This is a genomic window from Lysinibacillus cavernae, from assembly GCF_009724685.1.
Lineage (GTDB): Bacteria > Bacillota > Bacilli > Bacillales_A > Planococcaceae > Lysinibacillus > Lysinibacillus cavernae.
The window spans coordinates 57,672-173,014 of sequence record NZ_WMEF01000005.1 but is presented as its reverse complement, the minus strand read 5'-3'; the positions used below and the strand labels follow the sequence as shown (position 1 = coordinate 173,014).

121 protein-coding genes, 2 pseudogenes and 2 riboswitches (1 of these 125 only partly in view) are annotated in these 115,343 nt (G+C 35.9%); of the genes and pseudogenes, 82 read left to right on the top strand and 41 right to left on the bottom strand.

Going from position 1 to position 115,343, the window contains the following annotated elements:
• The 8 genes from GJU32_RS12835 to GJU32_RS12800 all read left to right on the top strand — a co-directional run.
• Nucleotides 1-382, top strand: the final stretch of a protein-coding gene (locus GJU32_RS12835) for an ABC transporter ATP-binding protein (protein WP_155592349.1). 632 nt of this gene lie to the left of the window's left edge; 382 of the gene's 1,014 nt are visible here — the last part of the coding sequence; its start codon lies off the left edge, out of view; it ends in the stop codon at nucleotides 380-382.
• Nucleotides 383-400: 18 nt separating this feature from the next.
• Nucleotides 401-1,528 carry an o-succinylbenzoate synthase gene (menC, locus tag GJU32_RS12830; RefSeq protein ID WP_155592348.1) on the top strand — a complete coding sequence of 376 codons (1,128 nt, stop codon included), beginning with the start codon at nucleotides 401-403 and terminating at the stop codon, nucleotides 1,526-1,528.
• Between the two features lie 50 nt (nucleotides 1,529-1,578).
• Nucleotides 1,579-2,418 (top strand): GNAT family N-acetyltransferase, encoded by an 840-nt coding sequence (locus GJU32_RS12825; RefSeq protein ID WP_155592347.1) that lies wholly within the window; start codon nucleotides 1,579-1,581, stop codon nucleotides 2,416-2,418.
• Nucleotides 2,411-3,550: a M20 peptidase aminoacylase family protein gene (locus GJU32_RS12820; protein ID WP_155592346.1), complete on the top strand. Its 1,140-nt coding sequence runs from the start codon at nucleotides 2,411-2,413 to the stop codon at nucleotides 3,548-3,550. The genes GJU32_RS12825 and GJU32_RS12820 overlap by 8 nt, the downstream gene beginning before the upstream one ends.
• A gap of 108 nt (nucleotides 3,551-3,658) precedes the next feature.
• Nucleotides 3,659-5,764: a S9 family peptidase gene (locus GJU32_RS12815; RefSeq protein ID WP_155592345.1), complete on the top strand. Its 2,106-nt coding sequence runs from the start codon at nucleotides 3,659-3,661 to the stop codon at nucleotides 5,762-5,764.
• Between the two features lie 74 nt (nucleotides 5,765-5,838).
• Nucleotides 5,839-7,275, top strand: coding sequence for a serine hydrolase domain-containing protein (locus GJU32_RS12810; RefSeq protein WP_155592344.1), 1,437 nt, complete (start codon nucleotides 5,839-5,841; stop codon nucleotides 7,273-7,275).
• A 58-nt stretch (nucleotides 7,276-7,333) separates the two neighbouring features.
• Nucleotides 7,334-8,230, top strand: coding sequence for a serine hydrolase (locus GJU32_RS12805; protein WP_230875039.1), 897 nt, complete (start codon nucleotides 7,334-7,336; stop codon nucleotides 8,228-8,230).
• Nucleotides 8,231-8,863: 633 nt separating this feature from the next.
• Nucleotides 8,864-9,724: a MurR/RpiR family transcriptional regulator gene (locus GJU32_RS12800; protein WP_155592342.1), complete on the top strand. Its 861-nt coding sequence runs from the start codon at nucleotides 8,864-8,866 to the stop codon at nucleotides 9,722-9,724.
• A 267-nt stretch (nucleotides 9,725-9,991) separates the two neighbouring features.
• Here the strand turns inward: GJU32_RS12800 and GJU32_RS12795 are convergent, their stop codons facing one another.
• The 4 genes from GJU32_RS12795 to GJU32_RS23400 form a co-directional block, all read right to left on the bottom strand.
• Nucleotides 9,992-10,339: a hypothetical protein gene (locus tag GJU32_RS12795; RefSeq protein WP_155592341.1), complete on the bottom strand. Its 348-nt coding sequence runs from the start codon at nucleotides 10,337-10,339 to the stop codon at nucleotides 9,992-9,994.
• A gap of 15 nt (nucleotides 10,340-10,354) precedes the next feature.
• Nucleotides 10,355-10,684 carry a fluoride efflux transporter FluC gene (locus GJU32_RS12790; protein ID WP_155592340.1) on the bottom strand — a complete coding sequence of 110 codons (330 nt, stop codon included), beginning with the start codon at nucleotides 10,682-10,684 and terminating at the stop codon, nucleotides 10,355-10,357.
• Nucleotides 10,672-11,043 (bottom strand): fluoride efflux transporter CrcB, encoded by a 372-nt coding sequence (crcB, locus tag GJU32_RS12785; protein ID WP_155592339.1) that lies wholly within the window; start codon nucleotides 11,041-11,043, stop codon nucleotides 10,672-10,674. The genes GJU32_RS12790 and crcB overlap by 13 nt, the downstream gene beginning before the upstream one ends.
• Nucleotides 11,044-11,297: 254 nt before the next feature.
• A complete protein-coding gene (locus GJU32_RS23400) occupies nucleotides 11,298-11,501 on the bottom strand; it encodes a hypothetical protein (protein ID WP_230875038.1) in 204 nt (67 codons plus the stop codon).
• A 606-nt stretch (nucleotides 11,502-12,107) separates the two neighbouring features.
• Here GJU32_RS23400 and GJU32_RS12780 point away from each other — a divergent pair.
• On the top strand, nucleotides 12,108-13,850 hold the full coding sequence (locus GJU32_RS12780) for an ABC transporter ATP-binding protein (protein ID WP_155592338.1): 1,743 nt from the start codon (nucleotides 12,108-12,110) through the stop codon (nucleotides 13,848-13,850).
• Complete coding sequence (locus GJU32_RS12775; protein ID WP_155592337.1) at nucleotides 13,847-15,580, top strand: ABC transporter ATP-binding protein; 1,734 nt, start codon at nucleotides 13,847-13,849, stop codon at nucleotides 15,578-15,580. Before GJU32_RS12780 ends, GJU32_RS12775 begins: the two co-directional genes overlap by 4 nt.
• A gap of 158 nt (nucleotides 15,581-15,738) precedes the next feature.
• On the opposite strand, the gene GJU32_RS12770 is transcribed toward GJU32_RS12775, so the two are convergent.
• Nucleotides 15,739-16,650, bottom strand: a complete 912-nt coding sequence (locus GJU32_RS12770; protein WP_155592336.1) for a DNA-3-methyladenine glycosylase family protein — start codon at nucleotides 16,648-16,650, stop codon at nucleotides 15,739-15,741.
• Nucleotides 16,651-16,825: 175 nt separating this feature from the next.
• On the opposite strand from GJU32_RS12770, the gene GJU32_RS12765 reads away from it, so the two are divergent.
• The 6 genes from GJU32_RS12765 (at nucleotide 16,826) to GJU32_RS12740 (ending at nucleotide 20,347) form a co-directional block, all read left to right on the top strand.
• A complete protein-coding gene (locus tag GJU32_RS12765; protein ID WP_155592335.1) occupies nucleotides 16,826-17,533 on the top strand; it encodes a 2OG-Fe(II) oxygenase in 708 nt (235 codons plus the stop codon).
• Between the two features lie 48 nt (nucleotides 17,534-17,581).
• Nucleotides 17,582-18,208: a bifunctional transcriptional activator/DNA repair enzyme AdaA gene (locus GJU32_RS12760; protein ID WP_155592334.1), complete on the top strand. Its 627-nt coding sequence runs from the start codon at nucleotides 17,582-17,584 to the stop codon at nucleotides 18,206-18,208.
• Nucleotides 18,209-18,211: 3 nt separating this feature from the next.
• The gene (locus GJU32_RS12755) at nucleotides 18,212-18,739 is read left to right on the top strand and encodes a methylated-DNA--[protein]-cysteine S-methyltransferase (protein WP_155592333.1); all 528 of its coding nucleotides are present in this window, start codon (nucleotides 18,212-18,214) and stop codon (nucleotides 18,737-18,739) included.
• A 38-nt stretch (nucleotides 18,740-18,777) separates the two neighbouring features.
• Nucleotides 18,778-19,596 (top strand): SPL family radical SAM protein, encoded by an 819-nt coding sequence (locus tag GJU32_RS12750; protein ID WP_155592332.1) that lies wholly within the window; start codon nucleotides 18,778-18,780, stop codon nucleotides 19,594-19,596.
• A gap of 14 nt (nucleotides 19,597-19,610) precedes the next feature.
• Nucleotides 19,611-19,898 (top strand): Ada metal-binding domain-containing protein, encoded by a 288-nt coding sequence (locus GJU32_RS12745; RefSeq protein WP_155592331.1) that lies wholly within the window; start codon nucleotides 19,611-19,613, stop codon nucleotides 19,896-19,898.
• 281 nt (nucleotides 19,899-20,179) lie between these two features.
• Nucleotides 20,180-20,347, top strand: coding sequence for a hypothetical protein (locus GJU32_RS12740; protein WP_196426696.1), 168 nt, complete (start codon nucleotides 20,180-20,182; stop codon nucleotides 20,345-20,347).
• Between the two features lie 160 nt (nucleotides 20,348-20,507).
• Here GJU32_RS12740 and GJU32_RS12735 read toward each other — a convergent pair whose 3' ends face one another.
• A complete protein-coding gene (locus GJU32_RS12735) occupies nucleotides 20,508-20,876 on the bottom strand; it encodes a hypothetical protein (protein WP_155592329.1) in 369 nt (122 codons plus the stop codon).
• 219 nt (nucleotides 20,877-21,095) lie between these two features.
• On the opposite strand from GJU32_RS12735, the gene GJU32_RS12730 reads away from it, so the two are divergent.
• From GJU32_RS12730 to GJU32_RS12720, 3 genes are all read left to right on the top strand, one after another.
• Nucleotides 21,096-21,851, top strand: a complete 756-nt coding sequence (locus GJU32_RS12730) for an SDR family NAD(P)-dependent oxidoreductase (protein WP_155592328.1) — start codon at nucleotides 21,096-21,098, stop codon at nucleotides 21,849-21,851.
• A 25-nt stretch (nucleotides 21,852-21,876) separates the two neighbouring features.
• Nucleotides 21,877-22,311, top strand: a complete 435-nt coding sequence (locus GJU32_RS12725; RefSeq protein WP_155592327.1) for a MarR family winged helix-turn-helix transcriptional regulator — start codon at nucleotides 21,877-21,879, stop codon at nucleotides 22,309-22,311.
• A 1,069-nt stretch (nucleotides 22,312-23,380) separates the two neighbouring features.
• Complete coding sequence (locus GJU32_RS12720; protein WP_155592326.1) at nucleotides 23,381-24,154, top strand: IclR family transcriptional regulator; 774 nt, start codon at nucleotides 23,381-23,383, stop codon at nucleotides 24,152-24,154.
• Between the two features lie 48 nt (nucleotides 24,155-24,202).
• Here GJU32_RS12720 and GJU32_RS12715 read toward each other — a convergent pair whose 3' ends face one another.
• The gene (locus GJU32_RS12715) at nucleotides 24,203-25,387 is read right to left on the bottom strand and encodes an aminotransferase class V-fold PLP-dependent enzyme (protein ID WP_155592325.1); all 1,185 of its coding nucleotides are present in this window, start codon (nucleotides 25,385-25,387) and stop codon (nucleotides 24,203-24,205) included.
• A gap of 14 nt (nucleotides 25,388-25,401) precedes the next feature.
• On the bottom strand, nucleotides 25,402-26,490 hold the full coding sequence (locus tag GJU32_RS12710; protein ID WP_155592324.1) for a M24 family metallopeptidase: 1,089 nt from the start codon (nucleotides 26,488-26,490) through the stop codon (nucleotides 25,402-25,404).
• Nucleotides 26,491-26,784: 294 nt separating this feature from the next.
• Between GJU32_RS12710 and GJU32_RS12705 the strand changes: the two genes are divergently transcribed.
• From GJU32_RS12705 to lepB, 3 genes are all read left to right on the top strand, one after another.
• Nucleotides 26,785-27,723, top strand: a complete 939-nt coding sequence (locus tag GJU32_RS12705; RefSeq protein ID WP_155592323.1) for an LCP family glycopolymer transferase — start codon at nucleotides 26,785-26,787, stop codon at nucleotides 27,721-27,723.
• Between the two features lie 352 nt (nucleotides 27,724-28,075).
• Nucleotides 28,076-28,192 (top strand): transcriptional regulator, encoded by a 117-nt coding sequence (locus GJU32_RS12700; protein WP_155592322.1) that lies wholly within the window; start codon nucleotides 28,076-28,078, stop codon nucleotides 28,190-28,192.
• Nucleotides 28,193-28,336: 144 nt separating this feature from the next.
• Nucleotides 28,337-28,897 (top strand): signal peptidase I, encoded by a 561-nt coding sequence (gene lepB, locus GJU32_RS12695; RefSeq protein WP_155592321.1) that lies wholly within the window; start codon nucleotides 28,337-28,339, stop codon nucleotides 28,895-28,897.
• A 34-nt stretch (nucleotides 28,898-28,931) separates the two neighbouring features.
• Here lepB and GJU32_RS12690 read toward each other — a convergent pair whose 3' ends face one another.
• Nucleotides 28,932-29,135, bottom strand: a complete 204-nt coding sequence (locus GJU32_RS12690; protein WP_155592320.1) for a hypothetical protein — start codon at nucleotides 29,133-29,135, stop codon at nucleotides 28,932-28,934.
• A gap of 158 nt (nucleotides 29,136-29,293) precedes the next feature.
• Nucleotides 29,294-29,393, top strand: a riboswitch (purine riboswitch).
• A gap of 73 nt (nucleotides 29,394-29,466) precedes the next feature.
• Between GJU32_RS12690 and GJU32_RS12685 the strand changes: the two genes are divergently transcribed.
• Entirely contained in the window at nucleotides 29,467-30,657 is a 1,191-nt protein-coding gene (locus tag GJU32_RS12685; RefSeq protein ID WP_155592319.1) for an MFS transporter, read from the top strand.
• Nucleotides 30,658-30,957: 300 nt separating this feature from the next.
• The gene (locus GJU32_RS12680) at nucleotides 30,958-33,564 is read left to right on the top strand and encodes a cation-translocating P-type ATPase (protein WP_155592318.1); all 2,607 of its coding nucleotides are present in this window, start codon (nucleotides 30,958-30,960) and stop codon (nucleotides 33,562-33,564) included.
• 50 nt (nucleotides 33,565-33,614) lie between these two features.
• On the opposite strand, the gene GJU32_RS12675 is transcribed toward GJU32_RS12680, so the two are convergent.
• The gene (locus tag GJU32_RS12675; RefSeq protein WP_155592317.1) at nucleotides 33,615-34,097 is read right to left on the bottom strand and encodes a DUF3231 family protein; all 483 of its coding nucleotides are present in this window, start codon (nucleotides 34,095-34,097) and stop codon (nucleotides 33,615-33,617) included.
• A gap of 96 nt (nucleotides 34,098-34,193) precedes the next feature.
• On the bottom strand, nucleotides 34,194-34,856 hold the full coding sequence (locus tag GJU32_RS12670; RefSeq protein WP_420798383.1) for a cupin domain-containing protein: 663 nt from the start codon (nucleotides 34,854-34,856) through the stop codon (nucleotides 34,194-34,196).
• Nucleotides 34,857-35,649: 793 nt separating this feature from the next.
• Here GJU32_RS12670 and GJU32_RS12665 point away from each other — a divergent pair.
• The 7 genes from GJU32_RS12665 to GJU32_RS12635 all read left to right on the top strand — a co-directional run bounded on the left by GJU32_RS12665 (nucleotide 35,650) and on the right by GJU32_RS12635 (nucleotide 43,135).
• Nucleotides 35,650-39,795, top strand: coding sequence for a S8 family serine peptidase (locus tag GJU32_RS12665; protein WP_230875037.1), 4,146 nt, complete (start codon nucleotides 35,650-35,652; stop codon nucleotides 39,793-39,795).
• Between the two features lie 523 nt (nucleotides 39,796-40,318).
• Nucleotides 40,319-40,540: a transcriptional regulator gene (locus GJU32_RS12660; protein WP_155592315.1), complete on the top strand. Its 222-nt coding sequence runs from the start codon at nucleotides 40,319-40,321 to the stop codon at nucleotides 40,538-40,540.
• A complete protein-coding gene (locus GJU32_RS12655; protein WP_155592314.1) occupies nucleotides 40,537-41,796 on the top strand; it encodes a Y-family DNA polymerase in 1,260 nt (419 codons plus the stop codon). The genes GJU32_RS12660 and GJU32_RS12655 overlap by 4 nt, the downstream gene beginning before the upstream one ends.
• 13 nt (nucleotides 41,797-41,809) lie before the next feature.
• Nucleotides 41,810-42,142: a YolD-like family protein gene (locus tag GJU32_RS12650; protein WP_155592313.1), complete on the top strand. Its 333-nt coding sequence runs from the start codon at nucleotides 41,810-41,812 to the stop codon at nucleotides 42,140-42,142.
• Nucleotides 42,135-42,485, top strand: coding sequence for a YhjD family protein (locus GJU32_RS12645; RefSeq protein ID WP_155592312.1), 351 nt, complete (start codon nucleotides 42,135-42,137; stop codon nucleotides 42,483-42,485). The genes GJU32_RS12650 and GJU32_RS12645 overlap by 8 nt, the downstream gene beginning before the upstream one ends.
• A 136-nt stretch (nucleotides 42,486-42,621) precedes the next feature.
• Entirely contained in the window at nucleotides 42,622-42,780 is a 159-nt protein-coding gene (locus GJU32_RS23395; protein WP_230875036.1) for a hypothetical protein, read from the top strand.
• Nucleotides 42,773-43,135, top strand: a complete 363-nt coding sequence (locus GJU32_RS12635; protein WP_155592310.1) for a YhjD family protein — start codon at nucleotides 42,773-42,775, stop codon at nucleotides 43,133-43,135. Before GJU32_RS23395 ends, GJU32_RS12635 begins: the two co-directional genes overlap by 8 nt.
• A 13-nt stretch (nucleotides 43,136-43,148) precedes the next feature.
• Here the strand turns inward: GJU32_RS12635 and GJU32_RS12630 are convergent, their stop codons facing one another.
• The 4 genes from GJU32_RS12630 to GJU32_RS12615 form a co-directional block, all read right to left on the bottom strand.
• Nucleotides 43,149-43,625, bottom strand: coding sequence for a GNAT family N-acetyltransferase (locus GJU32_RS12630; protein ID WP_155592309.1), 477 nt, complete (start codon nucleotides 43,623-43,625; stop codon nucleotides 43,149-43,151).
• Nucleotides 43,626-43,712: 87 nt separating this feature from the next.
• Nucleotides 43,713-43,997 (bottom strand): hypothetical protein, encoded by a 285-nt coding sequence (locus GJU32_RS12625; RefSeq protein ID WP_155592308.1) that lies wholly within the window; start codon nucleotides 43,995-43,997, stop codon nucleotides 43,713-43,715.
• Nucleotides 43,998-44,400: 403 nt separating this feature from the next.
• Nucleotides 44,401-44,508: a YjcZ family sporulation protein gene (locus GJU32_RS12620; RefSeq protein ID WP_155592307.1), complete on the bottom strand. Its 108-nt coding sequence runs from the start codon at nucleotides 44,506-44,508 to the stop codon at nucleotides 44,401-44,403.
• 377 nt (nucleotides 44,509-44,885) lie between these two features.
• Complete coding sequence (locus GJU32_RS12615) at nucleotides 44,886-45,110, bottom strand: hypothetical protein (protein WP_155592306.1); 225 nt, start codon at nucleotides 45,108-45,110, stop codon at nucleotides 44,886-44,888.
• A gap of 430 nt (nucleotides 45,111-45,540) precedes the next feature.
• Between GJU32_RS12615 and GJU32_RS12610 the strand changes: the two genes are divergently transcribed.
• Nucleotides 45,541-45,840 carry a CD3324 family protein gene (locus tag GJU32_RS12610; RefSeq protein ID WP_155592305.1) on the top strand — a complete coding sequence of 100 codons (300 nt, stop codon included), beginning with the start codon at nucleotides 45,541-45,543 and terminating at the stop codon, nucleotides 45,838-45,840.
• A gap of 111 nt (nucleotides 45,841-45,951) precedes the next feature.
• Complete coding sequence (locus GJU32_RS12605) at nucleotides 45,952-46,521, top strand: GNAT family N-acetyltransferase (protein WP_196426685.1); 570 nt, start codon at nucleotides 45,952-45,954, stop codon at nucleotides 46,519-46,521.
• 261 nt (nucleotides 46,522-46,782) lie between these two features.
• On the opposite strand, the gene GJU32_RS12600 is transcribed toward GJU32_RS12605, so the two are convergent.
• Both GJU32_RS12600 and GJU32_RS12595 read right to left on the bottom strand, forming a co-directional pair.
• Nucleotides 46,783-47,508, bottom strand: coding sequence for an alpha/beta fold hydrolase (locus GJU32_RS12600; RefSeq protein ID WP_338016792.1), 726 nt, complete (start codon nucleotides 47,506-47,508; stop codon nucleotides 46,783-46,785).
• Between the two features lie 227 nt (nucleotides 47,509-47,735).
• Nucleotides 47,736-48,005, bottom strand: coding sequence for a hypothetical protein (locus GJU32_RS12595; protein ID WP_155592302.1), 270 nt, complete (start codon nucleotides 48,003-48,005; stop codon nucleotides 47,736-47,738).
• 248 nt (nucleotides 48,006-48,253) lie between these two features.
• Here GJU32_RS12595 and GJU32_RS12590 point away from each other — a divergent pair, with 248 nt between their 5' ends.
• A complete protein-coding gene (locus GJU32_RS12590) occupies nucleotides 48,254-48,505 on the top strand; it encodes a hypothetical protein (RefSeq protein WP_155592301.1) in 252 nt (83 codons plus the stop codon).
• A 249-nt stretch (nucleotides 48,506-48,754) separates the two neighbouring features.
• On the top strand, nucleotides 48,755-49,666 hold the full coding sequence (locus tag GJU32_RS12585) for a 1,4-dihydroxy-2-naphthoate polyprenyltransferase (RefSeq protein WP_155592300.1): 912 nt from the start codon (nucleotides 48,755-48,757) through the stop codon (nucleotides 49,664-49,666).
• Nucleotides 49,667-49,782: 116 nt separating this feature from the next.
• Here GJU32_RS12585 and GJU32_RS12580 read toward each other — a convergent pair whose 3' ends face one another.
• Complete coding sequence (locus GJU32_RS12580) at nucleotides 49,783-50,664, bottom strand: LysR family transcriptional regulator (RefSeq protein ID WP_155592299.1); 882 nt, start codon at nucleotides 50,662-50,664, stop codon at nucleotides 49,783-49,785.
• A gap of 132 nt (nucleotides 50,665-50,796) precedes the next feature.
• Between GJU32_RS12580 and GJU32_RS12575 the strand changes: the two genes are divergently transcribed.
• From GJU32_RS12575 to GJU32_RS12545, 7 genes are all read left to right on the top strand, one after another.
• Nucleotides 50,797-51,810 (top strand): alpha/beta fold hydrolase, encoded by a 1,014-nt coding sequence (locus GJU32_RS12575; RefSeq protein WP_155592298.1) that lies wholly within the window; start codon nucleotides 50,797-50,799, stop codon nucleotides 51,808-51,810.
• Nucleotides 51,811-52,603: 793 nt separating this feature from the next.
• Nucleotides 52,604-53,152: a hypothetical protein gene (locus tag GJU32_RS12570; RefSeq protein WP_155592297.1), complete on the top strand. Its 549-nt coding sequence runs from the start codon at nucleotides 52,604-52,606 to the stop codon at nucleotides 53,150-53,152.
• A 279-nt stretch (nucleotides 53,153-53,431) separates the two neighbouring features.
• On the top strand, nucleotides 53,432-54,493 hold the full coding sequence (locus tag GJU32_RS12565; protein WP_155592296.1) for a suppressor of fused domain protein: 1,062 nt from the start codon (nucleotides 53,432-53,434) through the stop codon (nucleotides 54,491-54,493).
• A gap of 67 nt (nucleotides 54,494-54,560) precedes the next feature.
• Nucleotides 54,561-56,219: a DUF6138 family protein gene (locus tag GJU32_RS12560; RefSeq protein ID WP_155592295.1), complete on the top strand. Its 1,659-nt coding sequence runs from the start codon at nucleotides 54,561-54,563 to the stop codon at nucleotides 56,217-56,219.
• Nucleotides 56,220-56,237: 18 nt separating this feature from the next.
• Nucleotides 56,238-56,948: a DUF4274 domain-containing protein gene (locus GJU32_RS12555; RefSeq protein ID WP_155592294.1), complete on the top strand. Its 711-nt coding sequence runs from the start codon at nucleotides 56,238-56,240 to the stop codon at nucleotides 56,946-56,948.
• Nucleotides 56,949-56,958: 10 nt separating this feature from the next.
• Nucleotides 56,959-57,759 carry a hypothetical protein gene (locus tag GJU32_RS12550; protein ID WP_155592293.1) on the top strand — a complete coding sequence of 267 codons (801 nt, stop codon included), beginning with the start codon at nucleotides 56,959-56,961 and terminating at the stop codon, nucleotides 57,757-57,759.
• 186 nt (nucleotides 57,760-57,945) lie between these two features.
• Nucleotides 57,946-58,398: a DUF4259 domain-containing protein gene (locus tag GJU32_RS12545; protein ID WP_155592292.1), complete on the top strand. Its 453-nt coding sequence runs from the start codon at nucleotides 57,946-57,948 to the stop codon at nucleotides 58,396-58,398.
• A 245-nt stretch (nucleotides 58,399-58,643) separates the two neighbouring features.
• On the opposite strand, the gene GJU32_RS12540 is transcribed toward GJU32_RS12545, so the two are convergent.
• Nucleotides 58,644-59,678, bottom strand: coding sequence for a YdcF family protein (locus GJU32_RS12540; RefSeq protein ID WP_155592291.1), 1,035 nt, complete (start codon nucleotides 59,676-59,678; stop codon nucleotides 58,644-58,646).
• Between the two features lie 118 nt (nucleotides 59,679-59,796).
• Nucleotides 59,797-60,963, bottom strand: a complete 1,167-nt coding sequence (locus GJU32_RS12535; RefSeq protein ID WP_155592290.1) for an immunity 26/phosphotriesterase HocA family protein — start codon at nucleotides 60,961-60,963, stop codon at nucleotides 59,797-59,799.
• A 196-nt stretch (nucleotides 60,964-61,159) separates the two neighbouring features.
• Here GJU32_RS12535 and GJU32_RS23390 point away from each other — a divergent pair, with 196 nt between their 5' ends.
• From GJU32_RS23390 to GJU32_RS12520, 4 genes are all read left to right on the top strand, one after another.
• The gene (locus GJU32_RS23390) at nucleotides 61,160-61,594 is read left to right on the top strand and encodes a GNAT family N-acetyltransferase (protein ID WP_230875035.1); all 435 of its coding nucleotides are present in this window, start codon (nucleotides 61,160-61,162) and stop codon (nucleotides 61,592-61,594) included.
• 12 nt (nucleotides 61,595-61,606) lie between these two features.
• Nucleotides 61,607-62,095 (top strand): nucleoside 2-deoxyribosyltransferase, encoded by a 489-nt coding sequence (locus GJU32_RS23385; RefSeq protein ID WP_230875034.1) that lies wholly within the window; start codon nucleotides 61,607-61,609, stop codon nucleotides 62,093-62,095.
• Nucleotides 62,096-62,097: 2 nt separating this feature from the next.
• Complete coding sequence (locus tag GJU32_RS12525) at nucleotides 62,098-62,412, top strand: YbjQ family protein (protein WP_155592289.1); 315 nt, start codon at nucleotides 62,098-62,100, stop codon at nucleotides 62,410-62,412.
• 264 nt (nucleotides 62,413-62,676) lie between these two features.
• Nucleotides 62,677-63,633 carry a helix-turn-helix transcriptional regulator gene (locus GJU32_RS12520; RefSeq protein ID WP_155592288.1) on the top strand — a complete coding sequence of 319 codons (957 nt, stop codon included), beginning with the start codon at nucleotides 62,677-62,679 and terminating at the stop codon, nucleotides 63,631-63,633.
• 30 nt (nucleotides 63,634-63,663) lie between these two features.
• On the opposite strand, the gene GJU32_RS12515 is transcribed toward GJU32_RS12520, so the two are convergent.
• Nucleotides 63,664-64,095, bottom strand: coding sequence for a hypothetical protein (locus tag GJU32_RS12515; protein ID WP_155592287.1), 432 nt, complete (start codon nucleotides 64,093-64,095; stop codon nucleotides 63,664-63,666).
• A gap of 93 nt (nucleotides 64,096-64,188) precedes the next feature.
• Between GJU32_RS12515 and GJU32_RS12510 the strand changes: the two genes are divergently transcribed.
• The 6 genes from GJU32_RS12510 (at nucleotide 64,189) to GJU32_RS12485 (ending at nucleotide 70,469) form a co-directional block, all read left to right on the top strand.
• Nucleotides 64,189-65,877 carry an AAA family ATPase gene (locus GJU32_RS12510; protein ID WP_155592286.1) on the top strand — a complete coding sequence of 563 codons (1,689 nt, stop codon included), beginning with the start codon at nucleotides 64,189-64,191 and terminating at the stop codon, nucleotides 65,875-65,877.
• Between the two features lie 196 nt (nucleotides 65,878-66,073).
• Nucleotides 66,074-66,580, top strand: coding sequence for a TetR/AcrR family transcriptional regulator (locus tag GJU32_RS12505; RefSeq protein ID WP_155592285.1), 507 nt, complete (start codon nucleotides 66,074-66,076; stop codon nucleotides 66,578-66,580).
• Between the two features lie 104 nt (nucleotides 66,581-66,684).
• On the top strand, nucleotides 66,685-67,104 hold the full coding sequence (locus tag GJU32_RS12500; RefSeq protein WP_155592284.1) for a DUF3995 domain-containing protein: 420 nt from the start codon (nucleotides 66,685-66,687) through the stop codon (nucleotides 67,102-67,104).
• A gap of 52 nt (nucleotides 67,105-67,156) precedes the next feature.
• The gene (locus GJU32_RS12495) at nucleotides 67,157-67,765 is read left to right on the top strand and encodes a histidine phosphatase family protein (RefSeq protein WP_155592283.1); all 609 of its coding nucleotides are present in this window, start codon (nucleotides 67,157-67,159) and stop codon (nucleotides 67,763-67,765) included.
• 106 nt (nucleotides 67,766-67,871) lie between these two features.
• Complete coding sequence (locus GJU32_RS12490; RefSeq protein ID WP_155592282.1) at nucleotides 67,872-68,708, top strand: D-alanyl-D-alanine carboxypeptidase family protein; 837 nt, start codon at nucleotides 67,872-67,874, stop codon at nucleotides 68,706-68,708.
• Nucleotides 68,709-69,206: 498 nt separating this feature from the next.
• Entirely contained in the window at nucleotides 69,207-70,469 is a 1,263-nt protein-coding gene (locus tag GJU32_RS12485) for a polysaccharide deacetylase family protein (RefSeq protein WP_155592281.1), read from the top strand.
• A 49-nt stretch (nucleotides 70,470-70,518) separates the two neighbouring features.
• Here GJU32_RS12485 and gltS read toward each other — a convergent pair whose 3' ends face one another.
• Together gltS and hutG are read right to left on the bottom strand one after the other, a co-directional pair.
• The gene (gene gltS, locus GJU32_RS12480) at nucleotides 70,519-71,703 is read right to left on the bottom strand and encodes a sodium/glutamate symporter (protein ID WP_155592280.1); all 1,185 of its coding nucleotides are present in this window, start codon (nucleotides 71,701-71,703) and stop codon (nucleotides 70,519-70,521) included.
• On the bottom strand, nucleotides 71,700-72,665 hold the full coding sequence (hutG, locus tag GJU32_RS12475; RefSeq protein ID WP_155592279.1) for a formimidoylglutamase: 966 nt from the start codon (nucleotides 72,663-72,665) through the stop codon (nucleotides 71,700-71,702). The genes gltS and hutG overlap by 4 nt, the downstream gene beginning before the upstream one ends.
• Before the next feature lie 140 nt (nucleotides 72,666-72,805).
• On the opposite strand from hutG, the gene GJU32_RS12470 reads away from it, so the two are divergent.
• The 5 genes from GJU32_RS12470 to GJU32_RS12450 all read left to right on the top strand — a co-directional run bounded on the left by GJU32_RS12470 (nucleotide 72,806) and on the right by GJU32_RS12450 (nucleotide 77,485).
• Nucleotides 72,806-73,699, top strand: coding sequence for a LysR family transcriptional regulator (locus GJU32_RS12470; RefSeq protein ID WP_155592278.1), 894 nt, complete (start codon nucleotides 72,806-72,808; stop codon nucleotides 73,697-73,699).
• Nucleotides 73,700-73,856: 157 nt separating this feature from the next.
• Nucleotides 73,857-75,092, top strand: coding sequence for an acyl-CoA dehydrogenase family protein (locus tag GJU32_RS12465; protein WP_155592277.1), 1,236 nt, complete (start codon nucleotides 73,857-73,859; stop codon nucleotides 75,090-75,092).
• A complete protein-coding gene (locus GJU32_RS12460; protein WP_155592276.1) occupies nucleotides 75,089-75,865 on the top strand; it encodes an SDR family oxidoreductase in 777 nt (258 codons plus the stop codon). Before GJU32_RS12465 ends, GJU32_RS12460 begins: the two co-directional genes overlap by 4 nt.
• 12 nt (nucleotides 75,866-75,877) lie before the next feature.
• Nucleotides 75,878-76,921 carry a phosphotransferase family protein gene (locus GJU32_RS12455; protein ID WP_155592275.1) on the top strand — a complete coding sequence of 348 codons (1,044 nt, stop codon included), beginning with the start codon at nucleotides 75,878-75,880 and terminating at the stop codon, nucleotides 76,919-76,921.
• Between the two features lie 342 nt (nucleotides 76,922-77,263).
• Complete coding sequence (locus tag GJU32_RS12450) at nucleotides 77,264-77,485, top strand: DUF3955 domain-containing protein (protein ID WP_420798382.1); 222 nt, start codon at nucleotides 77,264-77,266, stop codon at nucleotides 77,483-77,485.
• 159 nt (nucleotides 77,486-77,644) lie between these two features.
• On the opposite strand, the gene GJU32_RS12445 is transcribed toward GJU32_RS12450, so the two are convergent.
• Together GJU32_RS12445 and GJU32_RS12440 are read right to left on the bottom strand one after the other, a co-directional pair.
• Nucleotides 77,645-78,130 carry a tetratricopeptide repeat protein gene (locus tag GJU32_RS12445; protein WP_155592274.1) on the bottom strand — a complete coding sequence of 162 codons (486 nt, stop codon included), beginning with the start codon at nucleotides 78,128-78,130 and terminating at the stop codon, nucleotides 77,645-77,647.
• Nucleotides 78,131-78,163: 33 nt separating this feature from the next.
• Nucleotides 78,164-78,592 (bottom strand): SMI1/KNR4 family protein, encoded by a 429-nt coding sequence (locus GJU32_RS12440; RefSeq protein WP_155592273.1) that lies wholly within the window; start codon nucleotides 78,590-78,592, stop codon nucleotides 78,164-78,166.
• Nucleotides 78,593-78,787: 195 nt separating this feature from the next.
• On the opposite strand from GJU32_RS12440, the gene GJU32_RS12435 reads away from it, so the two are divergent.
• A complete protein-coding gene (locus GJU32_RS12435; protein ID WP_155592272.1) occupies nucleotides 78,788-79,633 on the top strand; it encodes an alpha/beta fold hydrolase in 846 nt (281 codons plus the stop codon).
• A gap of 100 nt (nucleotides 79,634-79,733) precedes the next feature.
• On the opposite strand, the gene GJU32_RS12430 is transcribed toward GJU32_RS12435, so the two are convergent.
• The 3 genes from GJU32_RS12430 to GJU32_RS12420 form a co-directional block, all read right to left on the bottom strand.
• Entirely contained in the window at nucleotides 79,734-80,165 is a 432-nt protein-coding gene (locus GJU32_RS12430) for a hypothetical protein (protein WP_155592271.1), read from the bottom strand.
• A 141-nt stretch (nucleotides 80,166-80,306) separates the two neighbouring features.
• Nucleotides 80,307-80,888, bottom strand: coding sequence for a GNAT family N-acetyltransferase (locus tag GJU32_RS12425; protein ID WP_155592270.1), 582 nt, complete (start codon nucleotides 80,886-80,888; stop codon nucleotides 80,307-80,309).
• A gap of 16 nt (nucleotides 80,889-80,904) precedes the next feature.
• Nucleotides 80,905-81,771 (bottom strand): AraC family transcriptional regulator, encoded by an 867-nt coding sequence (locus GJU32_RS12420; protein ID WP_196426684.1) that lies wholly within the window; start codon nucleotides 81,769-81,771, stop codon nucleotides 80,905-80,907.
• 267 nt (nucleotides 81,772-82,038) lie between these two features.
• On the opposite strand from GJU32_RS12420, the gene GJU32_RS12415 reads away from it, so the two are divergent.
• A complete protein-coding gene (locus GJU32_RS12415) occupies nucleotides 82,039-82,794 on the top strand; it encodes a class I SAM-dependent methyltransferase (RefSeq protein WP_155592268.1) in 756 nt (251 codons plus the stop codon).
• A gap of 45 nt (nucleotides 82,795-82,839) precedes the next feature.
• Here the strand turns inward: GJU32_RS12415 and GJU32_RS12410 are convergent, their stop codons facing one another.
• Nucleotides 82,840-84,033: a Ger(x)C family spore germination protein gene (locus tag GJU32_RS12410; RefSeq protein WP_476638810.1), complete on the bottom strand. Its 1,194-nt coding sequence runs from the start codon at nucleotides 84,031-84,033 to the stop codon at nucleotides 82,840-82,842.
• 151 nt (nucleotides 84,034-84,184) lie between these two features.
• On the opposite strand from GJU32_RS12410, the gene GJU32_RS12405 reads away from it, so the two are divergent.
• The gene (locus GJU32_RS12405) at nucleotides 84,185-84,565 is read left to right on the top strand and encodes a VOC family protein (RefSeq protein ID WP_155592266.1); all 381 of its coding nucleotides are present in this window, start codon (nucleotides 84,185-84,187) and stop codon (nucleotides 84,563-84,565) included.
• Between the two features lie 163 nt (nucleotides 84,566-84,728).
• Here GJU32_RS12405 and GJU32_RS12400 read toward each other — a convergent pair.
• Nucleotides 84,729-85,641 (bottom strand): annotated as a pseudogene (locus GJU32_RS12400) (class I SAM-dependent methyltransferase).
• Nucleotides 85,642-85,805: 164 nt separating this feature from the next.
• Here GJU32_RS12400 and GJU32_RS12395 point away from each other — a divergent pair.
• Nucleotides 85,806-86,300: a hypothetical protein gene (locus GJU32_RS12395; RefSeq protein WP_196426683.1), complete on the top strand. Its 495-nt coding sequence runs from the start codon at nucleotides 85,806-85,808 to the stop codon at nucleotides 86,298-86,300.
• A gap of 507 nt (nucleotides 86,301-86,807) precedes the next feature.
• On the opposite strand, the gene GJU32_RS12390 is transcribed toward GJU32_RS12395, so the two are convergent.
• Nucleotides 86,808-87,638 (bottom strand): GNAT family N-acetyltransferase, encoded by an 831-nt coding sequence (locus GJU32_RS12390; protein ID WP_155592265.1) that lies wholly within the window; start codon nucleotides 87,636-87,638, stop codon nucleotides 86,808-86,810.
• A 489-nt stretch (nucleotides 87,639-88,127) separates the two neighbouring features.
• Nucleotides 88,128-89,297 (bottom strand): Ger(x)C family spore germination protein, encoded by a 1,170-nt coding sequence (locus GJU32_RS12385; protein WP_420798381.1) that lies wholly within the window; start codon nucleotides 89,295-89,297, stop codon nucleotides 88,128-88,130.
• Between the two features lie 412 nt (nucleotides 89,298-89,709).
• Nucleotides 89,710-89,817: riboswitch (SAM riboswitch) on the top strand.
• 65 nt (nucleotides 89,818-89,882) lie between these two features.
• On the opposite strand from GJU32_RS12385, the gene GJU32_RS12380 reads away from it, so the two are divergent.
• Nucleotides 89,883-91,211, top strand: coding sequence for a Na+/H+ antiporter NhaC family protein (locus GJU32_RS12380; protein ID WP_155592263.1), 1,329 nt, complete (start codon nucleotides 89,883-89,885; stop codon nucleotides 91,209-91,211).
• Nucleotides 91,212-91,378: 167 nt separating this feature from the next.
• On the opposite strand, the gene GJU32_RS12375 is transcribed toward GJU32_RS12380, so the two are convergent.
• Entirely contained in the window at nucleotides 91,379-92,803 is a 1,425-nt protein-coding gene (locus GJU32_RS12375; protein ID WP_155592262.1) for a VanZ family protein, read from the bottom strand.
• 247 nt (nucleotides 92,804-93,050) lie between these two features.
• Here GJU32_RS12375 and GJU32_RS12370 point away from each other — a divergent pair, with 247 nt between their 5' ends.
• Entirely contained in the window at nucleotides 93,051-93,533 is a 483-nt protein-coding gene (locus GJU32_RS12370; protein WP_155592261.1) for a GNAT family N-acetyltransferase, read from the top strand.
• Between the two features lie 406 nt (nucleotides 93,534-93,939).
• Here the strand turns inward: GJU32_RS12370 and GJU32_RS12365 are convergent, their stop codons facing one another.
• Entirely contained in the window at nucleotides 93,940-94,167 is a 228-nt protein-coding gene (locus GJU32_RS12365; RefSeq protein ID WP_155592260.1) for a hypothetical protein, read from the bottom strand.
• A 552-nt stretch (nucleotides 94,168-94,719) separates the two neighbouring features.
• Here GJU32_RS12365 and GJU32_RS12360 point away from each other — a divergent pair.
• Nucleotides 94,720-95,442: an SDR family NAD(P)-dependent oxidoreductase gene (locus GJU32_RS12360; RefSeq protein WP_155592259.1), complete on the top strand. Its 723-nt coding sequence runs from the start codon at nucleotides 94,720-94,722 to the stop codon at nucleotides 95,440-95,442.
• Nucleotides 95,443-95,677: 235 nt separating this feature from the next.
• Here the strand turns inward: GJU32_RS12360 and GJU32_RS12355 are convergent, their stop codons facing one another.
• Complete coding sequence (locus GJU32_RS12355; protein ID WP_155592258.1) at nucleotides 95,678-96,094, bottom strand: MarR family winged helix-turn-helix transcriptional regulator; 417 nt, start codon at nucleotides 96,092-96,094, stop codon at nucleotides 95,678-95,680.
• Nucleotides 96,095-96,248: 154 nt separating this feature from the next.
• Here GJU32_RS12355 and GJU32_RS12350 point away from each other — a divergent pair, with 154 nt between their 5' ends.
• Both GJU32_RS12350 and GJU32_RS12345 read left to right on the top strand, forming a co-directional pair.
• Nucleotides 96,249-96,653: an Ohr family peroxiredoxin gene (locus GJU32_RS12350; RefSeq protein WP_155592257.1), complete on the top strand. Its 405-nt coding sequence runs from the start codon at nucleotides 96,249-96,251 to the stop codon at nucleotides 96,651-96,653.
• Between the two features lie 32 nt (nucleotides 96,654-96,685).
• Entirely contained in the window at nucleotides 96,686-97,312 is a 627-nt protein-coding gene (locus GJU32_RS12345; protein WP_155592256.1) for a nitroreductase family protein, read from the top strand.
• A gap of 626 nt (nucleotides 97,313-97,938) precedes the next feature.
• Here the strand turns inward: GJU32_RS12345 and GJU32_RS12340 are convergent.
• Both GJU32_RS12340 and GJU32_RS12335 read right to left on the bottom strand, forming a co-directional pair.
• The gene (locus tag GJU32_RS12340; RefSeq protein WP_155592255.1) at nucleotides 97,939-99,120 is read right to left on the bottom strand and encodes an MFS transporter; all 1,182 of its coding nucleotides are present in this window, start codon (nucleotides 99,118-99,120) and stop codon (nucleotides 97,939-97,941) included.
• 21 nt (nucleotides 99,121-99,141) lie between these two features.
• Entirely contained in the window at nucleotides 99,142-99,612 is a 471-nt protein-coding gene (locus GJU32_RS12335; protein WP_155592254.1) for a MarR family transcriptional regulator, read from the bottom strand.
• A 456-nt stretch (nucleotides 99,613-100,068) separates the two neighbouring features.
• Here GJU32_RS12335 and GJU32_RS12330 point away from each other — a divergent pair, with 456 nt between their 5' ends.
• From GJU32_RS12330 to GJU32_RS12320, 3 genes are all read left to right on the top strand, one after another.
• Complete coding sequence (locus tag GJU32_RS12330; protein ID WP_155592253.1) at nucleotides 100,069-100,581, top strand: DinB family protein; 513 nt, start codon at nucleotides 100,069-100,071, stop codon at nucleotides 100,579-100,581.
• 393 nt (nucleotides 100,582-100,974) lie between these two features.
• Nucleotides 100,975-101,448: a DUF2243 domain-containing protein gene (locus GJU32_RS12325; protein ID WP_196426689.1), complete on the top strand. Its 474-nt coding sequence runs from the start codon at nucleotides 100,975-100,977 to the stop codon at nucleotides 101,446-101,448.
• Nucleotides 101,449-101,460: 12 nt separating this feature from the next.
• The gene (locus tag GJU32_RS12320; RefSeq protein ID WP_155592251.1) at nucleotides 101,461-102,258 is read left to right on the top strand and encodes a cytochrome c oxidase assembly protein; all 798 of its coding nucleotides are present in this window, start codon (nucleotides 101,461-101,463) and stop codon (nucleotides 102,256-102,258) included.
• Between the two features lie 64 nt (nucleotides 102,259-102,322).
• On the opposite strand, the gene GJU32_RS12315 is transcribed toward GJU32_RS12320, so the two are convergent.
• Nucleotides 102,323-103,180 (bottom strand): manganese catalase family protein, encoded by an 858-nt coding sequence (locus GJU32_RS12315; RefSeq protein WP_155592250.1) that lies wholly within the window; start codon nucleotides 103,178-103,180, stop codon nucleotides 102,323-102,325.
• A 29-nt stretch (nucleotides 103,181-103,209) separates the two neighbouring features.
• The gene (locus GJU32_RS12310; RefSeq protein WP_155592249.1) at nucleotides 103,210-103,719 is read right to left on the bottom strand and encodes a DUF3231 family protein; all 510 of its coding nucleotides are present in this window, start codon (nucleotides 103,717-103,719) and stop codon (nucleotides 103,210-103,212) included.
• A gap of 412 nt (nucleotides 103,720-104,131) precedes the next feature.
• Between GJU32_RS12310 and GJU32_RS23605 the strand changes: the two genes are divergently transcribed.
• The 5 genes and pseudogenes from GJU32_RS23605 to GJU32_RS23380 all read left to right on the top strand — a co-directional run.
• Nucleotides 104,132-104,260, top strand: a complete 129-nt coding sequence (locus GJU32_RS23605; protein ID WP_274381818.1) for a hypothetical protein — start codon at nucleotides 104,132-104,134, stop codon at nucleotides 104,258-104,260.
• 100 nt (nucleotides 104,261-104,360) lie between these two features.
• On the top strand, nucleotides 104,361-105,206 hold the full coding sequence (locus GJU32_RS12305; RefSeq protein WP_155592248.1) for an MBL fold metallo-hydrolase: 846 nt from the start codon (nucleotides 104,361-104,363) through the stop codon (nucleotides 105,204-105,206).
• Between the two features lie 438 nt (nucleotides 105,207-105,644).
• Nucleotides 105,645-105,848, top strand: a complete 204-nt coding sequence (locus tag GJU32_RS12300) for a hypothetical protein (RefSeq protein WP_155592247.1) — start codon at nucleotides 105,645-105,647, stop codon at nucleotides 105,846-105,848.
• A gap of 2 nt (nucleotides 105,849-105,850) precedes the next feature.
• Nucleotides 105,851-106,483 carry a hypothetical protein gene (locus GJU32_RS12295; RefSeq protein ID WP_155592246.1) on the top strand — a complete coding sequence of 211 codons (633 nt, stop codon included), beginning with the start codon at nucleotides 105,851-105,853 and terminating at the stop codon, nucleotides 106,481-106,483.
• Between the two features lie 76 nt (nucleotides 106,484-106,559).
• Nucleotides 106,560-106,793: pseudogene (locus GJU32_RS23380) on the top strand (GNAT family N-acetyltransferase); the annotation flags it as partial.
• 232 nt (nucleotides 106,794-107,025) lie between these two features.
• On the opposite strand, the gene GJU32_RS23185 reads toward GJU32_RS23380, so the two are convergent.
• Entirely contained in the window at nucleotides 107,026-107,181 is a 156-nt protein-coding gene (locus GJU32_RS23185; protein ID WP_196426681.1) for a hypothetical protein, read from the bottom strand.
• Nucleotides 107,182-107,745: 564 nt separating this feature from the next.
• Nucleotides 107,746-107,988 carry a hypothetical protein gene (locus GJU32_RS23180; RefSeq protein ID WP_196426680.1) on the bottom strand — a complete coding sequence of 81 codons (243 nt, stop codon included), beginning with the start codon at nucleotides 107,986-107,988 and terminating at the stop codon, nucleotides 107,746-107,748.
• 99 nt (nucleotides 107,989-108,087) lie between these two features.
• On the opposite strand from GJU32_RS23180, the gene GJU32_RS12285 reads away from it, so the two are divergent.
• From GJU32_RS12285 to GJU32_RS12250, 8 genes are all read left to right on the top strand, one after another.
• Nucleotides 108,088-108,591, top strand: a complete 504-nt coding sequence (locus GJU32_RS12285; RefSeq protein WP_155592245.1) for a hypothetical protein — start codon at nucleotides 108,088-108,090, stop codon at nucleotides 108,589-108,591.
• A 109-nt stretch (nucleotides 108,592-108,700) separates the two neighbouring features.
• Nucleotides 108,701-109,315 (top strand): cysteine peptidase family C39 domain-containing protein, encoded by a 615-nt coding sequence (locus tag GJU32_RS12280; RefSeq protein ID WP_155592244.1) that lies wholly within the window; start codon nucleotides 108,701-108,703, stop codon nucleotides 109,313-109,315.
• A 573-nt stretch (nucleotides 109,316-109,888) separates the two neighbouring features.
• Entirely contained in the window at nucleotides 109,889-110,287 is a 399-nt protein-coding gene (locus GJU32_RS12275; protein ID WP_155592243.1) for a hypothetical protein, read from the top strand.
• A 69-nt stretch (nucleotides 110,288-110,356) separates the two neighbouring features.
• Nucleotides 110,357-110,923 (top strand): hypothetical protein, encoded by a 567-nt coding sequence (locus tag GJU32_RS12270; protein WP_155592242.1) that lies wholly within the window; start codon nucleotides 110,357-110,359, stop codon nucleotides 110,921-110,923.
• Nucleotides 110,924-111,016: 93 nt separating this feature from the next.
• Nucleotides 111,017-111,271 (top strand): DnaD domain protein, encoded by a 255-nt coding sequence (locus tag GJU32_RS12265; protein WP_155592241.1) that lies wholly within the window; start codon nucleotides 111,017-111,019, stop codon nucleotides 111,269-111,271.
• Nucleotides 111,272-111,583: 312 nt separating this feature from the next.
• Entirely contained in the window at nucleotides 111,584-111,910 is a 327-nt protein-coding gene (locus GJU32_RS12260) for a metalloregulator ArsR/SmtB family transcription factor (protein WP_196426679.1), read from the top strand.
• The gene (locus tag GJU32_RS12255; protein WP_155592239.1) at nucleotides 111,897-112,595 is read left to right on the top strand and encodes an SRPBCC domain-containing protein; all 699 of its coding nucleotides are present in this window, start codon (nucleotides 111,897-111,899) and stop codon (nucleotides 112,593-112,595) included. Before GJU32_RS12260 ends, GJU32_RS12255 begins: the two co-directional genes overlap by 14 nt.
• Nucleotides 112,596-113,051: 456 nt before the next feature.
• On the top strand, nucleotides 113,052-114,209 hold the full coding sequence (locus GJU32_RS12250; RefSeq protein WP_230875033.1) for a Ger(x)C family spore germination protein: 1,158 nt from the start codon (nucleotides 113,052-113,054) through the stop codon (nucleotides 114,207-114,209).
• The last annotated feature ends 1,134 nt before the right edge of the window (nucleotides 114,210-115,343 follow it).

The following is a 115,343-nucleotide window of genomic DNA, read 5'->3' as shown; positions in this document are numbered from 1 at the left end:
TTTTATTGCTCATGATTTAAGTGTGGTAAAACACATTAGTGACAGAATTGGCGTAATGTATCTAGGAAGAATGGTAGAGTTTGCTGATAAAAACCAATTGTTTTCAGAACCGCTTCATCCTTATACAAAATCCCTTATGTCTTCTGTTCCAGTCCCTAATCCTGAAAGTGAAAAAAAAGACCGGATAATTTTAACTGGTGATGTTCCAAATCCAGTAAATCCTCCTCTTGGTTGTACTTTCCATCCTCGATGTTTTGCATGTATGGAAGTATGTAAGACAAAAAATCCTAGAAATATAGAGGTTAAACCAGGACATTTTGTAGCTTGTCACTTGTTTGAACCTGAAATAATGGATCAAGAGACTACAAGTAATTTTATATAAAAAGGAAGGTATTACTCTATGGATATAAATAAAATTTCATTACAACGAATTAAATTACCCTTAAAATCTTCATTTGAAACTAGCTTCGGTAAAGTGATTGAAAAGGATATTATCATCGTTAAGGTACATGGCGGAGATAAAGTTGGCTTTGCTGAAAGTGTCGCGATGCCTTTTCCTATCTACAACGAAGAGACTACAGGTACAGTATGGCACATGCTCGAAACTTATTTGATTCCAAAGCTATTAGAAAACGAAATTCAAGAGCCAAAAGATGTCTCGGAATTGTTTTCATATATACGTAGAAATAACATGGCAAAAGCAGTACTTGAAATGGCAATTTGGGATTTATATAGCAAGCAAAAAGGACAAACGCTTTCTACTACACTAGGAGGAACACGGTCAGAGATTGAAGTGGGTGTAAGCATCGGCATTGAAAATAACATAGAAACTTTATTAAACAAGGTGGCAGGTTTTATAGAGGATGGATATAAAAAGATAAAGGTCAAAATTAAACCGGGCTGGGACATTGCCCCTTTAGAGGCTATTCGGAAAAATTTCGGAGAACAAATTCCGCTAATGGCTGATGCTAATTCTTGTTATAGCCTGAATGATTTACAACTATTAAAAGAATTAGATCAGTTTAATTTAATGATGATTGAACAGCCGTTAGCTCATGACGACATTTTAGATCACGCAAAATTACAAGAAGCAATAACTACACCTATCTGTTTAGATGAAAGTATTCATTCTGTAGAAGACGCAAGAAAGGCAATCGAAATTAGTGCTTGCAAAATTATTAATATTAAAGTTGGTCGTGTTGGAGGACTTTTCGAAGCAATTAAAATGCACAATCTATGTGAGGAAAAAAACATCCCCGTTTGGTGTGGTGGAATGCTTGAAGCTGGCATAGGTAGGGCTCATAACATTGCTATGGCTTCATTAAGTAACTTTAGTATTCCAGGTGATACATCTGCTTCCAACCGTTATTTTGATGAAGATATCATTTTACCAGAAGTGACTCTTTCAAAACCTGGCACTATTATTGTTCCAGAACAACCCGGCATTGGTTTTGAGGTTAACCAGGAATTCATTAATCAATTCACAGTTAAACAAAAGGATTTTCTAAGAGATAAAATAAAGTACTAATAAATGATTTCAAGTTGATTTTATTTAATGATGGGTGGAGGGATATACAAATGGTTTTAACAGAACCAATTGTCTATAAAAATGTCATTGGTTTAAAGGAAATTCAAGATGTAGTTTGTTTTCAAGAAGAAATCTGGGACAAAGATGTTGTAACGCCTCTACCACAGCTTATTGCTGCTACCCACAATGGAGGAAACATAGTTGGAGCGTTTAATGATGGTGAATTAATTGGGTTTTCATACGGTTTTTCGGGTTTTAAGAATGGGAAGAAGTATTTAATTTCTCATATGACTGGCGTCCATAACAAGTATCATAATTGCGGAATAGGCTTACAGCTAAAACTTAAGCAAAGGGAGTGGGCAGTTGATTATGGCTATCAAAAAATTGTGTGGACTTTTGATCCTTTAGAAGCTAAAAATGCATATTTTAATCTTACTAAGTTAGGGGCATATTCCAAAACGTACTTTCCTTCTTATTATGGTGAAATGAGCGATAAACTTAATAAAGGTCTACCATCTGATCGTTTATTAGTAGAATGGGATATTTGTTCAAACCGAGTAACAAGAGCACTTACAGGTGTACTCAAAAAGGATACTTTAGTTAATCACTATAAGCCTCTTTTGTCTTATAGTGATAGAAATATTCCATATCCCCATGAGGTGGAATCAATTAAGAATGAAGAAGGATATTTACTACCTGTCCCAGCAAACTTTCAAATTTTGAAACAAGAGGATTTTGAGGCAGCGAAGGCATGGAGGTATAAGTTGAGAGATGCAGTAAATGATGCATTCTCAAAAGGCTTTGTAGTAACTGGAATGTTAAAAAAAAATTTAGCCAACATCCATTTTTATGTTATTGAAAATAAAACGATGGAGTCTTTATATGATTGAAAAAATCAAAAATTGGGTTGATGAGAATAAAGAGTTAATAAAATCAACATACCGTCATTTTCATTCCCATCCCGAAATTAGTTGGAAAGAAAAAGAGACAACCGAGTACTTATGTAAGCAATTAGAAAATTTAGAAATTCCTTTTGAGAGGTTTGAAGATCATACTGGTGTTGTTGGATATTGGGGAAATAAAGAACTTGGTCCAACCATTGGGATTAGAGCAGACATTGATGCGTTATGGCAGCTAGTCGACGGAGAATGGAAAGCTAATCATTCCTGTGGTCATGATGCTCATATGACTATAGTTCTCCATACTATTACTTGTCTAAAAGAATTAGATTTTCAACCGCGGGGTCTTATTAAAATTATTTTTCAACCAGCCGAGGAATCCGGTTTAGGTGCTAAAGCTCTAATAGATAAAGGTATAATCGATGATGTTGACTATATGCTAGGGATACATGTACGCCCGATTCAGGAATTAAAATTTGGCCAGGCATCTCCTGCAATCTATCATGGTGCGACAACTCTGCTTAAAGGAAAGATTCAAGGAATTCAAGCCCATGGTTCACGACCAAATCTAGGGATAAATGTTGTTGATTCACTTGGAGCCATCATTCATGCTGTTAACTCAGTTAAAACGGATCCGACATTATCCTCATCTGCTAAAATAACCATGGTTCAGGCAGGTGGAAACAATATTAATATCATTCCTGATTATGCTGAATTTGGCATTGATGTCCGTGCACAACAGAACTACGTGATGGACGATTTACTTAAGAAGGTAGAAAATGCGGTTCTTTCTTCGGGCTCAGCAAATGGGGCAATAGTTGAAATGGTGACGCTAGCATCAATGATTGCTGCGGAACCTAGTCCACAAATTGAGAAACTCGTGGGAGAAGCCATTATTGAAGCTCTAGGGAATGACGCAAACACGGCTCCAGTCATTACTCCTGGAGGGGAGGATTTCCACTATTATAAAAAGTATTTTCCTCATATTAAAGCTACAATGATTGGACTAGGAACAGATTTACAACCAGGACTGCACCATCCTAATATGAATTTTAACTTAGATGCATTACAAAATGGTGTGAAAATACTTGCCATGACTACCATTAAGTTATTAAAACCATAGGTGAAAGTTAATAGAAGAGACTAGGTTAGAATATTGCGAAAATATTTTTCTGAAGAATCACAATAGTTAATTATCTGCTTTGGATAAATTAATAAGGAGTGATAAAAAATGTTAAGAACTACAGTGCCAGAAGATATTTATAAATTTGAATGGCCAAGCAACCCTGTCATTTCCCCTGATGGACAACAGGTAGTTTATGAAAGAACCATAGCTGTGAAAGAAAATAATTACGAAACACATTTATATGTAAGCGATGTAGAAGGAAAAACGCGAAGAGTTTTGACAACCTCAGGCACCAGGAACGTCAATCCTATCTTTTCACCCGATGGAAAAACCATAGCATTTATCTCGAACCGTGCTTACGGAATGCAGGTATGGCTGTTATCTCTCGATGGTGGAGAGGCCCTGTGTCTGACAAAGTTTCGTCAAGGAATTAGCTCAATAGTATGGGCTCCTAACGGTAAAACGATATATGGATTGGTACCTGTAGTTGAACATTCGGAACTAGAAACCTTTCATGAAAATGCAACAATTAATGAAGCAAAGAGTGAGCAGGAACAAGAGGATAAGTTATGGAGAGATGGGGCTAAACGCTATCATCATCTATATTATAAAAATGATGGAACTGGGTTTCATAAACCGTGCAAACGTCAAATTGTTGCTATTAATATAGATACTGGAACATCCGCTTTGATAACAAAAGGACCCTATGAAGTCAATCAGCCTGACGTTTCTCCAGATGGTCAATATATCGTGTTCAGTTCAAGTACAGAAGATCAAAATTCTCTTTTTGGAGGACAGATTTATCGTGTACTGGCTTCCGGAGGAGAAACGGAGTTGCTGTACAGTGATACAGAAGCAAGTTCACCTTCTTACTCACCTGATGGAAAGTGGATAGCGTTTTTTGGAAACCATGCGGACCAGAGGGAATTGTTAGTTATACCTTCAGAGGGAGGAGATGTAAGGTGTTTAAGTAAAAAATATCAAGACACACTTCTTGATATGACTTTTACAGATATGCGTAACCTCAGATATGCACTTCGCCCTCAATGGTCTAATAATAATAAATATATTTATGCGCTTAGTACCCGTGAAGGACGAAATGAAATTGTTAGATTTTCGAATAATAAAAATGATGATCATCCAGTAATTATTGCGGGTGGAGACCGAGCTATTTTTCATTTTTCATTTGATAGAAAAGAGACGATTAGTATGGCCTATTCGACAGTTAATCACCCTGGGAAGATATCAGTCATTAGAATTGATGAAGCTAATACGGTTGATTGTAAGTATCGGCATCCAACTGAAGCTTTTCCTCAATTACATGTCCCCATTTTCCCTGAAACCGAAGTTCGTCTGGATGACTGCAACGACAAGTTATTATCCGAACTTATCGTAGTTGAACCTGAGGTTTTTTCGTATAGATCTGTTGATAACTGGTATATGCAGGGTTTTATGTTAAAACCAGCTAACTTTGATCCTGAGAAAAAATATCCTGTTCTATTAGATATTCATGGAGGACCACATTCTGCTTATGGTTTCACATATTTTCATCAATTGCAATTATTTGCTGCGCGAGGTTATGCAGTTATCTATACGAACCCACGAGGCAGCTCAGGATTCGGTGTAGAGTTTACCAATGCAGTACATGGTGATTATGGTGGAAAGGATATGACTGATATTTTGAACGGGCTGGAATTTGCCTTACAAAAAAATCATTATCTTGATAAAAATAGGGTAGCTGTTAATGGAATTAGCTATGGTGGATTTATGGTAAATTGGCTCATCTCTCACACCGATAGATTTTTTGCAGCAGTTTCTGAAGGCTGTATTTCGAATTGGATTTCCATGTATGGCACAAGCGATATAGCACCATATTTTATTGATCAGGAATTTCTTGGAAAAACAGATGTGGAGAATCTTTGGAAATTTTCTCCTCTTGCCTATGTAGATAATGTAAAAACACCACTTCTACTTCTACACAATGAAGATGATTTACGATGTCCAATGGAGCAGGCTGAACAGTTTTATTCCCATATTAAGCGTCGAGGAGGGGAAGTAGAACTAGTTCGTATCCCACAATCAAGTCATGGGCTCCTCCAATATGGCAAACCCGGACTAAGAATAGCTAGATTGAATTCGATGCTCGATTTTATAAACAGACATTTGCCTGTAGATAATTTTTCAAACCTGATAATGACTGAGAAACAATAATGTGAGGATAATAGTTAGATCTGATCTATTCGATCTACATTATTATATACAACTACTCTAAAGGAGGAAAAGATATGAAAGTAGATGTAAATTTAAAAGCATTTGAAGAGGCTGGTCAAAAGATAACGGAAAAACATAAGATTCCTGGTACTTCTGTTGCAATTGCAGAAGAAGGGGAGATTCTTTACCATAAAGGATTTGGCTTCCGTAATGTAGAAGATGGACTACCTGTAACTGAAAATACAGTTTTTGGTATTGGGTCGATTACAAAATCATTTTCTTGTGTGGCTATTATGCAACTGCAGGAAGTCGGTAAATTGAATGTGCATGATCCTGTTATTAAGTACCTGCCTGAATTCAACGTTAAAAATAAAGAGGCTATCAAAGATATCACTATTCATCACTTTATGACTCACACGGCAGGATTGCCTCCAATGTCTTCTTTATTTTACGCAATGAAAAGGTCACTGGATCTTGACCCAACTGTAAAAAATTATCCAGGTTTAAATATTAATGTTGAAGATCACGAACCAATCGACACTTATGAGCAACTTATGCAGTTTATTGATGAACAAAATATTGAATTATTGGGGACACCTGGTACACATTTTAGTTATTCCAATGAATCGTATGCCTTATTAGGAACAATCATCGAACGAATCAGTGGAAAAAGTTATGAACAATATATATATGATCATATCCTCACTCCTTGTGGTATGGAAAACAGCTATTTCACAATTGAGGAGTACGGTGATTATGAAAATATCACCACTTGCTATACAGAGGATAAAAGCGATGGAACAAAACGCGTTTTTGCTGCACCAATTTGGTGGGATTCTACTTCAATGCGAGCAGCAGGCTTTTTGAAATCTACAGCTAGAGACATGTTGTTGTATGCAGAAATTTTCCGTAATGCTGGTGTAGTCAATGGTAAGCGAATATTATCTGAAGAAAGTGTAAAAGAAATGACTAAACCCCATATTCAATTACAACCTGGAAGATTCTATGGATACGGTTTTATGATTACTCCCGATTATTTTGGCACTACTCTTATTGAACATGGTGGAGGGCTAAAGGGAATTTCAGCTCAATTAAGTATTTTACCAGAGAAAAGGTTTACAGGTGTTGTATTAACTAACTTGGCAGGTGTACCTGCTGCCCGAATTATGCAACTTGCATTGAATGTTTTAAGTGAAAGAGAGGTAGACGCCAATCATCTTACCTTTGAAGAATATGATATTTCAGAAGAACGACTTCAACAGTATCAAGGAGAATATCAATCGAATGAAGGGACGAAAGTGTCCATTAAAATCAAAGAAGGAAACCCAATTCTACTCTCACAAAATGTTGAGATACCAATAACTTTTGTGAGCGATACCATGTTTATAGCATATTTTAACGACTTTACAGAAATAGCTGAGATACTAGTAGATGATAATAGTGAACCATATGGAATATCATATCACTTTAGACAATTCCCTAAAGTTTCCGTAAATATACCACTTAACTAGTGAGTTACAAGGTTTTCATATTGAACTCCTTATGTAGAAATTTGAGAGGATGTTGATGATGGGATTACAGGAGAGTTTGGAGAAAATTATACAAGAAGCTACTGGGACATTCGGGGTTTATGTGAAACATCTGGAATCTGGAGAGACTGCTGCAATAAATGAGAATCGTTTATTTCAAGCTGCAAGTGTTTTTAAGATTCCTATTTTGGCAACTCTATACCGTGATGTTCAAATAGGGAAGGTTGAACTAAAAGAACGTATTCGGTTGGAAGAAGAGGACTTAGTAAATGGATCAGGTATATTTAAGGAGTTAATTCCTGGAATAGACGTTACGATAAAAAATTTAGCAACAATGATGATAATTGTTAGTGATAATGTCGGAACAGATAAATTATTAAGTATTTTAGGGAAAGAAAATGTAAATCAATATATGAAAGAAATTGGACTAAGCAATACTTACATTCGTCTCAGTTGCTGGGAGCTCCTTTGCTCATGTGTAGGACTACCGCCACAAAATTTCTCAATGGACACTTATAATGACATTAACCGCCGATTTAAAAATGGTGACGTTGATTATAATTCAATTGTGTTTCAAGAAAGTCATGCAAACAATGTAACAACCGCAGCTGATATGGCATTATTGTTAGAACAAATTGCAAATAAGCAATTAATCTCTGAAAAAGCTTGTGATGATATGTTTGAAATCCTTGCAAAGCAGCAGTTTCGAAATAGAATACCTTATTTATTGCCTCAAAATACAGTTGTTGCCCATAAAACTGGCACACTCGCAAGTGTTGTAAATGACGCAGGGATAGTACAGCTACCTGATAACAAAGGTAATTTCATCATTACAGTATTTTCTATAGGGAACAAAACGGAAGCTGAGGGTGCTAGTATCATAACTAAATTATCCAGAGTTACTTACAATCATTTTCTTAATAAAGTAACTGTTTAGTTATACATGATAGTTTCCAAATTGATAAAAGATTCGGTATGTATGTGTTAAATTGTCCTTTTATATCAATCAATTAGGTTATTTATTTATATATAATGTCGGGGTATTCACAAAAATTCATGCATAAAAAGCACTCGAAGTCCCTTTAAACTGGAATTGTTAATAAGTAAGTAGCATAAAGGTATCGACTGTGCACATTAGGTGAATACCCCAGGATTAAAGATACATATTTTATGTAGGTATAAATATACGAATAATATAGATAATATGCAAAGTGATAGATAGAAGTGATGGATATAAATGTAAAAGTAGCGGATAGGATGCAAAGTGGTGGATAGAAATACAAAAGAGCAGCACTACATTAATTGTCAGTTGGATAAATCAAACCCACCAGTTTATAATTGAACAAAGTTGGAAGTATCTTAAACATAGAAAGTGATGCAAAGTGAAAAAATGAATGATTTTGCAAAGTAATGACATGTTACTTTTTGGTATAATAAGGGAATTTGTGGTGGGATATAAAAAATGGTACTTAGTTGTTTAAAGTGCTGATTTTTCAATATTTAATCATTTGGGTGATCCCATATTTTATCATTAACATACCAAGATTAACTCGTTGGAAGGGCTGGCTGTATGGATAATTATAATCAAAGAATTAGGAAACAATTTAATGAACTAACAAAAAGGCAGAAATTAGTTGCAAAATATATTGTAGACTTCCCAAAAGAGGTTGCGTTTCAAACATCAAAGCAGCTAGGTATAGCAAGTAAAACAAGTGATACAACTGTGATTAGATTGTCGTATGCACTTGGTTATTCGGGTTTTAGCGAACTGCAAAAAGAAATTCAATCTGCCTTATTAGAAGATTCTTCATCAACTACAGATCCTATTGAAGGCCTTCGATCTACTTCCAAATCTTTAAAAGATACAAACTTAATTCAACATGTAATCGAGAAAGATAGCTCCTATATTCGTGCAACTTTAGAACAATTAGATTACAACCAGTATAAAAAAGCTGTAGATCTTTTAATTAGTTCAGAAAAGAGGATAGTCATCGGCTTCCGGTCATCCTATGGTCCTGCTAACTGGCTATCATTCAGCCTCAATATTGTCGTTGGAAATACATTTTTATATCGGGGAGAAATAGAGGATTCTAATTATTTATTATCACTAGTCGATGAGAGAACTTTAGTTGTTGCCATTTCTTTTCCTCGATATACAAAAGAAACTAATTCTTTTGTAAAAGCAACAAAGAAAAAAGGAGCTAAGGTGATAGCCATAACCGATGATGAATTGTCTCCCTTGGGACTTCTTTCAGATATTTTATTTAAGGTTGTTGCCCCTCCTCCGATTTCTCTAAAAGGGATTACACCAACTTTTGCTTTACTTAATTTACTGATTACAGGTATAGCGGCTTCAGAAGAATTAAAGGTTCAAAAGCGGATGGAAGAATATGATCAGACAAGTGATGAATTTTCTCCTTTTACAAATTAGTAATTAGAGAGGGAAATTATGAATTTGAGGTAGTCATTAATCTTCAAAAACTCAAAGATGTCGTCAGTAAATTACTCTATATTACTGGCCTTATTAGTAATACGTGGCCCTGTAAACAAAGTGCCTTGACCACTAAAATAATATGGGTATCAATAAAGCCGCGGCAACCATCTAACCCCATTCGATCTGAAAGTTGAGGGGAAAATAAAAGAAGTGTTGCAGCAAATACAAATTTAATAAAGGCGCCCTTGTGAAACCAAGTGGCGCCTAAAACATTTGAGGTAAAAATTCTCGCATGAAGCGTTGATTTTTACGTAACCATATTTTTAATATCATGCGATGTGTTAGCAATCTATGCCTTTTATTTGGCCTTGCCTTTGCTTCTATTAAGCTTTCTAGCAAAATACAAGTTTCAGTTGCAAAAGCTTGAGGTTCTACGAGAACATCGAGCTTATAATCAATTAACTGTGCTCCCTGGACCTTTGCAAGTAGTTGCGCAAAATGTGTATTCATTGTTGCATAATTTTCTTCTAATTCTAGGTCAATGAGCGTGTAGAGTGTTTGTTCTATTTCAACTTCTAATTCTTGTAGTTGTTCGTTTGAATGCTTTGTCAATAAATATCACCTCTTTTACACTACTATATAACCAATAGCAGCAAACAGTATGCCAGTTAGCAGGGTACTAGTGATATAGCTAATGGCTTGTCCCCACTTTTGTTGTTCAATGAGCTGTAATGATTCAAATCCAAAGGTAGAGAATGTTGTATAGGCTCCTAAAAAGCCGATACCAATCAACTGCCATAACCAATCACTAAGATGTAGGGCAAATAATAGACCAAGTGCAAAGGAACCTGAACTATTGATGATAAAAGTCGCCCATGGATAAGGATGTGCGAATAATTTACCTAAATAAAATCTTGAAATGGCGCCAAAAATTCCGCCAAGCCCTACAAGAAGCATGTCTTACGCCCCCTTGCTAGTCGCATCCCCAGCCATGCGCAAGCTAGTCCTCCTAAAACACTTACGCTAACATAGAGTACAGCTTGTAGCCACTCGCTATTTTCTAGGAGTAATAGTGTCTCTAAGGAAAATGTCGAATAGGTGGTAAAAGCACCAAAGAAGCCAGTACCAATTCCCAGTATAATAGGTGTACGCTTTGTAAAAGTAGTGAAAAGCCATGCAAGGCAAAAGCAGCCAACTAAATTAATGCAAAGTGTTGTATACGGGAAGCCACCGGAGCTTGCCCATATAAGACTAAGACTGTACCGACTGATAGCACCAAAAAATCCACCGATTCCAACAGCTAAAAATGACTTCAAAGTAAAGACCCCTTACGAAAAATGACTATACTGAAAAGTGTATCACGAGATGAAAATTTTAGAAATGTTTCTATAGTAGACTGATGAACTTTTAACTCAATGGACGATACTTGTCCCTAAATCATCTTTACATATGTATATAACTTATAGATAGTATGAAGAAAGGAAGAAGTAGGATGTTCTTTAGGTATAGTATATCTATATATTATATGGAAATATTATATAACTTTTGGGTTTTGTAAGAGAAAGAATTTTTAGCTATTTACAGAAATGCTTGAAATACCTGAGATAGCACCGTCTACTGAAAAGCCGTTAGCGGTAAAACCTATTGCGATAAAACCGGAAACGGAAAACCCACCACTACTAATTAATAAATAACTAAATAATAAATAACTAAATAATAAATTACTAAGTGAATGATGATATAGATAAGCTATTACAAGACAACGGTCATGCATATACATCATTTTTCAGGCGTTATTTAAAATTGAAACACTATGACGAAACTTAATCTTAATATGATCTGTCACTGGCTTGTAAATTGGATGAAATAATCCTGTCATTTCATCCTTTTGGTCAATGTAAGACACCATCAATTGCTGTAATGTTAAAGTCAAAGATGTTTTCCTGGTGGTTCTTTATAGCAATTTAATGCTTTAAAGCGCTAACTATTTCCTTGAAATGATAAAAAATAACAGGGGGATAGTTGACAAATATTTCTATAGTGTGATAATCTTCAAGAACACTATAACAAATAAACCAAAGGAGGGCATGACAATGTTAATTTTACCAGTATCATATTCAATTACAGTTACATACATTGTCCATGCCTAACGCTTATTTAAGATTGCACAAAAAGGTATGGTCCATCCTGCCTTTTATAAGAGACACATACTCTTTGTAGGGTACGTGTCTTTTTTTGGTGCCAAAAATGCTTATAGTGAAAACCCAAAAAGGAGTGTATGTTTATGCGAAACACAGTACGACGAATGATTTTCAAAAAGGAATTTCTTGAAAGTGGGTAGTAATGCCACAACAGCACGGAAGAAAGAAGGTTATGATTTATGTTTGATGTTTTAAGTAAATTAGGCTGGTTCTTTAAACAATACTGGAAGCAATATACAGTTGCCATTGTAGTACTTATGATTGCCAGTGGATTAGAGGTCGTTCCTCCATATTTACTCGGTTCTATTATTGACTTATTGACTGCAGGAGAAATGACACCAGCTATTTTAACAAAGTATGTGTTGATTTTCGTTGGAATTATTATTGGGGGCTATCTATTAAATTTTGTGTGGCAATTCCGACTATTTGAAGGGGCTATTAACCTTGAGAAAATATTACGTCGAAATTTAATGCAGCATTTTTTACGCATGACTCCAACGTTTTATGAGAAAAACCGTACAGGGGATTTAATGGCACGAGCAACAAATGACTTAAATGCCGTATCCATGACAGCCGGTTTTGGTATTATGACGTTGATTGATTCAACGATTTATATGGGCTTTATCATTTTTGCGATGGGCTATATGATTTCTTGGAAGCTCACATTTTTTGCGATGTTACCGGTTCCTATTATGGCCATTCTGATTCAATATTTAGGGAAAATTGTTCATGAACGTTATATGAAGGCCCAAGATGCTTTTGGTGAATTGAACGATAGCGTACTTGAATCTGTGGCAGGCGTGCGAGTAGTGCGTGCCTATGTTCAGGAAAAAAAGGATGAGGCCAATTTTGCGAATATGAGTGAAACCGTCTATGCGAAAAATATTCATACTGCCAAAATTAATGCTTTATTTGGCCCGATTACGAAAGTCGGAACAGGTATTAGCTATGTTGTAGCACTTGGTTACGGGGCTCATTTAGTAGCAACGGAGGCCATGACTGTTGGGCAGCTGGTCACATTTAATGTTTATTTAGGTTTAGCTGTTTGGCCAATATTTGCGATTGGAGAGCTAATCAATGTTATGCAACAAGGTAATGCCTCACTGGACCGTGTGCAGGAAACATTGAACTACGAGGCTGATGTTCGGAATATTCCGAATCCGCAAATGATTGCGACACCTAGTGCGATAGGTTTTGATGATTTAACATTCCAATATCCAATGAGCCAGGTGAAAAACCTACAACAGATTTCACTTTCATTGAAAAAAGGTCAAACACTAGGAATTGTTGGTAAGACAGGGGCAGGAAAAACAACCTTCCTACGCCAATTATTACGTGAATATCCAATCGGACAGGGACAGCTTTCAATTGATGGTACCGATATTACTGCTCAAACGAAGGAGCAGGTTCTCGATTGGATTGGGTATGTACCACAAGATCATGTGCTATTCTCACGTACCATCCGAGAAAATATATTATTTGGGAAAGAAGATGCGACACAAGCTGAATTACAGCAGGCGATTCGTGCAGCATATTTTGAAAAAGATTTAGAAAATTTACCAATGGGTCTTGAAACACTTGTTGGTGAAAAAGGTGTATCTCTTTCAGGCGGTCAAAAACAACGTGTGTCCATTGCTCGTGCGCTTATTAAGGATCCTGAAATTTTAATGCTTGATGATTCCCTTTCCGCTGTCGATGCCAAGACAGAGGCAAGAATAATTGAAAACATTCAGCGTGAACGTCACGGTAAAACGACAATTATCACTACGCACCGTCTATCGGGCATTCAGCATGCTAATGTCATCATCGTGTTGGATGATGGGCAAATCGTAGAGCAGGGAACACATGAGGAACTTCTTTCTCAACAAGGATGGTATAAAGAACAATTTGACCGTCAACAGCTAGAAGGAGGTGCCTCATGAGTACGAGTCAACGTTTAACACGCTATGCGATGTATTTTAAAAAGCCGATACTACTAGGCTTGTTCTTCCTAACAATCGCCGTTTTTACGGAGCTTGTAGGTCCATTTATTGCTAAACATATTATTGATAATTACATGACGATTGGTCATATAGAAATTAAACCAATTACATGGTTATTACTCGTTTATTTACTGTTAGCTATTGCTACAGCCATATTGCGCTATTTTATGTATATTTATTTGCAAATTGGTGCGAACCGCGTTATCCAAAAATTACGTATGGATGTTTTTGAGCATATCCAAACTTTACCGATTCAATACTTCGATAATTTACCTGCGGGTAAAATTGTTGCGCGAGTAACGAATGATACAGAAGCGGTTCGTAATTTATATGTACAGGTGCTTTCCAATTTTGTAACGAGCTTTATTTCCATCATTGGTGTTTATGTAGCACTTTTGATTTTAAACTGGAAAATGGCCATGCTTGCTTTAACGATGATACCAATTATTTACTTATGGATGATTTTATATAGAAAATTCGCCTCAAAATACAATGATGTCATTCGTACAAAAATCGCCGATATTAATGCTATGATCAATGAATCTATTCAAGGCATGACAATTATTCAGGCGTTCCGTCGTGAACAGCAAATGACGAAGGAATTTGATGACATGAATAATGAGCATTATGCTTATGAACGTAAGCTATTAGTGCTTGATTCAGCCACTTCCTTTAACCTTGTTAATACGTTAAGACTAATTATGTTTACGGTCTTTATTTTCTATTTTGGTACGCAGTCATTTACGGCAACTGAAATGATTTCAGCGGGGACATTATATGCATTTGTTGATTATTTAACAAAATTATTTAATCCTATCACAAATATCGTGAACCAATTTTCTCAACTTGAACGTTCATTAATTGCAGGTAAGCGTGTTTTTGAGGTGTTAGATACGGATGGTGAGCCTGTCTCTGAAAAAAGCCTACCAAGATATAAAGGCAATGTCGTTTTCGAAGATGTTTCCTTTGCCTATAAAGACAATGAATATGTGCTGAAAAACCTTTCGTTTGAAGCACATCAAGGCGAAACGATTGCCTTAGTTGGTCATACTGGCTCTGGGAAAAGTTCCATTATGAACTTATTATTCCGCTTCTATGATCCATCGAAAGGCAAAATTACCATTGATGGCATTGATATTACATCAGTTCCTCGTCAAACGATGCGTGAGCATATGGGAATTGTGCTTCAGGACCCTTATTTATTTACTGGGACTATCGCTTCCAATGTCGGCTTAAACAATCCTAAGATCTCACGAGAAACAATACATGCTTCTTTAAATGCAGTAGGTGGAGAACGTGTTTTAGCGAATTTACCAAATGGCTACGATGAACCTGTAATTGAGAAGGGCAGTACTTTATCATCAGGGCAACGTCAGCTGATTTCTTTTGCACGAGCACTTGCGTTCGATCCAGCGATTTTAATACTAGATGAAGCGACTTCGAATATTGATACGGAAACAGAAGAAATTATTCAGCATGCGATGGATGTACTGAAAAAAGGACGCACAACGTTTATTATTGCCCATCGACTGTCTACGATTAAAAATGCAGATCGAATTCTTGTGCTTGATCGAGGAAAGATTGTAGAGAATGGTACACACGACGAGCTGCTAGCACTTGGTGGCATTTATGACAAGATGTATCAAATGCAAGCCAACTCTTTACAGTAATGTCTATGAGAAGGTCTCATTTCACAAATTGTATTAAAAGTCATTAAATAGCTTATTTAGTGTAAGGTAGCCCCTAATTTATAATGTGCACATTATAGATTAGGGGCTAAATGTTTAATGACAATAAGGTTGAGTAAATTCACTTTATCTTAAGAATTTTAATAGAGTAAACGCCATAAATAAAAAGTAGCGTATGCCTGCCAATTTTCCCATGGAGTAGATAAAGTTAAGATTTCATTTTTTGTAGGTTTGCTTTCCATATGCCTTACCAATTTTATCGAATTAATAAGCCCTACATCATCCACTGGAAAGGCGGATGAGAATCTAAGACAGCGCATTAAGACATAATTTGCAGTCCATGGACCAATTCCTTTAATTTGCGTTAATCTTTTTTCTGCGTCTTTTAAGCTCATGGGTAATAATTGGTTTTTAGATAATTCATGATTATCCATTAACTTTGCTATGCCAATAATATATTCACTTTTTTTTATGGTCATCTTAATATCGGAAAAATCATCCGGAGTTAGCTGTGCAATTAGTTTATAAGATGGAAAACGCCAATATATTTTGCCTTCGTATTCTATATGATCCCCAAATTTTTCTACAAACTGTCTTTTCAATGCATAGGCAAATCGTAAATTAATTTGTTGACCTAACACACCCCAACATAAAGCCTCAAATAAATCTGGGATCCCAATAACCCGTAATCCTTTAAATTTTTCTACTGGCATATTGAGAATGAAGTCCTTTTTTGCCATTTCATAAAATGGCGTTAAATCATTATCTAGGTCAAACCAATCTCGAATATACTGGACAATCTTATTTATTTGTCTGTCCTCAACAGTTTTGGTTGTATTTAGAAAATGAATAATCAACTTTTTATCTTCAGTAAAACTTAATTGTGTCAAAAATGAAATATCCTCAATCGTTATTATTCTTGTGATGGTATGATTGTCAACCTCATACAGACATTCATTTCTCTCTCTAGTTAAGTATCCAAGATTTGATTCTAAATTAAAATCACTTGGCAACGTTAGAATTATGTCGTTTTCTACTTTATCCCATGTCATTTACGAATTCTCCTTCTTTAGTCTGCGTTTATTAGAATTATTGTATAGATTGGTATATTACCATATAGTGACACACAAAAACTTCAATATCTTGCTATTACGTTGGAAAGGGCTTATTTTTTCGTACGCATGCAGTTATACTTTGTTGTACAAAAAATAACAGGGAGGAAAGTAAATGACTATACAAACACGTATTAATAATTTAGATTGGCCATTTATTCATAAAGAGTTAGATGAGCATGGATTTGCGAAACTTCCAGTTATGTTAACGAAAGATGAATGTGAATCTTTCATAGAACTTTATAACGAAAAGGAGCCATATAGAACAACAATAAATATGTCTAGGTATCGTTTTGGAAAGGGTGAGTATAAATACTTTGCATATCCATTACCTAATATAATCCAGGTCTTGAGAGAAGGTTTTTATCCAGAGTTAGCAAAAGCAGCAAACAGATGGCTAGAATACTTAAAGAAACCAGTCGAATTTCCGCTTAGCCATAAAGAGTTTTTACAAAAATGTGAAACACATGAGCAACTTAGACCGACTCCTTTAATTTTAAAGTACGAAGAAGGCGGCTTTAATTGTTTGCATCAAGATTTATATGGGGATGTATTTTTTCCGTTCCAAGTAGTATTTGTCTTGAGTCAAAGAGGTAAGGATTATACAGGTGGTGAATCCTTATTAGTAGAGCAAATTCCTCGAGCTCAAAGTCGAGGTCATGTTATTACTTTGGAACAAGGCTGTGCGTTGATTTTTCCTACTAACAATAGACCTTTTTTGGGGAAAAATGGATATTACAAAACAACAGTTCGCCACGGGGTAAGTACTATCACTTCAGGCGAACGATATGGTCTTGGAATTATTTTTCATGATTCCAAATAATAGTGCAGGTATAGAAGGGCGTTAGTTTTAGAAAAGGATGAGAAAGTAATGAAAGATAAAAAAAATAACGAAATTCAAAAGAATAGTTATGGCATGACAAGTAATGTAGAAGGAATGACAGATGATAGATGGCAAGCAATCATTAACAATGATGCAACCTACAATAATAAGTTTTTCTATGCTGTTGAAACTACAGGGATTTTTTGTAAACCCTCATGTAAATCACGTGCACCAAAAAAAGAAAATGTTCGTGTTTTTCTAACAGCACAGCAAGCTCTCAATGAAAATTTTCGCCCTTGTAAACGTTGCAAGCCTACTAATGAAAACTTACCTGATAACGAATGGATAAACCTTGTTACGGAATACATCGATAAAAACTTCACAGAAAAGTTAAATCTTGTATCATTGGGGGCTATAACACATGGGAGTCCATTTCATTTACATCGAACATTTAAGAAAATTAAGGGGATTACGCCTGTTGAATATATACAACATATTAGATTAAATGCTGCTAGAAATTATTTGATTGAAACAGACAAATCCATTACTGATATATCGATATGTGTAGGTATACCTAACTCAACTTATTTCATCACCCTATTTAAAAATAAATTTGGTCAGACACCTGTACAATATCGTAAATTCCATCGATTAATGAAAAATAAGGAGGAATGACAAATGAATACAAACAAAGAACAAATCATTTATTGGTCTTTACTTGTACACAAGGAATGGCATATCTACGTTGCATCAACATCTAATAATCTTCTATTCGTTGGGTCACAAAACCAATCCTTCGAAGAATTAAGCAATTGGGTTAAGAAAAAATATCCTAAAAATACGCTTGTTGAAAATAAAGAAGTCCTAGCCCCTTATTTAGATGAGATCGTCGAATATCTTGATGGGGACCGGATACAATTTTCATTTTCAATCGATTACAAGGGAACACCGTTCCAACTTTCAGTTTGGAATGCACTTAGTGAAATTCCATATGGACAAACAAAGACATATTCGGATATAGCGAATTATATTAATAAACCATCCGCTGTTCGTGCTGTCGGCACAGCAATTGGGGCAAATCCAGTTTTACTAGCTGTTCCTTGTCATCGTATAGTGGGTAAAAATGGAACTTTAACAGGTTATCGTGGTGGACTTGAAATGAAGAAAAGTCTTTTAGAGCTAGAGAATTCGAGAAACCAAAAGTAAGTTACTTAGGGGAAATCGGAAAGAGAAGGTGTTTTTAATTGAATCATAAATTACTATATAAAAATCCAAAGACAATTCTCAATAAAGGAACAGGTTTTCTTTCAGGATACACTCATTCATTAAACCCTTATACAGGCTGTTCGTTTGGTTGTTCCTATTGTTATGTACGTCAAATGCCTGTATCTCTTTTTAGAGAAGGTGAATGGGGTGCTTGGGTAGATGTGAAGAGTAATGCTGCTACATTACTCGCTAAAGAACTTCGAAAAGCAAAAACAAAAGGAAATGTAACCATTTTTATGTCATCTAGCACGGATCCATATCAGCCTATCGAATATAAAGAAAAGATAACAAGGTCGTTATTAGAGGTTATGGTTGAAGACCCTCCCGACTTTTTACTAATACAGACAAGGAGCCCACTTGTTAGTAGAGATATTGATTTATTGCAACAATTAAAAAATAAGGTGAGAGTTAGTATGACCATTGAGACTGATTCAGAAGTTATTCGTAAACACTTTACGCCTGAAGCACCATCTATCCAAGCGCGGTTCAAAACATTAGAAAAATTAGTAACTGCTGGAATACCATCTCAAGTGGCGATTGCGCCAGTATTACCGAGTGGAGAATTTTTTCCGCATAAATTAAAGCAATTCGTAAATAGGATATGTATAGACGATTATTTTATGGGTGATGGTAGTGAGGGAAAACGAACTAAAAAAATAGGAATTGAAAAGAAATACATCGAAATGGGGTTAGAGGAATGGTACAATCCCCAAGCCTATCAACAAGTATATAGAAGGTTCTTAGATGTATTTTCAAAAGATCAAATTTATGTTAGTCAAGCTGGCTTTGAACCATAAGGTGGATACAGTTAATGAATGGAATAGATAAAAAGACCTATAAGCTGTTAAACGCTGATTTGAAGATATATCAAAGTGATAAACCAGGCTCTCTAGGTGGACATAGAAGAGGAAAAATATATGGTAAATTAGATTGCCCCTCGGCACTAAGAGCTATAGCTAAAGGTGGCTATATTCAACATCGAGTGTTTTTTAGAGATGAAAAAACTGCAATTGCAGCAGGCTTTAGACCATGCGCTGTATGTATGCAAAAAGAATATGCGAAGTGGAAAAAAGGTAAGATGGGAAAAGAAAATGTATAAACTATATGATCATTCAATCACGCCATTATTAAGAGATTCAGATGCTACAATTGAACATAACGTTTTATCTAGACTAAAAGCCCCGCTTCATAAAAAGTGGGGCTCAGACTGTAGACAAACTCAAAAAATTTGAGCGTTTGCCTTAGTCTTTTTACTTTTACAATAAAATAGAGTAAAGCCGTTGATTTCCACTACGGGCGGACGCTTTCCGCGGGCGGGGTCGAGCTACTTCCCTCGCTCTGTTACTGATAAAAAGTAACCTTTCGAGGTGATAAATCATGATGACGAAGAATCAATTCAATGAACGTGAACAATTAGAAATGTTAACGATTGATCAATTGATATCTGAAGATCATTTAGTACGAAAACTAGAGTCCATGCAGGCGATGCTTACTTTTGCTGCCATGAATTTAAAGAAACTGGCTACTTGGAGGTGGCAGGCAGCTTAAAAGAGTTCTTATGCTTGAAGAGTATGTTTAAACGGGTAGAAAATCATCATCTTTAAACATATTCATAGAAGAAAAAAGAAAAAAGGAATCGAGTGTGAACTTCTCGATTCCTTTTGTCGACAGTCTGAGCCCCGCTTCATAAAAAGCGGGGCTTTTATGTTTATCTCACATATTTAAAGACATTTACAAAGAATAAGAGTACGGACAGAGCTACAGCAATGCCACCACCTGATACGAAGAGCTCAAATAACCAACGTGGTACATCGAGATAGACCATCATCATTCCGACAAAAAGGAAGGGTAAACCAAGATTGTAAAGCCAGAATTGTGCTTTAGCCAGACCTGTCTCCGCAGCATCTTTATAAGTCGAATAAATTAAACCAATGAATCCAGTAGTCAGCCAACCTACCACACCAATATGAGCATGTGTCGCTTTCCATTGAAGTTGAACAGTATAATGCATAAACAGTCCAAACGCAAAAACAATCAATAAATACATGACTGAGATCTTTATCCATTTAGCACCCATCATCAACAACTCCTTTCCTGAAAGTGATTTTAGCTAGCTGCTACAGTATATTCTTGTCAAATAAAAAAGATGCTTGTATATATTTGAAAAAAAATGTAGTTTGCTGATTTTTTTATAACAGAATGACGGATAAGAAAATGAGAAGCAATTTAGTTTAAAATCAAATAGTTTAATGTTAAACTAAATGCGCATGAATAATAATAAGGAGATGTTTTAGCAATGGGTAAACTACAAAACAAAGTGGTTATCATTACTGGCGGTGCAGGTGGTATTGGTAGTGGAATGGCAAAAGCAATGGCAAAGGAAGGGGCTATTGTCACAATTGTTGACTTAAAAGCAGAAGCGGGCGAAGCAATGGAAAAAGAATTACAAGAAATCTCTCCAAAATCTATGTTTTTGCAGGCAAATTTGATGGAACGTGAACAATTACCAAAAATTATCGATACAGTCGTAGAAAAATACGGTAAACTAGATGTGCTAGTTAATAACGCTCATGCTGCCAAACAAGTTACAATAGAAGAAACAACACAAGCAGATCTAGACTTATCATTTGGGACAGGTTTTTATCCAACATTCTATTTAATGCAGGCAGCACTCCCACATTTGAAAGAAACAAAAGGCAATATTATTAACTTTGCATCTGGTGCAGGCATTCAAGGGCATGAGACACAGGCAGCGTATGCCGCAGCTAAGGAAGCAATCCGAGGTATTTCTCGTGTAGCCGCAAATGAATGGGGACGTTTCGGTATTAATGTGAATATCATTAGTCCACTTGCTGATTCACCAGGTGTACAGGCATGGGCAAAAGCACAGCCAGAATATTATGAAGCTGTTAGAAATAAAATTCCACTTGGTCGTTTTGGTGATATTGAGCAAGATATTGGACGAGTAGCTGTTTTCTTAGCTTCCGACGATTCACAATACATTACGGGTCAAACGATAATGGTGGATGGAGGTTCATTAATGCTTCATTAATTCTCGGCGTTTGAGGAGGATTTTTTTGAAACAAACAAATATTTTTAAACTAATTCATATGATTGAACAAGTAAATAATGCCAATATTATACGTTTTACAAAAGCGTTTCCTTATCCATTAGGGATTTCACCAATTTTAGTTTTAAATGAGCTACACGTCAAAGGCCCTCAAAAGCAAGCAGAATTAGCTGAAACTATTGGCTATACGAAAGGTGCTATGACAAGTATTGCCGAAAAACTGGTAAAGCTAGAGTTAGCAGAAAGACTTTACGATCCATCTGACCGTCGCACAATTCGCCTACAAATTACAGATGAGGGTCAAGCGGCCTTGGTGAAGGCGCAATCCATAGGGAAAGAGGTCTTTGTACAGCTTTTTGAAGTATTAGATGAAGAAGAAATTGCACAATATTTAAGGATTCAAGAAAAGTTAGTACAGGGAATTCAACATAAAAATGCGTAGCTAAAAGTTTATTACATCATAACTTCTTATAAAAATGTACATTACTAAATTCAATTTTAGTGGTGTACGTTTTTTATTTTACTTTCATTTCTATTGATTTAATAAAGGGTTAAATAATTTACAATAAACTGGGGAAAAGATAAAATTGAACAAACGTTCTATCCTGTGAGGTGCTAATAAATGTATTGGTATGAATATTGCAGAAACATATCGAAAGTAAATATCAGTTACTTGTATTCAAAGGAAATCAGCCATTTCTACCATTAACGGATTATTATGATACGGTTCTCAGCAATTTGACAAAATGAAATTTTTACTTAATTAAACCAACTAATACCATACATATTAAAGACGAAATCATTCCTAAAAGTACAAAAAAGAACATAATAAAATTCTCTCTTTTATTTACTTTATAAAATTCCTTACTACTATCCAAAAAAAAGTATGAATATACTGGAAATGAAAATGACAGTGCTATCCAATATTTCAATTCCCTGGTATTTCCGATTTCATCCATTAATCCAGTCATAATCGGAAACAATATCATAAATAAAAAACCTTGTGTATATTTTTTAATATATCGCTTCATTTTTATACTTCCTAAAAATAAATATTTATTCCTTCGTTCAGGAAATTTTCCCATAGAATATTTAACGTATTAAATCTTAACAATATATTGTCTTAATTCATATTTGTAATTTTTTCCTCATTCAACTAAACTGCCCGGTCAGTTGAATAACGGATAAAAAAATTTACATATACTATACTTTTATTTTATAAGCATTCCAAATTATATCTTTAATCATATATAAAAGCTGAACTAATACAAAAATTAGTTCAGCTTAAAAATAACTTTTTATAATGTTGCACATTGTATGAAGGATACTGATGTATTAACTGAATTACTATGACTATTGACTTTTAATAAAACGTAATGAAACGGCTTTTTTATTGCGTCTCTAGTAAAGTTAAACTTAGTATTTGTAAAATAGTTGAATTTATTGAAAAATGTCGAGCTTCATTTTATAATCAAATTACGGTTCTATTATAGAGACATATGAGGTGTAAGATGACATTAAAAACATTAGATAACTCATTAGAGGTTCTAAAATATTTTAATAAAGAAAATCCTACATGGGGTGTGCGTGAATTAGCAAAAGAGATGAATATTAGCCATTCTATTATTTATAGGATTTTGGCAACATTCGAAAATCAAGGCTTTCTTATTCAAAATCCCGAGACGAAAAAATATGAGTTAGGGCTTCGCTTTCTGGAATACGGTCAGATGGTCAAAGATAAATTGAATCTTTCAGATTTTGTCTTACCCATTATGAAAAATCTTGCAGAAGCAATCAAAGAATCGGTCTTTCTGACATGGTTAGATGGAACAGATGGCGTCACAGTCGAAATAGCTGAGAGCTCTCAAACGATTAAGTTTTCAGTGTCGATTGGTACACGAACACCGCTACATATAGGGGCATCTTGTAAAACCATTATGGCCTTTCTTCCTGAAGAGAGGAAGAAAGAGATTGTGGATCATGGGATGAAAAGATTAACCCCTGAAACAATTACAGACCCTGATGAAATGTTAGCTGATTTAGAGAAAATTCAACAACAAGGCTGGTGTTTTACGACGGGCGAATATTCCCATTCTGTATTTGGGCTTGGAGTACCTCTTTTTAATAGCAAAAGAGAAGTGATTGCTTCTTTAACAATCGCAGGTCCTATTTATCGTAAACCAACAGAAGAGAAGCTTCCTGAGATGGTGAATGTTCTTCAGTATGGAGCGATGAATATTCAACGATATTTCGATCAATATAGCTTTAAGCTATACCATGATTAAGTAGTATAAAAGGCTCGAGATAGTTACTATCTCGAGCCTTTGCTTTGATCATTCAATGAATTCCTTTATGATGGATACGGCCATATCGATTTCATCGAAAGTATTAAAATAATGAGGAGAAAAGCGAGCCATTTTAAGAATATGATTGCGTTCCATAATGGTATTGGCCATAAATGTACCGGCTTCAATGATGACACCACGGTCTGCTAAATAATTCGTTACATCGTCTGGAGAAAGCCCTTCGATAGTAAACGGTGTAATCGATAATCGGTGTGCACTATTTTGAGGACCATATAGGACTAAACCTGGAATCGTATTAAGTTGGTCGATTAAATACTTTGTTAACTGTTGTACACGTTTATATATATGATGGATACCGATATCATTTGCATAATCAATCGCTGCACCCAAGCCAAAAATACTCGGAATGACCGGACAGCCTGGCTCAAAACGTCTAGCTGTTTGTAAGAAGGAATATTCATTGCGTTGATAGTCCCAATTGGTGCTGCCCCAACCAATCATAATCGGAGTAATGGAAGAGATGAGCGCTTGGCGTACATATAAAATACCTGACCCTTCAGGACCGCGTAGCCATTTTCGCCCACAAGCAACTAAAAAGTCACAACCAAGCTCTGCAACATTAATCGGCGTTAAACCAACTGTTTGATTGGCATTGATCAATGTGAGTACATTGTGTTGCTGTGCAAGCTGACATATTTCTTTTGCAGGCTGGAGTGCACCAGCAGCGTTTGACATATGGGCAAAGGCAATCAATTTAGTTTGAGGCGTGATAAGTTGCGCAAGCGCTTGTAAATCCACCATATATTCTGCATTTGTTTTCAAAACTTTTAATTCAACCCCTTGTTGCTGAAGGGCAAGCCAAGGTACATAGTTACTTAACATTTCTGTATCTAGTACAATGACCTCATCACCGTGTTTCCATTGCAAGCCGCCCGCTACATAATTAATAGCCATTGAACCATTAGGCACAAAGGCAAGTTCCTCTTTCGTTGCGCCGATAAACAACGCCGTTTTCTCTCGAATACGCTCCACTTGTTCATATGTTTCTTGACGAAAAGATGGTAAATAGGGACCAATACTCGCCTGTTTTTGAAGGTAGCTGGTCATAACATCAACTACTGGCTGAGGCATGGCAGAAGCGGCAGCTGTGTTTAGATAAATATATTGCTCAAGTAGTGGCATATCTTTTTGTATTTTCATCATATCTATCATGGCACTCACCAGCCTTATAACATGATTAATTCTTTCGAATAGGTCATTAAATTTTCGTAACCATTTTCTGTGACAATCAGATTATCCTCGATACGAACACCGCCAACATCCTGAACATAGATACCTGGCTCCACTGTAAATGCCATACCTGGTTTTAACACCAGCTGATTACGCTGCATTAAATAAGGTTCTTCGTGCGCACTTAAACCAATGCCATGTCCAAGGCGATGTGTGAAATACTCGCCATAGCCAGCATCACGAATAATGCCTCTTGCGATGTTGTCGATGTCATGAGCCGTCATGCCTGGCTTTATAGCTGCTATAGCCGCTTCATTGGCTTGTTTCACAATGCTATACATATTTTTTAATGTCGGTGAAACATCCCCTAAAGCTACTGTTCTAGTCATATCAGCCACATATCCCTTATAAATAGCGCCAAAATCGATAACGATTAATTCGCCTGCCTCTATTTTTTTAGTGCTCGCTCTACCGTGTGGGAGTGCACCACGATAACCAGATGCAACAATGGTGCCAAAAGGGGTCCCTTCGGATCCTCGTCGTCTCATTTCATATTCTAAACGTGCTGCAACCTCCATTTCTGAAACACCAACTCGAATAGTTGGTAATGTTGCTTCAAGACTTTCTTCCACAATCTGTACAGCCTGTCGCATGAAATCCATTTCAAGGTGATCTTTTTCCATGCGTAATTCATGAATGGATTCTCCAATATCACATAAATTGTCATATGTAAGTTTTTCGATGGTTTTCTGTTCCTTTACATGCATGGTGTCAAACTCGACACCCATTGTCTGTAACGTGCCTAGTTCTTTTTTCAGTTGCTGGATGGCCTGTGCCGGTCCCTCTTCATCTGAATAGGATAGGATTGTGCCAGCATTACTCGCATCTACTTTATTTAATTCTACTTGTGGTAATAGAAAATACAACTGATTGTTAGCCGTGATAGCAGTTAATGTTAAACGTTCACTTTGCTTTAAATGAAGACCTGTAAAATAATACATATTTGATCCAGGCACTAGTACTGCTACATCAATGTGCTGTTGCTGCATACGGGAAATTAGTTTCTCTCTTCTATTGTGAAACATCAGGTGGTTCCTCCTAAAAATAAATTTGTTTCTATTATAGAGACATTGTATCTGAAAAATAGTATATATCAACAATAATGAATTTTCAATAAATTAAGATGATGTCATGCTGATAGGAGGATATAAAAAAGGAAGGTAATTTACAAATAAGGGAATAGTATGGTGTAAATTTAGTAAATACTAGTGTACGTCTTTTTTTCGTCCATTATGCATATAAGTAGACTAGATAAACTTTTTTCCAACTTAATACGTCATAAAGAGGGGCAAAATTGTTAAGCAAGAAAGGACTTATGTATGGAAAAAAACATGAAACGCTCAAAAGAGAAAAAGAGCAAGAAAAAATTATGGCTGTGGATTGTTGGTAGCCTATTAGCTATTTTTTTAATTTTCATAGGTACTGCCTACTTTACCATCCAAAAAACCATGAATAAAATAAATACACCACTTATTCAAACAACAGATGCTGCACAACCCGAAGACAAAACGGTGATCAAAAAAGAACCATTCTCGGTACTTATGCTTGGGGTCGATGAACGAAAAGATGATAGTGGTCGTTCAGATACCATGATTGTGATCACTGTGAATCCTGAAAAACAAACGATGAAAATGCTTAGTATTCCCCGTGATACACGTACGGAAATTGTTGGTCATGATACCGTAGATAAAATTAATCATGCCTATGCCTTTGGGGGCGTACCTATGGCGGTAGATACGGTAGAAAATTTTCTAAATATACCGATTGATTATTATGTGTTTATTAATATGGAGGGCTTTTTACAAATTATTGACACGCTTGGTGGCGTCACAATCAATAATGATATGGATTTAACTTATGACGAATACCATTATCCAAAGGGAGAAATAACGTTAAACGGTAATGAGGCACTTATTTTTTCTCGTATTCGTTATGAAGATCCGCGTGGTGATTTTGGTCGCCAAATTCGTCAACGTCAAATCATTGAAGCCGTTATGAAGAAAGCCTCCACGCCGTCTACGTTATTAAAGGCAACAGATATGCTGGATGTACTAGGCGATAATGTTCGCATGAACTTCTCGATGAAGGATCTTATTCAGCTACAAGGCATTTATAAGAAGATGAATGCAAATATTGAACAGTTGTCATTTGAAGCGGGAGATGGTCAAAGGATTGACCATATTTGGTACTACATTCCGAATGAGGCAGAGCTTCAAGAAATACAAACGGATTTAAATAATCATTTACAAAGCAAGTAAGCTAGTTGCTTACTCTAACTATAGTGAAATAGCTGCGAATTTTGAGGCCATGAAGGGAGGGAGATGAATGAATGGGAGGACCCAGGTGCTTAGGTATACAGCGCTTAATCATTGCATGCAAAGCTATGTACCTAAACGCAAAGTACGAAGAAATCCAGTCCAATCAGCTATAAGAGGCCTACAAGTATTGTGTTTAAAATTGTTTATGTAAAGGATAAAAAATCATTCAGGTAGGGTGCATGCCTAGTTGAATGATTTTTTTGTTGTTGGAACATAGCATTTTTCAATATTGCTTGAAATATCAGAAAATTAAGTGTATACTGACATTAGAAATGGTTAAGGAGTGATCGTGATGATTATAGGCACAATTTTGTTAGCATTTGCATTACCAGTTGGTATCGTATTAGTAGCAGATTTATTAAACGAACAGCATCACTCTGCTATGCAAACTAACCATTCATCACTGTGAAAAAAACAGAATCGTATATTTCTAGACAATGTTACCTCGTAGCATTGTCTATTTTTGATGAATAGGAAACAATTTGTGTGATTCGTTCGTCAATAGTGTATAGAAAATGTTATACTATTAAAAAAACAGTATCGGGGAATGAACATGCAAGAGGAAAAAACATCAAGTTTTAAAAAAGAAATACTATCCTACATCAAAATTATTGTTATTACAGCGGTTATTGTTTTTGGCTGTAAGCAATTTTTATTTGCGCCTATTAAGGTACAGGGAGCTTCGATGTACCCGACTTATCATGATAAGGATATTATTATTGTAAGTAAAACAAGTAAAATTGAACGTTTCGATCAAATTGTTTTCCAATCTCCTACAGAAGATGAGCTTTATATTAAAAGAGTAATAGGTCTTCCAGGCGATAAAGTGGAAATGAAAGATGATGTATTGTATGTCAATGGTAAAGCATACAAAGAAGATTATGTGAATCGTCAAACAGATGATCCTAATCAATTACGCATTACGGAAAACTTTACGTTGGAACAATTAGTGAATGAACAAGAAGTGCCAAAAGGAATGTATTTTGTCCTTGGTGACAATCGCCTAAAAAGCTATGATAGTCGCCACTATGGATTAATTTCAGAGGATGCTGTTTACGGCGAATCAAAATTAATCGTTTATCCCTTTAAACATTTTCATATTGGCTCAAAATGATAGTAAAGAGGTCGCTCCTTGGAGTGACCTCTTTTTAGTTTGTGGGTAAGTCCGTACAGCTTTTATAAGTGGGATAATAGACACAAATCTTTGAATTTTCAACGGTTTCTTTGATGGGCGATGGACTACTTTTTGTTGGAGAACTGATTGCTGGTTCTTCGATTGTGAGCTCTTCTACTACTAATTCTACGCCATAAAATAGCATTAAAAAATAGCATACTAATCCTACTATTCGCAAACAATCACCTCGTAAAATAGTTATTGTATGTTATTATGTATGGTCAAATTCGTGGAAATATAAGCAGAAAATCAAAATTTCCTCTCTATTAAACAGTTTTTTATGTAGTCGATTCTATGAAAAAAGCTATTGTCAATGAAATTTTGATGTGCTACTATAGCTAAAGTAAATATTTGATCTGTATAACCTCAATAATATGGATTGAGGGTCTCTACCAGGAACCATAAAATCCTGACTACAAAACTTTGTTTCATTTTTGTAGTCAGGATTTTTTTATCTTTATTTAAAAAATCTCCTACAAAAATGAACGTGTAACGAAAGGGAGATTACAATGAATTGGAGAGTTTATATTCTTGCGGTGACTACCTTTGCAGTCGGATTAGTTGAATTAATCGTAGGTGGGATACTGCCAAATATTGCAGAGGATTTACATGTTTCTTTAGCAACAGCGGGACAATTAATTACTATTTTCGCACTCGTTTATGCTATTTCTGCGCCTGTCCTACTATCCTTGACAGCCAAGGTGGAAAGGAAGCGCCTATTCCTTATTTCTTTATTTATTTTCACATTAGGTAATTTAATGACCTTCTTTAGTACAACGTTCATCATTGTGCTGATCGCTCGTATTTTCACAGCAATGAGTACAGCGTTAGTCATCGTTTTATCATTAACCATTACAACTAAAATTGTAGAACCTCGCCATCGTGCAAAAGCGCTAGGACTTGTTTTTATGGGCGTAAGCTCTGCGCTTGTTATCGGTGTGCCAATGGGTATTTTTATTACGGAAGCTTTTGGTTGGCGAGCAGTATTTTTAGGCATTAGCATGCTGTCAACGATTTCGATGATTTTAATTGCGTTATGTCTTGAAAAAATGCCAATTGGAGAAGTGGTGCCACTGAAGACGCAAATCAAATCATTGGCTAATTTAAAAATCCTTACAGCTCAATTAACAACATTGTTTATGTTAGCTGGTCATTATATGCTCTATGCCTATTTAACACCATTTTTAGTAGAAGCATTTGATTTGAGTGCCTCATGGATTAGTATTTGTTACTTGATTTTTGGTATTGCCTCTGTCAGTGGGAATGCTGTAGGTGGCTGGGTGAGTGATAAAATAGGAACGAGTAAAGCCATCATTTTAATCGTCTCTTCATTTGCCATCGTCTTATTCAGTATTCCATATACAATTATCGCGCTACCATTGTTTTTAGTGTTTACGGTTTTATGGGGTGCGCTGAGCTGGGCATTAACACCGCCATTACAAAATTATTTAATTCAAGCGGACCCTAAATCATCCGATATTCAACAAAGCTTAAATACAGCTGCTCTCCAACTTGGGATTTCTATCGGATCAGCTGTTGGGGGCGCAATGTTTGCCTTAACAGGGTCTGTTATGCACTTAGCAAGCTTTGGGGCTATTCTAGTTCTCTGTGCATTAGGGTGTGCCATCTTCTCTATTAAAAGAGCACCCACTGCACAAGAGCAGCACGTAGATTATCAATCAGCACAACACAACTCATAATATAACAACAGCCTTGAAAGGTATTGGGGAAGCGATCCCTGATACCTTTTTATCTTGTTTCAGCAGATTTTTTTGTACCGAAAGCGAAGCGTAATTGATTTTGGTTTATTGAATCTATTTCCGTATCCCTTCAAAATTCAATTCTCTATGATTTTCTTAGCATACTCTAATTACCTATGGAATAGATTGTTGTAGTTAATGAATTTCACAGACTTAAAGAGTTTGAGATTTTAAGAGCGAATATTATTTTTTAAAAAATAGTAGGAGTCCTTCAAATCTTGTAAATGGAAGGAGAACCCAATGACTGAATATCATCAACAATCATCTGCTGAAGTCATGAAGATATTGAACGTCACCACACAGGGCTTGACTGATGATGACGTCCAAAAAAGGCAACAGGTCTATGGCTTTAATGTATTAGAGGAAGGGAAAAAAACAAGTACGTGGGCTGTTTTCATGGGTCAATTTAAAGATTTATTGGTGATTATTTTACTCGTTGCTGCCTTCGTTTCCTTTCTATTAGGAGAAGTAGAAAGTACCATTGTCATCATGATTGTTGTTATTTTAAATGCTATTTTAGGCACGGTACAGCATGTCAAGGCAGAGCAGTCACTAGACAATCTGAAAGCGTTGACCTCCCCAATTGCCAAAGTAATGCGTAATAATCAGCTAATGGAGATTCCTTCAGAAGAAATCGTGGTGGGCGATCTTCTATTGCTGGATGCTGGCGATTACATCAATGCAGATGGTAGGCTACTGGAAAGTCATAATTTGCACATCAATGAAAGCTCTCTGACAGGTGAATCCATTGCTGTGGCAAAAAGCACAGATCCTATTCGAAAAAACAATGTCACGATTGCAGATAAGAAAAATATGGTGTATTCGGGAAGCTTTGTAACCAATGGACGTGGCATTGTTATGGTTACTGCGATCGGGATGCAGACGGAAATCGGAAAAATTGCTAATTTACTAGATACGGCGAAGGAGAAGAAAACGCCCTTACAAATTAGTCTTGATCAATTTGGTGAAAAATTAGCATTAGGTATTACATTAATTTGCTTAGCGATTTTTACGATTGACCTTATTCGAGGACGTGCCTTAGTTGAATCCTTTATGTTTGCGGTATCGCTTGCTGTTGCGGCTATCCCTGAGGCATTGAGTTCCATTGTTACGATCGTATTAGCGTTTGGCACCCAGAAGATGGCGAAGGAAAATGCGATTATTCGCAAGCTTTATGCCGTTGAAAGCTTAGGAAGTATATCGGTCATTTGTTCCGATAAAACAGGTACCTTAACAGAAAATAAAATGATGGTTCAGGAAGTCTTTGTAGATCAGAAAAAGATTCCACATGATTGGCTCAATCCAACGAATTCTGTGGAAAAAGAGCTGATGGTGAAGGCACTTTTATGTAGTGACGCTGTAGAGCGTGATCATAAAGAAATCGGTGACCCTACAGAAATTGCCCTCGTGAAATTAGGAAAACAGTACGGTTTAGATGAATTAAAAATGCGCGAGCAATACCCAAGAATAGCTGAAATTCCATTTGATTCGGCGAGAAAGCTTATGAGTACAGTCAATCAGATAGACAAGCAATCAGTCATGATTACCAAAGGAGCTTTAGATGTGCTCTTGCCAAAAGTGACACGCATAAAAACATCAACAGGCATTTTTGAGATGACCGCACAGCATCGTCAAAAAATAGAAGCCGTTAATCGTGATTTTTCTATAAACGGTTTAAGGGTGCTAGCGATTGCTTACAAGGAGGTATTACCTCAACAAGCAGTTGATACAAGAGCTGAACGAGATTTAATCTTTGTCGGTTTAGTCGCAATGATGGATCCTCCTAGAAAAGAATCAAAAGAGGCAGTGGAAAGCTGTATTAAGGCAGGCATTAAGCCCGTCATGATTACAGGTGACCATAAAATTACAGCAACGGCTATCGCGCAACAAATTGGTATTTTACAAGATCCAGCAGAAGCCATTGAAGGACATGCTCTTGAAGGATTAACAGATCAAGAACTACAAGAAAAAGTACATGATTATTCTGTGTATGCTCGTGTTACACCAGCACAAAAAATTCGTATCGTCAAAGCATGGCAGGATAAAGGGCATGTTGTTGCAATGACAGGGGATGGTGTCAATGATGGTCCTGCTTTGAAGCAAGCAGATATTGGTGTGGCGATGGGGGTGACGGGCACAGAGGTCGCAAAAGATGCCTCGTCTATGATTTTAACGGACGATAATTTTTCGACCATTGTGAAGGCGATTGCCAATGGTCGTAGCATTTATACGAATATTAAAAATGCCATTTTGTTCTTATTATCAGGGAATGCGGGAGCTATTTTTGTTGTGTTATATGCAACAGTTTTAGGCTTACCTGTTCCTTTTGCACCAGTACATCTATTATTCATCAACTTGTTAACAGATAGTCTTCCAGCTATCGCTATCGGTTTAGAGCCAAATAATAAGAAAACAATGAAGGACAAGCCTAGAAATATCCATACACCTTTATTAAATAAAGCATTTACTACACAAGTAGTGCTTGAAGGGATATTAATTGCAATCTCCACCATTATTGCGTTTCAAATCGGTTTATCGACAGGTGATACGTTAACCGCAAGCACAATGGCCTTTACAACACTATGTTTATCGCGATTAGTGCATGGCTTTAACTCTAGATCCAAAGAATCGATTTTTACTATTGGGGTATTTTCAAATAAATATACTTGGCTTGCCTTTTTAATCGGCGTGCTAAGCTTACACGCTGTCTTGTTTATGCCAATGCTCACAACGGTCTTTGAGGTTGCGCCGTTAACGACAGCACAACTAGGGCTTATTTATAGCTTATCGGTGTTACCGTTCTTAGTAAATCAATGGTATAAGCTATTGTTCGTGAGAAGTCGATAGTAGATCAAAAAAAAGAAGCTTCCGTTATTTGGTAAAACGGATGCTTCTTTTTAGCGTGCAGGCGCGAGTAGCCAGCCTTTATTTTGACTAAGGTCAATCAACTTGGCACCTAGTATGGCATAACGCATATGAAGTTCACCATATTTTGTTAGATGTGTCTTCTTCACTGCCATTTCCAACGCTTGGCTTATGGCAATCAAAGAGGAGGCAATATTCATAGATAAAATAGCACTAATTTCACTATCATTAATGGACGATTTTCCACGAATATCCGTTATTTTTATTTTACTGTACTCGATCGATGTGGTTGGTGCGAGCACGCCATTTTCCTGTAATAACAATGTCAGCTGTCTATTTTCCTCTTTTAAACATTGAATAAATTCCAAAATCATAATCTTTAATTTTTTATCGCGTGTATGCTTGAAAAATGCATGGCTTGAAGCAATATAGCCTTGATTGACACCAAGCTGTGACCAAAGCTTAAAAACCTCCTTAAATCGTAATGATGATAGATTATCATTTAACATTGTCATCGAGACACTTCCTAACTCTTAGTTTATCTAAGATTAGGATGGACAGGAAATAACATTCTATTCATCTTTTACAATAAAAGTTTAATAAAAGAGCCTTTAATAATATGTGCCATAAGGATACATGTGAGAATTAGGATAGCGATATGGATAAGGGTATGGACATGGCTTCATGTAGTGCGGTGGCATTGTTTGTTTTGACGGAGCTTGATCGGTTGATGACTGGACACGACGACAGCCCTTTGGTGGTCCGATATAAGTGGATGGAACAATCGGTGCAATCGTTTTCTTCCATTGTTCTTCATCTAAACAATACGTATGCGCCATAATATTAGCTGGTGTAAATTTCAATATATCGGAACCCAAAATGACCTCTGGCGTTGGTGCATCAAAAATCGCAAGTAAATGCGTATTATCTTCTGTTGCTATTTCATAATGCCACCAGCCCTGCGGTACATTGGCAACCTGCCCAGGCTTAATGGGATAGTTTTGTATTTTCTTTGTAAAGGGATTCAAGATAGAAACTGTTACTGCCCCGGCAATACAATAGACAAGCTCAGCGGCATTTTGATGGTAGTGTGGCTCGACGACATTTTCTTTGCTCAGAAAAATATCGAGTAAAGATACATTTTCTAATGTATTTAATTGTTCCACACCGAGAATGTTAATGTAATTTCGTGAATCTTTTTTAAAAAGCGTACTTTTATTGACATCAAAAGTGAATTCTGCAGATGGGGAGGTATAGTCGATATTTGAGCTAATACTTACATCCTTTCTCATATAAAGTGAGATATTCATCATCATAGATTATGTTTCAACGGTTTATAGGCTTACGCATATGCCTAGAAATCACTATGGAACGCATCTTTCTAAAAGCTAAAGTTACCACCGCTGATTTAGAACGTACGTGCGTATAAAAACAAACATTCTTTCTCGATTGTGAAAAACCCTGTCACCATGTAACGGACATGAGTAGAGTTAGTAAAGGGGTATTCACCATGAAGAACGGTGAATAAAAGCCATGCAGTGTCACCAAATCGGATGTAGGTAGCGAAATCAGGTGCCATACGAAAAGGCGTGTGAAAATCATCAACATAAGGTGATTTTCACATGCCTTTTGCTTTACGAGACAAGAGAAGTGTACGTTTCTTATTAACAATGTTCTAGCCATTCCATTCTGCCCGTTTTACAGCGAGAGTCTGTGGTCATATGACAGATTACATACTAAACCGATTCCCCTCCTATCAAATCTCTTACTGCCCCCTAATTTTCTATAAGCAACTACACCACCGACTGTACCTACAACTGCTGCCTCGATAGGATTAATTGAAAAAAGTAATGTATTATTGCCAGTCACTTCTCATTTGAAAGTTCTATTTTTTTATTAAATTACTAGGAAGATAGATTTAATCTATATTTCATAAATTGATACTAATTATCAATATTTCAGAATATTTAAATATTACGATACTCGAATTAGTTTTATTGTGATAAATTGGAAACATCGCACTAAACTGAAAAGTGCGACAATTAAAGGCAGAGGAGGAAATGAGATTTGAAAAATTTTAAGTTTATGAAGTTTTTAAGTAGTATTCTAGTTTTCGTTATGGTGCTTTCTCTATTGGTTCCATTGTCGAGTGCTAGTGCTGAAGAATCGAAACCATTCAAGCAGGATAGTCAAAGTGAAAGTATTATCCAACTAAAGGCGGCTATCGCTGAGCAGCTAAGCTTGTCTAAAGATGGTCCAACTCTCCATGAAAGCTTACAAAATATATCAGGCAATCAAGAGGTTGCAGTCATTGTTCATTTATCTGAAAAGCCTGTTGTACTAGAGCAAGGAATAAGCCAAATCAAAGGCCAAAAATTCTCTAATGCAAGAGCAAATGAAGTTCGCTCAAATGTAAAAGTACAACAAGCGCAAGTTAAAAAAGAGTTAGCTACTAAAGAAGTTGAGATGACTCAAGGATACACATTTGATACTGTTTTAAACGGTTTTGCGGCAACTGTGAAAGCAAATGATCTCCCGAAACTACTTACAGTAGAAGGAATTACATTAATCGAACCTGATACAATTGTTTACGCATCGGAAGATAATCCGATGAAATCATCGGAACTTATTAAGGACGATCAATTAGAAGCTCAAATGAATACAAGTAATTCTTTCCTTGGCATCGAACAGCTTTGGAAAGAAGGACTTGAAGGACAAGGAATTAAAGTAGCAGTATTAGATACTGGTATTGATGCAGATCACCCTGAGTTTGCTGGAATTTATAAAGGTGGAAAAAACTTCATTCCAAATTCAGCGACTTATACAAAACCTCGGGCAGATGATGATGCATCGGAAACATTGCCTTCGGAGCGTCCAGTCGGGACACCTGAATTTAATGAAAAAGGAAGCTCATTCTATACCTCGCACGGTACACATGTTGCTGGAACAATTGCAGCAATCGGAGCTAACGAATTTGGTATTAAAGGAATTGCTCCAAAAGTAGACCTTTATGCTTACCGTGTTCTTGGGGCATACGGAAGTGGCGCTACATCTGGTATTGTGAAAGCAATTGAAACTGCTGTAATTGAAAAAATGGACATTATCAACCTTTCACTTGGCGGGGGAGCTAACACTGAAACGGATGCGGGTTCATTTGCTATAAATAATGCAATGATAGCTGGAACAATCGGAGTACTTGCAACAGGGAACGATGGTCCAGATCGGGGAACAATGGGCACGCCTGCAACCGCTCGTTTAGGAATTGCTGTTGGTAACACAACAAATCCTGAAACAATGTATAACGGGGAAGTAAATATTACAGTTGGCGACTACAACTTAACAAAACAGCTTCCATTAATGGGAACGACTTTTGGGAAAAATGTAGCAACACAGCTTCAAGGAGAATTTGACCTAGTTGCTGTTCCTGGAAATGGAGAAGTAAAAGACTTTGAAGGAATTGATGTAGATGGTAAAGTGGCATTGATTTCTCGTGGCAGTATCGCATTCGTTGATAAAATTGCGAATGCAAAGGCAAACGGAGCTGTCGCAACAATTATTCATAACTTTGCTGGCGGAACGAATGCACCAGACATTTCAGGCACATTCCTAGGCGATTCGTTTGATTATCTGCCAACATTTGATATGTCCCAAACGGATGGCAGTGCAATTCGCGCTGCATTAGCAGGCGGAACCGGAAAAGTAAGCTTTAGTAAATTCGCTTCCACAAAGACACTGGGGGATGATGTAAACTCTTCCAGTTCACGCGGACCATCTACACCAAACTTTGATATTAAACCAGATGTAAGTGCACCTGGTACAAACATTATGTCAACGATTCCGATGTATAAAAAAGATTTTCCTGATGCAGATTATGGGGAAGCTTATGGTCGTAAAACAGGAACTTCTATGGCAACACCGCATATTGCAGGTATTGTTGCATTAATTAAGCAAGCAAATCCTAGTTGGAACGCGTTCGATGTAAAAGTGGCGCTTTCTAATACAGCACAGGTTTTAGATAAAACAAAATACGATGTGTTTTCTCAGGGAGCAGGGCGCGTAAATGCTTATGCAGCAGCTCATCCAGAAATTCTTGCCTATGCACTTGATAGCGCAATTTTAGATGGAACTGGTGCAGTTACAGAAAACTTGAAAGGTACAGTCACTTTCGGTCCACAATCACTGAAAGACCAGGGTATTTCTGTAACGAAACAAGTTTTAGTAAAAGATATTAAAGGGAACGGCGGCAATTATAACGTATCAATTGATGTGACAAAAACATTTGGTGATGCAACTGTTACAGTAGATCAGCCGACATTTAATCTAGTTGGTGAGCAAGTTTTAAATATTACATTAACGGCTTCACAAGCTACGGCACCAAACGGCTCTGAAATACTAGGGTATATTTACATCAATGGAGGAGCTACAGAAATTTCATTACCATTTGCAGCTGACCTTGGCGGCGAGGCAGTAACCGAAATTAAAGATTATAAGATTACAGAAACAGACCTATCCTTTAACGGAGATGGCGTGAAAGACTCAGCTGTACTTTCGTTCACCTTAACTGGAGATGTAACAACTAACTATATCGAGCTTTGGGATATTATGAATCCTGAAGGTGGAGAATACGGAGACGGCTACATTGGTTATCTACATGCAGGTACTGCGCTAGGAAAAGGCTCTTATACGCTGAATGTTGGTGGGCAGTACAAACCATGGGGAACAGAACCTGCCACAAAGATTCCAGATGGTCTGTATACAATTGACTTCACAGGTCTTGCAGCATCAGGAGCAGTTTCCGATTATGTTGGACCAATTGTCGTGAAAACAACTAAACCAGAAATTACTGGTTCAGTAGCTGAAGGTGTCGCTACAGGACAGGTAACAGATAAGTATATCGACTACAATGAAGAGTTAGATTTATACGGTTTAAATTACAATTTAAATGATAAATTAAAAGCTTCCTATATTTCGATGGTAAATGGCGAAGTACAAGCACCAGTTGCGTTTGAATTAAATCAAGACGGTAGCTTCACATTCCCAGTAACAGCGGAAACTAATGCTGTATCAGTAGTAGTTACAGACGCTGCCGGGAATGTTGGTGAAGCAAAGATATATGAAAAAGAAGTAGTAGCAGCACTTTCTGTAAATCCAACTGAGCTAGACTTAACAGCTGGAGAAACTGCACAACTGACGGTAACAAAAACGTCAACGCCTGCACAAGGTAATGCAACAGAGCAAGACGTAACTGCAAAAGCTACTTATGTTGTTGGAGACGAAAACATTGTAACGGTAGTGAATGGATTAGTAACGGCGGTAGGTGAGGGCACGACGACCATTACTATTTCATATGGTGATAATAAAGTTACTGTAAATGTTACAGTGAAAGCACCTGTTGTAGAAGTACCAATAGTAACACTAGAAATTGACCAAGCTCAGGTTGAAACTAGTATAGGTAAGGAAGTTGCAGTTAAGATTACTGAAGTAACTACTTTTGATGGGAAAACAACAGAAAAAGATGTTACAAACCTTGCAACCTATGAAGTAGCGAATGATGAAATAGCTACTGTAAAAGCAGGGGTGGTAAAAGGAAAAGGTCAAGGTAATACAACGATTACGGTAACATATGGTGAGCACACACTAACATTTGATGTGTTTGTAAAGCAAGGTGATGGCAACGGAAATGGCAACGGAAACGGAAATGGCAACGGGAACGGAAACGGAAACGGCAACGGAAACGGAAACGGAAACGGAAATGGCAACGGAAATGGCAACGGAAATGGCAACGGAAATGGCAACGGAAACGGAAATGGAAACGGAAATGGCAACGGCAACGGAAATGGAAACGGCAACGGAAACGGAAATGGCAATAGCAATGGAAACGGAAACGGCAATGGCAATGGAAATGGAAATGGCAACGGAAATGGAAACGGAAATGGCAATGGAAATGGAAATGGAAACGGAAATGGCAACGGAAACGGAAACGGAAATGGCAATGGAAATGGAAACGGCAACGGAAACGGCAACGGCAACGGAAATGGAAACGGAAATGGCAATGGCAATGGAAATGGCAACGGAAATGGCAACGGAAATGGCAACGGCAACGGCAACGGCAACGGCAACGGCAATGGCAACGGCAATGGCAACGGCAATGGCAACAGAAATGGCAATGGTAATGAAGTAATAATGAAGTCACCGAGGATGATTTATAATTAATTTCAGTTCAAGTAAAAAGAGAAATTGCACAGTGCAATTTCTCTTTTTGGTATTTATTATAAAGCAATCCCTTTAAAAAGATTATCTCCTACTAAGCTAACTGTACATATTCTTTCTGATTTTCTTGCCATATTTGATACAAATTAGCTGCTCTTTATTAGTTGTAAAGTAGTATTTTTTACCTTTATTTATTTGGGTACCGTTTGCTGCTGCATTAAATGTATGTCGTGAAAAAATCGTATGTTTACAAAGCTTCTAAAAATGACTCATTGGCACCGATAGAATATCAATACTGGATGGCTGCGTAGTCTTTTTTACAACAGTCTACTTGACAGGAATAAGTCTACAATTTGAGTACTTGGTCTTTTTCCAAAAATTGAACATTGCCAAATAAAGAACATTTGTTCTAATATGTATACAAACAAACGTTCTTACATAGGATAGGTAAAAGGGAAAATTATTGTGTCTATAATAAATAATAGTTATTTCAAAAAATTACGAGAGGTAATGGGAGGAAGCTACGATGAGAGAACAACTGATTAAAGCTATGCAGCGTAAACAATTAATGAGCATGATGTATATAGCAAAGGATGGCTCCATAACAAAAAGGCGTGTAAAAATCATTAAAATTGTTGGTGATTCATTTCAAGCATTTTGTTTTACAAGACATGCAAAACGTACTTTTTTGATCAGGAATGTTCTAGCTGTTATTCCTTTTGTTAGTAAGGGGCGTGAAGTTGTATGAATTATGAGAGTATGCCCAATAGACCTATTATGTGTATCGATATGAAATGCTTTTATGCCAGTATTGTCGCGATGTTACATGGGCTAGATGTTTTAAAAACGCCAGTTGCAGTAGTAGCGAATTTTGACCAACCAGGTAGCGTAGTACTTGCAGCATCCCCATTGATGAAAGAGAAATTTAAAATCAAAACTGGAAGTAGGCGCTATGAGATACCAAAGCATCCAGACATTAAATTGTTTGAGCCTAAAATGAGTTTCTTTATTCAAATGTCGATGACGATTACAAAATTGATCTCTAATTACGTTCCGGTTGATGCGATACATGTATATAGTGTAGACGAAAGTTTTGTTGATTTAACTGGTACTGAAAAGCTTTGGGGTTCACCTGAAGAAACGGCTAAGGAAATACAAAAGGCTATTTTTGACCAATTTACTATACCTAGTGCGGTAGGTATGGGGCCAAATATGCTAATAGCCAAATTAGCTTTAGACCTTGATGCAAAGAAAACTGGTTTTGCTAAGTGGACTTATGAGGATATTCCAGAGAAATTATGGCCTGTACGCCCCCTATCCGAAATGTGGGGCATAGGAAAACGAATGGAAGCAAATCTAAATGCTATGGGAATACAAACAGTTGGTGGTTTGGCTAATGCAGATTTAGCAGAATTAGAAAAGCGCTTTGGCATAATCGGCAATCAACTCTATTACCATGCATGGGGAATAGATTTATCCAAATTAGGGGAGCCGTTAATAACAAACGGAGCTTTAAGTTTTGGTAAGGGTCAAATGCTGATGAGGGATTATCACACACGAAAAGAGATCTCTGTAGTGCTTCTAGAAATGTGTGAAGACGTAATGAAACGCGCACGTGATGCAGGGTTTGTTGGCCGTACAATCAGCCTAGGTCTTTCATACAGTCATAATGCTATGACTAAAGGGTTTCATCGGTCTAAAACAATTGCAGTGCCAACAAGTGAAACGCTTGTGATGTATAAAACTTGTATTGAATTACTGGATGAACACTTTGCAGGAGAGCCTGCACGTCAGTTATCAGTTAGAATAGCCAACCTGGAAAGAGAGCATAGTATCCAATTAGATTTATTTGATGACCGCAAGCCACAGCGTCAAATAATCGGCCCTACAATGGATGCAATACGCAACAGGTTTGGAGCGACCTCAATATTAAGAGCAGTTTCTTTCACAAAAGCTGGTACAGCTATTAATCGAGATCGCTTAGTTGGTGGTCATTTGGCATAGGAGTGATTTATTAATGATACAAGACAGAGGTACTATTAAATGGGCGTCGATGATGCTGCCGGAGCATTTAGAGCTTCTTAGAGAGTATAAACAAGAGCGTACAGAACAGCCAAAAGAATTGACTGAATGGGAACTGGAAGAACTACAAAAAACAATTAATCAAGCTTTTAATCAGCAATTGGACATAAAATTAGAAGTGTGGAAGAACTACAAAATCACACAATGGACTGGAATAATTAAATCAATTAATACTAATGACCTCATACTTGAAACACTACTTAAAACGAAAAGTATTCCAATCCAAAGTATTCAATCAGCCCAACTGGATGCTGATTATTATGATTAAAGCCGACGAAAGACAGTTACTTCATAAGTATCTTTTGCTAGAACTAGCAGTTAAATCATTGCAGGTTGACTATCGTAAATTAGAGCAGTTTAAAATGAAAATGGTATTTCTTCCAATGATGGATTCATTGCTAAAGGATCTAAGACAAGAATATTTTAACCTCAAACGAGAACTTGCACAAAAACGTATACGAGTAGTAGGTTGGCAATCAGTAGATGAATACTTTAGTGACGTGCAAGTTGCCACTGCAGGTAATGATGTAGTACTCCGTTATGCAAATCAAGCTCTTAAATCACAGGTGGAAAAGTTGTTGATTAATCATATAAGTGTAGCTTTAAAATAAAGATTGATTAAAAAATTTTCTTCAACCTTTATTTATCAGCAAAACACAAACACTCCATTTTGAGATTAATGCTGAAAGGGAGCTTGAAGAATTACAGCAAACGATCAGATGTGCATTTTTACAGCATAACTATGTTATGTTAACTGTATGGGAACATGCGCACTATGTGCAATGGGGTGGTGTCATTCAAACCATCAATGAGGGGGAGCTATTATTAGAAACCATCACCACAACGAAGCATATCCCCTTAAAATATATTTATGCTGCTCGCATAGAAGTTGTTGGACATGATTAATGGGGGGCAACGACGTTTATTGTCTCAATATTTACTACTCGATTTAGCAGTAAAATCATTACAGCACGATATGACAGTGGCAGAGCGGTTTAAAATGAAGCGTGTTTTTTTATCCTCCATGGATGCATTGCTAAAGCAATTACACAAAGATTATTTTCAACTTAAACGTCAGCTCGCCCAACAAAAGATACGTTTAGTCAGCTGGCATCGGATAGATGACTATTTTAGCGATGTGCAGGTTGCTACAGTCGGTAATGATGAGGAGCTGCGTTATGCCAATCAAGCATTGAAAACCCAGGTGGAAGAGCTTTTGCTAAAACAATTACAAAGTCACTCATTTGAACAAAGCAAATGAGTGACCTTTTTCTTTAAAGTGATAAATGCATCAAAATCTGCTCACCAATTGGCCCCATTCTTCTTTCGCCGTTATCCACAAAGCCTACTTTAAAGTACAAATTCTGCGCAGCCATGTTTTTATGATTGACTACTAACACCACTTCATTACAATCTTTAAATTCTTGTTTCACAAAGTCAGCAAGGACAAGCATTCCTTTTTTTGCATAACCCTTACCCTGCTGTTTATGATCGATGGATAGAGCAGTTAGTAACATAGCGTTAGGATTGCTAGAATACTCTTTGACTCGTTCTGTTGCATGAAGAACAAAAAAACCAACAGGCACGTCGTCACTTAAAATAACAATTGGATACTGTCCGACTTTTTCTAACGCAATATCTTTTGGAAGGGCTGTAAATTGATGTTGCTCTGCAGGTAATTCAAAGCCATGTAACTGCTCCACAAAATCTTCAGAGAAGTGTACTAGTTCAATGTTTGGTGTTTTTTGCATAAAAAGCCTCCTTTTTTCTATTATTCTAACTATAGAACAAACGTTCGTCAAGGAGGCTTGTATAAAAATAATGAAAGTTGAGACTTTTTAATTTAATAAGTTACCGAAAAATAAAATGAAAGAAATACTGACAATTAAAATAAGCGTTACCACCATTGTCAATATACCTCGAAGCAAGGTCGTTAAATTTTTTACATCTTTCATTTCTACAAGACTTAGGTAGAAACAGACAATTGACAAGAGTAATGTCAATATCAATGGATGAAAATGAAGGTGAGTAACAAAAAAATCTTTTAATGAGCCTGACAGAAAAAATAATAGGGTACAGCCTACTGACAAAATAAAAGACCAGAAATTCAAATTAATTCCCATTGTTTTCCTCCCTCCTACTAAAACGAATTCATAGTATCTATGTTCCAATAAATTCACTTGATAGGGTAAAAAAATAATAGTGATAGCAACAAAAAGAGGCCACTTGGACGAAAGTGACCCCTATACCAATAAAGGAGTGTAACGTAAAGTTGAAAGAACTTTACATTACTATTATTATGTTGAGCTAGCTAATTAAGATAGTTATCTATCTCAAACGATAGCTATTAATTGCGTAAATTGTTAAGATAAACGACTTTGAACAAGCTTGAGCTGAGAAAATTTAATAGGTGGAATAGAGTCAGAGGAATTGATTTGAATAGCTGTTCCACTTAGAGGAGACAAAGAAGGCTTTAGCCCCTTTATTCACAAGAAAATGAACAGAGCTAAAGCCTAAGGCTAAAAATTAGTAAATGAAGCTAGCGCCAACAATGATAAGAAGAATGAATAGTACAACAATAAGCACGAAAGTTGAGCTGTTGTTACTACCATAGTCTCCGCCATAGTAACTCATTAAACACACCTCCCTTCTTCCATATAGCATATGTAAAGCGCTAAAAAAGAGGGGCGTTATTTATCCAAGCAACAAGTAGAGAAATTTGAACAAAACAATACAAAAGAAACCATTGACTGCGTTTAACCTTTCAATATGGAATAAAGTGGTGCTTTACTCTATTCTTATGAAGATATGACAGCTCGATCTAGTTGATAGCCTGTGCAGTACTAAAAAATGCCAATCAATTACGTCTTGACGCAACGCTTTCACGCAGATAAACAATTATTTCGAGCGGACGAGTAGAAGTTAACCTAAAACCATTCTGTACCTGACATTTCACTTTCGGTACAAAAATCATTTGTTGACTCAAGAAAAAAACATCCTGGACGGATGTTTTAGTATAAGCGCTGCTGCGTATGACAAGGTGGGAAGCCGTTCACATCTTGAATCATATGAAAATCGTATTGCTTTAAGGCAAATTGACTTTGATACAAATATTCAAGAACAAGAAGCTTTCCACCTGAAACGCCACAGAGAACACCAGAAGTTCCTTGACCATTTGTAAAAGAAACACCGACGGGTTGCCCGATTAAGTAGGGGATTTTATGTTGCCAAGGCACAATAGTCACTCCTTTCCCTATAATATATGAATTTGTGAGCTAGAGGTTCTTGCCTACAGAGGGCTACAACTAAAAAAAGAACCTATTAGGTCGCTTTCTTAGCAACAACGTAAATAGTTCCTTTTTTAACCGAACTAATTTAAAGCGTATCTTCTTTAATACTTACTTCTCCATTAGGATATCTGTGTTTTCCGTATTTAAGCCCAATCTCATCCATTAGTTGCTTTTTTAGTAGTTCTATTTCTTAATCAAAACGATTTTAAAAAGTTTGGGTATTGGTGCATATGGTATAATATGGATTAGTTTGTGAGGGGGGATTGTCGAATGAGAAGATATAGTATGTTTGCATAGCAAAGGCTATTGCAATATAAGAGAAACGAAAATAGTCTTTGCTCTTCCTAAAATCATTCTAAACATTTAGGAGTGCAAAATGAGCTATAAAAAAGCAAAGCATATTTTACCTGCAGCGTTGCTAGTGTTAATTCAAGAATATGTTGATGGTGAATATATTTATATCCCACGGAAAGAAGAACATAAAAAGAGTTGGGGATCTAATACGAGTACGAAAACGGAATTAGATTTGAGAAATGCTAGTATTTATACCGATTTTTTATCGGGAATAGATAGTGTGACGTTAAGTGAAAAATATTATTTATCACTAAAGAGTATTCAAAGAATCATTTTGAAAGAAAAAAGAAAAGCAATAAGCATGAAGTCATTGCGGTTTTAAATCGTAGTGGCTTATTTTCTTTTATGAAGTAACGATGAGGTTTTATCAATCATGACAGTCAGCTATTGTTTTAAGTAAGGATCACAACTATTCATGAAAAAGGAGAGAAATATGAATTTTACTAAATTATTGGGAGCCACTTTTCCGACAATACAAACGGAGCAAATTCAATTAAGAAAGTTAAAACAAGAGGATGCTCCAGCCTTATACAATTATTATACCAATGAAAACGTCTATCGTTATCTGGATTGGAATGGACCAGGGTCCATAGAAAAAAGTTATGAAGTTATAAATATTTGGAACGGAGGCTATGAAAAGGGGTGGATTATCCGTTTTGCCATTGCTGACAAAATGACAGATGAAGTAATTGGAACCATTTTTTTAAGTGAATTTGTAGGCAAACGAGCTGAAATAGGCTACGAGTTATCAGAAACCTATTGGCATAGGGGCATTATGTCGGAGGCCGTGAATGAAGTATTGTCAATTGGCTTTAATCAATTAGGTTTAGTAAGGATACAGGCAACTGTTGCAGAAGAAAATATCGCATCAAGGAGGTTACTAACAAAAATCAATTTTAACGAAGAGGGCAAGTTAAAACAATATGAATGTCATAGTGTAACAGGAGAATGTAGAGATATGCTGATCTATTCTTTATTGCATACAGAGTTTTCGAAGAAATGATGGGTGCCAAATAACAAGCCTCATTGAGGATGCTGTAAAGCAAACAGTTGGAGCGGTGTGTGTTTATTACTATATAAAGAAGGGATAGCATTGTACAAAAACATCTTGGGGGCGATGTTAAAGGTGCTATCCCGCAATTAATGTATGTTTAAATCCTTGCGAGCATTACCACTATGTGTAAATTAGAAAATAATGATTTTCTACATAGTTACGATGTCATCATCAGACGACGTTCTTTCCTACTCCAGTCAGTAAAAATGATTAATCTCGGCTCGCCTCATAAAACTTTTGTGCTACCATAGCGGGTCTAGTACGTGTGTCTGTAAAATGATCACCATCACCAACAATCAGACGAAACTGGCCGAGACGACTGGACATATGTGGATGCCAGCCGAAGCCCTCTCCTTGCGGTAAAGTGTTGTCTTGGTAGAAATAGACGTAGCTTTTGGGCATAGGTAACGAGTAAAACACTTTCAAATCTAGCTTTTCGAAAAGCGGCTTAGCGGGTTCTGGCGTGACAACTGCATACATTTGTTTGGCCTCCTCCAAAGACGCTGTATTGACGAACATATCTCGAAATAGCGGAAACGGAAGCATAATAGTATCATCCTTTGACATGGCTCTAAGCTGCTCAAAACCTTGTCTCATTTGCAATGGGAACTCATCAGCAACAGATTCCCCGTCTTTCAAAACGAATGCGTCAAAGAAAACTAGACGTTTGATCCGATTAGGTACCTGTTCTGCAACCTTTTGGATCACAGTTCCACCAAAGCTATGTCCAACGAGAACAAAGTTGTGCAGGTTGAGCTTCGTTATAAAATCAACGACGGACTTTGTAATCATTGCATGTGTGACATTTTTATTCGGATCGTTGCCGTGACCAGCATATTCAGGTGTATAAACAGTATGCCCTTGACTACGTAACACCGCTGCTACGCTGTCCCAGAAGTGAGAATCAGCCCATGAGCCGTGAATAAGTACGAAGATGAGTCGTTGTTGTGCGGATAAATAATGGCTTTCATTTGATTCGGGGGTACAGTTATTCCAGTGCCAAGTTCCTACAGAAAAAGGAGAGTAATAATATCCATGGGGTGTAAATTTATGGTCGGGATAAGGAATCATGATCAAGACATCCTTTCAAATACACATATAGTATCAGCTTATGACTACTGTATGGAAGAAGTTCCCTTCACTCGAACAATTTACGGATGTAGTTAAAAAAGGCTTACAAAAAGGAAATAGACATATTCGTCTATTTCCTGCTCCATGGCCTTTAATTTTGCTTGAAACTTTGCTTTAGGAATTTTGTGATATTGCTCGTATCGACACATTCTACATGAGCAATGAATTTTTCCTTTGCTTAATGTACCACGTACAGGCATGTACTGACTTTCCAGTAGCATAACATCTTTTAAAATAGCCCATTTCTTTCGAATGATTCGCTCTCTATGGTGGCGAATTAAGGTTTTTGACCGATTTTTCATCAACTATCAGCTCCCTTGAGAAACCCAAGCTTGTAGGGAGGTCAAGGGATGTGGTAGCACTCCCTACAAGCTTGGCATGTAGCTGATAAATAGGATTATTTGTTCCATACTATCATTCCTTCTAGGTTTTTTGTTGAACACCTGTATTCAGTACCGCCTTTTTTCCAATTTATTTTATCATAAGTTAATGGTAATGATAAAAAGGATTTTGTAATTGAGATAATTATAATAAATAGGGAGGTCGTGTTGTGAGCGAAATAGATAAACGAAACAGGTTAAACGAAGAACCATTTACTTATCAAATAACGAAGAAAGAAACGGTCGTTATATATTACGAAGGTAAACAAATTAAAATTGTTAAGAATAGAGAGGCTGAGCGCCTTATAGCTAGAATCAAAGAAGTAGGAGATAAGGTAACAGAAGTACAGTTATTGTTAGCTAAAATTACAGGTAATTTTAAACGAGGGAATGAGAAATTAGGGAAAAATAAAAAATATTAATGATTTTAAGGCGAAGTAGAATTTCACTATAATAATTAGATAGCTAGAGGTTGCAACCTTTTCCCATTAAAGGCAACATAATGGTTCGTAGTAAAGTAAGAATTGTTTTTTTCTAAAGAAGCCTTACAGTGCAACAAAAAACACAATATCGTTCAATTTCTGATCTATGTGATATAATTTATCACGGAAAAAGGAAGTAAATAAAAATAATACTTCTAGTATTGAAAATCTAGGGAGATAGAACACGTTATGGGAAGTAAAAAAGAAATTAGTTCAGCTAAGTTAATGTGGACAATGACGCGACCTCATACATTAACAGCGACGTTTGCACCTGTCATCTTAGGGACTGTTGTAGCACTTTTTGAAACTAAGATTGATTGGTTTCTATTTATTGGGATGATCATTGCGTGTTTAGCATTGCAGATTGCAACAAATTTATTCAATGAGTATTATGATTTTAAACGTGGATTAGATACTGCTGATTCTGTAGGAATTGGTGGTGGCATTGTCCGCCATGGATTGAAGCCAAAAAACGTGATAACAATTGCTATTTTATTGTATATCGTTGCAGCCTTTATCGGTATATATATTTGTATGAATAGTACTTGGTGGTTAGCAGTGATCGGTTTATGTGGTATGGCGATTGGCTATTTATACACAGGGGGTCCATTACCAATTGCGTATACGCCATTTGGAGAGTTATTTTCCGGATTGTCAATGGGAACGGGTTTTGTATTAATTGCTTTCTTTATTCAAACCAGTTCTTTAACGGTTGAAAGTATATTGATATCCATCCCGATTGGCATTTTAGTAGGGGCAATCAACATGTCGAATAATATTCGAGATATTGACGAAGATATTAAAGGTGGAAGAAAAACTTTAGCTATCCTTCTTGGTAGAGAGAAAGCAGTTAAGTATCTGGCAATCGCATTTTTATTTTCCTATTTGTGGATTTTAGTGATTGTTTTGATGGGCTTTATAAGCCCCTGGTCTTTAGTTTTATTCTTGGGTTTGAAAAAACCAATCACTGCGATACAAGGTTTTCGAAAAGGAACAAAAGAACCTCAATTTATGCGTATAGCAATGAAATCAACAGCAATGACAAATACAATTTTTTGTTTTTTGTTATCCATTGGTTTATTAATCAGTTATCTATTTTAAATAGATTATAAGAATTAAGTTAAATATTCGATTTCCAACATATCCAAATGAAAACTAGAGTTAATCCTATAAAGACGAACCAAAACACCCTGAAAGTAAAAGGTGTTTTGGTATTCCTATAATAAATTTCGTGCCAAATCTATAAAGACTTTTATCGATGGAGAAATCCATTTATCTTGATGCCACAACATTTGAGTTGTAAATCGTATTTCAGATAAATCCCAAGGTAAAGGGATTAGTTCACCTCGCTCAATTTCTCCTTTTAGAGCCATTTCGGGTAATAATGCAATACCGAGTCCCACCATTGCACATTGTTTAATGGCTTCTACACTATTAAACTCTAGTTCGGTCAAGCTATCAGCCCCATTTCTCAATAAAGTACGATAGAAGAAAGTCCGATAAGAGCAACCCTTTTCACTTAATAGAATATGCTCTCTATTAAAATCTTCTATGCTTAATGTAGAGCGATTAGCTAATGGATGGTCGGGAGAGACGACCATAAGAAAAGGTTCGTCCAATAAAAGTTCAGTATGGATATCCGATGATACGACAGGTTCATCCAGCATAAAGACCACATCAACATTCCCTTCTCTTAGACTCTGTTTCAAATTTTGACTGGATAAAGGTCTAAACAAAAGACGAACATGTGGATATTGTTCACGAAAAACCCGGAGTAAAGCAGGTAAACGGTATGTACAGAGTACTTCGTCTGCACCAATAATAATTGTACCAGTTAAATTTCCGTTCTGGCTTGAAACACAACGAGCTTCCTCTATATCATTTAAAATTTTTGTAGCATAAGGCAACAACTGGTGGCCAGCGTCTGTTAATACGACGCTTTTGCCCAAACGATCCAATAACTTGACGCCCAATTCTTCCTCTAAAGCCTTGATTTGCATGGTTACAGTAGACGGAACATAGTTCAATATTTCGGCAGTACGACTAAAACTTCGTGTGGAAGCAAGCGTCCAAAATGTTTTAAGCTGGCGAATTTCCATTAATACAGCACCTCTGAGTTCAAAAAAAATGAATATTACATTCAAAAACGTTTCGTTGATTTGATGGTAACAGTAGCGTAGAGTAAAAATCAAGCATTGCTGTAAATTCTTTTAATAAAGGAGATTTGAATCATGAAAGATTACGAAACTTATTCACTTGGAGATGTCTTGTTGCAATCCGGGCAAAAACTACCTCAAGCTTTTCTTGCTTATAAAACATATGGAACTCTAAATTCTGAGAAGTCAAATGTCATTGTCTACCCTACTTGGTTTGCTGGCCAGCACACAGATAATGAGTGGTTAATTGGTTGTGGCAAAGCACTTGATCCAGACAAATATTTTATCATTGTGCCTAATATGTTGGGAAATGGTTTATCTTCCTCCCCAAGTAATACACAAGCCCCTTTTAATAAAGGAAATTTTCCACTTATTACGATTTATGATAATGTTCAGCTACAACATCGACTTGTAACTGAGAAATTTGGTATTAAGAAAATTGCGCTAGTCGTTGGCTGGTCACTTGGTGCATTGCAAACCTTTCAATGGGGAAGAAGTTATCCTGAGATGGTTGAGCGGATTGCCCCGTTTGGTGGAACAGCAAAAACAAGGCCACACGCACAGGTTGTTTTTGAGGGGCTGATCGCAGCATTGCAAGCAGATGCCAACTGGAAGCAAGGTTTCTATACCCATCAGCCTACAGCAGGACTAGCGGCGATGGGACGCGCCTACGCTCCATGGGGGTTTTCTCAAGCCTATTACTTGGAGCAACTCTATCAAGTGGAAGGATACTCGACGTTAAAGGCGTATCTAGAAGATTATTGGGATAAAGTGTTTCTTACCTTTGATGCGAACGACTTAATTGCTATGCTACGTACAGGGATTAGTGGGGATATTAGTGCCAATCCTCAAGATAACAGAAATTTTGAACAGGCGTTAAACCATATCACTGCTCAAGCCCTTGTTATGCCAGGATCCTCCGATCTGTTTTTTCCACCAGAGGATAATGCCTATGAAGTGAAACACATGCCTAATGCAGTATTTCAAGCAATAGAATCCAAATGGGGACATTGCTTTGGAATCGGACAAAACGAACAGGACTCTCTCGTGATAGATAATCAACTGAAACAATTTTTAGAATTGAAATAGTAAAAAATCACTCCTATAAATAAAGAAGTGATTTCAGATTGTAGAAAAAAGGAATGGAGAAGTTCACACTCGATTCCTTTTGTCTTTTTTTCTTCTTTCAATATGTTTGAAAATGGTGATTTTCTACCAAATTAAACACACTCTTCAAGCATAAGAAATCTTTTAAGCTGTTTGCCACGTCTAAGTAGCCAGTTTCTTAAAATTCATGGCAGCAAAAGTAAGCATTGCCTGCATGGACGCTAGTTTTCGTACTAAATGATCTTCAGGTACCAATTAATCCATCGTTAACATTTCTAATTGTTCACGTTCATTGATTTGATTCTTCGTCATCATGGTTTATCACCTCGACCCCTCCCGCAGAAAGCGTCCACCCGTAGTGGAAATCAACGGCTTTATTTTATTTCATTGTAAAAAAAAAAGACTGTCGACAAACTCTCAAATCTTTTGAGTTTGTCGACAGTCTGAATCACTACTATAAACAAAGAAGTGATTTTATTTTTTATCATTTTCTAATGATCCTGTCCAGATTTTTATTGTACCCCACATAAGAATACAATTAAATTCATATAAATAAAGGTAGTAAAAAATTATAATGATAGAAACGATGAATTTTATGTAAGGATTAAAGTCTAAATACACCTCTATATGCTAAATCTTAAGAAAATCTTCAGGTTCTACTAGGAAATATTTAAGATTCGCCGTGTATACTTATAAAAAAAGGAAATTCACGAAACCATTTGAAGATTTAAAACGTATTGGTAGTAGGAGAGAGAATATTGGAGTAGGTGAAGATATGGCACATACGATTTACATAGTATTAACCAAAACAGGGACACTATTATCGAAAGCGATTGGTATGTACACGGGCAAAGAAATGAATCATGCATCCATAGCCTTTGATGAGAGGCTATTTGAGATGTATAGCTTTGGTCGAAGGCAATTAAACAATCCATTAAGTGGAGGCTTTTTACGAGAGGATGCGGAAAGAGGGCTATTTGAGTCAGCGGATTGTGTCATTTATCGTTGTAGAATTTCCCATTATCAATATTTAGACATGATGAAAATTATTCGTTATATGTATTGGAATCGTGATCGCTATAAATATAACTTTATCGGTCTTTTTGGTGTGGTGATGCAAAAGGAAGTGAGAAGAGAGCGTGCATATTTTTGTTCCCAATTTGTAGCGACGCTATTACAAGTGGGAGGTTTAAAAATATATCAAAATCCAGCATTAATGACGCCTCACTGCCTAGCGCAACTACCTTATTTAGAGAAAGTATTTGCAGGGAAATTGGCAGACTATTTACATGACGTACGTGAGCCAGCTATGCTGTATGGTTAACGAAGAAATAGCTCCAATTGAATGCCTTGTTATTCAATACGTTTAAATGTCAAAATATTATGTCACTCAGGCAAATCTTCTAGCTTTGTTTCATGCTAAATAGAAGATTTCCTGAGTTTTTTGTTAGTAATATTTACCTCATGAAGAATGAAAATAAACCTAGTTATGGAAAAAAAGAAAATGAGTCCTATTCCTGTTAAAAGTGCTACCATAAAATTGGTATCATAAATACTAGGTTAATATGTTCAACAATTGAGTCAACAGTAAGGAGGATGTGTAATGAGTGAAGAAGTAGCAACGGTTGGTTGGGATGCGATTGACCAAGAATTATCCCAATTGTATGGTGAACAGGAACCAAAGCATTACGGAACCATGATTCCTTATTCATTAGGGGGACAAGATCCTTTGGATGGGATAAGTGCCTATAAAAGTGAAACACCTATTCCTCACTGGCATTTTGTTACATATGGGTTCTCTGAATTATATGAAAAAGAATTTGAAAATGAGGAATACAGCGGGTATGGATTTGAATTGACATTCCGTTTGGTACGCAATGAGGACGAGGAAGAGCCACCTGCTTGGGCCTTAAATTTACTACAAAATATGGGCAGATATGTTTTCAATAGTGGCAATGTTTTTAGAGCTGGCGATTATTTGGATGCAAATGGTCCCATTTGTCTTGATGCAGATACGCAATTAACCGCACTAGCCTTCACAAATGATCCAGAGCTTAGTGAAATAAATACGCCAAATGGCAAGCTGGAGTTTATCCAAATGGTTGGTATTACAGAGGATGAGCTAGAAGCGATGCAGACGTGGAATACACTGGGAGTACTAGAGGCAGGTATCGAGCAAATACCAAGTTTTATCACTGATTTGACACGAACTTCTCTGCTACAACATCCTGAAATTACAGAGGAAGTTGAGCGAGGAATGGAGGAGGACGGCTCAAATACGGGCTTTCTTTTCGTAGACCAATTAGCTTGGCAAGTGGAAAAAAAGGGTTGGTTTAATAAACAATCCAATACCGTTCAACTTGGGGCCAAGCAGGCAGATGTCATTAGCAAATTACTACGCGGACGCATTTTAAAAGGCAAGAATCTTAGCTTAGTGGGTCAACAAATAACGATTATTTTTAAAGCAGATCAACAAGTAGGCTATCGTGAGAATGAACAGGAAATGACGATTACATTGAACAAAGCGGCAGTTGAAGAGCTGTGTCAAAAGCTAGTGCCACAAGAAAGTCAATTTGAATTATCTTCTTTAGCTGGTGTTAGCTTTCAAATTTTGAAAACGCATATTAAAAATCAAGAAGGAGCGGTTGAGAAAACAATCGGATAAGGTTGATCTCTCGCTAAGGCTTTTAGCGGGAGATTTTTCACTAAGCATGAAAGGAAGGATGTACATTTTGAAACAGTGTGTAGAACATTTTCTAGCAGATGTGTGGGAACAAATCACGAGCGTTTATCAACAAGAAAGTAAACGAATAAGTGCCTTGAAAGGCCAGAGTCGACTTCAAGCAGGTGTTTTTAACTATTTAAAAGTCACATGGAAAAAAGGGAGAAATCATTACGGCACAATCTCACTCGACGTCTCTGAGCCATTTAGTTGGAGTGATAGTGCTTATAAGATAGAGGCAGGTCCATACATACAGGAAATGACAGAATTGAATCATATTGAGGAGCTTTTTTCGGCTTTATGTACCAAAATAGAGCGCATGTTTCAATCTGAGCAATACGGTCCTCGCTTTTTTGATTATCACTTTCAGGTAGTCCTTGAATTTGAGTACGATCAGACGATGTTATGTTATCAAGTGGAGCTGCTCCATGAACGTAAGTTGGCATTAATAAAACAAGAGCTGGCAACATTTATCCAATCAAAGGTGATGGATGAGCTGCCTGTAAGGCCAAGTGACAATGATGAATTTTTCTTTGCGCGGCATTTGGTGAATCCGCACTTTTTTCACCAAACAGCAGAGGAAATCGAACCATTTATTCATCGTCTACAAGAAAAGCATCGTGCCAATAAAGAGCGCTTAGACCAATGGATATATCATTATACAATTGCGTTTAAGCATTGGGCTGAGGAGCAATTTTTAACGCATTATTTTGAACAAACAGGGGATTACATCAAAGAGTGGGTGCCCAAAACCGAGAACGCAGTACAACAACTGGAACAGGAAAAACTAAATTTCTTTCTTTATGTTGCGCTAAAAATTGGCAAGAAAGAGCCTGCTACTCGTTTGCAGTATCTTGAACTTGCTAAGAAGCTTGGCTCTCAGCGGGCAGCTGATTATTTACAAACAGGCAGCGGCTCTTTTGAAAGCATTCGGGAGAGTGATGTTTTCCAAGGACATGCAAATGATATTTTGCAAACGATAGATCTACGAGTGATGTCAGAAGAGGAAGCGGCTTATCGTGAAGCACTTCATTACATCATTGAACTGCTACAAGAAGGCTTTCCGAAAGGTTATCAACTGACCTTGAAAAGTAGAGTGAAAAATTATCTCCCTATTAAAAAGTTAGCAAAATCAAAATTGCATCAGTTTTTTGCGAACTGCCTAGCATATCCTAATCTTTTTCCATTGTTAGCAGATTATGTACAAGTAGCTATGGAGGAATTTGCGTGGTATCAGGATGTTGAGCCAAGTGAAAAATCAGCAATGCCTGGAACCTATGCGGTTTTCGGATTAGGGCTTTATAGTAATGCCTATTTCTCACTCGTCCAAAACTATATGACACTCGTTGATACAGAGCATCAGTCTGTACAGGACATTTATGCGGAAGTTTTTGTTGAAGCTCATGGCCTATCAGAGGGGCTGATGCCAGTATTTGTAGCAATTCTACTTGGCGCTAATGAATCGGCTAAGCCGCTGAAGGGTATTGAAATAATGGAACCAAATCTCCTAACGGCACTTGTGCAAGAGCTGAAAAATAAAGAAGACTATCAGCGTGAATTTGTATTGTATCGACTATTTGGCAGTCAAAAGAAGCTGGCACAGCATATGAAGCAAGAAGCACCACCAATTAAGAATGAGCTAGAAAAATTACTGCAATGGATGAAGTAATCAAAGGAGGCGAGCGAGTTGGTATGGACAGAAGTGAGTAAATCCAAAGATCTCGAAAGCGTAAGGGAGGCTGTGGTCAACCTTGATGTAAATGAACGGGATGAGCGAGGAAGAACACCATTGATGCTATTTATTACAAATCGAATGCCGCTTGAAGGGATTAAACTTCTTCTTGTACAAAATGTTGACCTGGAAGTACGAGATAAGCTGGGTGATACTGCGCTCAAAAAAGCCGTGAAATTTAAGCAGAAAGAGGTTATTTCATTATTAATAGCGAGTGGCGCTACTTTACAGGCTCCAGAAGGACTTGCCACTACAGCTTGGTATGCAGCACGAGCGGATAAAGGGATCGCGGATTTATTGCTGGATACGCCTGGTGCTATCCGATTGACCTTGAATGCAGCAGAACAGCAACAAGTGGAGTCTATTCTATATGAGGAATCTCTAAATACGATGTGCCTTCAAATCAGCAAGGTGTCGTCCGATGTCATTTTGCATGCTATTGTCAATGACTATAATTGGGATGATGGCCCAGAACCTATGCTCGCAGCGCTAACCAATCCAGTTTGTGCACCTATTACATTCATGGATATGTTTGAACTGATGGAAGGCGATTATTGGCTAGCACAAACAGAGGAAGAAATAGAGAATTCATGTTGGAAACGTCCATGGAGAGAGATGGCGGATCAACTAAAGGTAAAATTAGAACTAGGTATAGAGAGATGGTGAGGATTGTTCAATGGATCAGAAAGCAAAGAAAATTTTAATGCAAACCTACTGGCAATCAGGTAGATGGAGATCAGGGGGATATACCTATACAGAAGAAGATTTTCAGTATGCAAAAAGTAAAGGGTTGATGTTTGATCGATTAACGATTTCACATGATGAATGTGTACAAAGATTGCGACAGCTCCATGAGGAAGTCTTAACAAAGGAGCTTGTAGTACAGGCATTTTTGCATAGTTTCTCGACGCGTAAAGTTCATTTACGCAGTGCTTTATCAAGCTGGGCTCTTACATCTAATCTACCAACCCATACGTATCATGAGCGTCCTGTAGAGTTAGTATCCTATAGTGCTTGTGGCTACTGTAATGAGCATAAAATCATGTCTAATGAAGACTATCTAAATGAAGATTTAAATGTACTTAATTTTGAACGAATCAAGTGGGGAGGCATTCGTCTAAATTGGCTGTTGTATTGTTTACTTGATTTAGAATGTTTAGTGAAAGAACAAGAGGCTTTCACAGTATGTGAGGAAGATGTAGCTATTTTAAAACAACTGATTGAGGCAATAAATTCCTGTAAAGACACAGATGCAGCTAGACAGCTTGAGAAACATTGGAAGGATGTTTTTAAGTCCAATCAACATGAACGGGATGTCGTCATGGAAATATGGGGCTATGCGGGTTTACTAGTATCGAAGGATGATTTTCGCAAGGAACGCGGACGAGGAACGGATTTTATGTCAATGGCTACTTGGAGAGGACAAGACGGCTATTCACAAGAAATGATGGAGTTCTACTTCGGCTCCTACCTGTAGTACCTGTTGGAAAAGAAACCGCTTTTGACTACTTAAGGAGCTTGATGTGTTGATCATTACCTCCGCTTTACAAGGAGTTATTGAGTCAGAGCAAAAGCTGCTGGGGGAAGAGCTTGCCGCTACATTAGCACAACAATTTGAACTGTACTTATTAGATTGAATAATTAAAGGGAGAGAGGCAGTGAAATGGGGGCATGGGGATACAAAGCGTTGGAAAGTGATGAAGGGTTAGATGTGGTTGGCTTTTTACGAGATTATATCGAAAAACAAACAAATTCGAATCATATAACATTATCTAACATTGTACAAGCTATGAAAAATAAAGGCTTTTTTGGGGAAACCTTTGATGATATCGATTATTTCTATGATGTCAGTGCCATGGCGCTAGCAGAACTATCTATCGAATATCTTGATACAGGTACATTTTGTGGTAATGAAAGTAGTGCTGCACTTATTCAAATAACAATAGATGAAGGCTCATTGACATTTATTTTAAGATATTTAAAAGACATTAGAGACGAGATTCCTGATCAGCATGGAAGTAGAGAGATTGTAGAATTATGGCAGGAGTCTAACAAGTGGGATGAATGGCAAACTAACCTAACCTGCCTTATTCAAAGATTGGAACAAGAAATTTAATGGTCTTAATCATCGAACCGATTGAAAAGTCAGACGAGGAAAAGGATCACTATTTCCTTCATGAGGTAAGTTACTTGGGAAGTTCTTAGTACGTATAGTACTAGGAACTTTTTTGATCCATCCAGACCATTTTATAAAGTATTACAAGGGGAACACTATCCCCGCCAAATGAAGAAGTACGTGGTGTGAAATCACAAAAAGGAATCGTGATACTTTTTATAAAAGTACCACGATTCAATAACAAGTTATACGATGAAATAACTAATGGCAGATAAAAAAATGGAGATAGCAAGAATAGGCCCAATCAACTTCATATGTCGTTTTCGTTCCATCACAACAATCGCAACATATTCACGAATCATCGCATTTGGCCAGTAATAAAAGGCCGTCTTCGATCCAATGCCCTGGCTATTCAAGCCCGCAAGTCTTGCATAAATACCCGCACGAAAAAGGTGGAAATTATTTGTAGTAAAAATACTGTTATATACCCCGTCTTGATTCAGAGCATCCATAAGTTGCTTAGAAAATAACATATTTTGATACGTATTGACTGATTGGTTCTCTTGCAATGTATGCTCGATTGGAATGCCGTTTTCAATTGCATATCTTTGCATCGCTTCTGCTTCTGGTAGATTCTCATCAGAGCCTTGTCCACCAGAGAAGATAATGGTCGGTGGTGTGGTAACGGCTGCTTGCTTATAATAGAAATCCATCGCTTTCTGAATTCTGCTAGCTAAAAGTGGCGGCACCTTATCGTTAATTAACCCACTACCTAGTACGATAATAAAATCTTGATTCAATTTTGGGCGATTGAATTGATAGAGAAAATAGGCCGATAAAAAATTGGATAAATGGATAAAGAAATAAAACGTAATAAGTGAGATCCCACCAAAAATCGGTTGAAGGTGGCTTGAAAATAAACTAGCCGGATTAATAATTGGTAATAGAATAAAGAGTAAAATGCCAATAGCCACAAGTAGCGTTAAAGAATTGGCCAAACGTTTACCCTCGCGCTTCATTAATACTCTTGCATTTAAAAATAAACCAAACATTAAAGCAATAATGCCAAAGGGAATCATGAGGAATAGAGCAATCAGTGGAATAATGACAATAAGCCTTAAAAAGTATTGGTCAGATGTGAAAGATGCGATGAAACAGAATAATAGAAATGAACAAACAAACAGATTAAATAATAGTCCGTTAATCATCTTTCTTGGATCTTTCAAATAAGAAATGAGAAAAAAGATGAAAAGAATAAGTGGAATAATGCCAAAAAACATAAAAAATGCACCTCTAGTGATGGAGTGGGATGATGATATCTTTTTATTATAAATAATTATTGGATGAAATCAACCATTAGCAAAATGAAAAGGAGTATGATGGAAATACTCCTAGTTGCTACTTTTTGAGTGAACGATTATAAGTTTTATTGATGTAATGGATATATTCTTTGCGTGTCAATCCACTAGTTTGACGATTAAACTCATCATAAGTGATATCGTCTGGCAAACCGAATTCAGCTAGCGCCTGCTGACGTTCTTTGTGAAAGTGTGGATGGTCCAGTGATTTCGATACATATCCTTCCTCTGGCTTCAACCAATCACTCGCAACGCCTGCGTAAACACCATGGTTTGTGAAACGACTGGCTGTTTGAAATGTGATCATAGACGCAGCTTTGCTAATAGTACCCGGCCCCCATGAAAGACGATATCGAGGTTCCTTACCATAGTTTAGGGTCTGCCCATATCCCATCGGAAATAAAATATCGGATTCCGTTAACGTTTTATGCCCAACTTTTTCATAGCACCCGCGCATAAAATGGTCGTCCATGACAATATGCGTTTGTGCAGACAATGGAGCGGCTATGATTTTCTCAAGAGAAGGAGAACGCTCTATCGTTGTCAACAAATAGGGACGGACAAACAAAGGCATCGTCATCACGTTATGCCAAATACTATCTTCGGCAAATAAATGGTCCTTCTGCATTTGACGTAAATCCCCAATGACAAGAACATAGCCATCTACATGTAAATCGATTTCTACACGAAAAATATCGCCTGGCACCGCCTTATAACGTAGACTTTTCATCCTTGTCAGCTTTTCTAGCTTATTTGAGTAGTCTGAAGGTAGCTTGGATGGAAATTGTTCTAGCCAATTAATGATAGCCGATTTGGTCGTAAGATGCTCAAAACCTGATAGAGGGAGCTGGTAATAGGTTTTCGTATTACGAATGGTAATGTTGCTAGATGGATGGTGTTCATTGCCTAGCCCAGCAGAAAAGACAACACCTGTTGCTTTCACTGAGGAGATGTTTGTGTAATTTAATTTCTTTTCTTTGCCACGGGCGGTTTGAGGAACGATGATTTCACGATTACGCGTTAAAATGTCCACGTCAGTTTCTTGGTAGCTATGCTCATTGACAAATATTCTTTTTTTAATGAGATCACCTTCTAGACAAATAAAATAATCCTCTCGAATTTGAAGCGTGTCCCAATGTTCTTCTAACATATGTAGGCCGAAATAAGGTCGTAGTGAATTCGTTAGCCAACTAGAAAATGGTGCCAAATGAAATTCCTCCTAGTTATTGTTTCTTATTTTGGTCAAGTATACTGAATTTGACGGGTGAAGAAAATAGTACAGGATAAAAATGGTTAAAATAGTTGTTGTCACGCAACGACAACGATTGCTTTCGGAGCAGATGCCCGACGTTTTATTCAGGCTTTAGAACTGCTATAATGACATATAGATAGAGGTGATGAACATGCATATTGTGACGATTGAAGGCATACCCTATGCATGGCTTGAGCAATTACAGGAAATCCATGCTCACGTCTTTAACGGTGCGAATTTGCCGCTCGAAAAGCTAGAAACGAAAGAGGGCCTTCTTTGTATTTTGGCAATTGAAAGTGAAAAATTAATTGGCTTTAAACTAGGCTATCCACATCCAGATGGTGTTTTTTATAGTTGGTTGGGTGGCGTCCATGAGACGAAACGAGGTCAAGGGATTGCTAGTCAATTAATGAAACAACAGCATGAACATATCAAGACTTTAGGTTTTCACAACGTTCGTACATATGGTAGAAATGCACGCAAAGCCATGCTTATCACAAATCTCAAACATGGTTTTGATATCGTGTCAACATTTGTTGATGATAAAGGAAGGCATAAAATTATTTTTGAAAAACCAGTAGAATAAGGAGTTCTGAACATGAAAGCATATTTAGCAAATGGGTTATTTTCTTTAGGAGATCGTTTAGTCAATGAACAACTGGCAATAGCTATTCGCGAGGCAGTGCCAGGCATAGCATTATATGTGCCACAGGAGAACGATGCCATCAACGATAAATCGGCCTATGCAGATAGTTTAGCGATCGCCCAAGCAGATTTAGAGATGCTGCAAGGAAGCGATGTATTGATTGCTGTATTAGATGGAGTTGAAATTGATTCTGGTGTAGCCGCTGAAATTGGAGCGTTTGCTATGCTAAATCGTCCAATTGTTGGTGTACTGACAGATGTTCGTCAGCAAGGTCGAGACAATATGCAAAAAATTGAGGCCCTAATTCGAGACGGGCTGGAGAATCAATTTGTTTACCGTAATTTATTTGTTATTGGTTTAATTAAACGTAATGGAGTCATAACATCTTCCATTGAAGAGGCAGTGGAAGCTGTACAAAGATTGAAAAAAGAGGAGGCATAATAATGTTATTAGCTACATCAGACGTTGTAGCAGGTAAAAATATTACAGAAACTTTAGGTTTAGTGAAAGGGAATTCAGTTCAATCAAGAAATATTGGTCGCGATATGATAGCTGGACTTCGTAATATTGTTGGTGGAGAGATGAAGGAGTATGCGGAAATGCTCGTGCGCTCCCGCGAAATCGCTACAGAGGCAATGGTAGATGAAGCCCAACAATTAGGGGCAGATGCGATTGTAGGAGTACGTTATGCGACTTCATCTGTAATGGATGGCACGTCAGAAGTATTAGTATATGGGACAGCTGTAAGATTTAAATAAGTAAGTGAAAGGACTTTAATCCATTGATTGAAGTCCTTTTTTATTGGCTAGAGAGTCACATAACCATAACGCTTTGATTTAATTTAATGTAAAATTTTAGTTAATTATGTCAGGAATACAGTCTATTTCGTTTCTTGAATGGTGTTTTATTGTAGGATGCGTATAGTACCAATTATACCAATATAATAGAAATTTTATAGTAGTAATGGCTAATCATGTCTAGTTTATATTCAGTTGGACACGATAGAAGAAAGAGTGGGATATATGGTAGATTCACAACAAAGTAAAGGTTATCGTGTTCTGTCGATGTTTGATCGATTGATGGATGGCCAAGGAATCAACAAGAAGCAGGAAGCATTGACACATCAAGTTGGTGAAAAAACCATACAACGGGATATCAATCAAATTCGAGTGTATATTGAAAAAGCTAAATTGGATTGTTATTTGCAATATGTGCGTACGGAAAAGGTGTACAAATTGATGGAAACGAATAACAATCGTTTGTCCAAAGAACAAGTACTAGCGATTGTTAAAATACTTATCGATTCAAGAGCCCTTATAAAATCAGAGATGAGTGATATTATCGATAAACTCATTTCCATAGTGGTAGCAGATGAACAAGAACATATGATGTTAAATGAAAAACATTTATACATAGATGTACATCATAAAAAATCATTATTGCCTTTAATTTGGCGTATTTCAAAGGCAATCCAAAAGAAAAAGGTCATTACAATTGATTATGTATATGAGGGTGAAGATACACCGACTGAGAAGATCTTAAAGCCTATCGCTGTTATGTATTCGGAATCCCATTTTTACTTAATTACAGAGGAACAAGACAGTCCAATTGTATATAGAATAGATCGTATCCGACACTTTCGTGAATTGGATAAAAGATTTCAAATCCCGTATACAGAACAATTTCAAGAAGAAGAGTTTCGCAAGCGCATGCAGTTTATGCATACTGGAGAACTCATACATATACGATTCTTCTACAAAGGCAAGTCTCCTCAAACAGTTCTAGAACGTTTACCTACAGCTAAATTACTAGCACAAAAAGAGAGTGAATACTTTTTTGAGGCAGAGGTATTTGGGATGGGTATCAAATCTTGGTTACTGAGCCAGGGGGCTACAATTGAGGTATTAGAGCCAATTGAGTTGAGAGAAGAGATCATAGAAGCCATACAGACTATGCAACAAAATTATCGTTATATGTAGAAACCCGTGCCTAGTGCACGGGTTTTTACTTTACCGAAAAAGCTGATCGATAAATGTCATGTCGAAATCATGAGCAAGCTTGTAATCTTTCATGTAGTTTTCTTCATATAAATAAACGAATAAATGCTTGTCATCATCTAAACGTAAGCCAATTTCTCTGTCATCATTGATTGATAATGTTAGCCAATAAGCTTCCTTAAAATCAGATTTAGCAAACCATACTTTTTTTATTGGTTGATCGTCCAATTGTTTCATGATTTGATTCATTTTGGATGGTTCAGTAATAGTAATGGTTTTTTCATCTGATGAACGAATAATTTCAATTTCGTAAATCTCCTTTATTTCCAAACGTTCTGTAACCTCTGTTGTAAAATCAGTGTCTCGCGTCAACAGCATTGTTGAAATATACAGAATAAGTATTGGTAGTAAAATGCCTAGAAATAATTTGTATCTTTTTTTCATCCTCGTCTCCTTAAATTCTAAAAATTCGCACATATGTATTCTTTTCCACGCTATAATTGAGCATATACTGAAACGATAAAGGAAGGCAATCAAATGGCACATAATCATGAAGAAAAAGAACTATTTTACCCAGATGGAACGATCATGTATCGAGGTGGCGTCAAAAAAAATGATTTTGGCCACGATATTTATGACGGCAAAGGCATCCTATTTGATCAAGAAGGAGAGTTGTTATTCGAAGGTGAATTTGTCAATCATATGAAGCAAGGAAACGGCATTATGTATTTAAAAGGACATCTCATCTATCAGGGTGAATTTATTCAAAATAAAAAACAAGGCAGTGGTATTTTATATAAAGACGGTCAAATCCATTACGAGGGACATTTTCGCAATGATTTAATGGATGGCTATGGCATTTTATATTATGAAGAAGATGTGATTGCTCCTTATCAAGCTCTGCGTGCACAAAACCCTCATTTAAATCAACCTCAGTATGAAGGTGATTTTGTTCATGGCATGAAAAAAGGAAAAGGAAAGCAATATTACCCGAATGGATTTTTACAATATGAGGGTGATTTTATTTGGCATCATATGCAGGGAGCAGGTAGGTTGTATTATCCTTCAGAATTACCAAAGCCTGAGGAACTTGCAAGTGGTATAACAACATGCCAATATGAAGGCTATTTCTTTGAAGATATGAAGCATGGCAAAGGGAAAGTCTATTCTAGGCAGGGTATTCTTGAAGCGGAAGGTCAATTTAAAGAGGATGCAATGACAGGTCAAGGGACGCTTTATTATGAGAATGGACAGCCTTCTTATATTGGAGAACTTGTTCATGGTAAAAAACAAGGACGAGGTGATTATTTTAATGAAGATGGCAAAATTATTTATAGTGGGGAATTTATCGACGATGAACGATTACGCATTACACCCGAAAGCGAACAAGAGATTGCAAAACTCCAAAAACAGCTTGATAGCCTTGTAGGTCTTCCGAATGCAAAGAAAGAATTACATAATTTAATTAACTTTATTAAAATCCAAAGCTTGCGTGTGGATCATGGCTTAACTAGCTTTCCTATTACCTATCATCTTGTTTTCTCGGGCAATCCAGGCACAGGAAAAACAACAGTTGCAAGAATTATTGGCCAAATCTACAAGCATCTTGGCGTGCTATCAAACGGGCATTTTGTAGAAACAGACCGTGCAGGGTTAGTGGCAGGATATGTCGGGCAAACAGCGCTAAAGGTTCAGGAAGTCGTCCAAAAAGCAAAGGGTGGTGTGCTTTTTATTGATGAAGCCTATTCATTGATTAATGATAAACAAGATGCATTTGGCAAAGAAGCGATTGATAGTTTATTAAAGGCAATGGAGGATTTACGCGATGACTTAGTGATCATAGTAGCTGGGTACACAGAGCTCATGGAAGAATTTTTGCAATCAAATCCAGGCTTCAAATCTCGCTTTAATCATTTTGTACAGTTCGATAATTTTAGCACCGATGAACTCTATGCCATTTTTGCTATGTTGTGTCAGTCAAATGATTATCGATTTGGAGAAGCGTTTGCTCTCCATATGAAGATACAGCTACACAAAATGCCTATTGAAACGATTCCTAATTTCTCAAATGGTCGCTATATACGAAACTTGTTTGAAAAACTAGTAACCATTCAATCAAACCGACTGATTCAACAGGCAACGATTACAAAAGATGAACTGATGATGTTTGAGGAACAAGATATTTTACAGGGCATTTCAGAAAATTTATTTGATAATACTTTTTAAGACAAGGAGTAGAGTAATGAAAAAGCTCATTGCCATTATTTTAGTGTGTGCGTGTATTTTACCCCGGGTGATAACGATTAATTTTACAATCAATAATAATATTAATGTTCATCATAAAAAAGATAAGAGTTGATGGGAAGTAAATGAAGTGGTAATATAAGACAAAACATACGCTAGCGTATCTTGGAGGATGATCATGCAAGTAACGAAAGATGATTGGATAAGAGCTGGCCTACAACAATTAGCCGAAACGGGCATACATAAAGTACGCATAGAAGCACTTGCTCGATCATTAAAAATTAGCAAAGGCAGTTTTTATCATTATTTTCGTGACCATCAACAGCTGTTAGATGCCATGTTTGACTATTGGGAAACACATGCAACAAAGGCCATTGTTCAAAGTATGGAGCAGGAGGAAGCCACTTTAGAACAGCTCTTGCTATTAAGCTTTCACAAAGATAAAAAGATAGAAATTGGCATTTATGCTTGGGCTAAATATGATGCCCGTATCGCTGCACGAATTGTTCAAATCGAAGAGCAGCGAATTGCCTGTGTTGCAAAGCTCTACCAAAAAAATGGCGTAGGTATAGAGGAGTCTATGGATCGTGCGAGATTGGCTTATTTAACCTATATAGGCTGGATGACTCGATTTGAAGCTAATCCTCATTTTGAATTAGAAAAAATGGTAAAGCTATTATTGTAGTAATACAAGTGTCCCTAGGAAGTAAGCTGTAGCAAACTTCTGGGGACCATATTTATCACCGTAACATACGGTAGTGTATGTTTTGCGGGATGGGGGTATCTATTATGTATATTTTATCGATAGTTGCAGTTGTCCTTTTATGTATAATCAGTATCATACATGTTTATTGGGCTTTTGGAGGCCGATGGGGAACTGGTGCAGTCCTTCCTGTCAAAGAGGGAGGACAACAAGCCGTTTTCGTGCCGAGGAAATGGGGAACGCTTTGTGTAGCGGTGCTTGTGCTGCTGGCAAGTATTATTATCCTAATCCAAGAAGGTTTTATGGACCATTTTCAGCCGTCCAGTTTTTCTAAAGTAGGAAGTATCGTTTGTGCTGTTGTATTTTTTGTACGAGCAATAGGTGATTTTAAATATGTAGGGTTTTTTAAAAGCATCAAGCATTCTCAATTTGCAAAAAACGATTCTACATTATATAGCCCATTATGTTTGTTTTTGAGCTTCGTCTATCTCATGTTGTTGTTTTAACGGCGATTATACTCTAACATGATCAATGTAAGAGAGGGATAGGGGGAAAAATATGCGGCAAACGATCTACTTACTTCGTCATGGCGAGACGAATTTTAATACACAAGGGAGATATCAAGGACAGCTTGATTCACCACTAACTGAGCGTGGTAGGGAGCAAGTTCAACAAAATGCACGCATGCTGAAAACACTAATTGGCAATGCCAATGATTGGCAAATCGTATCAAGTCCACTAGGAAGAGCCATGCAAAGCACAGCCATACTTTGTGAAACGATTGGTTATGATGTGAACAATGTAGAGCAAGATTATAGATTAACAGAAGTTGCAGTTGGCCAATGGGCAGGCTTAACCATGTCGGAAATACAGCAAACTTGGCCAGATTTGTTAACAGACACGGATGTTTTTAATTGGTATTTCCGTGCGCCAGGTGGAGAAACCTATGAAGCCGTAGTAAGCAGATTAACCTCGTTTATAAATGATATTCACCAAACGCCCAAGGTGATTGTTGTCTCACATGGTTTGACAGGTCGTATTTTGAGAGGCATTTATGCGGGTCTCAATAAGGAAGATGCACTCAAACTAGAGGTTTCTCAAGATGTATTTTTTAAATTAGCAGATAAAGAAATCACAAGAATTTGTTCTGATTTTGAAGATGAATAGTCATGCTAACAGCGTATTTGAGTTTTTTAATCCTCATACGCTGTTGTTCTTAACCGCAGGAATAATCAGAATTGCCGCCTATTATAATGTGTAGGAGGCGTTTTTTATGAAAAATTTGTTGTTGTTCTGCTGTATTTGTATAGTGGTTTTCTTATTTTATTTCACAAATAAAACACAAGAATTGGCTCAACTAGAACTGCCATCATTACATAGTAAAAATGCTTTGTTGCTCAACGAACAGGGCGAAGTGTTATACGAAAAGAATGCTGATACAATCATTTATCCGGCTTCCTTAACAAAGATTATGACAGCTATCGTTGCGATTGAGATGACGGAAGATTTACAAATACAAACAATTGTAAAACCACAAACGATTGCTAAATATACTGCTCAGAATGCCTCGATGGCAGGCTTTAATGCAGGTGATTTTGTAACTATTGAGGATTTATTATACGGTACATTGCTCGCTTCAGGAGCTGATGCAACAGGAACACTTGCCGATGCTGTTGCAGGGAGCGAATATGAGTTTGTCACTTTAATGAATAACAAAGCACATGAGCTGGGCATGAATGATACGCATTTTGTCAATGCCAGTGGCCTACATGATGAGGCACATGTATCGAGTGTACGAGATATTAGTAAACTTCTACGTTATGCTTTGGAAAACCCCGTCTTTTATCAAATGTTTACGTCGAAAATGTATACCACGCATGTGCCCAATGAATTAACAATAGCGAACTCCTTGTTTACAAAAATGCCTGGCATGGAAGGAACCATAGTAGGGGGGAAAACGGGGTATACACCCGAGGCAGGATTATGTCTCGCATCATTAATTGAAAAAAGGGATCAACAATTTCTATTCATTACGACAAATGCACCAGGCTTTGCTTGGACACCACCACCACATATCGAAGATGCTTTAACGGCTTATAAAGCCCTCTAAGAGGAAAATCTATGAAAAAAACTCAACTTTTTCATAGGTTTAATCGTCTTAAAATAAAGGGACATTTCAGCTTGAAAAAGTGAGCAAGGAGCTTCAATCACGGGGAGAATCGCTCAAAGCGTTCCATCTATGACGATATTCGCTCAATCCTATGAGCAGAATATCACTTCTCGAAGCCCCTCTGAACAAAGTGTTCAATCGAATGAAGTGCCTTCTCAATAATTCGAGCAAGGCACGCCATTTTAATTGAAACTAGCTGTCCCATTACCTAAGACTACGCATATTCAGGAGGTGCTACAAAATAAATAATCATAATCTGTGCATAGATTTATAGAAAAGGGGGAAGAGAAGGTATAACAGTCATTGTCAAATATAAAACATTGAATCTAGTTGATTATTACTATTTTCTGGTATGAACTATTCCTCTATAATGAAAGTAAAATCGTAGCATTTTTTATTAAACAGACATGGAAAGACATCTAAGGGCGGTGTAGAATAATGAAGAAAATTTTACCTTATGCTATATTTTTGACGTTTCTGACAGGCTTATTTGCGGGACAGCTGTCTGCAAATGCTGAAGGGTCCGTGGTGATTCAAAAGGTCATCAAAGATTTGGTCATATATGAAGAATCAACCACAAACAGCGCGGAAATTGGTAAGGTGTCCAAAGGAACCTATGTTAATGTAACACAAGCAAGTAAAGGGTGGACTCATATTCAAACGTCTGATCAGACAGGCTATGTGACATCTGATGGTTTAGTCAAATTGAAGTCTGAAGGTTACTTAGTGATTCAAAAGGGTGGCACGACTTTATTTAAAGCGCCAAGCCAAAACGCACAGCAGGTTGGAAAGTTATATGAAGGTCGAGTAATTTATGTGTATGGCACTGCGCCTGGTGGCTGGTCTTTTATCCAATATGGTGAAGATACAGGGTATGTGGCAACAAACGCTTTAAAAAAACCTGTCCCAACAAAGAAACAAATCAATGCTGAAGCTGGCACTGAACTACGTTTAACAGCTAGCCCAAACGGAGAAGTTCTTGGTACACTTGCTAATAAAACGATCGTCCAGTATTACATAACGCTTGCAGGCTGGGCCTATATAGAAGCAGGCGACCAAAAGGGGTATGTCAAAGCTTCTGAGCTAGCAAATATCCAACTTACGGATAACAAAGTTTATAATAAAGGTGTGCCAGTAGCGAAAGGCGCAAAAAAACGTGTGGCTTTAACATTTGATGATGGGCCAAATGCCAAAGTGACACCGCAAATATTGGCTACATTAAAAAAATACGATGCGAAGGCTACATTTTTTATGGTAGGGAAAAATGTTTCAAGAAATGCTACACTTGTCAATCAAGTCTATGCGGCTGGTCATGAAATCGGCAACCATACTTTTGACCATAAGAAATTAACGACTTTATCAATAGCGGGTGTCAAACAAGAAGTCAATGGCACAAGTAATGCTATTTATGCAGCCATTGGTCAGTATCCAACAGTTTTCCGTCCACCATATGGAGCGATGAATGATCAAGTGCGTTCTGTCATGACCATTCCTTCGATTTTATGGTCGATTGATACGCTGGATTGGAAACATCATAATGCGGATAAGATTTTAGCATATGTCAAAGCTTCTGTAAAAGATGGTAGTATTATTTTAATGCATGATATCCATCAAACAACAGCGAATGGCCTAGAAAATGTCATTCTTTACTTACAAAAACAAGGCTATGAATTTGTTACTGTAAGTGAGATATTACAATAATAAGAAAGCCGTGCGATAGTCTTCTAAAGACGATTGCACGGCTTGTTTGTTATTTAAATAAATTAATCGTTGTAATAATAATAGGAATACCAAACACGTCGATTAAAAATGCGCCGACAATCGGGACTACTAGAAAAGCTTTTTTAGAAGGGCCGAAGCGTTGCACAACGGCAGACATATTAGCCATGGCATTTGGTGTTGCACCTAAGCCATGTCCAGCAAATCCAGCTACCATTACGGCTGCATCGTAATTTTTGCCGAGTAATTTAAACAACACAAAAATACTAAATACAACAATAAAGAATACTTGCGCAAAGACGATGATGAATAACGGTAGAGCTAAATCAGCAATTTCCCATAGCTTGATACTCATCAGTGCCATGGAAAGGAAAACACCTAATGTTACATCACCAATTAATGAGATGCTTTTCATATTAACTGCTTCTGGTTTTACTTTGTCCATAATATTGCGTACTAAGACAGCTACAAACATAGCGCCCACATAGCCTGGAAGGACGAAACCTGTTGCTTCTGAGAATAATGTACCAACATACGTACCGACTGCCATACAGAATGTAATTAATAAAACTTGTGTAAAGAACGAATCCGATGTAATTTGTTCATGTTTATTTTCATAGTCAATTTCTTCAGATTCTTGTTCATCTGGTGTTAAATTGTATTTACCAACTAAGTATTTTACAATCGGTCCACCAATTAAACCACCAGCAACAAGACCACAAGTTGCGGCAGCGGCACCAATTGTCATTGCTGAAGAAATGCCCAAATCTTCTAATGTTTGTCCAAATGCTGCTGCAGCTCCATGACCACCTTCCATAGAAACGGCACCAGCCATCATACCGATTAAAGGATGAATGCCCATAAGTGATGCGAGAGATACACCAATCACATTTTGCATTAATGCAAGGAAGCCACAAGCTAGCCAGTAAATAATGAGTAATTTTCCACCGAGCTTCACTAATTTAAAGCTAGCGCCTAAGCCAATTGTTGTGAAGAAAGTAATCATAAATAAGCTTTGTAATGAAGTATCAAGCGATATTTCTAATGTACCTGTTGTCTTTAAAATAGTGGCAAGTGCAGCGAACAGTAAGCCACCAACTACCGGTGCTGGGATACAAAAACGTTTTAAAAATCCTATTTTATTAATAAGAAAGCTACCTAATGCAAAGAGTGCAACGGCTAAAAAAACCGTTGTAATTTGATTGATTTCGATCATGAACCTTGCCCCCTAAGTAAGTTGTTCAGCGCTTCGTAAACGAAATAAGCACCTAATTTAACCGTACGTCCATTTTCATCTAATAACGGATTGACCTCACAAATATCAAATGACTGTGTATGCGGATGCGCAGTTACTTTTTGTAGTATCGTACGTACAGTTGATGGATCAAGTCCAAACGGTGAAGGTGCACTTACTCCTGGTGCAAATGCAGCGTTCAACACATCCATACATAGTGTTAAAAGAATATAGTCATGTTGATTCATATAGTCTTGTAGATCATCCATTAATTGCTGGTTGTTCGCTAATGTCATTTGATCTTCAAACACATACTTCACGTGTAATTCATCTGCTTTTTCGAATAGCTCTCTCGTATTGCCGTAGCGTTGTATGCCAACAACAAAGTAATCAGTATGCGAATCCTGTTCTAAAATTTGACGGAACATTGTACCGGAAGAAGACTGTTCATCGTATGGTCGTAAATCAAAATGAGCATCTATATTGATAATGCCGATTTTAGCATCCTTTGGTAACGAGGAACGAACGCCTAAATAATGGCCATACAGTGTTTCATGACCACCGCCTAGCACCACACATTGTAATTTTTTTTGCAATACTGTTCCGACAACTTCACCAAGTTCACGCTGTGCTTCCTCTAAATCATGATTGAGACAAACGATGTTACCAACATCGGTAATTTGCTGATCGTCCTCAAAGGTCCACGGTAAGCTAGAGAGCGCTTCTCGCAGTGCATTTGGTCCATTTGCAGCTCCTACACGACCTTGATTTCGACGAACCCCTTCATCGCAGATAAAACCAACGAGTGCAGCACTTTTTTTATCTGAAGCGCTTACATCATTAATCGCCAATCGTTTTACTTGTTGATGTAAACGGAAACTGCTTTTATTTGTCGTTGAATCTATACGGCCTTTCCATTGTTTTTGATCTGTCATTGTGTACATAACCTTATCAACCCCATTGCTAATATTATTGTAGAAAAAGTATTGTTGTAATTCATTATATATTCACATAATTATATTTACTAATATATAATTATTATTAATCTATAGCTTTTAGCTATAAATGAAGGAGGATATGACTGGTGGATATTAAACAATTACACTATTTCATCGCTGTTTCAGAACAGATGAATTTCTCAAAAGCCGCAGAAAAACTGCATATTTCGCAGCCATCCTTAAGTAATGCCATCAAAAAACTTGAACAAGAGATTGGTTCCCCCTTATTGGAGAGAAATACTAGAAATTTGCAGTTAACAGAAGCCGGTGAGCTACTATTTGAACGGGCAAAAGTTATTGTAAAAAATATGGAAGTGTTAAAAATTGAAATGGATGAAGTCATTGTACATGGCACAAGTGAAATCACCATTGGTGTCATGGAATCCATCAAGCATTGGTTACCTAAAATAATTGCCGATTATAAAAAAGCCTATCCACAAATGAAGATTCATTTAGTCGATATTTTGGGCAGCAAGCGTGTAAAAAAATCATTGAAAAGTTATAAAACGCATCTAATCATCACCAACCAATTGATGGATGATTCAGAGCTTGAAGTAAAAACCTTATATGAAGAACGATTAGTCGCAGTGTTACCTTTAGGTCACCCATTAGCCAAAAAAGATACATTAACGATTTCAGATATTAGTGAAGAACCTTTTATTATTAGTACGGAAGGGTTTCAAACAAGACGTGATATTTTATCTACATTTGAACAGGCAGGCAAGAAAATCAATATTCAATTTGAAATCGAACGTTTTGAAACAGCTGTGTCACTTGTACGTGAACATTTAGGGGTGACGATATTACCTGAAAATTACTTACAAGGACCAACTGCCAAGACGATTGTGAAAAAAGAAATTGAGGATGCGAATCTGAGCCGAAATGTTTATTTGGTGTACTTAAAAAATCGCCATTTACCGTATGCAATCGGGCAATTGCTAAAAGATATCTTACAGTTTTTTGAAATGAAAACACTCTAATATTTGAATAGTCCCTTATAGATTAATTTTCTGTTTTATTAGAAAATTATAAAAATAAAGCGTTGCTTTCCTAAAAACATAGCGGTAACATTTAATGTAAGAATGAAAATGAACATTCATTCATTATTAAAAATTCAAGCAAAGGGGGTATCTTCCAATGAATTTTTCCTATAGTGAAAAAGTTGTGAAGTTACAGGACAAGCTGACGAATTTTATGGAGCAATACATTTATCCAAATGAGGCTGTTTATGCTACACAGGTCGAGGCAATGGAGGATCGTTGGGGAGCGATTCCACCTATTATGGAGGAGCTAAAACAGAAGGCACAACAAGCAGGATTATGGAATTTATTTTTACCAGATAGTGAATACGGTGCAGGCTTAAGCAATTTAGAATACGCACCATTATGTGAAATTATGGGACGTTCACTACTGGCACCAGAAGTATTTAATTGTAATGCACCGGACACAGGAAATATGGAGGTGCTTGTACGTTATGGCTCAGCACAACAAAAAAAGCAATGGCTTGAACCATTATTACGAGGGGAAATACGGTCTTGCTTTGCTATGACAGAGCCAGCTGTTGCGTCCAGCGATGCTACGAATATCGAGGCGAGCATTGAGCGAGATGGGGATGATTACATTTTAAATGGCCATAAATGGTGGACGACAGGGGCTGGTGATCCTCGGTGTAAAGTAGCCATTTTTATGGGTAAACATAAGGATACAACGCCCCCAATCCATGAACAACAGTCTATGATTCTGGTACCGATGGATACACCAGGAGTAAAGGTGGAGCGAATGCTAACGGCTTTTGGCTATGATCATGCACCTGAGGGACACGGTGAGGTGACGTTTACGAATGTGCGCGTACCTGTGGCCAATATTTTATGGGGAGAAGGAAAAGGCTTCGCTATTGCTCAAGGTCGACTTGGACCAGGAAGAATCCATCACTGTATGCGTCTAATCGGTGCAGCAGAACGTGCATTGGAGGAAATGTGTGTGCGTGTACAAGAGAGACAGGCATTTCATCGACCACTTGCAGATCAAGGGGTAATGCGTGAGCGTATTGCCGAATCCCGTATTGATATTGAACAGGCAAGACTTTTAACATTGAAGGCAGCTTATATGATGGATACTGTTGGGAATAAAGAGGCTAAAGCAGAAATAGCAATGATTAAGGTAGTTGCACCGAATATGGCACTCAGGGTCATTGATCGTGCGATTCAAGCATTTGGTGCGGCTGGTGTAGGACCCGATACAACGCTTGCGGCACAATGGGCAAATTCACGAACATTGCGTTTAGCAGATGGGCCAGATGAGGTACATCGTAATACTATTGCCAAACTGGAATTGAAAAAGCATGTAAAAAAACAAGAGGAGCTGGTGAAATGACTGTCCTAGAGTTATTTAGCTTAAAAGGTAAAATAGCCATTGTGACAGGTGGAGGGCGTGGACTAGGTGCACAAATTGCCCATGGTTTTGCAGAGGCAGGGGCAAATGTTGTCTTATGCTCACGAAAAGTGGAAGCCTGTGAAGAGGTTGCTACAGCACTTGAGAAATTAGGTGTCCAAACATTAGCGCTAGCCTGTGATGTTACAAAGCCAGAGGATATTGCCAATGTTGTTGCCCAAACTATTACAACGTTTGGCAAAATCGATATTTTAGTTAACAATAGTGGCGCATCATGGGGAACGCCTGCCATTGATATGCCATATGAAGCGTGGCAAAAAGTATTTGATGTCAATGTCAACGGGACATTTTTGATGAGCCAAGCAGTTGGCAAAATTATGTTAGAGCAGAAAAGCGGCAAAATAATTAATATTGCTTCCATTGCAGGGCTGGGAGGGACATTGCCAGCATTTATGGATACCATTGCCTATAATGCGAGTAAAGGTGCTGTTATTACCTTAACGAAGGATTTAGCTGTCAAATGGGGACCATATGGTGTGAATGTCAATGCCATTGCACCTGGATTTTTCCCAACGAAAATGTCCAATGTCCTAATCGAACGTGGTCAAGATTATTTGATGGGAGTTACACCGTTAAAACGATTAGGTGCAGAAAATGATTTAAAGGGAGTTTCATTATTTTTAGCGGCACCAGCTTCAGATTATGTGACAGGAGATGTCATTATTGTAGATGGGGGCATGAGCTCTATTATTTAAGGGGGAGATACAATGGAGACAATGCAAGTAAGGGCAAGTGAGAGTCTGGATGTTGTCAAATTACAATACTTTTTAGAAAGTCATTTTCCTGAGCTACCCCAAGGTAACCTCGAAATTTCACAATTTAGTGCGGGTCATTCCAATTTAACGTATTGTTTAAAAATAAGTGATTTTGAAGTCGTTCTTCGCAGACCTCCTCTTGGGCCAGTTGCCAAGAAAGCACATGATATGAAGCGAGAATTTACCATTTTATCAGCATTGCATCCATTTTTAAAAACTGTTCCAAAGCCCTATGTCTATGTAGAGGATCGAGATATCATTGGCAGTGATTTCTTTTTAATGGAACGAAAAAAAGGTATTGTCCTTGATACGCACTTTCCAAAAGGTACAAATGCGACAGAAGAACTTGCACGCCAGTTGTCGGAAAAAATGGTTGATTCTCTAGTAGCACTCCATGCAATCCCATATCAGGAAACGCCATTAAAGGATATGGTGAAGCCTGATGGATTTATGGAACGTCAAGTACATGGCTGGATAGAGCGCTATGAAAAAGCGAAAACAGCAGAGCATGAGGAAGTATCAGCATTAACAGAGTGGTTAAAGAATCATTTACCTTCAAGTTCCAAGGCAACTATTATTCATTACGACTTTAAATTGAATAATGCCATGTTCTCTCAGGATTATTCCGAGATGATTGGTCTTTTTGATTGGGAAATGACGACTGTAGGAGATCCACTTGCTGATATTGGCGTGGCGATGAGTTACTGGATGCAAGCGGATGATCCAAAAATGTTGATACATGCGCTTGGAGAACCACCAATAACCGTATTACCAGGCTTTTATACCCGACAGCAGTTTATTCAACGCTATGCGGAGAAAAGCGGGCGAGATGTTAAAGATATTCAATATTACTGTACCTTTGCCTATTTCAAATTAGCGGTCATTTGTCAGCAAATCTATTATCGCTATGTTAAAGGGCAAACACAGGATGATCGCTTTGCTCAAATGGATAAAATGGTTACTGCACTAATACAACAGGCTTCAAAGTCGATATAAATCATTCAAACGGTTACTTTTTACAAAGTAGCTGTTTTTTTAAACCCTAATTATAACAGATTATCCGACATTAACAATTTATATTTTATTTATTATCACTCGCACCAAAATTACCTTAAAAACTAAACATTTTACGTAAAAAAATAAGAGAGGGGGAATATATGTTCTTATTTTATCATACACTACATGTTTATGAGGAAAATGAATTTTATATAAAACAATAATAATTTATTGTTTTTCGATAAATAATTGTTGACTTAGGATGTTTTTGAAGCTAATATAACGATAACAAGTATTTTACAAAGGTGCTTGGATAAGATTGATTTTATGGAGGAAGAAATGATGAAAAAATATTTATTAGCTACAATTCCAATGATGATAGGTGTTTTATGTTTATTTATAAAGGGGATTATTGGCGATGAGTTACTGCCAGATGGAACAATTGTGGAGAAGAACTTCTTTTTAATCCCATTGAGTTATTTATTTTTCATTAGTGGTATTCTGACATTCTTGTTTATGGCCCTTTTTTCAACAATCAAAAAGCCGAATATCGCAAAACAATGATAAGAGGCTGGGACAGAACTCGATTATTTTGAAAAATAGCAAAAACAGATAATAACTTTTTCGCTTCAATGAATAGAGTGTTCCTTCCTAAATCAAAAAAGTGTTAGACCGAAATACAATCGGTCTAACATTTTTTCTTTTTGTCCCAGCCTCTTTTAGTTATGACCATGTTTGATCAAGTTTATCGCTATAAAAGTGAATGGCTTTTCTGTAATCTTTAATGCCCTGATGATTGGTCGTGAGTAATAAAGTATTCAGTAATGTTTCCATTGATTTTTCATGTTCGCCTAGGTTATAGAGTGTCATGGCGTAAAAGACTTTTACATGCTCGGCTTCAGGAAATAAGTCAATGGCTTGTTGAAGTATCCGTTTGGCTTGCTCATATTGTCCCAATGTACGATAAGTGCTACCTAAACCGAGATAGGCGTCTACTAAAACAACTGGTTCTAGCCCCAATTGAATCGCTTTTTCATAGTGGGGAACTGCCTCTTTTTCTTGTCCTAAAGAATCGTATGTCCAAGCACATTGAAATTGATAGTATGCATTTTCGGGATGATCTTTGACTAGTGCTACCATTAACTTATTTGCTTCTACAAGCTGACCATTTTCTCTTAACGCGATAATATGTGTTAACTGTTTATCCATTTAATTAATCCTCTTCTTAGTAAATTTTGTTAATTACCATTCACAAAAGTTTTCTTCAATCAACAGCTCAAATGAATTGGCTAATTGCTTGATTTCCCCAGAATCATGATAACAAATGAATACCTTACCTAATGAGTCAATAAAAATGGGGTTGCCGCCACCATCCATTGAAATGACATAGCTGGTGTCTAAGATAGTTGGAGCTAACCAATCTTTGTATTGTTGGCGAAAATCCAATGTTAAATCGACAACAGTTTCATTTCCTATACTGGAACCATTAGAAAAAGCATGGATCGCTAATCCTGCATATGCTCCACCAAACATCTCAATGAACTGTACATAATCCTCATGAAAATGTACGTGAAGCAGTTGCTGTGCCTGAGTCAGTTCGTCTATAATCGCTGGTTTACCTACTAGCGTTTGCTGTTCCTTCTTGAGGAGAAATGCCTGTAATCGCTCTATTAGACTTTTTTCACATACTTCCTCCTTTTGTTAATTATACACAATACTTAATTGCTAGGAATCTGTAACAATGGTATTGTTTGTGTAAAAGCAGAAGCATTGAGGTGAATAGAATGCTAAAGCGTTCAATGGAAAAGACACGGGAACATCAAGAGGAAGGGGGAGTGATTAAACAATAAAGAAAAGAGGATAAAAATGAAGACATATCAAAAAATCGTTTGCGATGGATTTGAATTGAATTATAGTGTAAAGGGACACGGTCAGCCGATTTTAGTTGTTGGAAGTAGTATTTATTATCCACGACTGTTCTCTGAAAATTTTTCTCAACATTTTCAGCTTATATTTATAGATCATCGAGGATTTGTTAAGCCACCTCGACCTTTGAAACAAGCTGATTATACGTTAGACAAAATAGTGGAGGATATTGAGCTAGCTAGACAAATACTAAAGCTGGATGATTTAATTATATTAGGGCACTCAGGGCATGCATTTATGGCGATGGCGTATGCGAAATCATACCCTCAGCATGTTCAGAAAGTGATCCTATTAAATACGGCAACAACGAATAGCCAAGAAAGACAGCAACAAAGTTTGTCTTATTTTGAGACAAATGCAAGTGCTGAACGTAAAAAACAATTTGAGCATGATATGGCTTTTATAGAGCAGGATCTTAAGAAGGAACCTGAACGACGCTTTGTGCACATGTGTATTCGTATGGGCGCACATAGCTTTTATGATTTTACGTTCAATGCTGCCTCTATGTGGGACAGTGTTTATACAAATATGGAAGTTATTGATTACCTTTGGGGAGTCGCCTTTGCTGAACAGGATCTTATACAACTAATATATCAATTGAATAAGCCAATTTTTGTAGGACTGGGTAAATATGATTATTTAGTTGCACCTGTATCATTATGGAAGGCAGTAGAATGTGTTCCCAATGTAAAGAAAGTCATTTTTGAAAAAAGTGGTCATAACCCAATGTTTGAAGAACCTGAGTCTTTTGATGAACAACTAATAGAGTGGATAAACGAAGGATAGTCGTTAATGGCTGGTTATGCATTAAAGCAAATAACCAGCCTATTTCAATGAAACACAAAAAGGCTACTTCCAACAGGGAAGAGCCAAAGAATTAGCTTGCCTAACAGGTTCTACGTATCGCATCAATATGTTGACAGTCAATGATTACAGGTACGGCTTTTTCATCGATTTGAAGGAAGTAGGAACAGCAGCTTTGTGGGTCAAGATAAATAAAGTAAATACTTAAAAATTGACTGCCATTGGAAAGGTATACATCTACTAACGTTCCTGGTTCAAAGCATTCTAAGTGACTGCAAACACAGCTTTCACAAGGTTTCTTACTGTCGTTATTTACTTGGTCTTTGTCATGATATTTTTTTTCATATTGGTGGCTATTGAAATACTTGATTTTATATGAATCTTCTTCAACCTCATGATCAACGCTATCATCATAACCTGAATAATAGTTCTTCGATTCACAATAGCATTTAGAAAATTTATGATAATTATTAAATCCCCAATTCATTCGTGTTAAATATCTGTTTTCATCCATTCCTTTAACGCTCCTTTATGGTTTGAATGTCATGCTAGCGCAAGTCATCTATTTCTAATCTATGTAAAAGAGCAATTTGTGAGATGGTAAAATGTCCATTTGTCTGTAGAATAAAAGAAAGACCCTACACATAAATAGAGTCTAGCCTTGCAGATTATTTACATCATCTTCTTTCAAGAAACCATAGATTTCTAAATCAACAATCCCTTTACCGGACCATAATGTAGCTTGTCGTAAAAGACCTTCTTTCATAAATCCATTTTTTAACAGAACTTTTTTAGATGGTTCATTTAAAGGCATGACCTCTGCCTGAATACGATTAACGTTAACTTCCGCCAATAAAAATTTTACGATGGTTTCTACTGCCTCAGTTGCGATGCCTTTTCCCCATGATGTCTCAGCCAAATAGTAACCAATTGTCACCATACTTACTTTTTGATTGAAGTCCATTGCTTCGATAATACCAACTAATTTTTCACTTTTAGCTATTTCGAAAATACCCCATTTTATTCTGCTTTTCTTCGAATAATCTCGTTCAAAGTGACCAATCATTTTTTGAACTGTTGATAGGTTGTGTTTGGGGATGATCCCGCAGTATTCAAAAACCTTGTTATTATCGTAAATTGCAAATAGCTCTTGTACATGGGATTCTTCAATCTTTTTTAATTCTAGACGAGGGGAATTTAAATTAGGAAATTGATTAAATACTTTTTCAATATTCATCGTGTTTGCTCCTTTGTTAATCTTTAATGGGAATGTAAATTTTTATTTTCATATTATGTGGATAGGTAGATTGCATGACATCTGTTATTTCAAAATCAGGACCAGCATCTCGCTCATAATTAGAGTTTGGCAGCCATACGCCGTAAATGTAACGTCTTGTATTTTGAATTCCTTCGGTAGTGCTATTTATTGTAAATTCTGCATATTTACCTGCAGGAATTTCAAAATCGATAAAGTCTTCCTCTAGTTGCTCCTCAAAAGCTTGGACTTCCTCTCCTACAATAAAGGAAAACTGACCATTCTCCTGAAAGCTTGTAGAAATACCATACGCCCAATTAGGGGCCATTTTACGTGAGATTCGCTCATAATATTTCTGTTGTCCAAAATCCAAATAAAAGCCTGGAATTTCTTTATAATGCTGTTCGTCTTGTAATGCTGTTTTGTATTCAATGCCTGTGATTAGTTTTTTTGATAGTTGCAGTATTTTTGGTCTTTGTATTGGGAATTCCCCTTCCATTTTATAATCCAAAAAGTTCATTTTGGTTTGAAGTGGCATGGAGATGGCTCCTTTACGGTAATTAGCAGGTGTGACCCCAATATATTGAACAAATGCCCGTGTAAATGCTTCTTGAGAGCCATATTGAAAGTATATAGAAATTTCAAGTACATTTTGGGAGGTTGTTACTAATAGGGAAGCAGCTTCAGAAAGCCTCCTGTTGCGAATATACTGCTGTACAGAAAAACCTGTAATGGCTTGAAAAAGACGTTGAAAATGAAAAGCTGAAAAGTAAGATTGGGAAGCAATATCCGTAATCGCTAACTTGTCCTGTAGGTTTTTCTCAATAAACTCTATGGCGTTTTGAATTCTTTCAAAATAATCCATAGCAGCCTCCTTTCTCAACCCAATAGTACCGTTTAAATAGACGTATTTTTTGATAATTTGTGCTAATTTGTACATTAAATTGTAATGAACATGAAATCAATAGAAAAGTTGAGCTTGCTTACGAGTAAATGTATAATTTAACTAAATTTACAAGAAAGAGAGTGATAAAAGATGATAGTCAGCTCTATGTTGTTCCCATTAAATAAAATGAAGGTGTGGGAGAAGTAAACATTTTGATTCTTCCGCAACCAATCGGAGGAGAAATTTATGTACAAAAATTACGGACCATTAAGCACGGAGCTTTATGATTTGACAAAACCAGTAGGACATTCACTTGGTGGAGATATTGAATATTATCTAGAACGATTGCAAGGCATTACAGGTAAGGTTCTAGAGGCAGGGGTTGGCTCTGGACGTTTCTATATTCCTTTAATGGAGAAGGGCTTTGATATAGAGGGGATTGATTATTCACCAGAAATGCTAGCGTCCTGTCGCAAACAATGTAAAGAAAGAGGACTGACACCAACTCTTTATGAGGGCAATGTCAGTAATTTTTCATTAGACGAACAATATGAAGCGATTGTCATGCCGACAGGATCGTTCTGCTTAATTGAAAACTATCAAGAAGCCGTTTCTACCTTAACGAGTATGTATCGTCATCTAGTTCCAGGTGGACGAATCATCTTAGACTTACTATTTCCGACAGACTGGAAAACGGGAGAAATAACGTCGACCTACTATCAAATTGCTCATGATGAAGGGATTGCTCTTGAAAGAAAAGCGATTGACATAAACTGGGTCGATCAGTATACGTTAACCGTTTTAAAATATGAGAAATGGCAGCGTGGTACATTAATGGATACAGAATTGCAAAAGTTTTTATTACGTTGGTATGGTATAGAGGAATTTAAACTTCTGTTGCAAAGTATCGGTTATTCTGACATCACTTGTTCAGCCAACTACACGTTTACTAAACAACCAAGTCAAGAAACGTCACTCATTACATTCGAAGCGGTTCGCTAATAAAAAATGACCAGACTCTCTAGAGTGCTGGTCATTTTCTACTGCTTAATTTAGTTTTAATTTTGTAGCGGTCCCTATTCCTTTTGTTATGACATCGACCTCAAGATTAACTTCTAGCTCTGGATAAAGGGTTGGCCAGTCTTTTTTAATTCGATTCCATGCTTTATAGTCTTCTCGATGGAGTACTTCACCAAAATTTAATATATCAGCCTGATAGGTTTTTTGAATAGTATGGAGAGTGTCTTCTAATCTTTTTTTGATTTGCTTGCTCGTTTCTTTATTTAAAGCATTAATGGTTTCTGATTTTGTTAAATCCAGAGGACAACTTATCTCAGCAACGTTTTGCTCAATCTCAAGTTGAAAGGTAATGGAAGGTTTGTCATGTTGAAAATCGCCAGTCACTTTAGTTGAAGAATTTATAATTTCTGCTGATATCTTTCCATTTTCAGGACAGGCAATAATTTCAAACGAGCCTTTAATATTATTGTTTAAAAAATTATAATCCCTACTTTCTTCTTCTGATAAAAAGCCAATAAGCTTATAATTTTTAAAAACAGCTAGTCCTCCATATTGTAATTGTGCAGGGCTCTCAATTTTTTCTACATTTAAGCTATTATCTCCGGCATCCGCATCGCCATGTACATGAATAGAAGGTAATACGGCACTTTTATCGATACTACCTAACGATTGGACTAATTCATCTAAAGTAACAGATTCTGTAGTTCCCCATGCAGCTTCAGAATCCTTTAGGGATTTAAGCATTTTGCTAGCGGGAATGTCCTCTAACGGTGTTAAAATACTCAAAATTTCTTGTGCAGTCGATTCATGGGCAACGACAATGTTAAATTCACTCCTACCCTCAGGATCCCTCTGAAATAAATCTAAAATGCTATTCATCCCATCTTCAGCCATCTCTTCACCAATAATAATAATCTGGGCATGTGCGTAATAGGGTTTCCTTGGCGTCAGCGTTGTTAATCTTCGGATAGCATCAAATAAGGATTTCCCCTTTGCATGATAGGTGAAAACAGGGACTTGAAAGCTTGATGCTTTGTTTGATGCTACTTGGCTAGGGTTAACAATCTGTACAGAAATTTCTATAAGCTCGTCCGATTTATCGACCCCAACAGCCGTAACGATTGCTAATTCGTTTAACTCCCGTTTATTCCAGCAGCCACCTAATAAAAGGATTACTAAAAGCAATAGGATGCATGACAGTGTATGTTTGATGAGCGGCACCTCCTTTAGAAAAGGACTAAGACATTTCCGATACTATGTAGGATAAGCAAAAGACCAGAAAAATAATCAAAATGAATCTTATAAGAGGAGATTAAAGTATAAAAACAGAACATTTTTATGTAAGTTAACTGTTAAAATGGAGGTAATAGGAATGAAAGAATCATTATTAAAGGGCGTAGAGGCTATATTTATTCCAATAAAAGACCCCGAATTATCGGCTAAAAGGTATGCAGAAATGTTGGCATTTAAGCTCCTCTACATAGAAGAGGGAGCAGCGGTCATGAAAATCAATGAACAATCACCAACAGTCGTCTGTTTAGTAAAAGCAAATCAGCATCAGCCGTTACATTTTCCAGATAATCATTTTGGGGTTGGAAAATACTTTAATTTCATTTCTCACAATATCGAAGAAACCTATCAATTTCTAGTGGATCATCATGTTAGAGTAAAAGCTTTAGATGGAGAAGGGAATACAAGATTTTTCACCTTCTATGATCCAGATGGAAATCCTTTAGGCGTTTGTCAATCATAAGCGGGTCACTGTTTTACACAGTGACCCTAGTAACAAATCTAGGAGGTGTAAGGCTAATTAGCTTTACACTACTATAGTATACTAATTTTCTATATTGAAATAGTTAATTGCCTGGGGAATAGAAAGAAAATTAAGAATTTTTTAAAAGTGGGCTATATCGGTCTTATCTTTTTACAATATGCATGTAATGGATGGTTTCAAAAGCACGTAAGTAATCTGTACGATTTTGAAAATAAAGCTGTTGAATTGCCGCAGGGGATAGATGTTCATAGATGAGTAAACCTAATTGATCTAACATTCTCTCCATATCCTCATAAGCATAGCACGATTTCATTGATTCACCACCAGCTGCAGCCATTTTCACCATATTTTCCACTCGATTAGAGAAGCCTTTTTCTTGAAAGAGAGATTCATCAGCATAATCCAATACAATTGAGCTGCCAGTTGGAACTAAGGCAAATAAATGATCTAGTAAGCTTGCCAATTCCTCTTTCGTTAAATAATAGGAAACACCTAAGAGACTAAAAAAGGTTTTTTTATGCTGAAAACCTTCCGCCAATAGTGGTTGAGGTTGAAATTGTTTAGTAAAATCCATCGACACAAAATGTAGATGGCCCATTAGGGGAAATGATGTTTCTTGTAATCTTTTCTTTTTGAATGCCTGTGTTGCAGGATAATCAACCTCAAAAATTTCTAAAACCGTTCTTAACTGTTGGTGGGATAAGGGAAAGTATCCAAACCAGCACCTAAAATGAATATTGTTGGGCGCCTAGCAGTATTTCGTTATGCAAAACCCTTTCACAGTATGCAGCTCGTGCCAAGGGAGTTGGAGAGAGTTGAACTTGCGAAATCCATTTTATTAATTCTTTTTCATTGCCTTTATATTGTTGAGCGATGTCCTTATTAAAAAAGGCAATACCTTGTATCATGTTGTCCTGAATATTTTGAAATTCTACCTGTGAGATCAACTCTTTGGCGACATAATCGTCAAAAATTTTCGGTGTATCGAATTGACTATGATAGGCTCTGCTAAAGGCAGCTATTAATGAAGTGATACTAGATTCCTGCTTATTCATAAAAACACTCCTTAACAAAAAAATAGAATTCTCCTGGCCAGGAGAATTCTATTATATAAAATATTATTTTAAATGTAAATTTTATCATAAAAAACATTTTTTTCAATTTTTTTTGCTCGGATATAAATCATTAAATTGGAAATTTGAGGTTAGTAGGAGGCAATATGAAAAAAACTAAAAATAAAGTAACTTTACTCATAGTCGTTATAACTGCTATTTTTTTTATTGCACTGAAAGAACAAAACTATTCTGTAGAAGATATACTAGAAAGCGTTCATTTTAATGTAGAAAATCCAAGTATAACCATTCATAGTATCAATCCGGACAAAAAAGATATATTTACGGAAATTGACATTTCGAATGAAATACAACAAAAACTTATAAAGGCTTTTCAAAACGCAAAATTTGAAAAAACAACAGTAAATCCTATTGATTACGATTACCGAATCAATATTACATTGAATACAGGCTATGCAATGTGGCTTGATTCAGCTAAGAAAACACTCACGATCATTAGTAAAAATGAACACTATGTCATAGTAAACGATAACGATTTTTTTAGTATTTTAGAAAAAGCAACGAAAGAGACTAACGTTTCAAATAAAGAAGGGCGTGTAACACTGGAGAACGCCATAACTTCCTGTAAGTTATGTGGATGAAACAACTGGCAAAGAGGGGACCTTGATTATTCCATTCAATTAATGGAGTAAAAAATAAATGTAACTTATTCAAACATCAGCCGTCTAACTCACTAGTAGAATACAAAAGAACTAAAGCAAACTAGTAGCATTCACTTTTCACAAAAGGATCAGGATTCACATTTTTCGTGATTTCCTGGTCTTTTTGTGTTCGTAGTCCTATTTTAAATGAAATAAATAAAAAATAATGAAACCTTTAAGTTGTTCATTCGTATACTTATTTGAATCTAAAGCTAAGCAAACATTTAGTAAGATTCACTTTCACTTAAAAGACTAGGGCTTACATCGTGATGTAGGGATCTAGTCTTTTTTGTATAATTGTTCAGAAAGATAGTAATCTATGATTTTCATCGTCTTTACCTAACCGTTGTATGGCCTGTTGCTTCAGAATAAAGATGGATCAAAATGGATGCCTATCCGCAGACAATTGTACCCGATTACGTATTAATCCATGGTTCTTCAATCTAATTATTCTAGTAAAAATTCATAGCCAACATAATTAAATACTCTTTCGAATCCAATATTTTCTGCAACTGCAACAGAAGATTTATTCATTTCCATACAATCCCAATATGGGACTATATTATTTCTCAAACAATCTTTAACAAAACTGTGAGCTAATTTTTGAGCTAATTTTTTCCCCTGATGAGCCTCTAATGTTTCAATATCTATACAGTGTACATTTCCAACAACAAAACCTGAAAAACATGTGCTCACAACTTCATTTTGATAAATAATACAATAGCCCATACCTTTATTAAGAAAGGTATCCATTGAGGACCAAAATTCTACTATTTTTGATTGTAAAAATTCAATGTTCTTTATTGAATAATCACTATTTTTAAGAAGGGTATTAGAGATTTTAATAACCTTATAACCTTGATCAATTATAGGCTCAGACTGACCTTTATAGTTACCTTGCTGTAAGGTGTAAACCCATTGATTCCAGCTTCCTAATTTCCGATGTTCAAAAACTTTTGCAATAATGTTATCCCATTTTTCATGATTACCAATTCCTTCAAACCATTTTAGTTGGACTTTTTTTGCTTCTGGTATGATTACATTGTCAATAAAATGGTTTAACTCGTTATTAAACCCCTCGTTTTGCTCATTCCCAAAAAATATAAATCCATCATTATTTCCTAACCAAATCAAACCAGATGTTGGCTGATTACTATTATCTACAAATATACGACCTGGATTTATTTTTTCAACAACTGCTATTGCTTCCAATTGCCCCTGTTCATTTAATAATTTCCTGCACTTACTATATTCAGCTTTATCTGATTCCACTATCATCAAACTTCACCTACCTCTTGTCATCTGCTGTTAGACATTTCTACTTCAAAGAAATTAAAGATCACAATAAAACTTCGAAATGGGCTACTATTATTCTCTAAAATACATAAAAATTCCTCAATAATTTTATTGGAAAATATTTTAACTTGTTCAAAGCGTCAACTTATCGTAGTATTAAAACGAATCAAAACTAAGTAAGTTAGTAAGATTCACTTTCACAATAAAATCAGGTGCTCTTTTAAAAGGGCGCCTGGTTTTTTGTTTTATCTGGGCCTTCAATAAATTTAATTTGTAGTAAGTGTATAGACAACTAACAATCTCTACAGAGAATAGTATGCCACCAGTCATTTCTAAGCTCATTGAAATTTTTTTAATGCTCTAACTTTCATTTCGACCTCCTTTTATTACCATTTTATTGGAATAATATTGAAAAGTACAGAAAGTTAGAAAGAAACAGTCCTCCTATGCTTACGCTAGGAAGACTGTTTCTTATTCTTCGATAGTTTCTTCATATGTTTTTCGACCAGGGTTTATTTTCGTTACTTGGATCGTTATTTTACCAATGGAATCCTGTGTTAACGGGATTTTCCCGTCTTTCTCTATTTTTTTCCAAGTCCTTACATTTGATCGATAAAGGTACTCTGAAAAACGATAGATATCGACGTCTAATTTTAAACCTTCTTCATAGGTTTCGGTTATTTCTTTTTTAACTTGTTTGATTATGTTGGCTCGAACCTCATCAGAGTTTATGTTTCCTTTAAATCCATTCAGTGTAGCATGTAAATGAATAGTAATATCAAATGTCACTTGGTCGCTATTTTTAACGATTGGTTCCACCTTGACATCTAATTTATCTAAATCAACGGTTAGATAATCTCTTTCTCCATCTTCTAATTTAAATGTGATTTCTCCACGGTTAGTGTCATTATTCATCCACTGATTGCCTCTTGCAGCGGAATTTTTAATAAATCCTTTAAAGCCGTCCTTTGTGAGAATTCCTACACCTGAGAAAGTAGTTTCATCAACTTGTTCCTCCGCCGTTTCCCAATCTTTCATGATGGTCACATAGGGGATACTTACCTCATGACTTGGTTCATTCAAGGCAATAATTACATTTCTTAAGTTTTGGGGCTCTATAAATGATTCTTGTTTTGTTGTATTGATCGGATTACTTAATTTTGAAGAAGTCAACGAATTTTTTAATATCGGTGTGACGAGCATGACATCCTTAATAGGGTCCTTTGTGCAATAAACCCAAATATGATACCTTGTCTCTCGAAAACGAATAAACGTATCAATAACAGGGACACTTCGTTCATTTTCCATGGCTCGTTCTGAAAAGAGCAAATACCTCATATGCCCCCAAAAAATTTCCTGATCAGAAGAACGATACAATTTATAGATCGCTTCTTCAATGGTTTTTCCCTCAGCATAACCCACCTCAGCGGGTGCGACATCTCCACTAGGTTGTTCAGATTTCGCTACATCGGCAAAGTTAATAATTTGTAGATAGACTTTGTATTGATTATCCTCAAAATCCACCCCAACGGCATTGATATAATACATTCTTTGAGGTTCCGTAACATCCCAGCAACCTGACGTAAAGAGTGCAGTAGTTAAAACGAATAGGAGAAATACTATGTTTTTTCTAGTCATCATGTCCCTACTTTTTATGTTTGGTTTACTTTAAGCTAGTTTTGACAAAAAAATGAAGACTTATAAGTAATGGTGGGTAGACAGTGATAATACGCGCAGAGGGGAGCTGAAATTCCAGTGGTATCCTTGCCATAAATCAGACATTTTTAACTTGGCCACTACTTGTAGTGCTGTTTGGTGTATGTATGAAAATTTCAATATATTTTAGAGGAGTACTTAAAATGTTATGGATATGAGCATACTACAAGGTAGGATGGAAACATAATCTTTTTGAATTGAAGGAAATAATTCAAGTACTTATGCTAAAAAAAGAGTTATTTTTTGCCTTGAAAAAAAGTTTAATTAAAAACATGTTGCAAATAGTACTATTTTATTTTAATCTTTTAATATTGTGTCAAAAAAATAGTATATTTTCTTCTTATCAAGAGAGATGGAGGGACTGGCCCGATGAAATCTCGGCAGCGGAACTTAGTTACTAAGTTACTGTGCCAAATCCAGCAGGCAATGTCTTGATAGATAAGAGGAGTGTTTTAAAAGGCCTCTTCTTGTAATTTCAAGATGAGGCCTTTTTGGAGTAGGAATGGAAAAATGTATCCGATTTTAGTTTTTGGAGGTAGAACAGTGAAGAAAGCGAATCCATGGGCGTTGATCCCATTTGTTGTTTTTATGATTTTATTTATTGGTTCGGGAGTTATTACCGGTGATTTTTATGCCTTTCCTGTTATTGTAGCCATTACAATTTCAGGTGCTGTAGCTCTGGCAATGAATCGAAAAGAATCGTTTTCGCGAAAGGTTGATATTTTTTGCCAGGGGGCAGGAAATTTAAATGTTATGCTGATGGTTATTATTTTTCTCTTGGCGGGTGCCTTTTCTTCGGTAGCAAAAGGCATGGGAGCTGTAGATTCAACTGTTAACTTTGCTTTATCGGTCATTCCGCCAAACATGCTTGTCGTAGGCTTATTCATCATCGCATGCTTCATCTCCCTGTCAATGGGTACATCAGTGGGAACGATTGTTGCCCTAGCGCCAATTGGAGTTGGGATAAGTGAACTTACGGAGCTTTCTATCGCTTTAGTAATGGCAGCGATTGTTGGTGGTTCGATGTTTGGCGATAATTTATCCTTTATTTCAGATACAACAATTACTGCCGTTCGTTCTCAAGGCGCACAAATGAAGGATAAATTTAAGGTGAATTTTTGGATTGTATTGCCAGCCGCCATTATAACGAGCATTATTTTAGGAGTTATTACAGTGGGTGAAACGGCACAAGTGGAGCATTTAAGCTATAGTTGGCTAAAAATCGTTCCCTATGTTTTAGTTATTATTTTGGCGTTATCTGGTCTGAATGTTTTTCTTGTTCTAGCATTCGGAATTGTTCTCGCCGGTGCTGTTGGCTTAGCAGATGGCAGCTATCAGTTCATGAGCCTTTTGCAAAAGATTGGCGAGGGTATGGCAGACATGTATGAAATCGCCTTTCTAGCAATATTAATTGCTGGTATGGTGGAGGTAATTAAGTTTAACGGAGGAGTTGACTTTTTGCTTCAACTTGCAACACGAAAGATTCAATCGAAAAGGGGAGCTGAATTTGGTATTGCCAGCCTAGTGGGCCTAACTAATCTATCTACGGCCAATAATACGATTGCTATTTTAATTGCTGGACCGCTTGCCAAAAATATTGCTGAACAGTATGAGATTGAACCGAGAAAGTCCGCAAGTATATTAGATATTTTCTCCTGTACGGTCCAAGGTCTTCTGCCATATGGAGCCCAATTTCTGGCAGCTGCAAGCGTAGCTAAAATATCACCAGTGAGTATTCTGCAATACTCTATCTATCCAATCCTTATTGGCATTTGCGGGATTATAGCTATTCTCATCGGTTATCCGGCAATAAAGAAAAGCGAGAATTCCCCACTATAAACAATAGTTGTTAAATTCCAGTATTGAACTGCCCCCCATTGTAGAGACACTAACCATGGGGGGCAGTTTTTTATGTTCAAAAATAGTATAGGAAGATACGTTTCTATAGAGTGTTACAAAATTTTTCTATGGTGGTAGTAGAGGACATGAACTTACGAGTAGAATGACTACTTTCTTGCCTGAATCAAGGTGAACCAGCTTTCTCCATTAAACGTTCCAGAAACTCTGTATATGGGCTGGTAGAAACCTTTTGTATCATACATATGCGAAAGTTCCATTAAGTCTATAGTAAGTTGATCTCCTTTTTTTATAACTAATTCTTCTTCCGTTACCAGTGCATTATATTTTATTTGCGGAAAATCTCCATTCTTAATTCGCTCAAACACCTCTGATGGGGATAAGATGTTCACTTCTCGTATAAATTGATGTTGATGAAAATCATACGCTAATGAATAAATACTGCCATCGGATTTTAGCCCAAGACTTAATTCACCAAGCCAATAATCTTTGTTTAAATTCGTACGATCTGGAAGCTTCCATTCAAAATTTCCACTCTCTAATACAGTAAATTCAGCATCTTGGGGAAGTAGTGAAAGTTCATTTATTATTTCTTTTGCCTTGTCAACCAATGGTTCTTGCTTCGCCAATGTAGCTGGCTCATTTGTATAACGGTTTTCTGTTAACGTCCAATTTCCCTCTGAACTTATAAATAATGTGTATGGGTTTCCTGCTTTGTCTTTCAATAAAATCTCACGATCGTCTCCACCATCCTGAACATTCACCTCAGATAAACCTAATTTCTTTTGCAACAGGGCTTCAACTTCATCATTATTAATTATTTTCTTATAGACTGGAGCAACTACGGGTAATGAGCTTAATTCCAATGAAGTGGATACATCAACACCTGACATGTTCGATTTTGTATAGGCGTTTATTGTTAAATGACCAAATTCCTGCTGTGCGTAGACAATAGTCATCCCAATAAAAATCAAACCCATCAAGAGAGGTATAGCAAGATTTCCGACCAGGCTTATTAATTTTATTTTTTTGTGATGAGCAATGGAAGCCCCTAGTCTGTATAACTGATAGCCAATAATACCACCCAGTGTGTTATTTATTAAATCATCAAGCTCAAAAATTCCGGCTCCTGTAAGTGTCTGATACGTTTCAATCGATACTGTAGCACCTACAACTACTAGAAGAAGCCATTTAAACACGTTAAATTTTGGCATAATTAAGGGCAAGAAAATGCCAAGTGGAACAAACATTACTATATTAAATATACAATTTTGGAGATCACGTAAAGAGTATTTTTTCCATGCATCAATATAGCCACTAAACGGATGTAGGTTCATCTCCAAGTAATGGGAAGTGCCACGGCCAAAAATTGTTAGCTCAAACACAAAAACAATATATCCGATGAAGAGTGCGCCAAGAATAAGCTTCATAATGTGAATTTTTTTTCGATCTGATGGTTGTTTTTGATAATAAAAGCAATAATAGAGTGCGATAAGTAAGAATTCAACACTAATAATAATGATGACTGGCATCATTAAATACCGAATAGTATGAATCATTTCTGTAACTCCCAAGATAAGACGCTCCTAACTAATTTATTTAGATGTTTTAAACACTATACGTAATAGAGTCCTCTTTGGCTCTATACGAAGTAATACTGTCAACCTCCATTATTTTAATTGGAAATTATTAATAATTATTGAGAATATTTATGAAGATTTCTTAAGATTTTCATAGGGTAGATTGCAGTTTTTTTCAAAATTGAGCCTACAACCTTTTTTATTTTGGTGTTACAATATATGGAAAATTATGTTTTAGGGGATGAAAACAGTGATCATTTCTATTTGTGCGGCTACTAATGAGGATTATTTAGCAGTTAATGATCTTGTAAGAGAAGGACACGAAGAACATGTAAGTGAAGAACCAACCGTTTTCAAAAGTGTTGAAACGGTTATGCCAGAATCTTATTTTAATGAACTACTAGAAGATAATAACAGTCATATTTTTGTAGCAAAGAGCAGTGAATTAGTAGTAGGATTTGCTGTAATGAGCATTGAAACTTCACCACCATTTCAATCTTTGGTACAGCGTAAATATGCTTATATTCATGATTTTGGTGTGAAAAAAGAAATACAAAAGCAAGGTATTGGTAAATTGTTATTTGAACATTGTAAAGAATGGGCAATTGCAAGTGGAGCAGCATCTATACAATTAAATGTTTGGGAGTTCAATACAAAAGCAATCGAGTTTTATGAGCATATAGGGATGGGGAGTATAAGCAGAAAAATGAAAATAAATATGTAAGCTTTCTGATAATATGTGAAAGGTAGTATCTGTTGTAAAAAATAAAAAATGATCTAGGTACAGTGATACTGACCTAGATCATTGTTTCTAATTTTTTATTATTTGATTTCATTTAGTATGCTTTTTATCCAATTAGTAACTAATAAATCTCTCTCTTCAAAAGTTACATCACTCTTTATTTTTAGATAATGTAATTCTTTTGGTAACTTTGGCAACTTTTCTCTTAATGGAATATTATTTTCAGATTCTTCATCTATAAAAATTAATGTATGACTATTATCTATCGTTTTATATACTCGACCTGTATACTCTAGATCATGAATATAGGCAGAAGCATGTCCTCTAGCACGAGGGTTTAAATAAATATGATTTCCTTTAAGTTTAGAGAGTGAATATATAAAAGCTTCTAATCTTGTTTTATTAATATAAAATTTATGTCCAAGTAGAGTTGTTTGTGTTTCTTTGGGTTAATATCAAATGCCTCATATCGAACACAGATAGCTGTTTCTTTAGGTGTTTTATTATTGTGCCAATGAGAGAAAGGTAACAAACGTTCTTTCACTAAGTAATCAATATTACTATGATCTAAATCACATCCATAGCTTAAAATAAAAACTTCTTCATACTTCTTCATCTAAATGGGAACCTCCGTTATGTAGTTGGTATATTTTTGCAACTCGAATCACTTAATGGGTAAGTGAGGTTTTTTTAATCGATAAAAATTAAAGGAAATATCAATAATCAAGATTATATATAGAACAATAGCAGTGTTTAAAATGAGTGAAGGTGGAGGTGAAATTACATCTCTAATTAAAATTAACCAAATCGTTGTTGCTATTAAAACAATTGAATCCATTAATATAATCATAAAATGATTGTGGGCTTTAAAAATAAAATGAAATAAAAATAACCTTGCTATAATCGGTGTGGTTAAGAAAAATGAATAAATCTGTGTAATTTGTTCGGGACCTATGACATAACTTCCTTTTATGTAAAAAAATGATAATAATATATAGTGTACAGGATAATAAGGATGAATAAAAGGGAACGTTCTTTTTTATTCGGGGTGAAGCTTTCCAGTTGATGTTTCTATACTGAACAACTATGCAATAAACCATTTTCATTGCTACCTACCTTACTAATTATTATAATTAAAAAATACTAGTAATTTAGAAAGGATGGTAAAATGAGTAAAAATTTTATTATATTCGGAGCAAGCCAAGGACTAGGGGATGCGTTTGTAAAGGGTTTACCCATGGTGGGGGATACTGTATGGATGGTGTCACGTACACGCCCAAAAAGTTTAGATCTTAATGATGGGGTAAATCGTCAGTGGCTATCAATTGATTTATCTAGCCAACAACAAATTACAACATTAAAAGAAATGTTAAAAGATATTCCCCTCGATGTATTAATTTATAATGTGGGGGTATGGGAAAAGCGTGGTTTTGAGGATGACTATACATTTGATGACGATGAAGTAGAAGCTATTTCAAACTTAATCAATATTAACCTCACATCGACTATTACATATATTCAGGCGCTTTTACCTAACTTAAGACAAGCGAAAAATGGAAAAGTTATTTTAATTGGTTCAACGGCAGGCTTAGATCATACAAATAATGCACAAGTTTCATTTGTTACATCTAAATTCGGCTTACGAGGCATTACAAATGCGCTACGTGAACATTTAAGAGAAGATAAAATTTCAGTTACTTGTATAAATCCAGGGGAACTAGCGGCAGAAGTACCATATGAGGAAGGTGCCGAAAAGGCAATCCGTTTATATGAGGGTACACGTATTCCTGTACAAGATATTGTATCTATTGTCCAATGTGTAATTAATTTATCCCCTGCTTCATGTGTAAAGGAAATTAATATCCCTGCGATAACGGACTTGAATGCTTGATATCAAAAATTTATAAAAGTGTCCTCTTTATTGAGGATGCTTTTTCTTTTGCTTGAAAGGATGTGAGGTTATGTCGTTAGTGATCATGCATGCTTATCGTTACAAACTTATTTTTTTACAAATTCAGCATCAACGGAAAGCTAATTAGATGTAAATTCAAGGAATCCCTAATTTTAAGTGAATCCTTGAATTTTTAGGATTTGTAATAAATTATCAAATGCCATGCTTTTTTCGACTAGTCGTTTTGTAAGATATCTTGAAGAACTTCCTTTAACTGTAAAAACTGCTGCGCTGAAATATTCGATTGTTTCATCACCTGTTTGGATACCTCAGGTAGCTTTTGGCGTACTTCACTTCCTGATTTAGTTAAATAAATTTGCATTTGTCGCTCATCATCTTTAGATCGCTCTCTACAAACATAACCTTTTGTCTCTAACTTTTTTAGTAAAGGTGTTAATGTACCGGAGTCTAGAAATAAACGTTTCCCTAATTCCTTAACTGTAATGTGTTCATTGTCCTCTAGGGCTAGCATGGTGATATAACCCGTATAAGTTAAATCGTATGGCTTTAATAACATTGTATACTGTCGAATTATTTCCTTTGATGTCGCATACAAAAGAAAGCAAAGCTGATTGTCTAATTGATTCGGCATAGGAATCCCCTCTATAAGTAATACTGTTGATACTCTTTATATTAAAAATAAGTTAACTACTTGTCAAATGCAATTGAATTGTATACAATATATTTTGTGCTATTAAATTGTGCACAATTTAATTATTCGTAACATAGAAAAGGAGCCTTATCTAATGAAAGAACTATATTCGACAACAATGATTAATGATGGTGGACGTAATGGTAAGTCGTATGCAGAAGATCAATCGTTATCGTTAAATATTGCACCTCCTGGATCAAAATTAGTGGGTGTGACAAACCCAGAGCAATTGTTTGCAGCTGGTTATAGTGCGTGTTTCAATAGTGCGTTAGAGCTAATTAAACGCCAAAAGAAAATTCAAGGAGCATCTACTATTACAGCAACAGTTAAATTAATGGAACAAGCTGCATTTGACTACGTTCTTGCTGTTGATATTGAAGGACATATTGAAGGAGTATCAGTGGAAGAAGCACAACAATTATTAGAGTTAACACATACTGTTTGTCCATATTCAAAAGCAACCATGGGCAATATTAACGTAACAATTAAAGCAGTTTAGTCTATAGTTAATTAAAGAGGGAGATAGACAATATGACAGTAATAAATCCATTAAAAAAAATTATGTTTGAGCGCAAATCGGTTCGAAAATACAACTCTAATGCAGTCATTTCTCGTGAAACAATAATGCAATTATTAGAAGATGCAACTTCATCACCATCCTCAAGTAATATGCAACCATGGCGTTTTATCGTGATTGATGATAAAGATATCCAAAAAAATATAAATTTCTTTTCATTTAATCAAGAGCAAATCGAAACAGCATCTGCGATAATTGCTATTATTGGTGATACAGAAATGTATTTAAATGCAGATGAAATTTATGCAAAAAATGTTGAATTAGGCTATATGCCAGAAGCTGTTGCAAGTAATCTTGCACAGAACTCAAAAGAAATGTATAGTGCATCTTCAAAAGAGGCATTACAAAACATCGTTCACTTTGATGCAGGTTTAATTTCAATGCAAATAATGCTATTAGCGAAAGAAATGGGCTATGATACGGTCGCAATGGGTGGTTTCGATAAATTAAAATTTGCTGAGTACATGCAGTTACCATCTAACGAAATACCGATTTTATTACTAGCGATTGGTGAGGCAGCGGCGCCAGCTTATGGATCTTCACGAATGCCAATTGAGCGCCTTGTACGCTTTAACAAATAATCACTTGGTTGTATGGACAGTATTTGCAATGTCCTAAAATCATCAGTGGAGTATCAAATATTTATAAAAGTGTCCTCGATTTTGAGGATGCTTTTTTTTTCCTGAGAGGTTGTGGGGCTTTGAAAAACATGTTAGTAGGTGATAAAGCGTGCTAATCGTACAAACTTTGTTGGTACTAATCAGAAAATGATAGTGTAATTGACAAAGGGCATCTAGAGAAGAAATCTCGGTGTCTTTTGTCGACAATCTAAAAAATCTACTGCATATGATTACAAATGATTTTAAACAAGTAAAATAACAAAAAGAACATGTTTATTAATGCAAATTTTATGTGCCTATTATTATTGTTAGTGTATTAAAGTTATACATTTTTTATTTGTGAAAGAAAGGAGGACAACGAGGATTAGGCGAAGGGGAGGATGCAAGTGATCTGGTACTTATTTCGAAACAGCTCAGAAATTGTATAGTATAGTGTATTAATTTATATATGTCATCGTAATTTAAAGGCCCGTTACCTTAATTGGTAATGGGCTTTTGTTACGTGATCCAAGTACCATCTCATTTAGATTAGATAGAACCAGTCAGAACGTTCCGCTATTTATCTAGTAGTCATATATATATTTTTGTTACATAGTTCTATTCTTTAAACTAGGATACTGGGAGAGAGAAATGAGAAAAAGTAGAATTCCCAAAAAAATAAAGATGAGCGTACTTGGCAGAATAAGACTTAATCCTGTAAACATTCCACCGATTGCCATACCGGTATAACGGATAAAATTAAACAGTCCTAAGGCAGCTCCTCTAAGTTCGCTATATTCATTACTTATAATAGTTGAAAATAGTGGAGGTGCAAACCCCATTGTCAAGCCATACACAAACAACAGGATACTTAAGCCAATAATTGATTGGGTATGCAAGAAACCAAAAGCTATAATTAACAAGGGGATAAAAAATAAAACAATGATAAACAGCTTCTTCAACGCCACTTTCTTCTGTATTTTTTTAAAGATAACACTCCCAACAATCATACTAACAGTTAAGGGTAAGTATAATAACCCAATGTTTTGTAACGATATATGATAGTGATCGTGGAGTAATATCGGTAAAAAGACAAGAATGGCAAAGTATATAAAAAAGACAAAAAAGCTTACTGTCATCGTAATAAAACCTATACGATTCAAAAAAATAGCTCGATAGTTTTCGGTAAAGCTACTAAAATTTACTTGACTTTCATTTCTTTTTCCGTTGTTAGGAAACGCGTACATAATAAACATAAGTAGTACAGTGGCAATAAGAAAAAGGAATAGAAAAATCCCTTGGTAGCCATAATGTTCGGCTATTATTCCTCCTAATATTGGAGAAACTGCTGGGGCAAGTGTAAGCAATATTTGATAGGTACCCATTGCGCTTCCTCTTGCTTCTCCTTCAAATAAGTGTGAAATCATATTTATCGTAACCAAGGGAATAATTCCAGCACCAATCGCTTGAACAATCCTAAAAACCATAAAGAGCAAAAAGTTGGTTGTCAATGAGCAGACGATGGTTGAAATACTAATTAATACGAAACTAAAGATTAACAACTGTTTTTGATTCTTAGTATCGATTACCGTTCCTAATATGATTTGAACCATTGCAATGATAAAAACAAAGCTACTGACTGTGAAATTCACCCAATTAATAGATACGCTAAAAGAATCTCGAATTAGCGGAAGTACTGGTGTATAAATATTTTGATTTAAAGATGCGAAGAAACTGCTTATACTTAACAAATACAAAGCTAGTATTTTCGTTTGAGATAGTCGAAACATACACATTCTCCTTTTATAGCTTTAACGTGACTTCATGTTTTCGGTAATAGCGTTTAAAAATCGAATAATCGTCTCTAATTCTGCTGTATTAAAATCGTTAAGGATACGTAAATAACGATTTTTTGCCTGCTCATGTAATTGATTATGGATAAGTGCAAGCATCTCTCCTGATTTTGTTAGCAAATAATATACTTCTTTTTTATTATCTTCTTGTTGTGCTTTTTCAAGGATATTATGTTCTAATAGCTTCTTTACGGCTTTTGTAATCGCTGGTTTAGATACATTTACCATTTCAGAGAGTGTGATGTTATTCGCCGTTCCTATCTCTTTAATTGCTGCAACGATGTGTAATTGTGTCAGTGTCCAATCTGAAACAATTGCTTCTTCCTGACTTCCTTTCATTCCTTTTCTTCTTCTGTCAGCTGATTCTCTTTCTGTGATTAATCGTTGCAAAGCTTCGATAGCTTCATTTTTATTATCCACTTGTTTCACCTATCCTTAATGCGATTCCATTATTGTTAACCGGTTAATAATAAAATTGTATAATTCATCCTTTTTAATGTCAACCATTAATGAATTTATTTGTTTGTATTTGGTAAAGTTGATTCAATAGTTAATCAGTTAATAATAAAGGTTGATGTTTTTGATTTTAGATATTAAAAAATAAAATAGACAAACTACTTAGTAAAAGTGCTGCCATTACTGTATGAATTACTAAAAGCCATTCGAAACGATTATTTCAATCATAAAAGAGTACTGGCTAATCAAATAATATTGAAATTATAAAAGTCACTCATTTTTTTCATGAGTGCTTTTTTCAATATGGCTAGGCGTTGTCAGTATTAAATTGAGAGCTAGTTTTGTGAGAGAAAGGAAAGAAGGAATCCTAACTTTATATGAAGAAGTAGTAACTTGTTAATTTATTTATACAACTAAGGAGGGACTTTTTTGCAAACATTTTTTAAATATAATTGGATGGTAAGAGAAGACTGGTTTCGTTGGTGTGAAGAGTTGAGTGAAGATGAGCTATTGCAAAACCGTACTGGTGGAATGGAAAGTATTTTACATACACTTTTCCATATTATTGATGTCGAATGGAGTTGGATACGTCTTTTACAAGGTAAAACTGATTTTCAAGAGAGTTTTGACCAATATAACAGCTTGGAAAAGGTTCGTAAATTGGAAGCGGAATTTCATTTAGAAGTAGAAGACTTTGTCAACAATTGGGATGCTAGTATGGAAGAACGTTTACTTCATAATCCATTAGCAGATGGAAGGATTGAGACGCATACATGGGGTGAAATCATTCGCCATACTATTGCACATGAAATCCACCATATAGGACAATTATCAATTTGGGCAAGGGAAATGGGGAAAGAGCCTATTTCAGCAAACTTAATTAGACGTGGTCTTTCAGCATCATTAGAGGACTCGGTAGGTGCACATGAGGCGCACAAGTAAATAAAAAAATAGCTGGAAAGAATCAATCAGTATTTAATATATTGATTAATAGACAAGCTGCAGGAATTTAGTACTACAAATGATATAGATGTAGAAGAAGTCATAAACGACAAGCCTCCTAAGAATAATGGGCGAGTGAAGAAAAGAAATGGCAACCCTAATTCATCAAATTAATCATATAAACAAATAACCAGGCACTCAAATGAGTACCTGGTCCTTTTATGTGTAGTAATGAAAATAATAAAGATAATAGGTTCTTTTGATAACACTCGGTACTACCTTGGATGAAACCGCAGGCAAATGTAAGATTCCCTAAAATTGTTTAAATCTTTTTACATCATGGATAAACTAATAAAAATCTAAACTGAGGTGATTGGGTTGGGCATATCAAATATGTATGAGGAGAAAAATCATAAACACGAAAATCGTTTTCATTATGGGCAACGTAATATGTGGACCGGCATATTATTTGGTTTCGGTGTAGTGGCATTTATAGACGAGGTAATTTTTCATCAATTATTACATTGGCATCATTTCTATGATAAATCTACTGCTAATATTGGATTAGTCTCTGATGGATTATTTCATGCTTTTAGCTTTTTTGCTACGATTGGCTCTGCCTTTTTACTTGCAGATCTTCATCGAAAACATGGATTTTGGTTTAAAAGATGGCTTGGAGGAATTTTGCTAGGCGCAGGGGTGTTTCAACTATACGATGGTATCATTCAACACAAGTTTATGAGGCTGCATCAAATTCGTTATAATGTCGACATTGTTCCCTATGATTTAGTTTGGAATGTGTTGGCGGCAATTTTAATCGTAATTGGTATTGCCTTATTATTAAAAACTAATCAATACAAACGGTAGGAGGTACCAACTTTGCATGCACATGAAGCTCACACCCAAAATTTTTCTATCATTGTACAGTTGATATTGGTTTTCCCGTTTATTATTTCTTTTATCTCCTATATCATTGCCGTTATTATATCCAATCAGCAAAAAAAACAATGGCCTTATTTTCGTACATTATCTTGGATACTCGGGCATTTATGTGCCATCTTAACATTAATCGGTCCATTAGCAGAGTTTGCACATGTTAATTTTTCAGCACATATGGTTGGCCACCTATTGCTTGGAATGCTAGCACCACTCCTTATCGCCCTATCGGCACCTATGACCCTATTCTTAAGAACCATCCCAGTGAAAATGGCTCGTTTTGTTTCATGTATACTACGTAACTCTTACTTTAAATTTTTGTCCAATCCTATTACAGCGTCTATTTTGAATGTAGGTGGTTTATGGTTGCTCTATACTACACCACTATTTAACATGATGCATGAAAACTCTTTTTTATATATTTTGATTCATATTCATATTTTTCTAGCAGGTTATTTGTTTACCATTGCCTTTATTTATATCGATCCAACTCCTCATCAACGACCATATGTTTTTCGCTCAATCGTTTTGTTAGTAGCTTTAACAGCTCATTCGATATTGTCCAAATACATTTATGCAAATCCTCCTAACCATGTACCTTCTGAACAAGCAGAACAAGGTGCTATGATTATGTACTATGGTGGAGATGTAATTGAAATTGGACTTGTGTATATACTATTTTATCAGTGGTTTAAAAGGACTAGGTGCGCTACTTTTGCAAAGCCCCTTCCAATTAAATAGCTTTCCTATTTAGTTGGAAAAGAAAAAGCTCCCTTATTACACAGGAAGCTAATTCAAAAAAGATTTAGTTATTCATGTCTTTGAGACCCGGACTATGCTCATTTGGCATTTCGGGCATAAGTGGTACAGGGAATCCTTCTGGAGGAGGGGTTACATTAAGTTCTCCGCCATTTCTGCTTGGAGTTTGACCTTGGAAGATTTCACCGATACGTGTTGGATCTAATCTAAAGTTAAATTGAGCATTGTGATACCCCATATCAACAAACTTTCTACACTCAGGGTATTTATTGATATCGTAGTTCGGTACAGGGAAAAGTTTTCCCCAATCTACACCTAAAGTTTCTAATGCTTTGGCAAATGCATTTTGGTGAGCATTGTCACGAACTATTAGAAATGCAAGGGTTTCCCTGAAAGTCTGATTAGAACTCATTTCATAAATACGAGTCTTTTGAAGTACACCAGTTGACTCAAGTACTAAATTATCCAATAAATCAGCGATAAGATTTCCATGTGCATACACCCACGAGCCATTCCAAGGATTACCTGCAGCATCTACAGGTAAAGATGATTGTGCTCCCACAATATAATGGTGTGGATTTACGTGTCTAACAGCATCATCCAAAGGTGCTTGATCCATACCATTATTTCCAGGTGCAGATGATTCTCCAGAATCATTTAGTAATTGATTAATTGTATTTTGTACAAGCTCCACGTGAGCAATTTCTTCTAAGAAAACACCACGAAGTAAATCACGGTATTGTGTTTCTTTGCCTCTAAAATTAGAGCTTTGGAAAAAGTATTGCATCATGGTTCTCATTTCACCATAATGGCCACCAAGTATTTCTTGCATGACACGTGCTGCTTGAGGATCCGGTTTGTCAGGTTTAATAATGTTAATTAACTCTTCTTTGTAATAATACATTTTCATTCCTCAATTCGGTGAAATAGACTTTATTTTTCAGGATAATTTACATGCAATGGAGGTGGTACAAGCCAACCTTTATTTTTGTTCAAACGTAAAAGTTTGGCACCTAGTTGAGCTTTTGCCATATGGAATTGTCCATACATTAATGCGATATCTTCTCGTGTAGATGTGCCCATTGCTTGGCTACATGCAACTAATCCAGCAGCTAGATCGGCTGTTAGCGCAGCGCTGATCTCTGGGTCATTAAACTTTGCTCCTGGAGGGATATCCTCTAGTCTTGCTACAGGTCTTTCTGGTGATGCTGGAGGTAAAGCAATTCCATTCGTCTTTAGAATTTTTTCTAATTGTTTTACTTCTTCTCTACATGTATCGATGATATCTTCAATAATTTTTTTAAGATCTTCATCACCAGCGTGATTATAAAACGTTTGATAGCCAGAAATCATACCATAGTCTGCAATTAAGCTTGACCAAACACTAAATACTTCACCATAATGCAATGGTTCGTCTTTTGGATTTCCACCAAGAATACCCATACATTCACTTCCTTTTCTTGTTTTCGCCATTAAAGCAAGGTTAGTATGGGTGAAATAAGAAATACCATTCCCTTTTAAGTAAATTATTAAGTATTACCATAATAAACTTGATCACTTTCTATCTAAAGAAACTTGGAGGGACAGTAGCTTGTGAAATACGGTTTCCATAGGGGATTAGCCAGTGTTTTATCTCAAATGGACAGGTTACTTTAATTTATGTATTACTTGGAATCCAATTAGGCGTTCCAGCGTATAAAGAAGCCGCAGCGAGTGAAATCTCTGCAGCTCTTTAAGTAGTGAGACACTACGCGATTTTATTGTGGTTGTTTATCGTCTATTTATACTTCAGATGTAATTAATAGTATAGATCACTGCAATAAGGACACTTTAATGCTTATTGGAGGTGAGCGTTTTGACAAAAGAAAAACAAAAGAATGAATTAGAGCAAGAGGAAGTTGCTATTGAATTTAGTCCTGAAGAATTTGAAGAAGTAAAAGAAGAAAAAGAACAAAAGAAAGAACAGCAAAAAGAAAAAAAGTAAAAACATACTTAGGCCACAATCTATGGGTTGTGGCGTTTTCATTAAATTCAGTAATGTGTGAAGCGCCCATGACTTCATTCAAGGAAGAAGAGGATTGATTATGGACAAAGATTTGAATTATGGTGAAGACTATAAATTTATCCCAGCAACTTCTATTGGAAGTGGTGTAGGTATAGAAGTATTGCCTGATTTATATCAATACACCATTCAAATTGTAAATATTGTACTTTATGGCGATACAAGTACGAAAGAGTTTGTGTTAATTGATGCAGGAATGCCAAAAAGTGCAGAGGAAATAATTTCGGTAGTTGAAAAACGCTTTGGTCCTAATTCTCGACCGAAAGCAATCATTCTGACTCACGGTCATTTTGATCATGTGGGAGGAATTATAGAATTAATTAAATATTGGAATGTTCCTGTCTATGCACATGCATTGGAAATACCATTTTTAACAGAAAAACAAAATTACCCAGAACCAGACACTACTGTAAGTGACGGTTTGGTTGCAAAAATGTCTCCTATTTTTCCAAATGAAGCTATTAATTTAGGTGAGCACATCAAAGAAATTCCTTCTGATGGTAGTATTCCATTTATGCCAGATTTTCGATGGATTCATACACAAGGACATACACCAGGGCATATATCATTATTTCGTGAGAAGGATAGAGCACTTATTGTCGGGGATGCATTTGTAACTGTCAAACAAGAATCGCTTTATAAAGTGTTTACACAGACAAAAGAAATCAGTGGTCCACCTAGATATTTAACGACTAATTGGTTAGCTGCTAGAGAATCTATTGAAAAATTAGAAGCGTTAAATCCTCTTATTGCTATCACAGGGCATGGATTACCAATGAAAGGCGAAGAACTTACTAGCAATCTTAAAAAACTTGTAGATAATTTTGAACAAATCGCTCAACCAAAGCATGGTAAATATTTAAGTTAACTTAAAAGAAAAGCCACAGCATTTGCAGCACTACAGCTCAAATTGGTTTATGCCCTTTTATGGCTGTCAAATAAGTAGTGGAGACATAGGAGGGCAAAACTATGTTAAAAGAGCAAACCGCAGTTACTAAAGAGAAATTTTTGCTGTAGCTATGTATGCAATGAAGGTATCTAGTTGAAAGAGGAAAAAATTACATATATAAAACAAGGTAATTCATTGTTAAGATTTGATAGGTAAAGTATTCTATGGAATGAAATTGCAATGGAACATTATGTAAAGAAGAAGGAGATATTTTTAATTGTATGGAGGCGTCACATTGTTTAATGAAGTAATTACAAGTGCTAATGAAATGCTTCAATTACCTGAATGAAAAACTAGATATAAAATTTCCAAAATGGTTGATAGAATGATGACGACGATTTAGGGAGGAAGTAATGTATGAAAAACCAATTGATACGGTTAATCGCTATCGTTCTATTAGGAATGTGGGTATATATTGATATGTACCAAAATGATGAGTTAGGGTTGATGAAATTTTTTGCATATGTTGGCTTATTAGGTTTTACTTTTGTAATTGGTATGCCAATCATATTTATTAAAAACAAGATTAGTTTATCAAAAAAATTTGGTTTGTTTTTTTAAGCATGGTTATAGCAGCGATTATTCCTTTATTGGGATTTGGAAATTTAAAATATGTCCTAGAAGATCATCTAATTAATAAAGAGCTTAAAAAAGTTGTCAATCAATATAACGTAGAATTGCAGACAGATAAAGTGTTTTTAACATTTGATAATCATCTTTTAGTTACGGACAAAAATGATATATTTGGAAGCATGGACGAAACTCTATTGGTATATGATTCCTCAGGAAAAGAAACAAAAAGAATAAAGCTTAGTGAATTAGCGAAATCTGCCATACCATATCTGCCCCTAACAGATAAAGAAAAGGAAACGACTTATTTTGATGGTATGAGGACGCAAGGGAATACGTATGACCTTTTGAAAAAAATAAATGGCAATGATATACAACTTTTTTTTAGATATGTAACAACTGAAGTTCCAGCAGATTATAAACCTGAGCCAGATATGCCAAGCGATGCAAAGGACGTAAAGTTCCATTATGATATCATCTATTCACCAGTTTTAGATGAGAATGGGGAATTTGTTTTTAATTCGAATACATTCAAAAAAGACCAATTTCGAGTTAGTTACAAAGCCGTGGGAATTGAAGCAATCGTTGCACCAAATACTGCAGTGTTAGTGAACGAAATAAATTAAACTTTACTTTTATTTGGCAATTCATTGCTGATAAAGAGGTTACATAATGTTCTGTTCTATAAAGCAAAGTTTACTGGGGAAAGGGATAGCAAGTGAAGCATTAGAAGCAGTTGTTAAGTATGGTTTTCATAATCTTTAGTTAGAAAAAACCTAGGCATTGATTGAGCCGGCAAATTTTTCTTCACAAAAACTTATTAAAAGACAGGGCTTTATAAAAGAAGGTTTGCTGAGGCATTATGAATACACTTGTGGTAAATTTGACAATTTATATATGTACTCAATACTCAAAAGTGATCTTGATAGTAAATGATAGTTTAAATGGTGAGAGAATTGTAGTCAAAAATTTGAGTGGTAACTTACAGCAACTAAATACTTAAGAATTGTTTCGTTAAAGGTATTAATTTTGAGAGCTTTTTGAAGCAATAAAAAATAACTAGGCACTCAAAGAGTACCTGGTTTTATTTTTGTTTATATACCTAAAAGCAGTTTCTTCTTTTCCTAAAAAATGGAGAACTTTTTAAAGAAGCTCTCCAATTACTACATTACTTTTCTAACTTATCAGCAATTCTTAATAGAATTTCAGTTTGTTCTTTTTGTGAATTAATGATTTTGAACACGAACCAGACGATAAACACTACTGGTACAAGATAGAAAAATAATAGAATAAAAACAGGTAGAACTCCAAATAGTATTTCCATATATGTATATAAAACTCCTTTTTTGATTATTATACCATATTTTTAGACAAATATTTAAATGATGTTTGATTAAAAAATTTGAAGATTGAGGATAGAAATTATGCCTAAATTACAAGTTGAAGGTACAACGAATTTAAGAACGAAATTTAAGATGTTGCTGCAATTGATTGGGTAGATGTTTGTGGTCATACTGATGTTGATGAGTATGGAGAAATTAAGGAACAGCATTTTGGTGGAGCGAGCGAAATGGGCTGAGAGATATGACCATAGATTCCAGGGGGTATAGATATCAAGTAATAGATGGATATGGCTGTTTCACCTCTAATGAACATTTTTTAACTAAGTAAGAGTGGGCAAAGTGGAAAAATTGAAAAATGTGCAGTAAAACTAAAAAGTAAAGCCACCTCAATTTGAAGTGGCTACTAATTTATAGAATCATTATGATTGAACTAAACGGTCATTAACAAATGCCTTTAAGAAAAATAATTCATGATCATTAGGGTCTCTTTTATTTTCTACCTTAAATCGCTCAATAGCTTTTTCCTGTGAGGTAGATTTTAAAACTCAACTTGCTGTTGTTAACTCTTCCCAATAGATAGTCATTTCATCAGAATTACAGATCGATTCATGACCAAGTAGGAACATAGCATCATATTTATTAATGTCATTCATCATAGCGTATTCCGCTTGTCCATAGTGACAGAGAAATTGAGGTACTTCATAGACTGCTAACTTAAATAGCATGAGAGCAATTGGCAAGCACATGAAATTATCAAGTACAACAATATTTATAATTAGGAACAACATATTGAGACAAATGATGAGGTCGCTGAAAGGCTGCTTCTTTTTAATTTGTCATTTTGGTATAATTACCATTAAATACAATAATATTACATAGGAGAAAATATGAAAATTTTTAAATTTGCACTGATTTGTTCTGTTTGCATTATTTTATCAGGATGCAGTACGTTCTTAACTGAAACAGAGGGAGCTTCTACTCAAGAAGTGTCACAAGTAATCAAAAATGAAGTAGCTACGACGGGCAACATTCAAGAGACAAAAGAGGAAAACTTAAAGGAAGAGCAAATCGAAATTGTTCGTGGTCATTTGGTTGATGAGCAGATAGTTTCTCCGATTGGGGAAAGTAAAACATATTTCGAAAAGTATGGCGATATGAAAGTTAAGATACGTTTATTAAATAAGGGTACGGAAAGGTTTGTATATAAGATCCGGAATATGGATGTCAATGGAAACATCTCCATTGGATTCCTTGATAAGGATGAAAGTTTTGAAGAGGTATTTGATCAATTACCAGAAGGATTTTACTCAATTTCTACATTAGTTACAGATGAAGAACCTCCAATAGAAATAGCTTTATCGGTGAAGGTTGATTTAGTTGAGTATGAGTAAGTATAGCAAGAGGAACAGATGTAAAACATGTAAACTAACGGCGCAGGGTAGTGAAAGAAGGACTTAGAAAATTGTTGCGATATGGACTCAAAGCAATGGGGGTAGAAGTATGTTTATAGTTAGAACAGCTATTTTATGGATTATTATATCAACTATCATTAATGCATATTTAATGACATTACCCATACCTGTATTACGAAAAAGAGATTATCCTACTAACTATCTTATTAAACGAAATAATAGGATAGATATGCAAAACAAAAGGGAATGTGCAGCATTTTCAACAGCATATGTGTTGCGTCATTTTGGAATGGAGGCCGATGGTGAAGAGCTATATACTGATTTCCCAAGTAAAATGAAGTCAGGCAATGTATACCCAAAGGGAATCCGTACGGTGTTAAGAAAAAATGGATTTAAAACAAGCTATTATAAAGGAAATATAAATACATTAAAGTACGAAGTTAGTAAAGGATTTCCCGTAATTGTTTTTATTAAAGTACATAAGGATCGTAATAATTTGCATTTTGTCCCAGTCGTTGGATATGACAAGGAGTATGTCTACCTTTCAGAATCATTAAGGCAGCTGGTGAATTGTAATGATGATAACAATAACTATAATCGAAGAGTTCCTATTAATGAATTTAGGAAATTGTGGAATGTGAAAAACATTAATATGCTTCTATATAGCAATACACATATAACAGTAGACGCTAAACAGAGGTAATATTAATGACAAAGAATTTTATCTGGATACACAGTTAAAGGATACCAAAAATTAATGTGGTCTTATTATTACCTAATGTATACTAAAATAGTTATAAATTTAAAATAGTAATGACCATAAAATACTAATAAAATTAAGTCAGGCAACTAGATATCATACGGTTACATTAAAAAATGCCATTACTGACAAATCAGGAAATAAAATTATTGCTACGACTGCAGAAAATATCGATGACCCAAATAGTAATGGATGGATTTGGGCAAAAAAAACTTAATTTTATTAAGTTAAACCATAAAAATAAACCTCGCTCATTTGGTGAGGTTTATTTTTGTTCAATTCACTCCCATATCTACAACATTGTTCCATATTGCTTTATAAGCGAAACGCGATATTGATAGTAATTAATTTGTTTGAGGATTCTAATTAAATGGTTCTAACTCAAGAGTTATGGATCGGATCCTTCTTCAACTAACAGGATAGGCTTGTTTTTATCGCTTAATTAAAAACTTTTAAAACTACTACGACATAACATTTTAAAAACCTCACACAATAAAGAAAAAAGGAGGTTCAATATTGAAGTATGTTTTTAAAGGAATACTTATGTTCTTTACTTTGACATTGTTTTTTTCTTTAGTTGTCCATGCAGAAAAAAATGAACAAAAACAAGGAGAAAGTGACGAAGGAACTGTAGTTTACCATGTCAAATATGATTATGATGCACTATCCAATTTTTTAGGAATAAGTCTTGTTGAATATAGGGAATATTGGAAAAAAGGACTTTCTATTGCAGATATGGCAAAGAAACAGGGGATATCAAGACATGAATTAATTGGTTATTTTTGTGCTTTCCATTATAGAGAAATGCAAAAGTGGCGAGGCGAAGGTCCGATGACAGAAAAAGATTATTTTGACCTTGTTTTTAGATTATCAGATGAAATCGATGAGTTTATTGACCGTAACCCCAATCGTTAATTCAACTAACGGTACAGAATAGTTAAAAAAGCATTTAGGATACATTACTTTTAAAAGGGAGTAACCTATATGAAAAATCCATTAATAATTAATTTATCTACCTTTATATTTTCGTTCAGTCTTTCCTTGTTATTGGGAAATCCTATTTATGCACAAACTACACCTTCAGATAAAATAGAATATATATATCCTGCAAATAAGGAGAAAGTCTTTGATGAAACTGTCGATGAATTTTATCAGGCATTAAGAGACATAAAGTATCCTGTACATCAAGAGTTTTATCAAAGATTTAAGCAGAAACCAAAGGAACAGCAAAGAAATTTAGATACTGTTCTTTTTAAAGAAATGCCTGATGCATCTGTAAGTATTAGAAGAAAAATATTATTTAAAGAGGTAGAAGAATTAAATTATATAACTTCTGATGGCAATATTCTTCGTTCCTACCCTGGTATGGATATTAAATACAATCAGGCTGTTAGCCCTGATAGGCAAGTTTTTTTCTTTTATTCCTTTAAAGATACAGAAAAAGAATTTAGAGGTAGATATGCAATTTATGATGTTGAAACAAAAGAAATGGTAGCTGGCGGAAATACTTATATGCCAAAGCTCCAAATAACAAGGAACACCGAAGAATAAATTTATATAAAAGTGTCCTCTTTTTTTGAGGATGCTTTTTCTTTTGCCAGAAAGAATGTGAGGCTTGAAGTACATGTTAGTTGGTGATAAAGCATGCTGATTGTACCAAGTAACTTTACGGATCACCCAAAGAAGGACAAGTTACTTGATTTGTATCCTGACCACATACTAATCATTAAGGCGATTAAACTGACTGCTGATTTAGGTAAATCAAGTGTCGAGTATATCGAAGGAATACTACGTAACTGGTTCTTAGAAAAAGGAGATAATTTATACGCAGATTGGCAGGTAAAAGTCGATGCAAAAAAATGGGGGACAGAATGGGGCAATGCGAATGCGCTAACTTAATCGCTTAACCAAATTTAGTGAAATTACAGAAGCGTTTCAGAAAATGAGTTTCAAAAACTTCTCAACTGATGGTGTATATCCCAAAGTCGTTGAAATGAAAAGTAGGGCCAATCAGTACTATGCAGCATCTGATCAGATTAAATGCTATAGTCAGAACAGCATCATGGTTGCTTCATTCTTTTATTCATTTAACTAGCAGGTTAGTTGAATAAGGATAATTATTTGCATTTTACAGAAAAGTATTGACATTATGTTTACGTGTATCTATATTATATATAACCTAATGGTTATATGAAAGGTGAGGGAATGATAATGCCAAATGTTTATCGAGCATTAGGGGATCCAACACGACGCCATATTTTAAGTATGCTTAAACAAGGGAGTAAAACCCAAAAGGAGATAGTTGAAGCATTTGATATGTCTCAACCAGCAATTAAGAAGCATTTGAATATTTTATTGGAGGAAAGAATTATTTCAGAGAGCTTGAATGGGAAGTATCGTATCTATTCAATAAATCTCAACACGCTCCAAATTGGCTACCGTGAAATGATTCAATACATCGGTGAACTACTTGATGATCAACTCGTAAGTCTAAAAAATTATGTAGAAAAAGGAGAGTTTCGAGATGAAGAAAATTAAGGATTCTATAAAAAGAGAAATTGTTGTTAATGCACCTTTGGAGCAAATTTGGGATGCATTGACTAAGCCTGAGCATTTAAATCTTTGGTATACGAAAAATGCTGAGATAGAATTTCGTATAGGTGGAAGAGGTTATATGAATCATGGCTGGGGGGCAACATCTGAAGGTGTTTTCACAGAAATAGATACAATGAAACGCTTTGTACTTGAGAGCATTGATGGGGATTTTACTACCATTACTACTTTAGAAAAAGTTGGAAAAGGTATTCAGGTAAGTATTGAATATCAGGCTTCATTTATTGGCGAAATGGATCAATCTACAAAGGAAAATATGTTATTTGGTACAAGTCAATTCTTAGAAAATTTAAAAAGCGTTTATGAAACAGGTACAGATAATCGTTCAACGTTTTGGAAAGCATGGATTGGTATTGCACACACAACAAACGAAGGGGGTAGTGGAACAAGAGTTTTACAGGTGAAGGAAGGTTCGGTAGCTGAAGTTGCTGGAATAAAATCTGATGATATTATACTAGAGATAGATGGAGAAGAAATCGAAGGATATGAATCATTTGAAAGAACATTGAATAAAAAAAATGTTAATTGCAATGTTACCTTAACAATAATAAGTCACAATGAAAAATCACAGGTAAACTGCCTTGTAGATACTTATCCTGTACTTTATTAACATTCAATATTTGAAATTACATCTAATGTTAAATTTGTAAATGAAACAAAAGGAACAAATGTAAAACATGTAGCATGTTTTGTAAGAGAAAAATATGATGTAAACTCGGAGGTAGGTCGGTGCGGCAATGTTTTCCTTCTTTGGGATTTATAAAATCCTAAATATTAGGGAAAGTCAGACCGACGACCATGCTGGCAAGCACGGCATCAAAGTATTAACATGGGTAAACCAACAAATGAAAGTGTTCATAGAAGATTAAAAGGAACTCGAAAGAATCAAAGTAGAGAAAGCGCCGTTAATGCGGTGCTTTTTATTATGGATCTGAATTTACTGAGCGTTTCAAGTTCGGAGATAGTATATATTGAATAGGAAATTATAAATTTGATTATCCTTTTATTTAACATGTGTAAATCTGTATAGGAGGTAATCAGAATCAAACGTCCCTTAATAGTAATTTTGTTACTTCCATTCATATTACTTCTAGCAGGGTGTTGGAGTAAACGTGAATTAAACGAACTAGCTATCGTCATGGCACTTGGGATTGATAAAGTAGATGATGATGAATACGAAATTTCGGTACAGCTAATAGATCCTAATGAAATATCTTCAAATACACCTTCCTCTGGGCGTACTCCTGTTGTTACTTATAATACAAAAGGAGAATCTGTATATGAGGCAGGAAAGAAACTGACAACTTTGACACCTAGATTACCTTATTATGCACATACACAGGTAATAGTTATTGGCGAAGAGTTAGCTACTGAAGGAATTAGAGGCTCATTAGATTTGTTTACTAGAAATGTGGAAACTAGGGGTGACTTTAACCTTCTTATAGCACGTAATTCAACTGCTAAAGATATTTTAAATGTTTTAACGCCATTAGAACATGTACCTGCTAATAAAATTATTAATTCAATGAAAGGAACAGAAAAAGCATGGGGATCTATTCACTCTGTGATATTAGATGATTTTGTGAATTTATTAAATAACAATTCTAAAAGCGCAGTTCTACCGGCTATAGAAATTAAAGGACAAAAGAAATTAGGTATTGGAAAGACAAATGTTGAAAAAATTGATACTCCTGTATTGTTACAATATTCAGGTATGGCGATATTTAATGAAGATAGACTCGTAGGTATTTTATCTGATGAGGAAAGCAGATATTTTAGTTACTTAAATAATAAAATGCAAAGTACTACTGAAGTCATATCTTGCCCTAAAGAAGGCGTGTTATCAACAGAAATAACTAAATCGGTAGCAAAAACTACAGGGAAATTTGAAAGTGGTATTCCTGTTATGAATGTAAGTATAAATATTGAACAAAATGTCGCTGAAGTACAATGCCAAATTGACTTAACAAAAAACAGCACTATTCAAAAGATAAATGATAAAACAAGGGATTTGATTAAAGATAAGACAGAGCAATTAATCCTTACCATACAAGAAAAATACCGAACGGATGTTTTTGGTTATGGCGAAATTCTCCATCGATCAGATCCCGAAGAATGGAGCAATATTAAAAATGATTGGGAAACATTATTCCAAGATTTAAAAGTGAATGTAGAAGTAAATGTTACTACGCAAGGGGTGGGGAATATAATGAATAAAAGCTGATATATTAGCAATCGACTGGACTGGAATTTAGTGATTTTACTGTACATTTTTAAATAGAAATATCTAAAAGTACCTACAAATAATGATACATCAACATTTATAGATATGTAGATAATGAGTTCCATATTGTTCAGTAAGCCATTGAAAATGAAATATCAAATATTTAACGAAGTATCCTCTTTTTTGAGGATGCTTTTTCTTTTGATCGAAAGGGTGTGAGACTATGAAATACATGTTGGTTGGTGATAAAGCTTGCTGATTCTAGTCAACTTGTTTCTTTTAGAAATTTATTGTTAATAAAGATAAAAATGTATAATATTATAATACTATTCTTTTATTATTAATGATCAATTTTGGGTTTGTGATCCTAACTACTATCGTATTCAATTATTGATGAGATGAATTTTTCACATATTGAAGACTTATTAACCAAGCAACTAAATAAAGTGGTTGTAAACAATTTGAGGACAGGAAAAGATTTGAATAATAACTCTTTCGAAGTAGTAAATAAAACAGGCGCTTTTTCGAACTTAGATCCAGCAATTTGTTATACTGCAAATTTGAAGAATATAACCGAGGATTCAGCTTTAACCCAGAAGGAAAATTGCATTTTGTGGACTGTGAATACTTAATGAGGAATAAAAAAATTGGTGAACGAGATTATTATGCAGGATTAATAATTACTCCGAAATTATTAGCACGTATCTGGACCTTTTCTGCTAATTCACCGAAATAAAATTATAGATTCAAAAGAACTTTTATACAAAATATATAAAATTGACTATGGAATAGATAAAAATAGTCATTTTACGAAAAAAATTTCACTTTTAATTTAGAAGTTTGAACTAAATTAATTTTAGGGAGTGGTTTCTATGAGTACTGGTAGGCAAATAACTTCAATTATTATATTACTATATTTCTTGGTTTTTTTATAGTTTCAAAAATCTTTTCTTTAACATCTACATTCAATTACATAGTTTGTGGAGTAGGGTTAATAATTTCAGTTATTCTACATATGTATTTTAAATTCAGGTATGAAAATATGAAAAATAGCTAAAATATATGATGAATAACCAGGCGCTCGATTGAGTACCTGGTCTTATTATTGTTTATATGCCTAAAAGCTGTTTTTTC

What these genes read in the sequence shown, in the direction of transcription:
- GJU32_RS12775 (WP_155592337.1), top strand. Translation starts at nt 13,847, where the DNA reads ATGAGTACGAGTCAACGTTTAACACGCTATGCGATGTATTTTAAAAAG.
- GJU32_RS12285 (WP_155592245.1), top strand. Translation starts at nt 108,088, where the DNA reads ATGAAAATTTTTAAATTTGCACTGATTTGTTCTGTTTGCATTATTTTA.
- hutG (WP_155592279.1), bottom strand. Translation starts at nt 72,665, where the DNA reads ATGTACACAATGACAGATCAAAAACAATGGAAAGGCCGTATAGATTCA.
- GJU32_RS12635 (WP_155592310.1), top strand. Translation starts at nt 42,773, where the DNA reads ATGATTAATGGGGGGCAACGACGTTTATTGTCTCAATATTTACTACTC.
- GJU32_RS12520 (WP_155592288.1), top strand. Translation starts at nt 62,677, where the DNA reads ATGGTAGATTCACAACAAAGTAAAGGTTATCGTGTTCTGTCGATGTTT.
- GJU32_RS12700 (WP_155592322.1), top strand. Translation starts at nt 28,076, where the DNA reads ATGATTATAGGCACAATTTTGTTAGCATTTGCATTACCAGTTGGTATC.
- GJU32_RS12610 (WP_155592305.1), top strand. Translation starts at nt 45,541, where the DNA reads ATGAGCTATAAAAAAGCAAAGCATATTTTACCTGCAGCGTTGCTAGTG.
- GJU32_RS12495 (WP_155592283.1), top strand. Translation starts at nt 67,157, where the DNA reads ATGCGGCAAACGATCTACTTACTTCGTCATGGCGAGACGAATTTTAAT.
- GJU32_RS12780 (WP_155592338.1), top strand. Translation starts at nt 12,108, where the DNA reads ATGTTTGATGTTTTAAGTAAATTAGGCTGGTTCTTTAAACAATACTGG.
- GJU32_RS12460 (WP_155592276.1), top strand. Translation starts at nt 75,089, where the DNA reads ATGACTGTCCTAGAGTTATTTAGCTTAAAAGGTAAAATAGCCATTGTG.
- GJU32_RS12355 (WP_155592258.1), bottom strand. Translation starts at nt 96,094, where the DNA reads ATGCCGAATCAATTAGACAATCAGCTTTGCTTTCTTTTGTATGCGACA.
- GJU32_RS23390 (WP_230875035.1), top strand. Translation starts at nt 61,160, where the DNA reads ATGCATATTGTGACGATTGAAGGCATACCCTATGCATGGCTTGAGCAA.
- GJU32_RS12455 (WP_155592275.1), top strand. Translation starts at nt 75,878, where the DNA reads ATGGAGACAATGCAAGTAAGGGCAAGTGAGAGTCTGGATGTTGTCAAA.
- GJU32_RS12565 (WP_155592296.1), top strand. Translation starts at nt 53,432, where the DNA reads ATGAGTGAAGAAGTAGCAACGGTTGGTTGGGATGCGATTGACCAAGAA.
- GJU32_RS12515 (WP_155592287.1), bottom strand. Translation starts at nt 64,095, where the DNA reads ATGAAAAAAAGATACAAATTATTTCTAGGCATTTTACTACCAATACTT.
- GJU32_RS12545 (WP_155592292.1), top strand. Translation starts at nt 57,946, where the DNA reads ATGGGGGCATGGGGATACAAAGCGTTGGAAAGTGATGAAGGGTTAGAT.
- GJU32_RS12315 (WP_155592250.1), bottom strand. Translation starts at nt 103,180, where the DNA reads ATGTATTATTACAAAGAAGAGTTAATTAACATTATTAAACCTGACAAA.
- GJU32_RS12790 (WP_155592340.1), bottom strand. Translation starts at nt 10,684, where the DNA reads ATGCTTCTTGTAGGGCTTGGCGGAATTTTTGGCGCCATTTCAAGATTT.
- GJU32_RS12760 (WP_155592334.1), top strand. Translation starts at nt 17,582, where the DNA reads ATGAAAGATAAAAAAAATAACGAAATTCAAAAGAATAGTTATGGCATG.
- GJU32_RS12620 (WP_155592307.1), bottom strand. Translation starts at nt 44,508, where the DNA reads ATGAGTTACTATGGCGGAGACTATGGTAGTAACAACAGCTCAACTTTC.
- GJU32_RS12340 (WP_155592255.1), bottom strand. Translation starts at nt 99,120, where the DNA reads ATGTTTCGACTATCTCAAACGAAAATACTAGCTTTGTATTTGTTAAGT.
- GJU32_RS12365 (WP_155592260.1), bottom strand. Translation starts at nt 94,167, where the DNA reads ATGAAGAAGTATGAAGAAGTTTTTATTTTAAGCTATGGATGTGATTTA.
- GJU32_RS12625 (WP_155592308.1), bottom strand. Translation starts at nt 43,997, where the DNA reads ATGGGAATTAATTTGAATTTCTGGTCTTTTATTTTGTCAGTAGGCTGT.
- GJU32_RS12650 (WP_155592313.1), top strand. Translation starts at nt 41,810, where the DNA reads ATGATACAAGACAGAGGTACTATTAAATGGGCGTCGATGATGCTGCCG.
- GJU32_RS12435 (WP_155592272.1), top strand. Translation starts at nt 78,788, where the DNA reads ATGAAGACATATCAAAAAATCGTTTGCGATGGATTTGAATTGAATTAT.
- GJU32_RS12645 (WP_155592312.1), top strand. Translation starts at nt 42,135, where the DNA reads ATGATTAAAGCCGACGAAAGACAGTTACTTCATAAGTATCTTTTGCTA.
- GJU32_RS12485 (WP_155592281.1), top strand. Translation starts at nt 69,207, where the DNA reads ATGAAGAAAATTTTACCTTATGCTATATTTTTGACGTTTCTGACAGGC.
- GJU32_RS12710 (WP_155592324.1), bottom strand. Translation starts at nt 26,490, where the DNA reads ATGTTTCACAATAGAAGAGAGAAACTAATTTCCCGTATGCAGCAACAG.
- GJU32_RS12420 (WP_196426684.1), bottom strand. Translation starts at nt 81,771, where the DNA reads ATGGATTATTTTGAAAGAATTCAAAACGCCATAGAGTTTATTGAGAAA.
- GJU32_RS12550 (WP_155592293.1), top strand. Translation starts at nt 56,959, where the DNA reads ATGGATCAGAAAGCAAAGAAAATTTTAATGCAAACCTACTGGCAATCA.
- menC (WP_155592348.1), top strand. Translation starts at nt 401, where the DNA reads ATGGATATAAATAAAATTTCATTACAACGAATTAAATTACCCTTAAAA.
- GJU32_RS23400 (WP_230875038.1), bottom strand. Translation starts at nt 11,501, where the DNA reads ATGCATGACCGTTGTCTTGTAATAGCTTATCTATATCATCATTCACTT.
- GJU32_RS12720 (WP_155592326.1), top strand. Translation starts at nt 23,381, where the DNA reads ATGACATTAAAAACATTAGATAACTCATTAGAGGTTCTAAAATATTTT.
- GJU32_RS12295 (WP_155592246.1), top strand. Translation starts at nt 105,851, where the DNA reads ATGGTTATAGCAGCGATTATTCCTTTATTGGGATTTGGAAATTTAAAA.
- GJU32_RS12745 (WP_155592331.1), top strand. Translation starts at nt 19,611, where the DNA reads ATGAATGGAATAGATAAAAAGACCTATAAGCTGTTAAACGCTGATTTG.
- GJU32_RS12445 (WP_155592274.1), bottom strand. Translation starts at nt 78,130, where the DNA reads ATGGATAAACAGTTAACACATATTATCGCGTTAAGAGAAAATGGTCAG.
- GJU32_RS12660 (WP_155592315.1), top strand. Translation starts at nt 40,319, where the DNA reads ATGAGAGAACAACTGATTAAAGCTATGCAGCGTAAACAATTAATGAGC.
- GJU32_RS12580 (WP_155592299.1), bottom strand. Translation starts at nt 50,664, where the DNA reads ATGGAAATTCGCCAGCTTAAAACATTTTGGACGCTTGCTTCCACACGA.
- GJU32_RS12630 (WP_155592309.1), bottom strand. Translation starts at nt 43,625, where the DNA reads ATGCAAAAAACACCAAACATTGAACTAGTACACTTCTCTGAAGATTTT.
- GJU32_RS23395 (WP_230875036.1), top strand. Translation starts at nt 42,622, where the DNA reads ATGTTAACTGTATGGGAACATGCGCACTATGTGCAATGGGGTGGTGTC.
- GJU32_RS12705 (WP_155592323.1), top strand. Translation starts at nt 26,785, where the DNA reads ATGGAAAAAAACATGAAACGCTCAAAAGAGAAAAAGAGCAAGAAAAAA.
- GJU32_RS12675 (WP_155592317.1), bottom strand. Translation starts at nt 34,097, where the DNA reads ATGACAATGTTAAATGATAATCTATCATCATTACGATTTAAGGAGGTT.
- GJU32_RS12415 (WP_155592268.1), top strand. Translation starts at nt 82,039, where the DNA reads ATGTACAAAAATTACGGACCATTAAGCACGGAGCTTTATGATTTGACA.
- GJU32_RS23180 (WP_196426680.1), bottom strand. Translation starts at nt 107,988, where the DNA reads ATGTTGTTCCTAATTATAAATATTGTTGTACTTGATAATTTCATGTGC.
- GJU32_RS12740 (WP_196426696.1), top strand. Translation starts at nt 20,180, where the DNA reads ATGACGAAGAATCAATTCAATGAACGTGAACAATTAGAAATGTTAACG.
- GJU32_RS12370 (WP_155592261.1), top strand. Translation starts at nt 93,051, where the DNA reads ATGAAAACAGTGATCATTTCTATTTGTGCGGCTACTAATGAGGATTAT.
- GJU32_RS12510 (WP_155592286.1), top strand. Translation starts at nt 64,189, where the DNA reads ATGGCACATAATCATGAAGAAAAAGAACTATTTTACCCAGATGGAACG.
- GJU32_RS12735 (WP_155592329.1), bottom strand. Translation starts at nt 20,876, where the DNA reads ATGGGTGCTAAATGGATAAAGATCTCAGTCATGTATTTATTGATTGTT.
- GJU32_RS12350 (WP_155592257.1), top strand. Translation starts at nt 96,249, where the DNA reads ATGAAAGAACTATATTCGACAACAATGATTAATGATGGTGGACGTAAT.
- GJU32_RS12730 (WP_155592328.1), top strand. Translation starts at nt 21,096, where the DNA reads ATGGGTAAACTACAAAACAAAGTGGTTATCATTACTGGCGGTGCAGGT.
- lepB (WP_155592321.1), top strand. Translation starts at nt 28,337, where the DNA reads ATGCAAGAGGAAAAAACATCAAGTTTTAAAAAAGAAATACTATCCTAC.
- GJU32_RS12605 (WP_196426685.1), top strand. Translation starts at nt 45,952, where the DNA reads ATGAATTTTACTAAATTATTGGGAGCCACTTTTCCGACAATACAAACG.
- GJU32_RS12385 (WP_420798381.1), bottom strand. Translation starts at nt 89,297, where the DNA reads ATGATGACTAGAAAAAACATAGTATTTCTCCTATTCGTTTTAACTACT.
- GJU32_RS12265 (WP_155592241.1), top strand. Translation starts at nt 111,017, where the DNA reads ATGCTGATTGTACCAAGTAACTTTACGGATCACCCAAAGAAGGACAAG.
- GJU32_RS12810 (WP_155592344.1), top strand. Translation starts at nt 5,839, where the DNA reads ATGAAAGTAGATGTAAATTTAAAAGCATTTGAAGAGGCTGGTCAAAAG.
- GJU32_RS12310 (WP_155592249.1), bottom strand. Translation starts at nt 103,719, where the DNA reads ATGGGTATTCTTGGTGGAAATCCAAAAGACGAACCATTGCATTATGGT.
- GJU32_RS12450 (WP_420798382.1), top strand. Translation starts at nt 77,264, where the DNA reads ATGAAAAAATATTTATTAGCTACAATTCCAATGATGATAGGTGTTTTA.
- GJU32_RS12815 (WP_155592345.1), top strand. Translation starts at nt 3,659, where the DNA reads ATGTTAAGAACTACAGTGCCAGAAGATATTTATAAATTTGAATGGCCA.
- GJU32_RS12405 (WP_155592266.1), top strand. Translation starts at nt 84,185, where the DNA reads ATGAAAGAATCATTATTAAAGGGCGTAGAGGCTATATTTATTCCAATA.
- GJU32_RS12280 (WP_155592244.1), top strand. Translation starts at nt 108,701, where the DNA reads ATGTTTATAGTTAGAACAGCTATTTTATGGATTATTATATCAACTATC.
- GJU32_RS12395 (WP_196426683.1), top strand. Translation starts at nt 85,806, where the DNA reads ATGAAAAAAACTAAAAATAAAGTAACTTTACTCATAGTCGTTATAACT.
- GJU32_RS12300 (WP_155592247.1), top strand. Translation starts at nt 105,645, where the DNA reads ATGAAAAACCAATTGATACGGTTAATCGCTATCGTTCTATTAGGAATG.
- GJU32_RS12715 (WP_155592325.1), bottom strand. Translation starts at nt 25,387, where the DNA reads ATGATAGATATGATGAAAATACAAAAAGATATGCCACTACTTGAGCAA.
- GJU32_RS12825 (WP_155592347.1), top strand. Translation starts at nt 1,579, where the DNA reads ATGGTTTTAACAGAACCAATTGTCTATAAAAATGTCATTGGTTTAAAG.
- GJU32_RS12755 (WP_155592333.1), top strand. Translation starts at nt 18,212, where the DNA reads ATGAATACAAACAAAGAACAAATCATTTATTGGTCTTTACTTGTACAC.
- GJU32_RS12490 (WP_155592282.1), top strand. Translation starts at nt 67,872, where the DNA reads ATGAAAAATTTGTTGTTGTTCTGCTGTATTTGTATAGTGGTTTTCTTA.
- gltS (WP_155592280.1), bottom strand. Translation starts at nt 71,703, where the DNA reads ATGATCGAAATCAATCAAATTACAACGGTTTTTTTAGCCGTTGCACTC.
- GJU32_RS12500 (WP_155592284.1), top strand. Translation starts at nt 66,685, where the DNA reads ATGTATATTTTATCGATAGTTGCAGTTGTCCTTTTATGTATAATCAGT.
- GJU32_RS12595 (WP_155592302.1), bottom strand. Translation starts at nt 48,005, where the DNA reads ATGAAAAATCGGTCAAAAACCTTAATTCGCCACCATAGAGAGCGAATC.
- GJU32_RS12765 (WP_155592335.1), top strand. Translation starts at nt 16,826, where the DNA reads ATGACTATACAAACACGTATTAATAATTTAGATTGGCCATTTATTCAT.
- GJU32_RS12800 (WP_155592342.1), top strand. Translation starts at nt 8,864, where the DNA reads ATGGATAATTATAATCAAAGAATTAGGAAACAATTTAATGAACTAACA.
- GJU32_RS12465 (WP_155592277.1), top strand. Translation starts at nt 73,857, where the DNA reads ATGAATTTTTCCTATAGTGAAAAAGTTGTGAAGTTACAGGACAAGCTG.
- GJU32_RS12685 (WP_155592319.1), top strand. Translation starts at nt 29,467, where the DNA reads ATGAATTGGAGAGTTTATATTCTTGCGGTGACTACCTTTGCAGTCGGA.
- GJU32_RS12305 (WP_155592248.1), top strand. Translation starts at nt 104,361, where the DNA reads ATGGACAAAGATTTGAATTATGGTGAAGACTATAAATTTATCCCAGCA.
- GJU32_RS12540 (WP_155592291.1), bottom strand. Translation starts at nt 59,678, where the DNA reads ATGTTTTTTGGCATTATTCCACTTATTCTTTTCATCTTTTTTCTCATT.
- GJU32_RS12270 (WP_155592242.1), top strand. Translation starts at nt 110,357, where the DNA reads ATGAAAAATCCATTAATAATTAATTTATCTACCTTTATATTTTCGTTC.
- GJU32_RS12505 (WP_155592285.1), top strand. Translation starts at nt 66,074, where the DNA reads ATGCAAGTAACGAAAGATGATTGGATAAGAGCTGGCCTACAACAATTA.
- GJU32_RS12585 (WP_155592300.1), top strand. Translation starts at nt 48,755, where the DNA reads ATGGGAAGTAAAAAAGAAATTAGTTCAGCTAAGTTAATGTGGACAATG.
- GJU32_RS12345 (WP_155592256.1), top strand. Translation starts at nt 96,686, where the DNA reads ATGACAGTAATAAATCCATTAAAAAAAATTATGTTTGAGCGCAAATCG.
- GJU32_RS12525 (WP_155592289.1), top strand. Translation starts at nt 62,098, where the DNA reads ATGTTATTAGCTACATCAGACGTTGTAGCAGGTAAAAATATTACAGAA.
- GJU32_RS12380 (WP_155592263.1), top strand. Translation starts at nt 89,883, where the DNA reads ATGTATCCGATTTTAGTTTTTGGAGGTAGAACAGTGAAGAAAGCGAAT.
- GJU32_RS23185 (WP_196426681.1), bottom strand. Translation starts at nt 107,181, where the DNA reads ATGGAAATACTATTTGGAGTTCTACCTGTTTTTATTCTATTATTTTTC.
- GJU32_RS12820 (WP_155592346.1), top strand. Translation starts at nt 2,411, where the DNA reads ATGATTGAAAAAATCAAAAATTGGGTTGATGAGAATAAAGAGTTAATA.
- GJU32_RS12430 (WP_155592271.1), bottom strand. Translation starts at nt 80,165, where the DNA reads ATGGATGAAAACAGATATTTAACACGAATGAATTGGGGATTTAATAAT.
- GJU32_RS12575 (WP_155592298.1), top strand. Translation starts at nt 50,797, where the DNA reads ATGAAAGATTACGAAACTTATTCACTTGGAGATGTCTTGTTGCAATCC.
- GJU32_RS12680 (WP_155592318.1), top strand. Translation starts at nt 30,958, where the DNA reads ATGACTGAATATCATCAACAATCATCTGCTGAAGTCATGAAGATATTG.
- GJU32_RS12260 (WP_196426679.1), top strand. Translation starts at nt 111,584, where the DNA reads ATGCCAAATGTTTATCGAGCATTAGGGGATCCAACACGACGCCATATT.
- GJU32_RS12325 (WP_196426689.1), top strand. Translation starts at nt 100,975, where the DNA reads ATGTATGAGGAGAAAAATCATAAACACGAAAATCGTTTTCATTATGGG.
- GJU32_RS12570 (WP_155592297.1), top strand. Translation starts at nt 52,604, where the DNA reads ATGGCACATACGATTTACATAGTATTAACCAAAACAGGGACACTATTA.
- GJU32_RS12655 (WP_155592314.1), top strand. Translation starts at nt 40,537, where the DNA reads ATGAATTATGAGAGTATGCCCAATAGACCTATTATGTGTATCGATATG.
- GJU32_RS12805 (WP_230875039.1), top strand. Translation starts at nt 7,334, where the DNA reads ATGGGATTACAGGAGAGTTTGGAGAAAATTATACAAGAAGCTACTGGG.
- GJU32_RS12770 (WP_155592336.1), bottom strand. Translation starts at nt 16,650, where the DNA reads ATGACATGGGATAAAGTAGAAAACGACATAATTCTAACGTTGCCAAGT.
- GJU32_RS12255 (WP_155592239.1), top strand. Translation starts at nt 111,897, where the DNA reads ATGAAGAAAATTAAGGATTCTATAAAAAGAGAAATTGTTGTTAATGCA.
- GJU32_RS12360 (WP_155592259.1), top strand. Translation starts at nt 94,720, where the DNA reads ATGAGTAAAAATTTTATTATATTCGGAGCAAGCCAAGGACTAGGGGAT.
- GJU32_RS12390 (WP_155592265.1), bottom strand. Translation starts at nt 87,638, where the DNA reads ATGATAGTGGAATCAGATAAAGCTGAATATAGTAAGTGCAGGAAATTA.
- GJU32_RS12425 (WP_155592270.1), bottom strand. Translation starts at nt 80,888, where the DNA reads ATGAATATTGAAAAAGTATTTAATCAATTTCCTAATTTAAATTCCCCT.
- GJU32_RS23385 (WP_230875034.1), top strand. Translation starts at nt 61,607, where the DNA reads ATGAAAGCATATTTAGCAAATGGGTTATTTTCTTTAGGAGATCGTTTA.